The organism is Streptomyces albicerus, from assembly GCF_008905045.1.
Lineage (GTDB): Bacteria > Actinomycetota > Actinomycetes > Streptomycetales > Streptomycetaceae > Streptomyces > Streptomyces albicerus.
Map to the genome: position 1 here is coordinate 1 of NZ_VWMY01000049.1, position 89,140 is coordinate 89,140.

68 protein-coding genes and 6 pseudogenes are annotated in these 89,140 nt (G+C 70.0%); 35 read left to right on the plus strand and 39 right to left on the minus strand.

From position 1 onward, the window contains the following. Positions 1 to 137: 137 nt before the first annotated feature. Positions 138 to 569, minus strand: coding sequence for a hypothetical protein (locus GAS53_RS36630; protein ID WP_151482085.1), 432 nt, complete (start codon positions 567 to 569; stop codon positions 138 to 140). 125 nt (positions 570 to 694) lie between these two features. Then, complete coding sequence (locus GAS53_RS56875; protein ID WP_225859321.1) at positions 695 to 895, minus strand: hypothetical protein; 201 nt, start codon at positions 893 to 895, stop codon at positions 695 to 697. A 199-nt stretch (positions 896 to 1,094) separates the two neighbouring features. On the opposite strand from GAS53_RS56875, the gene GAS53_RS36640 reads away from it, so the two are divergent. Both GAS53_RS36640 and GAS53_RS36645 read left to right on the plus strand, forming a co-directional pair. Continuing rightward, on the plus strand, positions 1,095 to 3,692 hold the full coding sequence (locus GAS53_RS36640; protein WP_151482086.1) for a protein kinase domain-containing protein: 2,598 nt from the start codon (positions 1,095 to 1,097) through the stop codon (positions 3,690 to 3,692). A gap of 380 nt (positions 3,693 to 4,072) precedes the next feature. Then, positions 4,073 to 7,294 carry a Tn3 family transposase gene (locus tag GAS53_RS36645; protein WP_192583443.1) on the plus strand — a complete coding sequence of 1,074 codons (3,222 nt, stop codon included), beginning with the start codon at positions 4,073 to 4,075 and terminating at the stop codon, positions 7,292 to 7,294. 49 nt (positions 7,295 to 7,343) lie between these two features. On the opposite strand, the gene GAS53_RS36650 is transcribed toward GAS53_RS36645, so the two are convergent. Together GAS53_RS36650 and GAS53_RS36655 are read right to left on the minus strand one after the other, a co-directional pair. Next, positions 7,344 to 8,342: a winged helix DNA-binding domain-containing protein gene (locus tag GAS53_RS36650; RefSeq protein WP_225859322.1), complete on the minus strand. Its 999-nt coding sequence runs from the start codon at positions 8,340 to 8,342 to the stop codon at positions 7,344 to 7,346. A gap of 104 nt (positions 8,343 to 8,446) precedes the next feature. Then, the gene (locus tag GAS53_RS36655) at positions 8,447 to 9,181 is read right to left on the minus strand and encodes an alpha/beta fold hydrolase (protein ID WP_151482088.1); all 735 of its coding nucleotides are present in this window, start codon (positions 9,179 to 9,181) and stop codon (positions 8,447 to 8,449) included. Between the two features lie 80 nt (positions 9,182 to 9,261). Between GAS53_RS36655 and GAS53_RS36660 the strand changes: the two genes are divergently transcribed. Beyond that, on the plus strand, positions 9,262 to 10,236 hold the full coding sequence (locus tag GAS53_RS36660; RefSeq protein ID WP_151482089.1) for a helix-turn-helix transcriptional regulator: 975 nt from the start codon (positions 9,262 to 9,264) through the stop codon (positions 10,234 to 10,236). A gap of 378 nt (positions 10,237 to 10,614) precedes the next feature. Here GAS53_RS36660 and GAS53_RS36665 read toward each other — a convergent pair whose 3' ends face one another. Further along, a complete protein-coding gene (locus GAS53_RS36665; RefSeq protein WP_151482090.1) occupies positions 10,615 to 12,006 on the minus strand; it encodes a sporulation protein in 1,392 nt (463 codons plus the stop codon). A gap of 320 nt (positions 12,007 to 12,326) precedes the next feature. On the opposite strand from GAS53_RS36665, the gene GAS53_RS36670 reads away from it, so the two are divergent. The 3 genes from GAS53_RS36670 (at position 12,327) to GAS53_RS36680 (ending at position 15,956) form a co-directional block, all read left to right on the plus strand. Next, entirely contained in the window at positions 12,327 to 14,093 is a 1,767-nt protein-coding gene (locus GAS53_RS36670; RefSeq protein WP_151482091.1) for an asparagine synthetase B family protein, read from the plus strand. 28 nt (positions 14,094 to 14,121) lie between these two features. Then, on the plus strand, positions 14,122 to 14,562 hold the full coding sequence (locus GAS53_RS36675; RefSeq protein ID WP_151482092.1) for an NUDIX domain-containing protein: 441 nt from the start codon (positions 14,122 to 14,124) through the stop codon (positions 14,560 to 14,562). A 74-nt stretch (positions 14,563 to 14,636) separates the two neighbouring features. Beyond that, a complete protein-coding gene (locus GAS53_RS36680; RefSeq protein WP_151482093.1) occupies positions 14,637 to 15,956 on the plus strand; it encodes a UDP-glucose dehydrogenase family protein in 1,320 nt (439 codons plus the stop codon). A 65-nt stretch (positions 15,957 to 16,021) separates the two neighbouring features. Here GAS53_RS36680 and GAS53_RS36685 read toward each other — a convergent pair whose 3' ends face one another. The 4 genes and pseudogenes from GAS53_RS36685 to GAS53_RS36700 form a co-directional block, all read right to left on the minus strand. Further along, positions 16,022 to 17,926, minus strand: a complete 1,905-nt coding sequence (locus tag GAS53_RS36685) for a UvrD-helicase domain-containing protein (protein WP_151482094.1) — start codon at positions 17,924 to 17,926, stop codon at positions 16,022 to 16,024. Continuing rightward, entirely contained in the window at positions 17,923 to 19,803 is a 1,881-nt protein-coding gene (locus GAS53_RS36690; protein WP_151482095.1) for an ATP-dependent nuclease, read from the minus strand. Before GAS53_RS36690 ends, GAS53_RS36685 begins: the two co-directional genes overlap by 4 nt. A gap of 287 nt (positions 19,804 to 20,090) precedes the next feature. Continuing rightward, a pseudogene (locus tag GAS53_RS58095) lies at positions 20,091 to 20,243 on the minus strand (tetratricopeptide repeat protein); the annotation flags it as partial. A 556-nt stretch (positions 20,244 to 20,799) separates the two neighbouring features. Beyond that, positions 20,800 to 21,009 (minus strand): annotated as a pseudogene (locus GAS53_RS36700) (IS5/IS1182 family transposase); the annotation flags it as partial. Positions 21,010 to 21,073: 64 nt separating this feature from the next. On the opposite strand from GAS53_RS36700, the gene GAS53_RS36705 reads away from it, so the two are divergent. Together GAS53_RS36705 and GAS53_RS36710 are read left to right on the plus strand one after the other, a co-directional pair. Then, positions 21,074 to 21,424 (plus strand): hypothetical protein, encoded by a 351-nt coding sequence (locus GAS53_RS36705; RefSeq protein ID WP_151482096.1) that lies wholly within the window; start codon positions 21,074 to 21,076, stop codon positions 21,422 to 21,424. Beyond that, entirely contained in the window at positions 21,421 to 21,996 is a 576-nt protein-coding gene (locus GAS53_RS36710) for a DUF6262 family protein (RefSeq protein WP_151482097.1), read from the plus strand. The genes GAS53_RS36705 and GAS53_RS36710 overlap by 4 nt, the downstream gene beginning before the upstream one ends. Before the next feature lie 112 nt (positions 21,997 to 22,108). Here the strand turns inward: GAS53_RS36710 and GAS53_RS36715 are convergent, their stop codons facing one another. The 4 genes and pseudogenes from GAS53_RS36715 to GAS53_RS36730 form a co-directional block, all read right to left on the minus strand. Further along, entirely contained in the window at positions 22,109 to 22,333 is a 225-nt protein-coding gene (locus tag GAS53_RS36715) for a hypothetical protein (protein ID WP_151482098.1), read from the minus strand. 273 nt (positions 22,334 to 22,606) lie between these two features. Then, positions 22,607 to 22,843, minus strand: a pseudogene (locus tag GAS53_RS36720) (transposase); the annotation flags it as partial. A gap of 107 nt (positions 22,844 to 22,950) precedes the next feature. Next, positions 22,951 to 23,529 carry a hypothetical protein gene (locus GAS53_RS36725; protein WP_151482099.1) on the minus strand — a complete coding sequence of 193 codons (579 nt, stop codon included), beginning with the start codon at positions 23,527 to 23,529 and terminating at the stop codon, positions 22,951 to 22,953. Further along, on the minus strand, positions 23,510 to 26,503 hold the full coding sequence (locus GAS53_RS36730; protein ID WP_151482100.1) for an ATP-binding protein: 2,994 nt from the start codon (positions 26,501 to 26,503) through the stop codon (positions 23,510 to 23,512). Before GAS53_RS36730 ends, GAS53_RS36725 begins: the two co-directional genes overlap by 20 nt. Positions 26,504 to 26,630: 127 nt before the next feature. Between GAS53_RS36730 and GAS53_RS36735 the strand changes: the two genes are divergently transcribed. From GAS53_RS36735 to GAS53_RS36770, 8 genes are all read left to right on the plus strand, one after another. Beyond that, entirely contained in the window at positions 26,631 to 27,521 is an 891-nt protein-coding gene (locus tag GAS53_RS36735) for an AraC family transcriptional regulator (protein WP_151482101.1), read from the plus strand. Positions 27,522 to 27,655: 134 nt separating this feature from the next. Then, on the plus strand, positions 27,656 to 29,617 hold the full coding sequence (locus GAS53_RS36740) for a hypothetical protein (protein WP_151482102.1): 1,962 nt from the start codon (positions 27,656 to 27,658) through the stop codon (positions 29,615 to 29,617). A gap of 514 nt (positions 29,618 to 30,131) precedes the next feature. Beyond that, positions 30,132 to 32,453 (plus strand): helix-turn-helix transcriptional regulator, encoded by a 2,322-nt coding sequence (locus GAS53_RS36745; protein WP_192583444.1) that lies wholly within the window; start codon positions 30,132 to 30,134, stop codon positions 32,451 to 32,453. Between the two features lie 650 nt (positions 32,454 to 33,103). Then, a complete protein-coding gene (locus GAS53_RS36750) occupies positions 33,104 to 33,688 on the plus strand; it encodes an isochorismatase family cysteine hydrolase (RefSeq protein ID WP_151482104.1) in 585 nt (194 codons plus the stop codon). Positions 33,689 to 33,775: 87 nt separating this feature from the next. Further along, on the plus strand, positions 33,776 to 34,807 hold the full coding sequence (hypE, locus tag GAS53_RS36755) for a hydrogenase expression/formation protein HypE (protein ID WP_225859323.1): 1,032 nt from the start codon (positions 33,776 to 33,778) through the stop codon (positions 34,805 to 34,807). A gap of 18 nt (positions 34,808 to 34,825) precedes the next feature. After that, the gene (gene hypF / locus GAS53_RS36760; protein WP_151482105.1) at positions 34,826 to 37,216 is read left to right on the plus strand and encodes a carbamoyltransferase HypF; all 2,391 of its coding nucleotides are present in this window, start codon (positions 34,826 to 34,828) and stop codon (positions 37,214 to 37,216) included. A 19-nt stretch (positions 37,217 to 37,235) separates the two neighbouring features. Next, positions 37,236 to 38,540: a PLP-dependent aminotransferase family protein gene (locus GAS53_RS36765; protein WP_151482106.1), complete on the plus strand. Its 1,305-nt coding sequence runs from the start codon at positions 37,236 to 37,238 to the stop codon at positions 38,538 to 38,540. A gap of 31 nt (positions 38,541 to 38,571) precedes the next feature. Further along, positions 38,572 to 39,312 (plus strand): gamma-glutamyl-gamma-aminobutyrate hydrolase family protein, encoded by a 741-nt coding sequence (locus GAS53_RS36770; RefSeq protein ID WP_151482107.1) that lies wholly within the window; start codon positions 38,572 to 38,574, stop codon positions 39,310 to 39,312. Positions 39,313 to 39,487: 175 nt separating this feature from the next. Here the strand turns inward: GAS53_RS36770 and GAS53_RS36775 are convergent, their stop codons facing one another. The 4 genes from GAS53_RS36775 to GAS53_RS36790 all read right to left on the minus strand — a co-directional run bounded on the left by GAS53_RS36775 (position 39,488) and on the right by GAS53_RS36790 (position 45,174). After that, a complete protein-coding gene (locus tag GAS53_RS36775) occupies positions 39,488 to 40,486 on the minus strand; it encodes a TauD/TfdA family dioxygenase (protein ID WP_151482108.1) in 999 nt (332 codons plus the stop codon). Further along, on the minus strand, positions 40,483 to 41,478 hold the full coding sequence (locus GAS53_RS36780; RefSeq protein WP_151482109.1) for a TauD/TfdA family dioxygenase: 996 nt from the start codon (positions 41,476 to 41,478) through the stop codon (positions 40,483 to 40,485). The genes GAS53_RS36775 and GAS53_RS36780 overlap by 4 nt, the downstream gene beginning before the upstream one ends. A 156-nt stretch (positions 41,479 to 41,634) precedes the next feature. After that, entirely contained in the window at positions 41,635 to 44,928 is a 3,294-nt protein-coding gene (locus GAS53_RS36785) for a non-ribosomal peptide synthetase (protein WP_192583445.1), read from the minus strand. A gap of 27 nt (positions 44,929 to 44,955) precedes the next feature. After that, positions 44,956 to 45,174 carry an MbtH family NRPS accessory protein gene (locus tag GAS53_RS36790; protein ID WP_151482111.1) on the minus strand — a complete coding sequence of 73 codons (219 nt, stop codon included), beginning with the start codon at positions 45,172 to 45,174 and terminating at the stop codon, positions 44,956 to 44,958. A 283-nt stretch (positions 45,175 to 45,457) separates the two neighbouring features. Here GAS53_RS36790 and GAS53_RS36795 point away from each other — a divergent pair, with 283 nt between their 5' ends. Beyond that, the gene (locus GAS53_RS36795) at positions 45,458 to 46,054 is read left to right on the plus strand and encodes an HD domain-containing protein (RefSeq protein ID WP_151482112.1); all 597 of its coding nucleotides are present in this window, start codon (positions 45,458 to 45,460) and stop codon (positions 46,052 to 46,054) included. A 9-nt stretch (positions 46,055 to 46,063) separates the two neighbouring features. Here the strand turns inward: GAS53_RS36795 and GAS53_RS36800 are convergent, their stop codons facing one another. After that, complete coding sequence (locus GAS53_RS36800) at positions 46,064 to 48,364, minus strand: non-ribosomal peptide synthetase (RefSeq protein ID WP_225859324.1); 2,301 nt, start codon at positions 48,362 to 48,364, stop codon at positions 46,064 to 46,066. 329 nt (positions 48,365 to 48,693) lie between these two features. On the opposite strand from GAS53_RS36800, the gene GAS53_RS36805 reads away from it, so the two are divergent. Next, a complete protein-coding gene (locus GAS53_RS36805; RefSeq protein WP_151482113.1) occupies positions 48,694 to 49,596 on the plus strand; it encodes a GNAT family N-acetyltransferase in 903 nt (300 codons plus the stop codon). Positions 49,597 to 49,688: 92 nt separating this feature from the next. Here the strand turns inward: GAS53_RS36805 and GAS53_RS36810 are convergent, their stop codons facing one another. From GAS53_RS36810 to GAS53_RS36850, 9 genes are all read right to left on the minus strand, one after another. After that, entirely contained in the window at positions 49,689 to 50,408 is a 720-nt protein-coding gene (locus GAS53_RS36810) for a 2-phosphosulfolactate phosphatase (RefSeq protein ID WP_192583446.1), read from the minus strand. 63 nt (positions 50,409 to 50,471) lie between these two features. Beyond that, positions 50,472 to 51,515, minus strand: coding sequence for an ornithine cyclodeaminase family protein (locus GAS53_RS36815; RefSeq protein WP_151482115.1), 1,044 nt, complete (start codon positions 51,513 to 51,515; stop codon positions 50,472 to 50,474). Further along, positions 51,512 to 52,318, minus strand: a complete 807-nt coding sequence (locus tag GAS53_RS36820; protein ID WP_192583447.1) for a phosphosulfolactate synthase — start codon at positions 52,316 to 52,318, stop codon at positions 51,512 to 51,514. The genes GAS53_RS36815 and GAS53_RS36820 overlap by 4 nt, the downstream gene beginning before the upstream one ends. 67 nt (positions 52,319 to 52,385) lie before the next feature. Further along, a complete protein-coding gene (locus tag GAS53_RS36825; RefSeq protein ID WP_192583448.1) occupies positions 52,386 to 53,999 on the minus strand; it encodes an amino acid adenylation domain-containing protein in 1,614 nt (537 codons plus the stop codon). Positions 54,000 to 54,352: 353 nt separating this feature from the next. Continuing rightward, positions 54,353 to 54,574, minus strand: coding sequence for an MbtH family protein (locus GAS53_RS36830; protein WP_151482118.1), 222 nt, complete (start codon positions 54,572 to 54,574; stop codon positions 54,353 to 54,355). Positions 54,575 to 54,788: 214 nt separating this feature from the next. Then, positions 54,789 to 60,104, minus strand: coding sequence for a non-ribosomal peptide synthetase (locus tag GAS53_RS36835; RefSeq protein ID WP_151482119.1), 5,316 nt, complete (start codon positions 60,102 to 60,104; stop codon positions 54,789 to 54,791). A 105-nt stretch (positions 60,105 to 60,209) separates the two neighbouring features. Next, complete coding sequence (locus GAS53_RS36840) at positions 60,210 to 61,634, minus strand: condensation domain-containing protein (RefSeq protein ID WP_151482120.1); 1,425 nt, start codon at positions 61,632 to 61,634, stop codon at positions 60,210 to 60,212. Continuing rightward, positions 61,582 to 62,391 (minus strand): thioesterase II family protein, encoded by an 810-nt coding sequence (locus GAS53_RS36845; protein WP_151482121.1) that lies wholly within the window; start codon positions 62,389 to 62,391, stop codon positions 61,582 to 61,584. The genes GAS53_RS36840 and GAS53_RS36845 overlap by 53 nt, the downstream gene beginning before the upstream one ends. Before the next feature lie 39 nt (positions 62,392 to 62,430). Then, entirely contained in the window at positions 62,431 to 63,672 is a 1,242-nt protein-coding gene (locus tag GAS53_RS36850) for a cytochrome P450 (RefSeq protein ID WP_151482122.1), read from the minus strand. 165 nt (positions 63,673 to 63,837) lie between these two features. Between GAS53_RS36850 and GAS53_RS36855 the strand changes: the two genes are divergently transcribed. After that, positions 63,838 to 64,605: a hypothetical protein gene (locus tag GAS53_RS36855; protein WP_151482147.1), complete on the plus strand. Its 768-nt coding sequence runs from the start codon at positions 63,838 to 63,840 to the stop codon at positions 64,603 to 64,605. A gap of 12 nt (positions 64,606 to 64,617) precedes the next feature. On the opposite strand, the gene GAS53_RS36860 is transcribed toward GAS53_RS36855, so the two are convergent. Beyond that, complete coding sequence (locus GAS53_RS36860; RefSeq protein WP_192583449.1) at positions 64,618 to 67,716, minus strand: condensation domain-containing protein; 3,099 nt, start codon at positions 67,714 to 67,716, stop codon at positions 64,618 to 64,620. Between the two features lie 242 nt (positions 67,717 to 67,958). Here GAS53_RS36860 and GAS53_RS36865 point away from each other — a divergent pair, with 242 nt between their 5' ends. The 7 genes and pseudogenes from GAS53_RS36865 to GAS53_RS36885 all read left to right on the plus strand — a co-directional run bounded on the left by GAS53_RS36865 (position 67,959) and on the right by GAS53_RS36885 (position 76,405). Then, positions 67,959 to 70,166: a condensation domain-containing protein gene (locus GAS53_RS36865; protein ID WP_151482124.1), complete on the plus strand. Its 2,208-nt coding sequence runs from the start codon at positions 67,959 to 67,961 to the stop codon at positions 70,164 to 70,166. Between the two features lie 92 nt (positions 70,167 to 70,258). Beyond that, on the plus strand, positions 70,259 to 71,542 hold the full coding sequence (locus GAS53_RS36870) for an MFS transporter (RefSeq protein ID WP_151482125.1): 1,284 nt from the start codon (positions 70,259 to 70,261) through the stop codon (positions 71,540 to 71,542). A gap of 11 nt (positions 71,543 to 71,553) precedes the next feature. Further along, on the plus strand, positions 71,554 to 73,830 hold the full coding sequence (locus tag GAS53_RS36875; RefSeq protein WP_151482126.1) for a M28 family peptidase: 2,277 nt from the start codon (positions 71,554 to 71,556) through the stop codon (positions 73,828 to 73,830). A gap of 233 nt (positions 73,831 to 74,063) precedes the next feature. Further along, positions 74,064 to 74,342, plus strand: a complete 279-nt coding sequence (locus GAS53_RS56880; protein WP_225859326.1) for an integrase — start codon at positions 74,064 to 74,066, stop codon at positions 74,340 to 74,342. 24 nt (positions 74,343 to 74,366) lie between these two features. Next, a pseudogene (locus GAS53_RS56885) lies at positions 74,367 to 74,528 on the plus strand (helix-turn-helix domain-containing protein); the annotation flags it as partial. A gap of 87 nt (positions 74,529 to 74,615) precedes the next feature. Beyond that, entirely contained in the window at positions 74,616 to 74,870 is a 255-nt protein-coding gene (locus GAS53_RS56890) for a hypothetical protein (protein ID WP_225859327.1), read from the plus strand. 41 nt (positions 74,871 to 74,911) lie between these two features. After that, positions 74,912 to 76,405, plus strand: coding sequence for a hypothetical protein (locus GAS53_RS36885; RefSeq protein WP_151482127.1), 1,494 nt, complete (start codon positions 74,912 to 74,914; stop codon positions 76,403 to 76,405). A gap of 268 nt (positions 76,406 to 76,673) precedes the next feature. Here the strand turns inward: GAS53_RS36885 and GAS53_RS57770 are convergent, their stop codons facing one another. From GAS53_RS57770 to GAS53_RS36900, 3 genes are all read right to left on the minus strand, one after another. Then, positions 76,674 to 76,808 carry a Tn3 family transposase gene (locus GAS53_RS57770; protein WP_151482128.1) on the minus strand — a complete coding sequence of 45 codons (135 nt, stop codon included), beginning with the start codon at positions 76,806 to 76,808 and terminating at the stop codon, positions 76,674 to 76,676. Between the two features lie 113 nt (positions 76,809 to 76,921). Continuing rightward, positions 76,922 to 77,797: a DUF6615 family protein gene (locus GAS53_RS36895; protein WP_151482129.1), complete on the minus strand. Its 876-nt coding sequence runs from the start codon at positions 77,795 to 77,797 to the stop codon at positions 76,922 to 76,924. Between the two features lie 77 nt (positions 77,798 to 77,874). Further along, on the minus strand, positions 77,875 to 78,087 hold the full coding sequence (locus tag GAS53_RS36900; RefSeq protein WP_151482130.1) for a hypothetical protein: 213 nt from the start codon (positions 78,085 to 78,087) through the stop codon (positions 77,875 to 77,877). Between the two features lie 304 nt (positions 78,088 to 78,391). On the opposite strand from GAS53_RS36900, the gene GAS53_RS36905 reads away from it, so the two are divergent. Then, on the plus strand, positions 78,392 to 78,709 hold the full coding sequence (locus GAS53_RS36905; RefSeq protein WP_151482131.1) for a hypothetical protein: 318 nt from the start codon (positions 78,392 to 78,394) through the stop codon (positions 78,707 to 78,709). A 497-nt stretch (positions 78,710 to 79,206) separates the two neighbouring features. On the opposite strand, the gene GAS53_RS36910 is transcribed toward GAS53_RS36905, so the two are convergent. Both GAS53_RS36910 and GAS53_RS36915 read right to left on the minus strand, forming a co-directional pair. Continuing rightward, positions 79,207 to 79,629: a spore germination protein GerW family protein gene (locus tag GAS53_RS36910; RefSeq protein WP_225859329.1), complete on the minus strand. Its 423-nt coding sequence runs from the start codon at positions 79,627 to 79,629 to the stop codon at positions 79,207 to 79,209. Further along, the gene (locus tag GAS53_RS36915) at positions 79,626 to 80,288 is read right to left on the minus strand and encodes a class I SAM-dependent methyltransferase (RefSeq protein ID WP_151482132.1); all 663 of its coding nucleotides are present in this window, start codon (positions 80,286 to 80,288) and stop codon (positions 79,626 to 79,628) included. Before GAS53_RS36915 ends, GAS53_RS36910 begins: the two co-directional genes overlap by 4 nt. Positions 80,289 to 80,349: 61 nt before the next feature. Here GAS53_RS36915 and GAS53_RS36920 point away from each other — a divergent pair, with 61 nt between their 5' ends. The 4 genes and pseudogenes from GAS53_RS36920 to GAS53_RS36940 all read left to right on the plus strand — a co-directional run bounded on the left by GAS53_RS36920 (position 80,350) and on the right by GAS53_RS36940 (position 83,278). After that, positions 80,350 to 80,820 (plus strand): MarR family winged helix-turn-helix transcriptional regulator, encoded by a 471-nt coding sequence (locus GAS53_RS36920; RefSeq protein WP_151482133.1) that lies wholly within the window; start codon positions 80,350 to 80,352, stop codon positions 80,818 to 80,820. Positions 80,821 to 80,938: 118 nt separating this feature from the next. Then, positions 80,939 to 81,367 carry a hypothetical protein gene (locus tag GAS53_RS36930; RefSeq protein WP_225859330.1) on the plus strand — a complete coding sequence of 143 codons (429 nt, stop codon included), beginning with the start codon at positions 80,939 to 80,941 and terminating at the stop codon, positions 81,365 to 81,367. 71 nt (positions 81,368 to 81,438) lie between these two features. Continuing rightward, positions 81,439 to 82,769, plus strand: a pseudogene (locus tag GAS53_RS36935) (dihydrolipoyl dehydrogenase family protein). 122 nt (positions 82,770 to 82,891) lie between these two features. Further along, positions 82,892 to 83,278 carry a cupin domain-containing protein gene (locus GAS53_RS36940; protein WP_151482134.1) on the plus strand — a complete coding sequence of 129 codons (387 nt, stop codon included), beginning with the start codon at positions 82,892 to 82,894 and terminating at the stop codon, positions 83,276 to 83,278. 7 nt (positions 83,279 to 83,285) lie between these two features. Here GAS53_RS36940 and GAS53_RS36945 read toward each other — a convergent pair whose 3' ends face one another. Next, entirely contained in the window at positions 83,286 to 83,588 is a 303-nt protein-coding gene (locus GAS53_RS36945) for a DUF1707 SHOCT-like domain-containing protein (protein WP_151482135.1), read from the minus strand. Positions 83,589 to 83,622: 34 nt separating this feature from the next. Continuing rightward, positions 83,623 to 84,192 carry an SRPBCC family protein gene (locus GAS53_RS36950; protein WP_151482136.1) on the minus strand — a complete coding sequence of 190 codons (570 nt, stop codon included), beginning with the start codon at positions 84,190 to 84,192 and terminating at the stop codon, positions 83,623 to 83,625. Between the two features lie 129 nt (positions 84,193 to 84,321). Between GAS53_RS36950 and GAS53_RS36955 the strand changes: the two genes are divergently transcribed. Further along, positions 84,322 to 84,987: a CDP-alcohol phosphatidyltransferase family protein gene (locus tag GAS53_RS36955; RefSeq protein ID WP_151482137.1), complete on the plus strand. Its 666-nt coding sequence runs from the start codon at positions 84,322 to 84,324 to the stop codon at positions 84,985 to 84,987. Here GAS53_RS36955 and GAS53_RS36960 read toward each other — a convergent pair. The 3 genes from GAS53_RS36960 to GAS53_RS36970 form a co-directional block, all read right to left on the minus strand. Then, positions 84,976 to 85,281, minus strand: a complete 306-nt coding sequence (locus tag GAS53_RS36960; protein ID WP_151482138.1) for a DUF427 domain-containing protein — start codon at positions 85,279 to 85,281, stop codon at positions 84,976 to 84,978. The genes GAS53_RS36955 and GAS53_RS36960 overlap by 12 nt on opposite strands. A gap of 83 nt (positions 85,282 to 85,364) precedes the next feature. After that, positions 85,365 to 85,658 carry a hypothetical protein gene (locus GAS53_RS36965; RefSeq protein ID WP_151482139.1) on the minus strand — a complete coding sequence of 98 codons (294 nt, stop codon included), beginning with the start codon at positions 85,656 to 85,658 and terminating at the stop codon, positions 85,365 to 85,367. Between the two features lie 20 nt (positions 85,659 to 85,678). Beyond that, positions 85,679 to 86,038 (minus strand): ArsR/SmtB family transcription factor, encoded by a 360-nt coding sequence (locus tag GAS53_RS36970; RefSeq protein WP_151482140.1) that lies wholly within the window; start codon positions 86,036 to 86,038, stop codon positions 85,679 to 85,681. A 119-nt stretch (positions 86,039 to 86,157) separates the two neighbouring features. Here GAS53_RS36970 and merA point away from each other — a divergent pair, with 119 nt between their 5' ends. From merA to merB, 3 genes are all read left to right on the plus strand, one after another. Continuing rightward, positions 86,158 to 87,594, plus strand: coding sequence for a mercury(II) reductase (gene merA, locus GAS53_RS36975; RefSeq protein ID WP_151482141.1), 1,437 nt, complete (start codon positions 86,158 to 86,160; stop codon positions 87,592 to 87,594). Positions 87,595 to 87,621: 27 nt separating this feature from the next. After that, positions 87,622 to 88,068: a MerR family transcriptional regulator gene (locus GAS53_RS36980; RefSeq protein WP_225859332.1), complete on the plus strand. Its 447-nt coding sequence runs from the start codon at positions 87,622 to 87,624 to the stop codon at positions 88,066 to 88,068. Positions 88,069 to 88,143: 75 nt separating this feature from the next. Further along, entirely contained in the window at positions 88,144 to 88,785 is a 642-nt protein-coding gene (gene merB, locus GAS53_RS36985; RefSeq protein WP_151482142.1) for an organomercurial lyase MerB, read from the plus strand. Between the two features lie 48 nt (positions 88,786 to 88,833). Here the strand turns inward: merB and GAS53_RS36990 are convergent. Next, positions 88,834 to 89,140, minus strand: a pseudogene (locus GAS53_RS36990) (hypothetical protein); the annotation flags it as partial.

The following is an 89,140-nucleotide window of genomic DNA, read 5'->3' on the forward strand; positions in this document are numbered from 1 at the left end:
CTCTCCCCGGAACCACCCCGCCTCATCCCAGCAAACCGCCGAACAGACGACCTGTCAGCATCCCCGGCAAGATCGCCAACAGAGTCACGGCATTGGGTCTAAGAGCTGACCAGTGGCCAATGGCAAGACCGCGGATGTCACTCAGCCTCAGGCTCTGCCAGGCTGATGAGGGTTTCGGCCAAGCAGCGCATCGGATCCCACTCTCCTCCGAGGGGCTTCTCCCCTTCTTCTGCCTCTCGGAGCATCTCCTTGATGCGCTCTTGGACGTAGGGCTTGTTGGCAAGTTCGCCTTGGTAGTCGTTCATCGGGTCGATGTGAGTCTTCCAGCGCACTGGGACCGGCTTCCCGTCTGGACCCAGCAAGCAGCCTTGGCCAAAGTGGAATTCCACGGAGCAGGCGCGACCTGTGACGTCGTCGGTCGAAGCGCCGGAGGGGCCGAGGGTCGGGTAGCGCCGCGCGTAATCCACATCGGGCAACCTGCAGACGGCGTAATGCTCTGGAAGAGGAGCATTGGCGAGTTGCTTCTCGGCTTGGCGGCCTGCGGTGTCGTTGTCCAGGATGCCGATCACTCGGTTCATAACGCCTGCCGCAGCAAAGCTCCTCATGTTCTTGACGACCTGATCGGTGCCGCCGGCAGCTTTTGTGGTTTGCCACGACCTGGTACTCGTGGTTCGTCACTGCTCCTCCTGGGATCTCAGGCGGGCAGGCTGGGGAGGACCTGGCCGTCGATGATCTGGGTGCGGGCGGTCACGGCGCGGTAGCGCTCCACTGTGCGGCGCGAGACGTCCAGGCCCTCCGCCAGTGCCTTGTCCGATCCCTTCGCCCGCGTGAGAAGGAATTCACCTGAGCCTTTCATGTCGTCGTCGGCGACGTTGCCCTGCGCCTGTTCAAGCACAAGGGGGCGTGGCAGTTGATCTTTGGCTGGCGATCATGGTCGCGTGATACGACGAGTGGAAGTTCCGTGCGGTGGGTCAGGGTACGCGTCGGGCTGCGAGACATCGCCCTAGACTTTCGCAACAACTGGACCAACTTCCCGTACGGGGAGAGCGGGTTCATGCGATCGGGCCCTCTCGGCCCAGCCAAGGGAGGGCGACGTGCTGCACGTTCCGCTGCACCGCGAGTTCCACTACATCCACGAGCCGCTGCCTGTCGGCGACGTCTCGATTCCTGTACTCGGTCATGAGGAGCTCGTGGATCTGCTCTGTGAGCGGCTCATGCACTCGCACGGTGGGACCTTCCTGGTCACGGGGTTCCGCGGCGTGGGCAAGACAACCCTGGTCCTACGGGCTCTGGAAAAGGCGGCAGCCGGGTTCGACCGGGGAGACCCCGCCGCCCGGTTCGGGCCTGATCGCCAACTGCTACTGAGGGTGCATTTAAGCGTCGCGCGCAGGATGGAACCGGACCAGCTACTCTTCGCCATCGTCCGGCGCATCTTCGAGGCACTGGACGATCAAGGGCTATTTCAGCACCTGCCGTCCGAAGTTCGCGAATCCTTGCTGGTGGCCTACACCCGCACGTCGTTGTCGTTCACGCAGACCCAGTCCGAGACTAGCGAGCGCAGCGCGACGGCGGGACTGGGTATTCAGCACGGCCTGCTTGGTGTGGCACCCCCGACACTGAACGTCGGAGGTAAGAAGAGCAGGTCGCGCACCACCGAAGCCGCCTTTCTCGCCTACTCGGAGACTGATGTCGAGCACGATCTGGTGCGGATCGTGCAGCTCCTCAGCGGTCGGTCGGAGCGTCCTCCTCGCCACCGAATGTGGCGCAGGGCGGTGTCCCGGCTCCGCGTGCATCCGGTCATCGTGCTCGACGAACTCGACAAGCTCACCGACAGTGACCCTGACGCCGTCGCCGCTCTCGAGAGACTGCTCGGCTCGCTGAAGAACGTGTTCACGACCCGTGGAGTGCATTTCGTCCTGGTCGCCGGACCCGATTTGCATGATCGGGCCGTGTCGGACGCTGACCGAGGGAGTGGCCTGTACGAGAGCGTCTTCGCGTGGCGCATGTACGTGCCGTGTCTGTGGACTGCGCCAGAGCGGCTCGTCCACGAGTCGGTTGCATGGGCCCGGGCCGAACTGGGCCTGCCTGCATTGCCCGTCCCTGCAAATTCGGCGGACATCAGTAACACGGTTGACCTCGCCCGACCTGAGGGCGAGACCATTCAGCTGGCTTCGCTGATCGCCCACTTACGGTTCAAGTCGCGCGGTGTCCCCCGCCGGCTGTTGCAGGAGTTCAACTCCATGGTCATGTGGGACGCGTCGCAGCGCGCGTCTGTCCACGTGGATGACGAGGCCTGGCAGCGTGTGCTGTTCTACGCCCAGTTGGATGCCATCCTGTCGCCCAGCGGTGCGACGGACGAAGCTTCGCCTGCGGTGATCGTTCCCATTGACAGGGACCGCCAGCGGCTGAGTGCCTATCACCTGGCTGACTGGGTGCTACGCAGCCGGGGTCGGGCCTTCTCGTCTCAGGACATCTTGGTTGACGGGCAGCTCGATCCAATGCTGCTGCTCGATGGGCCTTCGGCCGAGCAGTTCCTGGGGCATCTTGAGCACAGCGGCGTTCTGGAGGTCGTCAGCGATCCGGGTCGTGTCGACGTGACGCAGTTCGGGAACCCGGCGAGCGCCGGGCTGACCTACTACCGTCTCACCGATACATACTCCCGCCAGGTCGCAGGGCTCACCCGCCGTAACGAGGAGGAGCGGGTTGGCCTTGGGACGCCCGTCCCTGTGCCAGCGCGCTGGGAGAGCTCCGAGACCATTGTCATCCGGCCGCGTTCCGGTTCCGATCCGGTGCTTGTTCCACCGGCGCGCACAGCGACCTCGCTGCCGGCCATCACGCGGCTCAGTGACCGGTACGAGGTGCGGGAACTCATCGGAGCCGGCGGCATGGGGGCGGTGTACCGCGGTGTTGACCTGCGCACTGGCGAGGGCGTGGCGATCAAGCTGCTCCACAACGGTCTGGCGGAGGACTTCGCGGTCCGAGCCCGCTTCCAGCGTGAGGGCGAGATCGGAATGCGGATGCGGCACCCCAACGTCCTGCGCGTCATCGAATCCTTCGACCGGCTGGCTGTCCCCGCCCTGATCCTTGAGCTGACCGAGGGGCCGTCGCTGGACCAACTGCTGGTCCAGCACGGGACGTTGCCGCCGTCTGACGTGGCCAGTCTCGCGCGCACGCTCGGCCACGCGCTGGACTACCTACACTCCCTGGGCTTGTCCCGCATCGACCTCAAGCCGGCTAACGTCGTGGTCACGTCCGATCGGGGTCCCGTGATCGTCGACCTCGGCCTGATGCGTCCCGTGGAGACGAGCCTCAGCATCACCGAAGTGGGGGGCGTCATTGGCACGATTCCCTACATGGCCCCGGAGCAGGTCCGGGGCGATCACGTCGTTGACATCCGGTCGGACATCTACACGCTCGGCGCAGTCCTGTACCAGTGTGTCGTGGGGCGCCGCCTCTACGATGGCGCCAACGCGGCCGAGGTCGTCTTCGCGATTCTCCGGGAGCCGATCGCAGTGGAGGAGTTGCCTGTATCTCCCGCTCTCAATAACGTCCTGTGGACCTGTCTCGCGCGCGAGCCCGCCCTTCGGTACCAGGACCCGGCCGAGTTCCTCCAAGCCCTGGAGACCGTCCCGGAATCCCGGCAGGAGCCGAGACTCCTGCCAGGTCGCACCGGCCGCAGTTCTGCTTCCTGATCCGCCCGCGGGCGCCTGCTATCGCTCATGTGCTGAGAGATGCGAGGCCTCGCGTCGCGCCAGAACGCCACGGCGACCGTGCTGACCTTGGTCAGTGCGTTATGCACGCGTGAGGACGTCTCGCTCGGTTGTCGGACCGGTCTGGCACGATGCGGGCGGAACTGGCTGGCGGCTGGCCTGACGGCAGGAGGACCCGGACGCTGCTGCGACCTGGTCCGCGTTCAGGACGGCACCCTCTACCCTGCCCGGGGTGTGACCGAGATACGCGCCAAAGGGGCAACGGGATGATCTTGAAGCCCTGAGCGCTCGTCGCCCGTCACCCATTCGGCCCAGTGTCGTTGGTGGTGATGTTGCGCGTCGTCTGGGGCCTGGGGTGGGTTGTGACATCGATTGAACGGACCGCGTATCCACGGTTCAAGCGGCTGATCACCGCGCATGAGCTGCATCTGTTCTTCTCCCCGAGCCGCGATGAGTTGGAGTGGGCGTCTGATGCCACGGACTGCGATGAGCATCTGCTGGCGCTGCTGCTGATGCTGAAGTCGTACCGGCGCATGGGGTGTTTCCCGGCGCTGGAGGACGTCCCGGAGATGGTGGTGGACTTCGTCCGGCGGGCGGTGGAGCTGCCGGAGGGCACGCTGCCGGTGTACCGGGCGGAGCGGACCGCCAAGCACCACCGGGGCCTGGTCCGCAAGCAGGCCGGCGTGACGTACGACCAGGCCAAGGCCCGTGGGATCGTCGAGCAGTCGATCCGCAAGGAGGCCGCGGCGAAGAACCGCCCGGCGGATCTGATCAACATCGCGCTGGAGAAGGTGGTGGAGGCCGGACTGGAGCTGCCGGGGTTCTCCACCTTCGACAAGATGGCCTCGAAAATCCGCACCGAGGTGAACGCCTCGATCTGCGCGGGTATCCACGACCGCATGAGCGCTGCTCAGCGGGCGGGGCTCATGCGGCTGCTGGAGGACCGTGACAGCGACGGGACGACGCTGTTCAACCGGCTGAAGAAGCCCGCCAAGGGCCCGACCTGGTCGCACTTCAAGAACCTGACCAAGCGTCTGGAATGGCTGGACGAGCTGGGCGACACCGACGTGTGGATGGACGGAGTCGCCGCGGGGAAGATCACCGACTTCGCCGGGGAGGCGGACGCGGCGGACGCCTCGGAGCTGCGGGACTTCGCCCTCGTCAAGCGCATCGCGGTGGTCGCGGCCCTGACGCACAAGGCGTGGATGCGGGTGCGGGACGACCTGGCGACGATGTTCTGCAAGCGCGTGGCGACGAAGATCAAGAAGGCCAAGGCGGAGCTGGAGGAGATCCGGCTCGCCGAGCGGGAGATCGTCGAGTCCCTGATCGGGAACTACCGGACGGTGCTCAAGCACATCGACGAGGGCGGCCCGGCCCAGGAGGGGCTCACGAGGGCCGCGACCATGACCGCCGAGGTCCGCCAGGCCCTGGAGGGCCTGGACGAGGAGGCGTCGGTGGACGAGGTCGCGACGCGGCTGGAGGGAAGGGTCGCCCCGGCGGTCCTCTCCCTGGTGAAGGCCCAGGTGGTGCAGGCCGGCGGGTTCGGCGCGGTCACCCGCGCGGTGGAGGGCTTCGGAGGGTTTGCGAAGCAGTACGAGCAGATCGAGAAGGTCTCCGCCCATCACGGCAACTTCTGGGAAGTGCTGCTGTACGGGCAGATCGGCCGGGACCGGGCGGTGATGTTCGACCTGGCCGACAACGACAAGCTGAAGTTCACCGCGACGAGCGAGGACAGCCGGGTGCTGGATGCCCTCGCGCACGCCCAGCGGCACCAGGCGGCCCGCGGCGAGTACATCACCGCCTTCAACCAGGAGGGCAAGGAGGTCGACCTCTCCTTCGCCACCCAGAATTGGCGCAAGGCCGTCCTCGACAAGACCCGGACCGGGCAGTTCGTGCGCAAGCACTTCGAGGCGATGGTCTTCACCGCGCTCGCCGAGGAACTGCGCACCGGCGACGTCGCGGTGGTCGGCTCGGAGGAGTACGCCGACTGGTCCGAGCAGCTGCTGGCCTGGGAGGTCGTCCAGGAGACGCTGGGGTCCTACCTGGTGGAGGTCGGCCTCGCCGAGGCGGGCGAGAGCGCCGAGTTCGACGCGAAGTTCTTCCGCCGGCAGCTGGAGGACAAGCTGCGATCCGCCGCCGCGGCGGCGGACGCCGGGTACCCGGAGAACGAGGGCCTGGTGATCGATCCGGAGACGGGCGTCCCGTCGCTGAAGGCGTTCCGGGCTGACGGCCAGCGGCCCTCGGCGAAGCGGCTGGAGCAGGAGATCAAGGCGAGGATGCCGGAGCGTTCCCTGATGGGGATCGTGGCCCGGACCGCGTACTGGGTGGAGTGGTGGCGCCGTTTCGGCCCGCCGTCCGGCAACGAGCCCAAGCTCACCGACCCTCTGGGCCGCTACGTGATCGTCACGTTCGTCAAGGGCACCAACATGGGCCCGTACGAGGCCGCCCGGCACATCCCCGGCGTGAGCGGGCACGAGCTGTCGTACGTCGCCAACAAGCACTTCTCGATCGTGCTGCTGAACGAGGCGGTCGCCGACCTGGTGAACGCGCACGCCCGCCTGGACATCTCGCAGGCGTGGGGTGACGGGACCGCGGTGGCGGCGGACGGCACCCACATGGACACCTATCTCGACAACCTGCTCTCCGAGACGAGCGTGAGGTACGGCAAGCCGGGCGGCATCGCCTACCACCACGTCTCGGACACTTACATCGCGCTGTTCACGCACTTCATCCCGTGTGGCGTGTGGGAGGCCGTCTACATCATTGAGGGCTTGCTGAAGAACACCTCCGAGGTGCAGCCGACCACGGTGCACGCGGATACGCAGGGCCAGAGCTTCCCTGTCTTTGCGCTCGCCCACCTCTTGGGCTTCGACCTGATGCCCAGGATCAGGAACTGGAAGGAACTGACTTTCTACCGGCCCTCCAAGCAGAGCGAGTACGTACACATCGACGCCCTGTTCGGGGAGCCGGGCAAGAACACAATCGACTTCGACCTGATCGAGTCCCAGTTCCGCCACCTGATGCGCGTGGCCGTCTCCGTACGCGAGGGCACCATCTCCTCCTCCACGCTGCTCAAGCGGCTGCGGTCGGGGTCGCGGAAGAATGCCACCTACGCGGCCTTCCGCGAGGTTGGCCGCGTGATCCGCACCGTCCAGCTTCTGCGCTACCTCTCGGACGCGCCGTTGCGGCGGCGGGTGACCGCGGCGACCAACAAGGTCGAGTCGTTCAACCGGTTTTCCCAGTGGATCGGCTTCGGCAACCGCGGCGTCATCGCCGACAACGACCCGATCGAGCAGGAGAAGGCGATGAAGTTCAACGCCCTCCTTACGAACGCGGTGATCTTCCACAACGCCCTGGACATCGCGGAGATCGTCCGCCAGCTGCTGGAGGAGGGATGGGAGATCGACCCGGAAGACCTGGCGCACATCTCGCCGTACCTGACCGAACACATCAACCGGTTCGGCGAGTACAGCACCCACGAAGTCGGCATCCAGCCGGAAGCGTACGACCCAAAGCTTGACGTCGACTTCACCCCGCTCCGTGAGCAGCGTCTGATCGCCGCCGGCCTCGGTCAGGCCGCCTGACCCAACGTTCTCGCCTATGCGGCCCTTTTTGGATCGGGATGCGGGTCGGCTATGTGGTGGGCCGCAGGAAGCCGACGACGGCCTCCTTTTCCATGTCGATACCCTGCTCGATCTGAGGCGGGACAGGTTCGAACGCATCCACCTGGATGGAGCGCGAGCCGGGGCCACGGGTCCAGGTGGCGATGGCCAGGCCGTCGGCGATGACAGTGGGGCGGATGAGGCCGCCTCCTGGCCAGACGCGGGCCTGGTGGAGAGCGGGGACGGACGCCTCGCGGGTGCGGTAGCCGATCAGGTAGTTGTCGTAGGCGGGAAGCATGCGAACGTCCGGGGTGTCAGACGAGCGTGGGAGTTCTTTCACCCGCCCGGCGAGCATGGTCAATGCGCCGTACTCGGTGATCACGCCGGATTCCGCCAGCATTTTCCAGGCCCTGCGGGCCCAGGTGATCGGCAGTCCGGACCAGGCGGCGAAGTCCTCCAAGGTGGCGGGGGCGTGCGCGGCCAGGTACCGGCGGGCCAGCTCGGCGAGAGCATCGTCGCCCTCCCACCGGAAGCGCCCGGTGGAGGGCAGCCAGTCGTCGAGCAGCACATACGTGCCCTCACCGGCGCGCCGCGGACCATGGCAGAGGATGCCGGTGAGTGCTGCGTGGCGGATCAGGTAGAACGGCGCCTGCCCGTCCGGCGGAATACCGAGGGTGGTAAGGCGCTCGGTCAGCTCGGCCCGGGTGAGTGGGCCGTGCGCGGCAAGAGCACGCCGGATGAGATGGTCGGCGCGCTGGCGCAGATCATCGCCCAGGCCCAGCTGCTGGTAGCGGCGGCTGGTTGCGGCAAGGATCCGCGGGGACAGCAACTGCAACACCCAGCGGGCGTCGTCGCTGGGGATGGTGTGCAGGGTGCCGCGCATGTACCAGTTGCGGACGATGCTCCGCTCTTTCTCGTATGCCGTGCGGATGGCCTGGGCGGTGATGTCCCGGCCGCGTACCCGGATGCCCAGGTCGGCGGCCGTGGCGTCCTGGGCCTGGATGGCGAAGACCCGTCGGACGACCGTCACGGCAGAGGCCTCGCATGCTCCGCCGGCCAGGGCCTGAGCGTGGGCCCGCAGCCTGCGGATGCTCTCGTGGTCAGGCGTCGGGCTGTGCCTCTCGGCCGGCGCGGTCAGGAGACGGCCTTGTCGAGGACGCGGGCGAGTTCGGCGGGCGCGGACAGCATCGGCCAGTGCCCGGTGGGCAGGTCGAAGCGCCGCCACGGCGGCTGGTTCAGGTAGGCCAGCATCGGCACCCCGGCATCCAGCAGCCCCGTGAAGTCACGGCAGGCGATCAGGACACGGTCCACACCGGGACCGGGCTCGGCCGGGCCGGCGAGACGCTGGGTGAAAGTGCCGAACGGCTGAGGGGTGGCACGCGTGCGCAGAGCGTTCCGCTGGCCCTCATCGAGCCCGTCGAGGCTGCTGGACAAGCCCAGGACCTCAAAGGGCGGCATCGGTAGCCGCCACCCGTCGCCGGAAGCGTCGACCTGCTGGCGCAGCTGGTCCGCTGCCTGCGGTGGCATGAGGTCGAGCATGCACATGCCTGCGGCGAACGGGGCGCTGTCCACGTAGATCACGCGCTCCAGGCGGTCGCCGAGACGTCCGGCTGCCCCGGTGACCGGGGCAGCCGCGTAGCTGTGGGCGACCAGCGTGACGTCGCGCAGATCGTTCCGCTCGACGAATCCCGTGATGTCCGCGATGTGCGTGTCCAGGTCCGTCTGGGGTCCGCCCTGGTCTGCGTGCTCGGCCAGGCCGGTCAGTGTCAGCGGCAGCGCCGTGTGGCCGCGCTCCTGCAGAGCGCGGGCGGTGTCTTCCCAGGCCCATGCCCCGAGCCAGGCGCCGGGAACGAGTACGAAGGTGGCCATGTGATCTCCCTGAAGTGAGGTGCTGCGGGGAGCGTAAAGTCGATACAGGACAGAATCCGCCCTGAAATGCCGAGTGATCCATGTCGCATCCCCTGACCCGTGTGCTGACCCTGCTGGAACTCCTCCAGTCCAACGCCCGGCTCACCGGGACGGAGCTGGCCGACCGCCTGGACACCGACGTCCGCACCGTGCGCCGCTACACGGCCCACCTACGCGACTTGGGCATCCCTGTGGAGGCCGAACGCGGCCGCTACGGCGGCTATCGACTGGCCCGCGGCTACCGTATGCCACCTCTGGTCCTCACCAATGACGAGGCCCTCGCCGTCGTCCTTGGCCTGCTCGCGGCAGAACGTCTGGGCATGGGCACCGCCGCGCCGGCCAGTGCCGGTGCCTTGGCCAAGATCGAGCGGGTGCTCCCGCACGCCCTGCGCGAACCGCTCGCCGCCATGTGGGAGACCTTGTCCTTCACCGCCAACGCCGTAATCGGGCAGGCACCCGGAACCGGCGTCCTGCTGGCACTGGCCCAGGCCTCCCGCGCCCGCACGACCGTCGCCATCAGCCACCAGTCCTGGCGCCAGGAACACACCGAACGCGACATCGACCCCTACGGCGTGGTCTTCCACACCGGCCGCTGGTACGTCGTCGGCCACGACCACCTCCGCGACAGCTTGCGCACCTTCCGCATCGACCGCATCACCTCCGTCATCCCCCGAGCCGACAGCTTCACCGCACCCGACGGCTTCGACCCCGTCGCCCACCTGACCTCGACCCTCGCTCAGGGGCCCTACCGCTGGCAGGTCGAGGTGACGATCCATGGCCCCCTCGATGAGATCGCTCGCCGGCTGCCTCGCTCAGCGGTGACCCTCACCGCCCAGCCCACCGGCGTTCTCATGCACGCACGGGCAGAACGGCTGGACGGCATGGCCCACATGCTCGCCTCCCTGGAGTGGCCTTTCACCATCAACCATCCCGACGAACTGCGGCAGGCGCTCAAGAATCTGGCCGCCCAGCTCACCGCAGCCGCCCAGCGGAAACCGGAAGAACTACCGCAGTAAATACCGGATTTACTGCGACGGCGCCCTGGCCGTGATCGTCGCGACCTGCGGCGGACCGTTCCGGCTTCCAGAGCGAGATGTACGCATTTACTGCGGCGTCACTCTGCTGACCACGCGTAAAGCCGCATCAAGATCTACTCATTGCCCCCTTGACGCGTATCTCTGAACCCCAGACCGATGTGCTCGATGTCGGTAGTCGTGACGTTCTGGCTGCCCGACATCCGGAACCTCGCTCGGAGATCCGAGGCCCACTCGTGCCGCATCAGACGCTGAGCCTCGTCGGCACCGTTGAGTTCCAGCCCGTCGCCTTCCGGCAACGGCTGCCCGTTCTGCCGCCCTACGAACGGGGATCTCCCGGGAGACCGCAAGGCTCAGGGCTCAGGCGGCGACGCCGAGTTCGGCGCGGGTGCGGTGGATGAACTCGCGGACGGCCGGTTCGCGCCGCCAAGGGACGAGGGCGGCGTTGAACTCGCGCACGTAGTCCTTGGCCCGGGAGGACTGGACGCGGGCGAGGATGTCGACGGACCGGTGGCCGAGTTCGAGGCCGTGGTCGAGGTCGCGGGCCTGGAGGTGGGCGGTCCCGACGATGGCGAGGCGCATGCCGACGGACCGGGTGAACACCCCGGTCGGCATCGCGGCGGCGTGTTGGTTCCAGCTGAGAGCGGCCTTGGGGCTCTTCAGGTCGCGGAAGATCTCGGCGGCGTCGGCGGAGAGACGGGAGTGCGCATAAAAGTCGATCCAGGCGGGCTCGTCGCCGCTGTCGTCCTTCGCCTGCCCCAGCAGGTCCTCGGAGGTTTTCAGCGCCTTCGAGGCGGCCCTGGCGTCGTTCTCACGGGCATGAGCGCGGGCCTCGATCAGCTTGGTGAACGCCAATACCCGGGGCACGGCCTGCCCCTTTGCCCGCTCGAAGGCGCCCTGGACCATGTCCACGGCCTCCGACGCGAACCCGCGCATCAGGGTCTGCATGGCCATGGTGGTCAGGACATAGCAGCCCAGCTGCACGTCACTGCCGGCGCGGGCGAGACGGAGGGCCTGGATGAAGTGCCGCTGGGCGGCGTCGTGCTGGCCGACGTCGAACGCCGTCCACCCGGCGAGCCGCGACAACTCGGCGGTCACCGAGAAGAGTTCGCGGCCGATCTCGTCCGAGAAGGAGCCCTGCAGAAGTGGGCCCGCGCGGTGGTCGAGGCAGTCGGTGACGGAGTTGGCCTTCCAGTTCCCGCCGCCGTATTTAGAGTCCCAGCGGCGGGCGTCGTCGGCGGCCTCGCGCAGTTCGTCGAGGTCGGCTCGCCCGACCTGCTTCCCGCCACGATGGTCAGCGGTCTCGTCGGCAGGGGTGACGAGCCACCGGGTGACGGGGGTGGTGAAGGCGGAGGCGGCGAAGCCGGATCCGGCCAGAAAGTCGCGGCGGTTCACGGAGCTCCAGAACGAAGTGGCGACGCGGACGGCGTCGGCGGGGTCTCGCGGGAAATCCAACCCCACCGAGGCGTCGATTGTCTCCGCCTCGCCCATCCCGATCTCGTCGAGGTTGACGGGCCGGCCGAGCCGTTCGCCGATGGCCTGCGCCAACAGGTTCGGCACCGGCCATTTCGGCGTCATCCCGCGGCGGCACCAGTTCGCCACGGACGTGTGTGAGTAGTCGGTCTCAATCCCGGCGGCATGGGCGAGCTGGTTGACGCGCAGAGCCAGGGATTTGTGGCTCGCGCCGCTGGCTTCGATGAGCCGGGCCAGGTCCGCGTTGGGCGGACGGGTCCGGCGGGTGGTCGACGCCACGACCTTCTCCCTTGCCGGTGACCGGAGCGCGGGCGACTCGAACACGTAGTTGGGCACGTATGTCTGTACTTGGTGGAGCACGACGTCGTACCCGTCCGAGGGCTAAGAGTCGTACGCGTTCCGCGTGTTGGGTCACTGACGATATTCCTCTTCGGCGGGTCGTGAACCGCCTTTGCGAGTTGTGAGCCCCCCTGCGAGCCCTCCCCGAGATCTTCCCGGGCGGCTGTGATGTGAGCCCAGGCCGCCGCCGGGCTGGGAGGAAGGACCCTCGGCGGCGGTCGCCGCCAAGGCACCACCACTCACTCGGGGGTGAACCAGATATGTGCGGAATCGCAGGACTGGCCGGAGCCGACGCCGTCCGGCACGAGCAGACCGTCGGTGCGATGGGCGCCACGCAGGCCCACCGCGGGCCGGACGGCACCATGCACGCCGCCGCGAGCGACGGGCGGGCGGTGCTGGCCATGAACACGCTGCTGATCGTCGACCCGCAGGCGATGCCCGGCCCCTACCTCGACCGTGATACCGGGGTGCTGCTGGCTTTCAACGGCGAGATCTACAACTACCGACAGCAGGCCGCCGCCTGGGGCATCCTGCTCGGCCCTCGCGACACAGACGCGCACTTCGTGCTGCGAGCCTGGGCCAAGATCGGCCCGTCCTGCCTCGACGGGCTGGACGGCATGTTCGCCCTGGCCGTCTACGACCCGCGCGTCGGCAAGCTGTTCATGGCCCGCGACCGGCTCGGTGAGAAGCCGCTCTACTGGCGTCTGGACGGCGGCCGGCTCGCGTTCGCCTCCGAGGTCACCACCCTGGCCGGATACGGCGCTGCCCCGCTCGTCCTGCGGCCCGAGGTGATCGCGATCGAGACGCCAGCTGGTGTCGACACTCCCTTCCAGGGCATCCAGCTGCTCGCCCCGGCCACGCTGCTGGCCTTCGACATCGCGAGTGGCTCCCTGGACCAGCACACCTACTGGAAACTCCAGGACTGCCAGCCCTTCACCGGCACCTACAGTGAGGCCCTGGCGAGGTTCTCCGTCGTGCTGGCCGAGCAGATCCCGCTGCGGGCCCCGGGCTGCGACTTCGCGCTCTTACTCTCGGGTGGGCTCGATTCGTCGGTGCTGGCCTATCTGCTGCGGCCCCCGGTCTGTGTCACCGTCCGCTACCCGGGACAGGACCGGCTCGACGAGTCGCAGATCGCGGCCCAGATCGCATCCGACATCGGGGCCGAGCTGGTGGTTGTCGAGCCGGACCACGTCGACTTCACCAAAGTGCTGCCGCACATGATGTCCGCTCTGGACTACCCGATGGGCAACGCGTCCACGTTCTCTGAGTACATGGCCTACCGGAAGATCGCTGACCTCGGGCTCAAGGTCGCGGTCGGCGGGCTCGGCCCGGACGAGTTCCTCATGGGCTACGTCCGCCACGCCATGGTCCTGTTCGGCCCGGACGCCGTCCTGGCCGCCGGGATGGACGCCTACCGGCCGCTGGCCGCCAAGCTCCTGCACACGGCCGTCGAGGAACTCGACCCTGCCGAGGCGGTCACCCGGCTCGTCCTGCGCGGCCCCGACCCCGACGGCCGCATCCGCGACCTCGTCGCCACCGCGATGGACACCAGCGGTGGGGACCTGGCCCGCGGCCTCACCCTCGCCGACCTGGCGACGGCCTGGCGTCCGCTGGTGATGACGAGCGACAAGCTCGCCTCCGCCTACGCCCTCGAACGCCGGTCTCCCTACCTGGCCCGCGCCCTGGTCGAGCTGTCCTACCGGCTACCCGCCGAGCACAAGATCGCCCACCCGGCCGAGGGCAAGCGGATCCTCCGCGACGCCGCGAAGGCCCTGGGCCTGCCGCGGGAGGTCTGGGGCAGCCGGGACAAGCTCGGCTTCGCCTCCCCGGTCCCGTCCTGGCTGAACGGCCAGCTCGCGGCCTGGGCGGATGCCCAGATCCACACCGCCCTGGCGGAGGCGCCGGTCGCGATGCGGCCGCTGCTCGAGGGCGGGCTCAAGCAGGGCGGGCGGTTCGACCGCACCCGGATGCAGGCCCTCATGGCGGCCGCCTGGTTTTGCGACCAGACGGTGAGGGCTGCCGCATGACGACCTGTCGCCTCACTACGGTGTCCGGATGCACCAGGACACCACTGCCGAGAGCCCGGCCACCGCCCGCGGCGCCGTCGCGATCATCGCCAACCGCCGCAGCGAACTCCTCCTCCACCTGCGTGACAACCTGCCCGGCAAGATCGCCTGGCCGGATCACTGGAGCGTTCTGGGAGGCGGCTGCGATCCCGGCGAGACCCCGGCCGCTGCGATCGTCCGCGAGCTCGACGAAGAAGCCGGCCTGGTCGTCGACGACCTCACCGAGCTGTTCGAGATTCGCGACGAGCACGGCTCCGGCCAGCTGATCACGTTCTTCGCCGCCTCCTGGGACGGCGACGAGACCCAGCTCCCGCTGGCCGAGGGCGTCAAGCTCCAGTTCTTCGCCCCCGAACACCTCGGCATCCTCACGATCCCGCCGTTCATCCGGGACGGGATCAACCGCTACCTGGCTGCGGCGCGGCCCTCCTGAGCACCCCGCCCTTCCCGGGCGGGGCAGAGGTGGGGGCCGCCGGGCGGCCCCCACCTCGCAAAGGAACCCCGCTCATGAAGCTCACCGTCGTCGGCTGCGGCTACCTCGGCGCCACCCACGCGGCCTGCATGGCCGAACTCGGCCACGAGGTTCTCGGCATGGACTGCGACATGGACAAGGTCGCCGTCCTGAACTCCGGCAAGGCCCCCTTCCACGAACGCGACCTCGACGGCCTCCTCGCCAAGCACACCGCGACGGGGCGCCTGAAGTTCACCGCCTCGTACGCGGAGGCCGCAGCCTTCGCCGAGCTGCACTTCATCGGCGTCGGCACCCCGCAGCAGCCCGGCGAGAACGCTTATGACCTCTCCCACCTGTTCGCCGCTGTCCGCCAGCTCGCACCCCGAATCAAGAGTCCGGCCGTCGTCGCGGTGAAGTCGACCGTCCCGGTCGGCACCGCACCCCGCGTCCGCGACCTCCTCCACGAGTTCGCACCCGTCGGCGACCGCGTTCAGGTCGCCTGGAACCCTGAGTTCCTGCGCGAGTCGTTCGCCATCGAGGACACCCTCCGCCCCGACCGGCTTGTCCTCGGCTTCGACACCGAGCACTCCTGGGCCGAAGCCGTGCTGCGGCAGTGCTTCGAGAAGATCATCGAAGCGGGGACGCCGACGATCGTCACCGACTGGGCCACCGCCGAGCTCGCCAAGGCGTCCGCGAACGCCTTCCTCGCCACGAAGATCTCCTTCATCAACGCGATCGCCGAGGTCTGCGAAGCCTCCGGTGCCGACGTCGGCCAGCTCGCCGACATCCTCGGCCATGACGCACGCATCGGTCGCCGCGGCATGCGGCCCGGCCTCGGCTTCGGTGGCGGCTGCCTGCCCAAGGACATCCGCGGCTTCATGGCCCGCGCCGGTGAGCTCGGTGTCGACCAGGCTCTGACGATCCTTCGCGAGGTCGACGCGATCAACAACCGGCGCCGCGAGCGCATGGTCGACCTCGCCTGCGAACAGGTCGGCGGCAACCTCGGCGGCAAACGGATCACCGTCTGGGGCGCCGCCTTCAAGCCCGAGACCGACGACATCCGCGACTCCCCCGCCCTGGCCGTCGCCCACAAGCTCCACGAACTCGGCGCCACGGTCACCGTCACCGACCCCCAGGCCCTCGACAACGCCCGCAAGATGCACCCCGAACTCGACTACATCGACGACCCCATTGCCGCCGTCCAGGACGCCGAGCTGCTGCTGCACCTCACCGAGTGGCCGCAGTTCTCCCACATCGACCCCCACCGCCTCGCCGCCCGCATCGCAACCCCGAAGGTCATCGACGGGCGCGGCACCCTCAACCTGGCCACCTGGCGCGAAGCCGGCTGGACCTTCCGCGCCCTCGGCCGCCCCTGAGTCCCTCACTAGTGCTGCCGGTCCGGCCAGCGGGCGGGACGGTTCCGCCGGGACGGATGCAGGGGTCAGTGCTCGGTGAGGTCCCGGACGTCCCAGCCCGCGTCGATCATCACCTCCGCGTAGCGTTTGCCGCGGTCGCGGTGGGCGGCGAGCACCAACAGGTGGGTGGGGCGCGTAGCCCCGACGAAGACGAGCTGCACAGCGGCCTGGACACTCTTCAGCTCCCGCTGGGGGTCGCTCCCCTCCGCGACCATGCGGAGTGCCTCGGTCACGTCGAACTTCTTGCCGTTCTTCTCAAGGCACTCCAGGATCAGCGTCGCCGCATGGGTCTCGCCCTTCGCGCTCTGAATGGTCCCGGGTACGGCCCGCACCACTGGCACTGCGGCGGAGCTCTTGGGGACGCCGCCCGGTGCCCCGGCCGCCTCGGCCGCGGGGGTGAACTCCAGGCCGACGGCCTTCAGCGGCCGGTCGGCGAGCAGCTTCATCTGGACTGTCAGCTGCTCGGTGATCATGCCCCAGCCCGCCTCGTCGAACGCGGCTCCGTGGACGAGGAGTTCGCGCAGCAGGATCCGCACCCTGCCGCCGGGGGTCGCCGCAGACCTCTCGAGGCGGCCCAGCGCCGGTAGCCCTTCGCCGGTCAGGGGCGTGAAGGACGCGCGCAGGGCGTTCCACAACTCGGTCGCCGCTTCGTGGCTGTCCGCGCCGGACCTCCACTGGGTCCCTGCCGCGCGGGCCGCGTCGATCAGGGCGCGGTGGGCCGTCTGGCGGCCGGGCGGGGTGTAGCCGGGCACGTAGCAGGAGATCGACTGCGGGTAAGCCTGGGAGCCTCCCCGGCCCTGTCGCGCGCCCAGCACACGCGGCGGACGCCTGAGGAGGACGTCCTCGGGGACGATCACGGCGGCCATGCGTTCGAAGGTCGGCACGACGTCGGTCGCTGTGGCCTCGTCGAACAGCAATACCGCCACCTGGCCGTCGGGACCGGCTCCGTGGACTTGCTGGGGGCGCCGGACGGCCAGGCGGCTGGCCACTGCCGCGATCTGCGGTCCGAAGCGGCGGCTGACTGGCAGCTCCGGGGCGCCGGACAGAGGGAACGCCGAGGCGGGTCCGCTCACCGCGCGGACGTCGCTGTAGATGCCCTGGTTGGTGTCGCCTACCCGCTGCACCACTGTGGACGAAGAGGTGAAGACGAGGTCCAGCAGTTCGTGTTGGGTGGCGCTGGTGTCCTGCATCTCGTCGAGGAGAACGAATGGGAAGCGCGCGGAGACGGCCGGGACGATGCCGGCGTGCTCGGTGAGGTACTGCTGGGCGATGGCGTACATGTCCTGGTAGCGGAAGATGCCTCGACGGGCCAGAGTCCACTTGAGGCTGGACAACTGCTTGCCGCTGGTTGTCTCAGCGCGGAAGGGGGGTTCCCTGGTCGCGCCGGTGACCACGAGTTCGCCGTCCTTGTAGGTGAGCGTCGCCCCGGTGACGATGCCGGTGCCGTCGCGCTGGCGTTCCACGTAGCTGCGCAGGGTGGAGTAGTTGGGGTGTTGCAGGAGCCGGATTGCTGCGGTCTCGAAGGCCGCGTCGTCGACGGACCGGACCTCGACGCCCTTGGCCCGCACGGCCGGCAGCGCGAGGAAGGTGTGCACGAAGGACTGGATGGTGCCGATGAAGTGCGGGTAGCGCAGCAGGCTCCGCCCCGCGGTTAGGGAGGCCACCCGGTCGGCGATCTCGTTCTTGGCCGTGTTGGTGTGGGAGAGCACGCACACCCCGCACGTCGTGGAGGTCCATGCGTCGGCCATGAGCGCGAGCTTGAGCCCGATCAAGGTGGTCTTGCCCGACCCCGGGACGGCCTGGAGGTCCTGTGTGGTCTCGCTCTGCAGGAAATCCCACTGCTCGACGTCAAGCGGGTCAAGTCCGAGGAGCTTCACCATGGCCTCCACCTTGTGTGTGGCGAAGGCATCGGGCAGGTAGGCGCCGGTCACAGGGCCGCCTCGCCGCACAGGTGCTTGAAGGCGTCGACCAGATAGGGTGGGACGTCGCCCTTCGTCACCGAGGTGGAGGCGAGGAGCTGCGCGGCGAACTGCGCGGTGATCGACTTGCTAGTGCTGTTGAGCTTGAGCGGTCTGTAGATAGCCAGAGCAGCCTGCTCGAGGGGGACCTTCTGGCGCAGCCAGCGGTCGACGACCTTGTCGGCCCGTGCGATGACCTGATCGGTCTTGGCGGCGTCCGGCCAGGACCGTTCTGCAACGGATGCGAGCTTGACCGCGCGGTGCATCAGCCTGGCCATGGTCCAGGAGGTGACGGCGAGGTCGTACTCCAGCGTCCACCAGTTCGACACGAAGGTCTTCACTGGCCCGTCGTCTTCGCTGGCGAGGTCCGCAACGTGCGCGGCGATCTCCCGCTCCGTCATCTCGTCCCAGCACTTCAAGCTGCCGCGCATCTTCTCCGAGGTCCCGGCGGGGACGAGGTCGCGGTCGCGGATGCAGGCGACAGGAACGGGGATCTGCTCGCCGGAGCGCTGGAAGACGCGGCTGTACCGGAACAGGCCGACGTGGCCGACGTTGACCACGCTGACGCCGTGCTCGTTGAAGGGCATGCCCAGGGCGGCGGCGAGAGCGGGCAGGAAGATTGCCTCGGCGTCGCCCTCGACCATCGCCAGGCCCCGAGCGAAGAACATGTTGGCCTTGGTGACGTCCAGGAACCGGGTCAGGAACGCGTAGTCCTCGCCGGTCAGGCACGTGATACCGCGCCGCAACGGGAAGGTGCGGCCCCGGACGACGAGGGTCAGGCACTCGACGGACGTCGATGAGGAGAGGTTGGGGCTGTGAGTGGTGAGGATGACCTGGACCGGGGCCCTGCCGTCTTCCTGCGGCCCCTGGGCCTTGTCGCGGAGCAGGTCCATGATCCGAGTCTGGAGCTGGGGGTGGAGGTGCGCCTCGGGCTCCTCGATCAGCAACAGGGGTGCCAGTTCGCTCTTGCCCAGCAGGAGGAGCTCCGCGGCCATGAACAGGGCATTGTTGTAGCCGAGCCCGCGGCGTGTCCACTCGTCGGACTCAGCGAAGAGGTTCAGTTCGAGCCGTTCCAGCGCGCGGGCCAGCGTCGCGTCGGTGGCGACGCTGATCTTGGCACGCAGGACATCGTCGCCGATGGCGAACCGCTGCAGGTAAGCCGAGTTGATGTCCTGGCTCACATCAGAGACGGCATCGTTGCATCGGATGTCGTGCTCGGCGCGGCGCAGGATCCCCACCAGAGTGGACGGAGGGGCGTCGCCCTCGGGGTCGTAGTCATCGATACCCTGATCCTTCATCGCCGGGTAGCCGGCGAGGATCTGGGACAGCCGTGATCCGCGGCCCGAGCGCAGTTCCGCCTCCGCGTCGCGAAGGGGGCGCAGGTAGGTGGCGCGCAGGAGTTCGCGTGCGGCGCCGTCCAGGGCGGGGCCGTTGCCGTCCGGTCCGGTCCGGGTGGTGACGGAGACCCGGTTCCGGACCGGGTCCATCCGCTGGGCCTTGAACGTCACGCAGAGCCAGGCGGCGCCGCCGCGGTCGTGGGTGAGCAGTTCCAGGAAGACCGCCTGCTCCTCGGTCGACAGGGCGGTGAACCCGCACACAATGGTGAAGGTCTCCGCCCGCCCGTCCTTCCCGAGGTGGAAGTCGTCCTGGGAGACCCGGTAGTAGTCCGTCGCCGCGGTCTGCAGACACAGCCGGATCGCGTCGATGATCGCCGTCTTCCCGCTGTCGTTCTCGCCGACGAGCACGTTCGTCCCGGCCGTGAACGACAGGTCAAGCGACGCGTCCGTCTCGCCTTCGCTCTGGGCCGCGGCTCCGAAGACCCGGAAGTTCTCGACCCGAAGATGCGCCAAGTACACAGATTCCCCCGCCGACGGGGCCGCGGTGCCCTCTTCTCCGGGAAGGAGTCCCCCGGGCTGCGCGGCCCGTGATCGATATTTTCGAGATCCTATGCTCTCCGGGGTCGCCGCCCGGGGGAATCCGGCAGATTGCGGGAGACAAGGGTCCCGGGCGCCTCGTCGGCCCGGACGGCCGTGCTCCTGCGGGCCGCTGTGATGGTCTTGCCTGACCCGGCCGACCAGCGCGGGAGGGAGGGCCGCCGCTACGCCGTCCTCCTGTGACGTTACGTCGACCACCTGCACAGCTTCCTGCCTCGCTGCTCGCAGGCTTCGACGAGCCGTACGGCGGTGGGGATGTGGCCGAGGTCGATGGCCTGGTCCGCGAGCTTGTGCAGGGTGGTGGCGGCGAGTTCGTTCTCGCCGGCCTCGGCGGCGAGCCGGTAGCTGTGCAGGTGTACGGGTTCAAACCGGGTCCGGCAAAGATGTCAAGCGCGAGGCTGGTAGCCATCGCTTCTCCGCTACCCTCCATGGCATGCGCCCAGTTTTGAGGCGTAAATGCCCCGCCCACAGTGCGCTCAGGCCGAGCGATGCAGCCACGAACGACTGCACGTGCGGAATCCGGGCTGCGGTCGCCGTCCGCCCGATCCCGATGGAAGCGGTCCGCATCGGAGCCGCCGTTACCGCCTCCATCGCCCTGCGTCGCGCAGGGATGGAGGATCAAGCCGATCAGCTCGTCCGAGCTACAGACGACAGCGACAGCACGCCACGCCGTCCCGCCGCGTCCACGTGCCCGGTCTCTTTACGCCAGGAACGCCGCAGTGACCGCGAGCTCCTTAGTGACGTGGTCGGGCAGCTCACGCTCGGCATCACCACCCACTCACTTAAGGACATGGACCCGGTGGATAGCGCAAATAATTGGTGGTACTTCACATACGGTCCCCCTGTGACCAGGCAAAACGCCGCGTCGCCACCTGCTCACTGGCACCGCGCTAGGGCTGTGTGATGTCGTGATCAATCGGCTGCTTGCAGGAGCTCTCCGAGCCAGATCATCGAGGCGCGGAGTTCGAGGCCGGCGAGGTAGCTCTCGGGCGTCTTGTCGAAGCATGTGGCGATGCCGCGCCAGTCCTTCAGCCGGTTGATCAGTCGCTCGACGGTGTTGCGGTCACGGTAGAGCTCGGCGTCGAAGGTGACGGGACGGCCGCCCCGGCTGCCCTTCTCCTCGAACCTGTCGTACGAGTCGAAGTCCGTTGCCGTCCCGTTCGGCAACTGCATCGAACCGTCGAATGTGAAGGCCGGCGGGAAAAAGTGCGCCATCCGCTTCCAGTGCGCCGGCTGCGGCTTTTACCGCCCCGACCCGCCTTACCTGCCCGCGATCGAGGACCACATACATGCCCTGAAAGCCGACCGCGAAATGGCCGAGGCCATGGATGCCGACGCCTTCGTCATCCGCAACCTCACCGACCAGATTGAGGCGTTCCAGGGCGTTATCGAGCGTATGAACTCCCGGATGACGGAGCTGCCAGCCGAGATCCAGGCCGAGGTCGAGGAGGCCAGCAGGGTGCTGCGCAAGGTACGGGCCGGCGGACGCACCCTCCTGCCACTCACCGTCATCGAACAACCGGGAGCATCGGCATGACCGGGCCGCGGAAACCCGCCGAGGTCCTGGCGGAGTCCCGCCGCCAGGACAGCCGGAACAAGCGGCAGCGCGTCCTTGCCGTGGTGGACCAGATGCTCGCCCAGGGCGACCCGGTGACCTTCGCGGCCGTAGCCCGTACCGCAGGAGCGTCGAACTGGTTGGTCTACGCCGACGGAGTCCGCGAACACATCGAGAAGGCCCGGACCCAACAGGCCAGCCGCCCCGCACATGATCGCCTAACTGGAGGCGCCATGAGCACCGCGAGCATTCGCACCGATCTGGAGCTCGCGCGGGCCGAGATCAGAGCACTCCGCGAAGAGCGCGATCACTTGAAAGGGGTCCTCCAGCGCAACCTTGGTCAGCAACTCGACCAAGTCGCCTCGAAGGACCTCGTCGTGCGAATCGACGAGTTGACCACCCACAACCACGAACTGACCGCACGCTTCAACCAGGCCCAAGCAGAGAGCGGCGAACTCCAGCGCCGTCTCCGGGAAGCAGAGGACGACGTCGCAGCAGCCCGGAGCAGTCTGCGTCGGATGATTCGGGCGGGAGGTCACGGAAGCAGTTCCTGATCAGGATGTGCCTGCCGCGGTGTTCCGTCGCTCCCTCATCGAGGCGGGACACCGCGTCCAGGAGCATGTACCTGGTGCTCGCTGCGGGTTCTCGCCATCCGTTCTAAAGGCGTCAGTACGGCGCCTGGGCAGCAATGTCGTTCGCCACTTTCTCAAGGTTGACGAGCAAGAACTCGAACCGCCTCTGCCGCTTCACCCAGGAGCCGGCGCTGCCCATCCGCTGGCTGCGTGTCTCCCGAAGAGCAGATGCCTTGCTGATCGGGCTCTCACGCGCAGCAAAATTTCGGAGCGCGACCAGAAGGTTCAGCGGGTCCTTGTGCTTCGGATCCTTGATCACTTGGTACAGGTAGTGACTCTTGGGGACGAACTTCGCGATCGCCTCGACCTCATCCGGCAGCCGCGACTCCCTCGGCCACCACTGGAACGGCCCGGCAGCAGGTCCGAGACCACCCCCACACCGCGCGCCGTCGTCCTCACCAGCACATACACCTGCCGCCGGGATATCCCCAGGATCGCGGCGGCCTCATCCGCATCCGCCAGCCCCACCCTGGCCTTCTCGGCAAGCGGCCCGATCACCTCGGGATCGTGTCCCGCCTGATGGTGTACCCGATCAACTGACCGGCTTGTTCATGGTGTTGGGTAGTGCGGGGGTGCTGTCAGGGAGCTCGGCATAGAGCTTGTCCATGCTGCCTTGGGGGAGGTAGCGGCGGGGGAAGGCGATCCATTCATCGTGCATCTCGAGCAGCACGGCGGTCACCAGCCGTTTGAGAGCCGGCGGGTTGGGGAAGACCTGGACGATGTCGGTGCGGCGCTTGATCTCCCGGTTGTTCCGCTCCAGAGGGCGCGAGCGCATCAGCCAGCTCAGGGCGCGCAGCACCACCCGGCGTCTCGGCAGCACGACGAGCCCCTCGGGGCGGCTGATTCCGGGCACCCTGCCGACGCGACCAACGGGGCTCAGCGGTCCCGGCCGAACCAGTCCTGGACGCGGTGCACGGCGGCCACGGCACCTTCCCAGGCGGCGAGCCCGACGAGCGCCGCGCCCAGGCCGACGTCCATCGCGCCCGGGGTGTCGGACTCGACGCGTGACAGCTCGTCATCGGGCTCGGGCTTCTCCGCCGTGTACGCCTCGGTTTCCGGGTCCGCGCCAGACGAGTGAACCTCGCCGTGTTCGTCCACTTCCAGCCGGTCGAGCGTCACCTCGATCTGGTCCGTCTTGTCGGTCCAGTCGCCCGCCGTGTCCGCCAGCTCCGCGAGTGCACCCGCCGGGTCCTTTCCGGGCTCCGGCACGTCAAAGGGCGGCGGGCTCGGTTTGCCCGAGTACCCCTCGTGCATGACGTCGATGAGCGGTTCGGAAGGGCCATGGTCGATCGGGCCTTCGAACATGTGGCGGTCAAGCTCGTACGCTGCTAGCCCGTCGACATCCGCATCGTCGTCCCGGTTCGGCTCGTCGTCCCCGTCCGCATCCCCACCGACGTCGGGCTCCCGGGCCTCGGGCGCCGGGCTCTCGTCGGCGTCAGGGTCGTCGATCGGCATCGTTGCCGCCTCTCCTCGTAGTGCGCGGCGCAAGCAAGTGGGGCACCCACGGGCAGGAGCCGAAGGGCGCGACGGTCTCGGCGAGGCGTGCGGCCCAGTCCGTGTCGTCGCGGCGCGCTCCCACCGCCTGCTCGATCGGCGCGGGCACGGAGTGACCGAAGGCGAGGGCCCGCACCCGCGCGGCATCCCGCTGATCGGCCGCGAACCAACCCTGCACCGCGACAAGTTGCTCGGCGCAGGTGTCACCGGCGATGGGCATCCCGTATGTCTCTTCCCACTCGGCACTGCGCGGATGCCGGGCGGCCGCGGGGTCCTTGCGTACGGCGCTGCGGAGGGTGTCGCGCACGAGGCACCAGCGGTACGGCGGTGCCAGCCACTCGGGCTCTTGCCGTGGGCAGTGCCCGTCACCGTCCAGGCGGGCGCGGATGGCGTCGGTGACGTGGACCGCGAGTGCGTCGTGACAGCCCTGTCCGCCGATGGCTGCCGAGCGCCCCGCGACCGCCGCGTCCACGGCGTGCGACAGCGCGCAGTCCAGCAGCCGCCGTCCGACCCCGCGCAGTGCCTCGCGTACGGCCGGGTGGGGCACCGGCGTCGTCCACCCCGTCAGGTGCGCGAGGACGGCCAGCTCACCCCACAGCCGGAGGACCGCGGCATGGTCCAGGCTGCGCTGCGCGTCGCGCACGTCCCGCAGGGTGCACGGCTCGGCGAGGCACAGCGGACCGCAGGTGGCGCTGCGGGAGGCGACGAGGCGGGCTGGCGAGTCCGTGGCGGAGGGGCCTCGTCGCTCCTGGGCGGTGCCGTCGGGCATGCGGACGAGCAGGGGGAAGTCCATGCCGTCGGTGAACACGGCGGCCTCTCCAGGGGGGAGGGTGACCAGGTACTGCGACTGTTCGTCGGTGAGGTTCATGGTCGCGCCGACGAGGGCGCGGTCGTCGGCGGCGGGCAGTCGGTGGACGATCTTCACCGCGGTGTTCTTGACCACGTCGTCGACCAGCTTGGCGGGGATCTGTTCGGCGATGATCAACCCCTCGCCGTAGGCGCGGATCTCGGCGAGCAGTCCGGCGATCATCTCCACGGCGTGGGCGGCCGGCCCCCGGGTGGCGGACCGGCGCAACAGCCGGTGCGCCTCTTCGAAGACGGTCAGGTGGCGCAGGCCGGTCACGTCCGCCGTGCCGCCGTGGACCAGACGCAGGTGCTCGACGAGCCGGATGAGGACGGTCCCCATCAGAAACGCCTTGTCCATGTCGTCGCCGACGTCCTCGATCTCGACGACGGTGTTGTGCCGCAGCAGGCGGGCGAAGTCGATCGGATGGCCGTCGGCGAGGAACCGTCCGGTGGTGCCCGTACGCAGCGCCGCCAGCCGGACCCGCACGAACCCGCGGACGTTGTCGGTGATCTCCCTGCCGTATCCGATGTCGGAGACGACTTGGTCGGCGGTGCGTTGCAGGTCCTCCAGGGTCGGGTAGCGCGGCCGGGCACCGGGTACGGCCGGCTCGCCGAGCGCGAGGTCCCAGCCCAGGTCCTCGTAGCAGCGGGTGAGGGCGGCGTTGAGTACCTGTGGGAACGGGTCGTCGGCGTCGAAGGCTGCGAGAAACAGCGCCCGCACGAGGTCGGCGTGGGTCTGGAGCGGGAACCGTGCGCCGTCCGGGCCGGGGGCCGGTTCCAGCGGGTTGATTCCGGCGGGCAGTTGCCCGGCCAGGCCGGGCCGGATGCGCACGACCTCCGCCGTACCGGCCAGCCGGGCCGCCATGAGCCGGTACTCCGCCTTGGTCGGCTCCACCACCAGCCAGGGCAGCCCCTGGGCGGTGGCCTGTTCGAGGAGTGCGCGCACGGTCTGTGACTTTCCGGAGCCGGTCGCGCCGCATACGAAGGTGTGCCGGTTCAGGCTCTCGTACGGCACGGTGAGCCGCCCCGCCGCCCTGCGCCCGCCGTCCAGGATCTGGCCCAGCGCGAGGCCGGGCCGTGGCATCGCGTCCGTGCCGTCGCCGAGGTGGCCTGCGGTGTTCTCCGCGGTGACGTCGAAGGCGGGGCGCAGCGCGAACCGCAGGCCGGGCATCTCGCGTGCGGGCGGTCGCGTCAGGGCGGCCAGCAGCTCCGGGCCCGCCGTGAACGGCGAGCGGGCCGGGCCGGGCAGGCTCGGGGGCGCGTGCTCCAGAACCTCGGGCAAGGGGCCGGTGTCCGCAGCCGCTCCTGCGGGAACGAGCGCGTACGGCAGACCTTCCAGGTCGGCCGAGGCACAGACCAGGCCGGCGATCCGGCGGGCCGCCTCCGGCGAGGCCCCGCCGGCCAGCAGGTGCACGCGCCACAACCCCGTGACCGGGGCCCGTGCCAGTTCGCGATGGCGTCGGCGCAACCGCCGTGCCTCCACGGCGTATTCGGGGGACGAGTCCGCTCTGGACTGGACCGTGCGGAGCCGGTCGGCCACCTCGCCCGCCAGGTCCGCCGCCTCGTCCTGACCGACGGCTTCGGCGAGCAGCAGCCAGCCGAACGGATCGTGCCATACCGCCAATAGGCTGTCGTCCAGGGGTAATCGGCTCTCTCGCACGGTCGTTTCCCCGCTCGCGCCCCGGGGCGCGAAGGGGTCCGGGTCGGTCAGGAGTCCGTCGGTGATGCCCGCTGTCCGGCACCAGCAGGGCAGCTGCCCCATGGCCGCGGCCAGTTCGCCCACGGGCAGGCGCCGGGCCCGCGCGCCGGCGGGCAGGCCGAGGACGACGCGGTCGCCGTCCTCCGTGCCCGCCAGGGACGCTCCCCCTGCTAGCACGTCGACCGGCCCGCCGGCCGAGACCCTGCGCCAGCCGAGCGCGACGGCGTCCGCGCCCGCGTGATAGGCCGACACCAGAGCGGCCAGGCGGCGGTGGCGGGCCGCAGCGTCCACCCCGGTGGACGCCGGGTCCGGCTCACGGGGCAACTCGTACACCCGGAAGGCGTCCAGGCCGGCCAACAGCCGTACCATGGCGCCCGGTTCCGCGGTCATGGCACCCGGAGTGTAGCCGCACCCCACGAGGCGGAACACCGGTGCGTGACAGCCCGCTGACAGAAGGTGCCCCTTCTGCTTGACTGCCCCCACCGGCACCACAGGGGATACGCGAGGGGAGCATCGGATGGTGCGCTACTTCTCCTGTCCGTCGGGCACCTGGGAGTTCGCGGTGGCCCGGCCGGGTCCGCGGGTACGCCGGATCGCCCATGCCTACCGGGGCTTTCGGGTGGACGCGGGGCAGCCAGGACGCTGGGCGGGCGTCCCCTCGGGCGTCGCGACCCTGCTGCTCGGCTTCGACCATGAGCGGCAGTTGTGGTTCACCACCGCTGCCGACCGTGGGGCGGGGACGCCGTGCACGTCGATGCTCAAGGGGCTGTCCACCTCACCCTGGATCACCGAGCACCACGGGTACACATACGGCGTCGAAGTGCTCCTCGCGCCGTGGGCGGCCTTCACGATGCTCGGCATCGATCTGCACCAACTATCAGGCGGCGTGGTCGAGTTGAGCGCCCTGGCGGGGGATCGCCCGCAGCACCTGGCCGAGGCCCTGGCCGCGTTGCCCGACTGGCCGCAGCGCTTCGCCCTGCTCGACACCGCCCTTCCGTGGTGGCTGGCGCGCGGCCCCGCGTGGTCGCCGCGGGTGGAGTGGGCCTACGGCGAACTCGCCCGCACCGGAGGCAGAATCCCCATCCGCGAGCTGGCCGAGGGCACCGGCTGGCGGCAGCGGCAGCTCGAATACCGCTTCCGGGAGCAGATCGGCCTGACACCCAAGAGTCTGGCGCGCGTCTTCCGCCTGCGCGCCGCGCTGCGGCGGCTCACCGCGGGCTGGACGGCGGCCCGGACCGCCACTGCCTGCGGCTTCAGCGACCAGTCCCATCTGAGCCGCGAGCTCAAGGCGATGACGAACCTGGTGCCGAGCCGCCTGCGCATCGGAGAGAGTCATCCCCTCGCCGATGCCGTGGCGGCCTCCGAGCGGGTGGACGGCACGATCAGAAGCGTCCTGCTGGCGGCGTGAACTCGGCTCCGGGGCTGCGTTTTTGTTCAAGACGGCCCCGTTCCCGCCCTGTCACACTGGCCGACGGACAGTCGGCCACATCACCCGCGCCCGGCCCCGCAACGGGACACCCCTCACGACGAGGTATGCCGCACATGAGCGAGCTCCCCTCCACCCCGGTCGGGCTGCCGGGCCCGCAGGCACGGCTGTTCGAGCCCGGGCAGCGCCTCGGCTGGACGTTCCGCGACCGCTGGCAGGTGTACCGCTCCTACGCGCTCCCCGAGCCGGTGTCCGAGGAGGTCCCGGAGGAGCGCTACCTGGCGGTCGAGGAAGCCTCCGCGATGTTCACCGCCAACCGGAACAATCCGCTCGTCCTGTTCATCGCGGGTCTCGCCGTCTTCTTCCTCCTCCTGAGCCTGCTCAACGCCAACGTGGTCCTCGGTCTGGTCGCCGCCTTCTTCGCCGTGGTGCCCGCCGGACTCCTGGCCCGGTTCGCCCTGGATCGGGCCTCGACCCGTCGGGCACTCGCGGAGGCCGAGGCCCGGGTGGCCGCGAACAACGAACGCCGGTGGCAGCAGTGGCAGACGCTCAAGTCCGCGCACGAGGCCGCCGAAAAGAAACGCCTCGCACGACTCAACGACTGGGGCGCCGTTCGCGTCCCGCCCGGCACGCGTCGTCTGGAGGTCTTCGGCGGCAACCTGCAGGGGTGGGAGTCCCTCCTGACGGTGTTCGGCGCCTCGACGCTGGCCGAGCGGCCGATGACCCTCGTCGACCTGTCCCGGGAGCAGGTCGGCCTGGAACTCGCCCGGTTCGCCGACGCCATGGGCCACCGCGTGGACGTACAGACACTGCCCGACGAACTCGACAGGACGACGCTCCTCGACGGACTCACCACCCAGAAGATCCTCGACGTGCTGGTCGAGTCGATGTACGGCGACGAGCCGCGCGCCAGCCGGGCCGAACGCATCATGGACGACCGTATCCTCACCAGCGTCTGCCACGCCCTGGGCGAGAACGTGACCCTGGGCCGCATCGGCGCCGCGCTGCGCGCGCTGATGGGACAGACACACGGCACCGAGGCACTGACCCGCGACGAGCGCAACCGTATCACCGACGAGCTGTTCACCGACGAGTGGCGGCGGCAGGCGTATTCCGCCATCAGCCGCATCGAGTCCTACCTCCACCCGCTCGAACGGCTGGGCAGCGCGCCGCGCGAGCCCGCCTCGGGCCACCTGACCTGCTTCGCCCTCCAGGGCGGGGGCAGCAACGTCCGCAGCGAGCTGATCACCGACCTCCTGGTGCAGAGCCTGACCCACCGCCTCGCGGCCGCGGCCACGACCGATGACCCGCTGCCTGTCCTGGTGGTCGCCGGCGCCGACGAACTGGCACGCCGCCACCTGGAGCGGCTCTCGGACATCTGCGAGCGCCGGGACGTCCAGCTCGTGCTGCTCTTCCGGCATCTGAGGGACACCGCCCGGCAGGTGATCGGCGGCGGCCTGGTGGCGCTGATGCGGCTCGGCAATCACGAGGAGGCCGGCCGCGGCGCGGAGTACGTGGGCCGCCACCACAAGTTCGTCCTCAGCCAGCTCACCAAGTCGCTCGGCGGCAGCGAGACCTACACCGTGGCGGAGTCGGACGGCCGCGGCGTCTTCTTCCAGGAGTCCGCGGGCTGGTCCCGGGCGCCCACCGTCTTCGGCGCCTACACGGCCCACCGCAGCAAGGGCGGCGGCACCAGCCGCAACTGGTCGACGACCCGCCAGCACGCCGAGGCCACCTCCCGCACCGAGCAGCAAGGGGTCAGCCGTGTCCACGAGTTCACCGTCGAGCCCACCGCTCTGCAGAACCTGCCGGACCTCGCCCTGCTGCTCATCACGCCCGGCACCCCGGCCAGGCTCCAGTCCGTGGAGTGCAACCCGGCCATCGTGACCCTGCCTCGAGTGAGCATGGACCCGCACCCCGACGAGCCACCGCCCGCCCCAGACGGTGCTCCGCCCCCGTCGGCGTCCCCGCCCCCGCGGTTCGATCCGCACGCCCATCCGGGTCCCGAGCCTCCGCCATGGGCCCCCGGCCGCCGATTCAGCCCGCCGCCCCCGGAGCCACCGGGCCCAGGTGACTGAACGGCAGGGAGGTGACGGTGGCGTACGACACGCACGACCGCGACGACGGGCAGGCGCGGGAGTGGTGGCTGCACGGCGCCGCCTCCACAGCAGCCCGGCGGGCCTTCGAGGTGGACCCGCAGTATTGCGGTGGAGCAGGCCTCGTTCGCCACGATCGTGCAGCCGAAGTCCGGGGTGAGATCCCTCCGCACGCCAACCCGAGGTTGATCCAAAGGTCTTGAGCATTGCGCTGCTTCGGGGTCGTCGCCGGGGCCGTGGGCGAAACCGGCCGGTCGCATCCGTGCGCTCCGGGGGCGCACGCGCCGTTGAGCCCGTGCAGGACTGACGCGGCAAGTCGGCATCGTCCGCACCTTTTCGGCCCTTCTGGCACCGCAGGGTTTGCAAAGACGTTTGAGCAAGAAGAATAGCTTGATCGATTTCCCTCAAACGGCGCCCTGACTCGGTGCAGCCATGGAACATGGGTTGGAGGTCTCAATTGCGTGATGATCCAGATTTGACGACCGGAACAACAGAAATGCTTCTGCAACGCCCACTGAAGACCCGCGTACTTGAACTGCGCGGCGGACGTTGGACGGGTAAAAGCACGTTACTCGGCCGGCTCTCCGAGGCGGCGGCAGGGCAGGGCTGGACGGTCAAGGCCGGCAGCGCCGCGATACAGCCCTGGGGGCAGACACCGTTCGGCCTGTTCCTGCAGATCGTGGACGACCTGCTGGCGCAGCATCACACCGGCCCGCCCGACAGTCGGCCACAGCTTCAGACGGACCTCCTTTCCGCCACCCTGCCGGGCCTCGCCGACGGTAAACCCGGGCCCGTTTCGGATGATCCGGTCGCCCGATACCAAAGCTTCCGCACGATTCGCACCCTGCTCGAATCAATGAGTCACCCGAGCGGGTTGCTCCTCATCCTCGATGATGTGCACTGGGTGGACGAGGCCTCACTCGAGTTGCTGGAATACCTTCTGCGCTACCCGCCCCAGGGCGACGTATTGCTCGCCCTCGCACACCGGCCGCGTCAGACAAGCCATCATCTGCGCACAATACTCAACGAGGTGGGCCGGTACAGCAGGGTGCACCGCATCATTCTCCCCGGGCCGAACAACGGGTACGAGCCGTCCGATCATGAATCGGACGTGCCGGTTCCCACCGGCGTCAGCCGCATGGCGAACCCGCTACTGTCGGGGAACCCCGGTAGTGATCACGGGTACCTCAGCGCGCGCGCCTCCGTGCGGCCTGCCGTCGACGAGCCGGAACGCGCGGCTTCGCAGTTGCCCCTGGACGTTCTCGCCGAGGCACTTCGCGACTTCCGCACGATCTCGCGACTCGGTTGGCGGGTGGCCCGGTCTGCCGCGATCCTCGACGAGCCGTTCTCTCCCGGCCTCTTGCAGGCCGTCTCGGAGACCACCGACGAGGAACTACGGTCGACGATCGACGAACTCGCGCGGGAGGACATCTTCGAGACCGATGCAACAGCCCACAGGCTCAGGTTCACCAGCCCGCTGCTCCGGGCTGCCGCGCACCAGTCGTCGCGGCCGGGCTGGCTGCTGGGTGCGCACGCCCGCGCCGCCAAGTCGCTGTCCGAAGGGGGCTGCAGCTCCGTCCGGCTGGCCGCGCACCTGCAGCACCAGGTGACCACAGACGACACCCGGACGGGCAAGGTGTTGCTGGAGGCGGCGGCCAAGCGCAGATGGACCGACGCGGCGGAGGCCGCCATCTGGGCGGAGGCAGCCATGCGCATTGGCGGACTGGCCGGTGAGGAGGGCCCGGCACACGTCCTGCTCGGCAGCGCACTGGCACTTTCCGGCCAGTTCAGGCGGAGCCTCGACGCGCTGGAAGGGAGGGCGCGAGGGGAGCCCGACGACGAGTACGGGGTGGAAGCGGTGATCTGGAGGGCGTGGGCCCTGAGGATGCTCGGCGGGGCGGAGGCCGCCGAGGCCGAACTGGAGCAACGCCTGAATGAGATGACCGACGCGAAGCGCGAACATCGGGCGATGCTGCTGGGCGCGCGGCTGGCGAGCGCGCTACACACGGGCAGGACCGTCCATGACGCGCTGCCCGCCGAACTCCGCGACCTGGCCGACGCGTTGCCGGCCGATGCCCGGGGGTGGGCGTACGCGCTCAGTGCCGTGGCCGCGGCGCGCGGTGAGGCCACAGGGCGGATCCGGGCCCACACCTACGTCGTCACGGCCGCGGAACTGCTCGACGAACTGGGCGACGAAGCAGCCGTACGGCGGCTCGGCGGCCTCTACTGGCTGGGGCAGGCCGAGGCAGCACTTGAGCACCCGGTACTCGCAACGGGCCATCTGGAACGGGGACTCGGCCTCGCGCAGCAGCACCGGTTCCACGGCTTCGTCACGCCGTTCGCCGAGGCCCTGGCCCGGGTGGAGATGCGCGTGGGAGATCTTCCGAGCGCGGCGCGGCACGCCGCCGTCGCCGTCTCGGGGGCAGAGGGAACCGACAGCGAGTACCTGCGGGAGACATCCAAGGAACTGCGCCGCGCGATGGCCCTCGGCCACGAGGACCGCCCTGCCCCGGACATCGGGCCTTCGGCCCGGGGCCGCCCGCGGGAGACGCCTCCGTACGCGTCGGACCAGTCCCGGCAGGCCGGTGAGGTGCTGGACGCCCTGAGCAAGCGGGAGATGGAGATCGCCGTGCTGGTCAGCGGCGGGCGGACAAACCGGCAGATCGCCCGCGCCCTGGTCATCAGCCAGAAGACCGTGGAGACACATCTCGGCCGGATCTTCCGGAAGCTGGTGGTCTCCTCCCGTGCCGAGGTCGCCGCGCTCGTCGGCCGTACGGTCGGCGATGGTCGCGGCCTGACCGGGCTGAATGCGTCCTGATGGACGCCCGGGGAGGCCGATGCTGCTCTCAGGAAGCCCGCGGATCGAGCACCACCGGGGCAAGGCCCCCTGGTCTCTTTCGCGGTCCTGCGAGAGGGCCGCCGGCCTCCAGGGCCCGGCACGACTGCTGCCCCTGCCGATGGCCGCCCCCGTGGGCGGCGGGGTCATCCGCCGACGACGCGAACCGACTCGGACGCCGACGTACGTGTGCCCTTTGCGCGCTCCCCCTTGCGGGCAAGGCGGCCGACGCCACTCCGGACCCACAACCCTCATAAAGGCGGTTCATGCAGAAGGAGTCGGGAGAACTCCCGATGCACGGCTCAGCGGGCCGGGGCGCCCGCCGCGCAGGAGCCCCTACGCAGTCCGCTAGAGGCCTCGGGCGCGCTCTCGCCGACCGCCCGAGGCCGGGGTCGGTCGGAAATGGACCAGCCTTCGCTCTGGAGCGCGCTCCGCGCGCCACGCCGCCCGGGCACGCGGACCGGGTCGCGTACGGACGCGGCCGAGCACGGGCTCCCGTCCTTCTCACGGCGGCCACGGCGTAGCCGTCAGGGGTTCCCCCGACTGTCGCCGAACCTGGTCGGGGCGGGACCTTCGACTAGACCGTGAGGCACGCCAGCGGTCCTAACCTCCCGTACCCTCCGAGGAGTTACATGAGCAAGATCGCCGTCCTCACCAACGACTTGCAGGCTGACCTGATCAACAAGAATCAGGAGCGCTTCGACGCCGTCGAGGCAGCGACACCCGCCTTCTCGGCGTTCCTGCACGCCATGCGTGAGCGTGGCCACCACATCATCCACCTCCAGCTGATCAACCTTCCGGACGATCCGATCGCCGAGCGCTACGACGGTGTGCTCCCCGTCCAGAAGGGCACTGAAGGCGCCGCGATCGTCCCGGCCTTTCTCGCCGACGGCGACATCCTGCTGGAGAAGAACAAGGACAGCGGGTTCTACGAGACCGACCTCCACGAGCGCCTCCAGGACCTCGGAGTGGAGACCGTCGTCATCACCGGTATGCAGAGCCAGATCTGTGTCCAGACGACCGCGGCCGACGCGTTCTTCCGCGGTTACAGCGTGTGGGTGCCAAGCGACTGCGTCGTCTCCGCCCGCGAGCAGGACACGGTCCGCGCCCTGGAGTGGATGGACGGCTACTGCGCCAACATCGCGTCCTCCGTCGAGATCATCGAGATCCTCGACTCGGGCAAGGACCTGCCGCGCAAGGAATTCCTGGTCCCCTGACGCTCCTGCGACAGGCAATCGACCACAGGCCCACAGCCCTTCCGCACCGCCACTCATTTCTGATCCGAACCGACTCTGGGGGCCTGGTTGCACGCCGGCACGGAATCCCTTCTGGACCAGCACATTGTCCTTGACCACGGGACCGGAGCCCGGCTCAGCCGGGAACTCGTCGAGTTCGTCGTGGATGTGCTCGGTGATGTCTACACAGGCGAGATGGAGGACAGCGCGGTTTTGCCGATCTCCGTCGGCAACATCGCCATGACCACCGACTCCTTCGTCGTCGACCCACCGGTCTTCGGCAACGGCGACATCGGGAAGATCGCGATCTGCGGCACGGTCAACGACCTCGCGGTCGTCGGCGCCCAGCCTCTCTATCTGACCCTGGCGATGATCCTGGAAACAGGTCTGCCCATCGGCGTTCTGCACCGGGTACTGGTCTCCGTCCGCGAGACCGCGATCGAAGCCGGAGTGAAGATCGTGGCCGGCGACACCAAAGTCGTCGGCGCGGGCGAGGCCGACGGGATCTTCCTCAACACCACCGGGATCGGCGTCTTCCACGAAAAGCCGAAACGGATGACCGACGTCCGCGTGGGCGACCGCATCATCGTGAGCGGGCCGATCGGCAACCACACCATCCATCTGCTGTCGGTGCGTGAGGGCCTGGGCTTCGAGCAGCGGGTGGTCAGTGACTGCGCTCCGCTCAACGGGATGATCGACGCGCTGCGGAGCAAGGTACCGGCGGAGGCTGTGCGGTCCATGCGGGACGTGACCCGCGGCGGACTCTCCGCGGTGCTCCACGAGTACTCCTCGGCGCTGGACCGCACGCTTCGCATCGAGGAGAGCGCCCTGCCCATCGATCACGAAACGCGGATGGCGGCCGACATGCTCGGTATCGATCCGATCAACGCGGCCAACGAGGGGTGCCTGGCGCTGTTCGTGGCAGCGGAGGATGCCGACAGCGTCCTGGAGGCGCTCCACTCTCACCCCTACGGCACCCGTGCCGTAGTCGTCGGCGAGGTGACGGACCGGCCCGGGAAGGCCGTCGAAATGCTCGGCGCCGACGGCCGTCTGCGCGAGATCGAAGAGCTGCAGGGCGCGGAACTCCCGCGCCTCTGCTGAGAAGACGGGGGTCAGGGCATGCAGCCGATCAACTCCGTCGACAGCGACGGCACCGCGGGCGGTTCCGCCGGGGCGGAGTCGGAACGCCGGCTCATCCGAGTGCAGGGCGTTGTCCAGGGAGTTGGGTACCGGCCGTTCGTGTACACGCTGGCCCAGACCATGGAGCTGGTCGGCTGGGTACTCAATGATCCTCTGGGCGTACTGACCGAGGTCCATGGGACCAAGGAGCGGCTGGATGCCTTCACCCGGGATCTGCGTGACCGGGCCCCCCTGCTCGCGCGGGTGAACGAGGTACGGGTCGAGGAGACTTCGTACAGGGACAAACCGCCGCCGGACTTCACGATCCGGGAAAGCGTGCACGGCGGTAACGCCCGCACGATCGTGCCGCCGGACTCGCACGTCTGCCCGGACTGCCTGAACGAGGTCCGCGACCCCGGCGACCGCAGGTACCGGTACCCGTTCACCAACTGCACGCACTGCGGGCCGCGTTACTCCCTGATCCGCGACCTGCCGTACGACCGGGCGCAGACCACGATGGCCGCCTTCACCATGTGCGAGAACTGCGACCGGGAGTACCGGGACCCGGCCGACCGTAGGTATCACGCCCAGCCGAACGCCTGTCCGGCCTGCGGACCGCAGGTCACACTGTCGGGGCCGGACGGTGTGCTCGCCGAGCGGGACGCGGCCCTGGTGGCCACCTGTGCGGCACTGGCCGAGGGCCGGATCGTCGCGGTGAAGAGCGTCGGCGGCTTCCATCTGGCCGTCAACGCCCGCGACGCCGGGGCCGTGACCCGGCTGCGGCGCCGCAAGAAGCGCGACTCCAAGCCGTTCGCCGTCATGGCGGAGGGGCCCGGGTCCGTCGCCCGGTTCGCGGCGTTCGGCAGCGCGGAGTCCGAGTTGCTGGAGTCGCCGGCGCGGCCCATCGTCCTGCTGCGCAAGATCCCGGGGGTGCTCCCCGAGGCCGTCGCGCCACGCAACCCGAACGTCGGAGTCATGCTCCCCTCGGCGCCGCTCCACCACCTGCTGCTCGACCACCCGGACCTCGACGTACTCGTGATGACGAGTGGCAACCTCTCCGGTTTCCCGATCGCCTACCGCAACGAGGACGCCCTGAACATGCTTTTCGAGGTGGCCGACCTCGTGCTGCACCACGACCGGGACATCCACGTCCGAGTGGACGACTCGGTCGTGCGGTGCACCGTCCACCCCGCGTTCGACGAACCGATCGTCAGCTTTCTGCGCCGCTCTCGCGGCTACGCCCCGTATCCCGTGCACGTGGACGAGCTGCCCGAGCCGGTGCTTGCCTACGGGGCCGAACTGAAGACGACCGTCGCCCTGGGCTCGGGCGACCAGGTGTACATCAGCCAGCACATCGGTGATCTGAAGAACGACGAGACCTTCACGTCCTGTCGTGAGACAGCGGCACATCTCGCGGAGTTGTACGGTCTGAAGCCAGCCCGCGTCGCCTGTGACCTGCACCCCTCCTTCCGATCCCGCATCTCCGCCCAGGCGGAGCGGTCGGCGGACGTGATCGCGGTACAGCACCACCACGCCCACATGGCCTCGTGCATGGCCGAGAACCGGCTCAGCGGCACCACGCTCGGCATCGTCTTCGACGGTGCCGGCTACGGCACCGACGGCACGATCTGGGGCGGGGAGTTCCTTTTGGGCGGCTACGCCGAGGTCCGCCGGACGGCCCGTCTTCGGCACATCGTGCTGCCCGGCGGCGACAAAGCCGTGCACGAGCCGATCCGTACAGGGCTCGCCCTGGCACTGGACGCCTTCGGCCACGACACGGACGCGGCACTGGCAGCGTTCCCCGCGCTCGGAGGTCTCAGCGGTCAGGAGCGCCACGTCTACGCGACGATGATCCGCAAGGGGATCAATGCGCCTCCGGTCTCCAGCATGGGGCGTCTGTTCGACGGTGTGGCCGCTCTGCTGGGTGTGTGCGCGTACGCCGAGTACGAGGCCCAGGGGCCGATCGAGCTGGAAGGCCTCCTCGGACGCGATCTCGCGATGACCGAGCCCTACCGCTTCGACGCCGCCGAGGCCGGCGGTCTCACGGAGATCGATTACCGCCCGGTGATCCAGGCGATCGCGGCCGATCTGGCCGCCGGGCTTGACGTGACCGGCATCAGCCGGCGCTTCCACTCGACGGTGGTCGCCCTCGTCCGGGACCGAGGCCTGACCGAGTGCCGCTCTGCCGGGATCGACCAGGTCGCCCTGTCGGGGGGCGTGTTCCTCAACGAGTTCCTGCTCGTGAACTCACTGCTGGAGCTGCGCGCCGCCGGTCTGGCCCCCTCCGCGCAACGGCTGGTCCCCACCAACGACGGCGGCATCGCACTCGGTCAGGTGATGGTGTCGAGCAATCGCTCGAAGCTGCGGCCCGATGCCCTGGCCGAACAATGAAGAAGGAAGGCCAATGGCAATGGCAACACCGAATCTGAGCGATGTCGTGCGGCTCCTGGCAGAGCACGAGGCGGCGGCGGAGCGGAGCCTGAGTCTCGTACCGTCCGAGAACTCCATGTCCGGGCTGGCGAAGCTGCCCATGGTGCTGGACTCGTACCACCGCTACTTCTTCAACGAGGACGACGATCCGGACCGCTGGCACTTCCGCGGCGCGCAGGGCCTGCGTGACGTGGAGATGTCCGTCACCATCCCGCTGCTGGAGCGGCTCGGGAAGGCGACGTACGTGTCCGTGCGGCCGTTGAGCGGCCTGAACGCCATGACGCTGGCCCTCGCCACCCTGGGCGGCGACCCTGGTTCCACCGTCGTGACGATAAGCCCGGAGAACGGCGGGCACTACGCCACCCCGAGCGTGGCCCAGCGGCTGGGCCAGCGCGTCGAGTGGCTGCGCGGACCGAACCCGCACGAGCTCGACCTCGAACACGCCGCCGAGCTTCTGGGCCGGATCCGCCCCGCACTGGTGTACGTGGACCAGTCGCACTGCCTGTTCCCCATCGACGCCGCCGCCCTGGTGCGTACGGTGCGCGAGGCGTCTCCGGAGACACTGGTGCATGTGGACGCCAGCCACTGGATGGGCCTGGTGCTGGCCGGCGTGTTTCCCAACCCGCTGGACGCGGGGGCGGACAGCTTCGGCGGCTCCACCCACAAGACGTTCCCCGGCCCGCACAAGGCGGTGCTGCTCACCCGGGACGCGAGTATCGAGAAGCGGATCAGGGAGACCCAGGACTTCCTGATCAGCAGCCACCACTTCGCCTCGACGCTCAGCCTGGGCATGGCGCTGCTGGAGTTCCAGGAGTTCGGCCCTGCCTACGCGAAGACGGTGGTCAGTCACACCAAGGACTTCGGCCGACTGCTCGCCGAGCGCGGGCTCACGGTCGTCGCGGCGGACCGCGGCTACTCCGCAGGTCACCAGCTCTGGCTGGACACCGAGAACGACGGTGTGGCGCCCAGCCTGGCGAGCGACCGGCTCGCGGCGGCCGGCCTCAACGTCAACTTCATGGCGGGCCTGCCCGGTTTCACCCGCCAGGGCATGCGGATCGGCCTCAACGAAGCGGCCTACAAGGGGCTGACCACCGAGGACCTGCCCGAGCTTGCCGATGTCTTCGTCGCGGCCGTACGGGACACCTCGCCGGCGTCCGGTCTCGCGGACCGGGTCGCCGCCCTGCGCGGCCGCGTCCCACTCGGCGCCGCGCTTCCCGAGGCGGCGCAACTGCTGGACAGTTCGCTTGCGCTGGTCTGCCGAGCCCTGCGCGGGCACACGTCGTAGCCCGCCTCCCACGATCCTCAGGAGCAAGACCATGAGCCGCCCCGTCATCGGCATCACCGGCTACCGCGACCGGGCCAGATGGAACATCTGGGACACCGACGCCACGATGATCCAGCAGTCCTACGTACGCGGAGTCACAGCGAACGGAGGCCGTGCGGTGGTCCTTCCGCCCGACGACCTCGACGCGGACGTCCTGCACCGACTGGACGGCCTGCTGCTGACGGGTGGCGCGGACATCGGGCCCGGCCACTACGGGCAGCAGCGCCACCCGGAGAGCGACGCCCCACGGGCGGACCGCGATCGCGGGGAACTGCTGCTGCTGCGTGCGGGCCTGGCGATGGATCTGCCCGTCCTCGGCATCTGCCGGGGTCTGCAGCTCCTGGCCATCGCCTACGGCGGCACCCTCCACCAGCATCTGCCGGACGTCGTCGGCCACACGGGGCACTGCCCGAGGGAGGGCGAGTTCGCACACCACGACGTCGTCTTCACCGAGAACAGCCGGGCCGCGTCCCTGTACGGACCGAGGGCCCGGACCAACTCCCACCACCATCAGGCCGTGGCCGACCCCGGGCTGCTGACGGTGACCGGCCGCACCGACGACGGCGTCGCCGAAGCCGCCGAGGACCCCGCGAAGCGGTTCGTTCTCGGGGTGCAGTGGCACCCCGAGGTCTCGGAGGACGACCACCTCTTCGCCGCGTTCGTGGCGGCCTGTGAGAAGACCGCCGCCGACCGCAACGCGGGTGCCGGGTGCGAGTTCCAGGGAGCCCAATGACCATTCCGCGCAGAGCCGCACCGCACCCCGCGCGTGTCGCCCCGCAGAACGTACCCCGCTGATCAGCCACCGGCGCCGTGCCGGATGATCCCGCCCGCCGGACTGCGCACATCTCCACTGGGGTGAACCCGCCCGTCACCCGGATACGCGCACAACTCCGGTGGCGCCGGGGGTGTCAGCGGTGGTCGGGATGAACGTACAGATCGGACATGGCGACCAGGATGCGCCGGTCGCCCTGGAACGGCTCCCTCGCGTGCATCGCAAGGAAGTTGTCCACGGCCATGACATCGCCCTTCGCCCAGGCGAAGGAGACCGATGCGTCCTCGTAGAGCTTACGAATCAGTGCGACCACTTCGTCCTCGATCTGCTCACCGTCACCGTAGTAGGCGTTGCGCGGCAGTCCTTCGAGTCCGTACTCGCCGACCAGTACCTCGACCACCTCTGTAGGCAGGTTGGAGGTGTGGAAGAGATGGGCGTGATTGAACCAGACGGTCTCACCGGTGCGCGGGTGCTCGGCGAGCGCCTGACGGACCGACACGGTGCGCAGACCGTCGTTGTCCGTCCACTCGTGCACGGTGCCGGACTGCCGGCAGTACGCCTCGACCTCGGCCCGGTCGGTGGTCTGGAAGACCTCCTGCCACGGGATGTCGATGTCGGGGCCGTAATTACGGACGTAACGGACCCCGTGGCGCAGGAAGCGCTCGCGCACCTCCGCGGGGATCCGCGGGAACACCTTCCGCTCGCTGGCGACCGGGGTCGCCCCGCCGGTGGCCGACGGGCGGTCACCGTAGAAGTAGAGGTAACTGGGCCAGTTGTGCGCGTAGGACATCTCGTGGTGGAACGGAATCCACTGGTCCGCACTCAGCTCCGTCGAGGTGAACACCTTGTCGGCGACCTCGTTGCGGGGCGCCGCCCGTTCCAGGTAACCGAGCAGGTCCGACGAGACCGCCCGGGCGGCCTGCCCGAACGCCTCCGGGTCCGGCACGTCGAACCCGCGGAATAGCAGCACGCCGTAACGGTCGAGGCCGGCCTGCACCCGGCCGTGGTGCCGGGCGATCCAGGGGGCCAGCCGCAGGCCCGGCTCCGCCGCCTCGATCTTGAGGAGGAAGGGCTCGTCGTCCAGGGGCCGCGCACGCGCCCCGGGGAAGTCGGTCACGTCGGCCAGCGTGGTCACTGTGCCCCCTCGATGTCACGGATCGGGTCCGCCATGGCGGCGAGGATCCTGCGCGGCCCTTCGAAGGGCTCCCGGGCATGCGCCGTGATCATGTTTTCCACCAGGAGTACGTCACCGGCCTCCCAGTCGAAGCCCGTGGTCTCCTTCGCCAGGACGGACCGGATCTCCTCCAGAGTCTCCCGTTCGATGGGCGAACCGTCCCCGTAGTACGTGTTGTACGGGAGGTCCTCCGGTTCCAGCGCCGCGAGAAGGCCCTCGCTGACTTCTTCGGGCAGGGAGGTGACGTGGAAGAAATGCGCGTGGTTGAACCAGGTGCGCTCGCCGGTCACCGGGTGTGCGTGCACAGCGGGCCTCACCTGGTATGTGCGCAGTTGTTCGTCGTCCACCCACTCGGCGGTGATACCGGCTCGCTCACAGTAGGCCTGCGCCTGCGCGCGGCTGTCGGTCTGGAACGCCTCCTGCCAGGACAGGCTGATGCCGGGCAGATAGTTGCGCACGTAGCGCACGCCGAGTCGTTCGAATTTCTCGGCCGTGGCAGCGCTCAGGCCGGCGAGTACCCGGCGCGAGTCGGCGAGCGGGGTACGGCCGCCCCTGGTCGCCGCGGTCTCGCAGAAGAAGACGATCCGCGTCGGCCAGTTGTCGGTGTACGACTGCTCGTTGTGGAGCAGGATGTGCTGGTCCGCGGGGTACTCGGTGGACGTGTAGACGCCTTCCGACACCTCGCTGCGGGGCGAGGACCGCTCGCCGTAGTCGAGAACCTTCGACGAGAGGACGTTCATCACCTCCCGGAAGCCCTTGTGGTCCGAGACTGCGAACCCGCGGAAGAGCACGGCGCCGGCCGTCCGGGCCAGGCTGTCGACCGTCTCCCGATGGTCACCGATCCACCGGACGGGGTCGGTTCCCGGCTCGGTGGCCCGGATCACGGCCGGCAGGGTGCGGCCGCCGTCTCCGTCCTTGTGAATCTCGACTGCTGCTTCGTCGGCCTCTGTCATCGATGATTCTCCAGATCCTTCAACTCGGAGTGACCCAGGACCTCGTCGGGGATGCCTCCGGGTCCGCGGACGTACGCGCGGAACGTGGCGCTTCGGCTCCGGCGGCGCAGCCACCGTCCGCCTTCTTCGCTTCTCGCACCGACGGCCGGCCTGGCGTCAGCCACGGTTCCGGTAGATCCGCGGGATGGGTGTGGCCTCGGGCGCCGCCGTGCTCTGCGCCTGCCTCTGTTCCACGAGTTCCGCCAGTGACGCGAGGTCCGGTGCCTTGAAGAACTGGCCGACCTTCACCTGCACGCCGAACTCGCCCCGGATTCTGGAGATCGCCCGGATGGCGAGGAGTGAATGGCCGCCCAGCTCGAAGAACGAGTCGCGCAGCCCGATCCGGTCCACGTCGAGGAGTTCGGCGCAGACGTCGGCGAGCTTCTTCTGCACCGGGGTCCGCGGCTCCTCGTAGGGCTTCCTGGACCGGCGCTCACCATCCGGCTCCGGCAGTGCCGACGTGTCGATCTTGCCGTGCGCGCCCAACGGCCATTTGGGCAGCGTGAGCAGGTGCGTGGGCACCATCGCCTGCGGCAACAACTCACCGAGCCACTCCTGCAGTTCGATGTCCAGTCCGGCGGGTGCCTCCTGCTGCCCGGTGGTCACGTAGCCGACCAGCTGCGGCCGGCCCTGCCCGTCAGCGCGGACCCGAACCAGCGCGCCGGTCACCCCCGGGTGGCGGCGCAGTGCCGCCTCCACCTCTCCCGGCTCGATGCGATGACCACGGATCTTCACCTGATCGTCGATGCGTCCGAGGAACTCCAGGGCTCCGTCGGGCAGCCGGCGGACCCGGTCGCCCGTCGCGTAGAGCCGCGCCCCGGCGGTGAACGGGTGCGGGACGAACCGCTCGGCGGTCAGCGCGGGAGCGTCCAGATAGCCGCGTGCCACCTGTACACCCCCGATGAACAGCTCACCGGGCACCCCGATCGGCCTGCGACGGCCCGCGGCGTCCAGAACAAGCAACTCGGTTCCGGGAACCGGCCGTCCGATCGGGACCGAGGCGGGGACGGGGGACAAGACCTGGCCGGCAGTCACGTCGATGACGGCCTCCGTCGGGCCGTACTGGTTGAACAGCCGAGCCTGCGGATATCTGGCCAGCACCTGCTCGGCCGAGTCAGGGGACAGTCTCTCGCCGCCGCTGAAGAGCAGCCGCAGGCCGGTGTGGTCGGCGGCCCGCGCCGACACGAACTCCTGGAGCATCGACGGCACGAAGTGACAGACCGTCACACCCCGCCGCTCGATGATCTCGTGCAGGGCATCCGCGTCCCGGTGCGCGCCAGGGCGGGCGCTCACCGCCGCGGCGCCGCTGACGAGGGGAAGCAGCAACTCCCACAGCGACACGTCGAAGCCGATCGGGGCCTTCTGGAGCACCCGGTCGGCGGGCTCGATCCGGTAGGCCTCCCGCATGCCGGTCAGCCGGTTGAGCAGGCCGCCGTGCGTCGTCAGGACGCCCTTGGGCCGGCCGGTCGAACCGGATGTGAACAGCAGGGAGGCAGCGCTCCCGGCCGGTAGGGGGCCGGCCCCGGGACGGTGGTCCGGCTGCCCGGCGAGGTCGTCCGCGGACACGGGCAGGACCTCTCGACCGGGGAAGAGCGCCCGGTGACCGGAGCCCGCCAGAATGGTCCGGGGGCCGCCGTCGGCGACGAGCTGCTCCAGCCGGGCCACCGGGTAGTCGGGGACCAGCGGCAGGAAGACGGCGCCGGTTCTCAGCACCCCGAGCACCGTGGCGACCAGGTCCGCACCCCGGTCCAGGCAGACGCCCACCCGGTCCTCGGCGCGAATCCCGCGTTCCAGCAGGAGGTGCGCCACCCGGTTGGCCCGGGCGTCCAGCTCCGCGTACGTCAGGGTCTCCCCCGTGCCGTCGCAGATCACCGCCGTGGCCCCGGGGGTGCTGTCCGCCTGGGCCTCGAACCACTCGACTACGCCCGCGTGCCGCGTCCCGACGGCCGGTGCCGACTCGAAGGAGACGATCCGGTCGTACTCCCCCCGCGGCATCACCGGCAGCGTCGCCACCGGGCTGCCGGGGGCGACGGCCGCTGCGGCCAGCAGGCTCGTGAAGGCCGCAGCCAGTCGCTCCGCGGTGCCGCGGTCGAAGAGTTCGGTGGAGTACTCAAGCCACCCCGCCAGCCCGCCGGCCGCCTCCGGCGCGAGCTGCACGGACAGATCGCAGCGCACGTTGCCGACGAGTGAAGGCAGGAGCGCCGCTTCGAGCCCCGGCGCGGTGAAGGCCAGCGGAGGCATGTTGTGGAGGGCCAGCCAGTGGCGCGCGAGGGTGGTCTGGCCCGACACGTCACGCTCGGCCGGGACTTCGGCGACGATGTGGTCGAAGGGCACGTCCTGGTTCGCGTAGGCGTCGACGCAGGCGTCCCGGCTGCGCCGCAGCAGCGCACGGAAGTCGTCGGCGGGCTCCATCGCGACGCGCAGCGGCAGTGTGTTGACGAAGAATCCGACGATGTTCTCCAGTTCCGCGCGGCGCCGCCCCGCCACCGGAGTGCCGACGACCACGTCGTTCTCGCCCGACCAGAGGTGGAGCACGGCGGACCAGCCGGCGACCAGCGCCATGAAGAGCGTGGCCTGGGCCTCGTCGGTGAGGACGCGGAGCGCGGCCACTACCGACGGAGGAAGTGTGAGAGGAACGGAGTCGCCCGCGTAGGAGCGACGCGCGGGGCGGGGCCGGTCGGTCGGGATGTCGACCAGGGGGATGCCGTCGAGCTTCTTTCGCCAGTGGTCGAGCTGGGCCGCCAGCTGTCCACCCTCCAGCGATTCTCGCTGCCAGACAGCGAAGTCGGCGTACTGGAGCGGGAGTTCGTCGAATTGGAACGCACGGCCCTGGGAGAGCGACTCATAGGCGGCGCCCACGTCTGCCATCAGCAGGCCCATGGACCAGCCGTCCATCGCGATGTGGTGGACGGTGAGAACCAGCACCCATTCGGGCTCCGCGGCGTCGGTCACCCTGAGCAGGACCGGGCGCAGCAGCGGAGGCCTCGCCAGGTCGAAGCCCCGCGAGGCGAGGTCGGCCACGGTCTGCCGCAGCGAGTCCCGGGTGACGTCGCGGACCGGCAGGTCCAGGCGGACCTCGTTGGCCGGCAGGATGTGCTGTTCGGGCTCGCCGGTCTCCGGGTCCTCGACAAGTCCCGTGCGCAGCACCTCGTGGCGCGCCACCAACAGGTCGAAGCAGCGGTGCAGGACGTCCGGCTCCAGTGCGCCCCGCAGCCGCAGGGCTCCCGTACCGACGTACACGGGCGACCCGGGCTGGAGACGCTCCACGAGGTACAGGCGTTCCTGGCCGAATGACAGGGGGGCGCGGTTCGGGTCACCCGTGCGCCGCCGCACTCGGTCCGGAGCCTGGGCGACGTTGGCGTCATCCAGCATCCGGTCCAGCAACTGCCGCTGCTCGGCCGAGAGCTGCATAGAGGACTCCTCCATTTTCGGTGACTGTCAGACGCTGGAGGGCCGTTCCGCAGCCCTTCGGACGCCGAGGGGTCGCACCGCGGACCGGACACGGTCGATGTGCGCCAGGCACACCTGCTCCGTCCCCGACACGGCTTCCACCGTCCGGGCGGCGCCCGCTTCGGCGCCCGCACGCCATACGGAGTGCTGCGACCCTTCGTTGACGACCACGGGACGGGCACGGTCCGGCACGGCCTCGTCAAGCACGTGAGGACCTCCCGATATGCCGACGACCGGTCCAACTTGGCTGATGGATCGGCCGATGTATCGTCAGGAGTTTCCCTGATGAGCGAAATCGCGCCACTCGATCCGGGCAGGAGCAGTTCCGCCCGGGCCGCTGTCGGCCCGCAAGGGAGGCCGGCTCCCATCGGGTCGGCCCGGTCCTCTCCTGTGATGTCGGGAGCCCTCCTGACAGCGCTACGGCGGGACGTACGGGAACGGCGGCCGACACGCCGGGCCCACCGCCCAACGGCGCGTGATACTCGGGAACATGACTCTCGAAGCAGTGGAGATCCCCGTCACCCCCGCGTCCACGGCAGCACTGGAGGTGGCCACCGCCTATTGCTCGCCCGCGCTGCTGAACCACTCGGTACGCGCCTACATCTTCGCGGCGGCCCACGGCACCGATCGCGGCATCGCCTTCGACCCCGAGCTGCTGTGGGTGGGCTCGATGTTCCACGACATCGGCCTGGTGGCGGAGTTCGACAACCGCACCCTGAGCTTCGACGACGCAAGTGGCCATGTCGCCTGGACGTTCGCCGCCGGAGCCGGGTGGCCGGCCGACAGGCGCCGACGGCTGGTGGAGGTGGTGATCGCCCACATGTCGGACCAGGTCGACGTCGAGGCGGACCCGGAGGGATTCCTGCTGGAGCGTTCGACGAGCATGGACATCTCGGGGCGGCACATGGACGACTTCCCGGCCGCGTTCAAGGCCGAGGTGCTGAAGCACTACCCGCGAGCGGGTATCGCGGAGGAGTTCCTCGCCTGCTTCCGTGCACAGGCCGAGACCAAACCGCACAGCTCGCCCGCCGCCTCCCTGCGCGACAACATCGCGGACCGGATCCTCACGAACGCTCTCGACCGGTAGCCCGGACGGTCATCCGGTCTCCTCCTGGAGCCGGGCCGACGGCAGCTCTCCCGGCGCGTCGTCGCACCTGGCTTCCGGTGGTGTCGTGAATGCGCCGAGCTCGGTCAGTTCCGCGACGGTCGGGCTCAGATAGAGCGTCCGGGCGGACAGCTCCAGACCTGTCTCCTGCTGTACCACGGCCAGCAGTTCCGCGGCGATGAGTGAATGCCCGCCCAGTTCGAAGAAGTCGTCCTCGATGCCGACCGCTTCGATGCCGAGCACATCCGCCCACAGGTCGCACATCAGCTGTTCGTCCGGTGTGCGAGGCGCGACGTAGTCGTTCATCGCGGCGCGCGGCAACAGGTCGCTCTCCGGCAGCGCGTCCAGGTCGACCTTGCCGTTGGCGGTCAGCGGCAGCTCGGCAAGCACCGTGATCCACGAGGGCAGGTACGGGGGCGGCAGCAGTTCCCGCAGACGGCGTTTGAGCTCTTGCCCCAGCGAACGGGGCTCGTGTCCGGCGTCCTCGGGTTCCACATAGGCGACCAAGCGGGTGGCGCCGCCGGGGCCGGGCCGGGCGGTCACCGTGGCCGCGCGCACCGCCGGGTGACCTGTGAGCGCCGTCTCGATCTCTGCGGGCTCGATCCGGTAACCGTTGACCTTCACCTGCCGGTCGGCGCGCCCCAGGAAGTCGAGAGAGCCATCGGGGCGCCAGCGGGCCAGGTCGCCGGTCCGGTACAGACGCGCGCCGGGTCGGGCGCCCGTGGGGTCGGGGATGAAACGCTCCGCGGTCACGCCCGGACGGCCGAGGTAGCCGCGGGCCAAGCCCGCTCCCGCCGCGTACAGTTCGCCGACCACGCCCACCGGGACGGGCTGCAGGCGGGGGTCGAGCAGCAGCACCCGGGTTCCGTCGATGGGCCGTCCGATGGGAACGGCCGATGTGGTGTCGTCGAGCCCGAGCGCGGCGCAGGTGGTGAACGTCGTGTTCTCCGTCGGTCCGTATCCGTTGGTGACGATCAGGGACGGGTGCTCGCCCAGTACCCGTGCCACGGCGGCGGGCGGGACCACGTCTCCACCGGTGATCAGCTGCCGTACTCCGCGCAGGCGCTCGCAGTGCTGGAACGCGAACTGCTGGAACAGGCCCGCAGTCAGCCACAGGACGCTCACTCCGGCCTCGGCGACGATCTCGGCGAGCCGGTCCACCCTGATCCTGCCCGGTGGCGGCAGCACCAGCTCGGCGCCGTTGGCCAGGGATCCCCAGATCTCCAGGACCGAGGCGTCGAAGGCCACGGGAGCCGTCTGCAGGAAGACGTCGGTGGATTCGAACCGGGCCCAGTCGGGAGACCGGACGAGTCGGCACACGGCCGAGTGCGGGATGCCGACCGGCTTGGGTGCGCCCGTGGATCCCGATGTGTAGCTCACATAGGCGAGGTGGGCCGGGGACAGTCCGGGAAGGCGCACAGGCGCCGTGCGCTCGAACTCGGTGTCGCCGAATGCCTCCAGTGGTACGGCCGTCACCCCGTCGGGGAGCGTGCGGTCCTGCGGCCCCTCGTCGACGACCGCCAACGACGCCGCCGCGTCCGCCAGTTCCACGGCCCGTCGGGCAGGCGGTGACTGGGGATCGAGGACCAGGTAGGCGGCGCCTGCCTTCAGGATGGCGAGCAGCGCGACGATCAGGCGCGGTGAGCGCCCGGCCAGCACCCCGACGACCCGCTCGGGGCCGGCGCCTGCGGCGATCAGCCGGCCGGCCAGCAGATCCGCCGCACGGCCGAGCTGACGGTAGGTCAGTTTGCCGGACTCGGCTGAGACAGCGACCGCGTCGGGGGTCCCGATCACCCATTCGCCGACGAGATCCGGGATCGTGCGCGGTGCGCCTGCGGGGACGCCCCGGCCTCCCCAGACCCGTACAAGCTCACGGTCGGTGTCCGAGGCGAGGGACAGGGCGGAGACAGGGCGGTTCGGGTGCGTACGCCCCGCCATGAGGGCCCGCTCCAGTTGGCGTCGCAGCTCATCGGTGCGGTCGGCAGGCAACCGACGGATCATCACGGTTCCGAGACGGTCGATGCCCAGTGACTCAGCGTCTCCCGGTGCGCCGGGTTCCGTACGTCCGGTGCGGAGGGTGACGTCGGCATCCTCCGCACCGTCAGGGGTCGGCTCGGGAGCAGCGCCCGGGGCCCGCACCGCACGCAGCAGACCGTCGAAGGAAGGGGCGTCCGACATATCCAGGGTCCATGTGCCGCGCGGAAGTCGCTCGTCGTGGTGTGCCACCACAACCGAGTCGCGGAGCGTGCGTCGGTGGATGACGACGGCCGCGGCCACCAGGGCTTCCGCCACGGACGGCGCCGTGTCCGGCCCCTCAGGGGCTGTACGCGTCAGATCGTCGCCCACTAGTGGACCCCACCCCTCAGCGCGCCGATCGTCATGGTGCTCCTCCCAGCTTGCCCCGGTCCCGCGTTTGCCCTCCCTGATATATCGGCACCGGACCGTGCCGAGGTAGTCGGGAGACTCCCCTACCTCCGTGGCACGCACGGCGCGGGCACCTCGCCCACCGGCTCCGTACGAACCCCTAGGCTGGCGGAAGGACCTTCGGCACCTGGCATCACGGCCTCGGCACGCGACGGCCTGCCGTCTTCCGTACACCGCATTCCGGGAGCCCCGACGACATGACCGATCTTGTGATCCGCCACCTCGCCGAGGACGAGTCGCACCTCTTCGAGTCGATGCCCGCGTCTCCACTCGTCGGCTTCGCCGCCTTCGGCGACAGTTTCGGTGACATGGCCGCACAAGGTGAGTACCGGCCCGAATGGATCTGGGTGGCGCTGCGTGACGGGAAGGTGGTCGCCCGTGCCGCCTGGTGGGGCGGCCCCGGGGACTCGCGGCCCGCGACGCTCGACTGGTTCGACTTCACTGACGCACAGGCGGCCACCGAACTCCTGCGGACCGCCCCGCTGCGTGCGCAGTACATGCTCAAACTGCCGCCGGACTGGCGGGAGAATCCAGCGGTACGGGCCGAGGCCGATGCCCGTGTCGCGGCCGCGTCGGCCGCCGGGCTCACCCCGCAGGGCGAGCGGAACCACTACCGGTGGACGCCCGGCTGCGGTCTCCCGCAGCGGCCCGGCCGGCTGCGGTTCCTTCCCGAACCGGACGACGCGGTGATCCTGGACGTCTTCCGACGCATCCACCGGGGCAGCCTGGACAGTCAGGTACGCCGCACCGTCGAGGCGTCCGGCATCGACGTCGCCGCCCAGGAGCAACTGGACTACCTGCTCTGGATGCCCAGCCCCCGGTCCTGGTGGCGGCTCGCCCACACGCCCGACGGCGAGTTGGCGGGCCTTGTCGCGCCGTGCCGCAACTACACGGCCCCGCTGATCGGTTACGTGGGGGTGGTTCCCGAACAGCGCGGCCACAACTACGCGTACGACCTGCTCGCGGAGGCGACGCACTTTCTTGCGGCAGAGGGGGCGGACTGCGTCACGGCGGGCACCGACCGGGCCAACACCCCCATGGTCGGGGCCTTCCTGCGTGCCGGCTACCCGGTGGCGCAGCGCCGGATCGACCTGATCTGAGGCCGGCGTCCGGGACGCCTCCCGGCCCGGTGTCCCGGGGCCGACGGTTGACTTGACACACCCCGCCCGGCGCAGACGGACGGTGCTCCTCGTCAGCCACGGCCCGTCCCGTCCTGGTACTGCCGCAGCACCTTCCCGTCGTAGCACGGGAGAACGCCGGAATCCGGCCGGCGGGAGAGGATGAACGCGAGATCCGCCGCCCCGGTCTGCTCGTGCCGGGTGAGCCACTGGGCGGAGGGGCCATGTGCCAGATCGTCCACCGTGGTGTCGGCCAGCGAGCGGCACAGTTCGGCGAGGCGCGGCCCGGCGGCTCGGGGGAGGCGCCGTGCGAGCTCGGTGCACACAAAGTCGTCCTCGGTCCGGCGTTCACCACGACAGCCCGCGGGTACACAGAGCCACCGGCCGCCGCTGCGCAGGAGGGTGCCGGCCATCGCGTCGAGATTGGCCAGGTCCCCCGCCAGCACCGTGGCCCCGACCCGAGCGGCGAGCGTGAGTGACCGCGCGCCGTTGGAGGACAGGAAAACCAGCGGTGTGCCCGTGACGGGCAGGCTGCGCACCCGGGTGGGGGAGTTTCCGCAGACGAAGCCGGCCAGCACGGCGCCGTGCCACTCCCCCAGGCACCGGCGCCCGCGCCGCATGGCCTCGGCCGCCTCCTCCGGAGTGGCCACGATCTCCGCTTCGTGGCCGTGCTCCACCAGGCTGCGAAGGGTCGAAGTGGCACGGAAGAGGTCCACCACGACCACACCCGCGACCGGGCCGCCACCGAGCTGCTCAAGCCCGGACGGATCACACAGTTCCAGACTCAGACTCAAGGACAACGGTCGGCTCCTCTCAGCCACGTGCGGGTCTCCGGCTGCTACGGACGGCGGGGGCGGCTACTGCGGAAGGGTCCTGCCGAGCCCGAGCTGTCTCGCGCGGTCGGCCACTCGGGCGGCGAGTGCTACGTCCTGGGCGGACATCCCGATCGGATTCACCAGCACGATGTCGTGGTCATGAGTGCGCACCGTCCGGGTGCCCGCGGCGACTTCGCCGAGGTGGGCGGTGACCGCGCGGCCCTCGCCCCGTCGCGGAGCGCCCTGCTCGCCCTGTGCGGCGATCCATCCCGCCCGGTGCAGTTTGCCAAGGATCCGCCGCCGATCGGCGGTGATGAGTCCCCATTCGTCGACGACCAGGGCGTCCGCGGCGAGGAACACCTCTGGCAGCGGGTCGTCGAGCGAAACATTGACCAGCACGCTGCCCTCCTTCAGCCAGCCGTGGCGGATGTATCCCTCGGTGGTGGTCGTGAGCGTCACGACGACATCGGCCTCGGCGACGGCCGACTCCGCCCCGGGGGCCGTCGTGCAGTCGATGCCGCGCTGTGCCCAGGCTCCGGTGACGTGGTCTGCGAGCTTCTCGGCACGCTGCGGGTCGTGGTCGTGGATCACGATCTGCTTCAGCTCCGCCAGCCGCGGCACGAGTACGTCGAGATGGACCTCGGCCAGCGCCCCGGCGCCGATGAGAGCCAGCGTGCGCGGCGGCCCGGCGCTCAGTCGCTCGACGGCAACGGCGGTGACTGCCGCTGTACGCAGCGCGGAGATGCGCGCCGCCTGCATCATGGTGCGGATGTGACCGGTGTCGGGGTCGAACAGCAGGATGACGCCCGCGGCCCGTGGCACGCCGAGGCGCGGATTGGCCGGATTGCCATTGATGATCTTGGTCCCGGCCAGTGGCCCGTCCGGCTGTCCCAGCCAAGAGGGCATGTTGAGCGTTCGCGCGGCGCCCTCCGCGGCCGGCCACTGCAGAAACGCCTTCGCGGGTGTCTGCACCAGACCGGCCGCGTGCAGACGCAGTACCTCCGACGCCGTCTCCACCACGTCGACGCCTTCGAGCGCCTGGCCGACTTCTTCCGAGGTGAAGTACTCCATGCCCGCGTCGGTCATCGCACCGCCACCTCCGGCAGCCCCGGTCGGAGTTTCTCGTTGCGGTAGGCGTCCGAGTGCAGCCCCCGCCGATAGGTCTCGACACGCAGCAGCTCACCGAACCTGACATTGGACAGGCGCACCTGGGACCCGTAGTGATCGAGCAGCGCGAACTGGCTCCGCTTCGTGGGGGCTTCGAAGCAGATGCTGTCCAGCCCCCACGCCTCGACGAAGCGGTCGGCGAAGCGGGTGTTGAGCTGTTGTCCCTCGTCGAAGAGTCCGATGTTCCTGGCATCTTCCCGTGCCTCTATCACCAGATCCACCACGCCTGCGGCGAGCCAGGCGTAGCCCTCCTCGACCAGTTCGTCCATGGCTGCCGCGGTGAACTTTCCGAGGTGCTTCGAGCCCAGTTCGTACTGCACTTCGAGTCCCAGGGCGTTCGCGTCGGCGACGATCTGCCGGGCGTCGAGCTGGGAGCGTACGAATCCCTGACTGACCTCCATACGGTCGAATCCGGCGTCGGCACAGAGTTCGAGGTAGGGGGCGACCTTGTCGTGGGCCGCGGCGATCTCGAACGGCCCGCCACCCGCGACAGTGGGCACCTCGTGTTTCCTCGCCGTCGTGACCTTCGTCTGTGTGGCGGCGTAGTCGGCGATAATCCAGCACGACATCGAGAGCTTGATGCGCTCCATGAGTCCGGCGCTCTGCTGGAGATGGCTTTCCAGGACACACGGCGCTTCCCCCGGATCGAAGGGGGAGGTCAGCGGGGACGGTTCGGCAACCCCCAGTTCGCGCAGATACCGACTCGAAACACTGTCCGCCATTCGGCTGTTCTCCTCTTTTGCCGTGCCAACCACACATGCGGAAACCGTGCGGAACATCTGAGGTCCTTCAGTGCCGCCCGGCCTGCCGTGGTGCGGCGAGCGCGGCGCGGTCGATCTTCCCGTTGGCGCTCAGCGGGAACTCCTCCACCACTACGAGTTCCACGGGAACCATGTAGTCGGGCAGACTGCGCGCCAGGACATCGCGGACCTGACCGGGATCCACCATGCGGCCCGGCTTCGGAACGACGTAAGTGACCAGACGGTTCTGATCGGTGATGTCCCGTCGGGTGATGGTCACGGCCGCGGAGATGTCCGCGTGGGCGCACAGGACCGTGTCGATCTCGCCGAGTTCGACCCTGTTGCCGCGGATCTTCACCTGCTGGTCGAGCCGGCCGAGATAACGCAGCGTCCCGTCCTGGTTCCAGGCCACCAGGTCGCCTGTGCGGTAGACCCGGCCTCCGGGAACGAAGGGATCGGGGACGAAGCGTTCGCCGGTCAGGCCGGGCCGGCACAGATAACCCCGGCCGACACCGGCGCCACCGATCCACAGCTCTCCCTCGGCGTCGTGCGGCAGCAGCCGGCCCTGTTCGTCCACGACGTAGGCGACCGTGTTGACGATGGGCCTGCCGATACTGCTGATCTTCTCGACGGGGTCGGTCGACACCCTGCCGTGCACACAGCAGATCGTGGTCTCCGTGGGTCCGTAGAGGTTGTGGATCTCCACGTCCATGGCTGCCGCGAGCCGTTCGACGAGGGTGCCCGGCAGGTCCTCGCCACCGCACCAGACACCGCGGAGCAGCGGGGCGGAACGGCCCAGATCTGCGTAGAGGCGCCAGGTGGCCGGAGTGGCCTGGCAGATGGTGATCCGATGGCCCGTCAGCAAGGCGTGCAACTGCTCCGGGTCGCCGGCCGCTCCCTGGGGAGCGACCACCAGGCGGGCCCCGGCCGCGAGGGACACATAGATGTCCGTCCCGGACATGTCGAACGAGAACGGCACCACGGCGAGTGTCCGGTCGCTGCTGTCCATGCCCGCCGCGGTCAGCAGCCCTTCGACGAGATTGGCCAGGTTGCGGTGCTCGATCATCACCCCCTTCGGCCGCCCTGTGGACCCCGAGGTATAGATGACATAGGCGAGGTCCATCGGTCCGGGACCAGCCGTGGGCGGCACGTCCGGGACGGTGTCCAGGTCGACGTCCTCCACGCAGACGACGACCGTGCTGCTTGCGACCCGCAGCTGACGGGCGAGTCGTCGCGTCGTCACCAGCACGGCCGGCTCCGCGTCGAGCAGCACCCCGTCGAGGCGGGCGACGGGATGGTCCGGGTCCAGCGGTACATACGCCGCTCCGGCCTCCCAGGCCCCCATCATCACCATGAGCATGTCGGGGGTGCGGGGCAGACAGACCCCTACGAGGGAGCCGTACGTCGCGCCCGCATCCCGCATCACCCGGCCCCAGCGGCGTACGCGGCCGAGCAGTTCGGCGTAGGAGAACTTCGTGGTTCCGTACTCCACCGCGATCCGCTCCGGGCCGCCGTCGGCGGCCCGAGCGATCCTGCGGGGCACACTCCACTTGTGGAAGTCGGCGCCGGCGCGGTCCAGTCCCGGGACCGGGCGGCCACCGCCGAGGTCCAGCAGGCGGGCGACCTCGGCGCGGGCGAGCGTCCGGGGCTCAGTTCCTGCCATCGGCGGCACCGTGTTCCTCAGTGGCCGGTGCGAACGGCGTCTTCCCGATCCGGCGGGCCGTCGCGCGTTCGGTGACGGCGTTCCCGTCGGTCCGCGTCGGGGCCGCAGGGCCGGTGTCGGGTCGTCTTGGCGCCGGCGACCTCCGGCCTTCACGCAATGACGCGACGCGGGCCGCGCTCCCGCACGCTTGGGACACATGTGTCATGAGGTGACTCTCCAGATCGCTGTGACCTGTGCGCCCGGTCCTGCGGACGCACCGATCTTCCTGGCCGGTCAGCGCCGACAGCAGTCGGGGGAACTCCCTACAGCCGGGCCCGCGCGGCTCCGGGTTCGCTGGAAAACGCCGGCCTCGCTCAGGCCCGCCCCGCCTGCTGTTCCATGTGCCGGCGCAGACTCAGGGGCCGCATGTCCGTCCAGACCCGGTCGATGTGCGCCAGGCACTCCTCTCGGCTGCCCGCGGTGCCCTCCGCCCGCCAGCCCTCGGGCACGTCCGTGTCGGAGCGCCAGATCGAGTACTGGAGCTCATCGTTGAGAACGACCAGGTACCGGTCGCTGTCCTGCTGCTCGTCAGCCATGTGGCACTCCGGATGTGTGCGGGGAAGGTGCAGCCAATCTGGCACAGGCAGCCCGGCCTGCCATGTCCGGACACCTCCCTACCCCCGGGCCGGAATAGGCCAGGGGAACGCTCTCCTGCACACCGCGGGGCCCTGGAGGACGCGAGAGGGGCCTGCTCGGCCCGGCCGCGCGCACGGGGGTGCGCCTCGGCCGGTACCGCTCGCGTGTTCTGCCTTATACGCCTTCGTCGGCAGCCAGCATTTCGGACACAGCTTCGTCGGAGATGTCCTCCAATTCACCGAGAATCTGTTCCAGTTCATTCGGTGACGCCTGGTCCACCTGCGCCCGCTCCACCGTCGCGGCGAGCGACCTAACCGTCGTCCCGGCCCTCAGCAGGTCGGCGACCGAGAGTTCCACGCCCACATCTTCACGGATACGGGCGACGATGCGGGTGGCCAGCAGGGAATGCCCCCCGAGCGCGAAGAAGTCACCCGTCACGGAAACCGCCCGGACCTCCAGCAACTCACTCCACATCGCCGCCAGCCGGCGTTCCGTCTCGGTACCGGGTTCGGTGTGCGAGGACGGCACGTCGGCCGGCTCCGGGTCGGGCAGGGCACTGCGGGCCAGCTTGCCGTTCGGCCCGTGGGGTAGGGCGGGCAGCCAGACGAAGGCCGAGGGGATCATCGCCTCCGGCAGGCGGCCGGCCAGGAACGACCGCAGCGCGGCGGCGTCCACCGTCTCCTCCCCGGCTGCCCGCACGGCATAGGCGACCAGCCGGGGCTTCCCGTCAGGACCCGGCCGCGGAACTACCGCGACGGCGCTGACGGCCCGGTGTTCACCCACCGCGTCCGCCACCTCGGCTGGCTCTACCCGGTGACCCCGGATCTTGACCTGGTCATCGGCCCGGCCGAGGAAATCGAGCATCCCGTCGGCCGACCAGCGGCCGCGGTCCCCCGTGCGGTAGAGCCGCCCGCCCGGCTCGAAGGGATCCGGCACGAACCGCTCGGCCGTCATCCCGGGAAGCCCCAAGTAGCCGCGGGTCACCGGCAGACCGCCGATGAACACCTCCCCGGCCATCCCGACCGGAGCCGGCCGGCCGTGGGCGTCGAGTACGTACACCCGGGATCCCGGGATCGGCCGGCCCACGGGCAGCCGGGCCCCTCTGTCGGCGCCTTGGCGCACCGCGTGGGCCACGACCTCGATGGTCGTCTCGGTGGGGCCGTACAGATTGTGTAGCTCCACCGACGGCAGCCGGTCGTGGAACCGGGCGGCCAGCGCGGGGGAAAGCGCCTCGCTGTTGGAGAAGACCCGGCGCAGTGGACGCGCGCACGAACCGACGCGCGGTTCGTCGAGAAACACCGCCAGCATGGACGGGACGAAGTCGCAGGTGGTCACCGCCTGCTCCCGGATGAGCCGGACGAGGTAGCCGGGGTCCTGTTGTCCGTGGGGCCGCGCCAGCACGATTCGCGCACCGACGCTCAGCGGCCAGAAGATCTCCCACACGGAGACGTCGAAGCCCACCGACGTCTTGTGCAGCACCGCATCCGCCCGGCCGAGCGCGAAGTCCCGCTGCATCCACGCCACCCGGTTCGTGGCCCCGGCGTGCGGGGTCATCACCGCTTTCGGGGTGCCGCTGGTCCCTGAGGTGTAGACGACGAAGGCGAGGTTCCGGCCGTCCGCCTCCCGGGTCGGCCGGTCGGCCGGGACCCCGGCGGCAGGATGCGGGGTGCGGTCCAGGCAGAGCACCACGGGGGCGTCGTCCCCGTCGAGCCGGGCTCCCTGCGCCCGTAGCTCGCCCGCGAGTTCGCCGGTGGTCAGCAGGACACGCGGACGCGCGTCGGCGAGCAGGGCGGCGAGTCGGCCCGGGGGATGTTCGGCGTCCAGGGGTACATAGGCGGCCCCTGCCTTGAGGACTGCCAGCAGGGCGACGATCAGCCCGGGTGAGCGGGGCAGGCAGACTCCGACGCGTACATCCGGCCCCGCCCCCAGGGAGCCGAGCAGCCGGGCCAGGCGGTTGGCATCTGCCTCCAGTTCGCCGTAGGACGCCGTCGTGCCGTGCGCCACCACGGCCGTGGCCTCAGGAGTACGGTCCGCCTGTGCCTCGAACGCCGTGTGGAGCAGGCCGTCGGCGAGCGCGGGCGTACCCCGGCCGCTGAACTCGTGCACGAGGCGGTCGTGTGCCGCACCGGTGACCATCGGCAGCTCCCGCACGGCGGTGTCCACCTGGTCCGCGGCGGTGTCCAGGACGAGCTGCAGAGTGGCGAGCAAAGACGCGACGGATTCGCGCTCGAAGAGCGAGGTGTCGTACACCGCATGTCCGCCAAGACTGCCGTCGGGGCGCTCGGACACATGCAGGGACAGCTCGAACTGGGCTCCGGGGGCAGGCAGTTCAAAGGGCTCCGCCCGGACTCCGCGCGCTTCCCAGGGATGGGCCGGCAGGTTCTGCAGGGCCAGTGACACCCGCACCAGGGGTGCCCTCCCACCGGTCCGGTCGACGTCCGTGCCGTGCAGGATCTCCTCGTACGGATGGTCCTGGTACGGGTAGGCGGCGAGGCATGTGCCGCGCACCCGGTCCAGCAGCTCCCCCAGGCGCGGGGCACCCGATGCGTCGATACGCAGGGGAACCAGGTTGACGAACAGCCCGACCGCGTTCTCGGCACCCGGTCGGTGCCGCCCCGCCGCGGGCGTCCCGATCACGAGGTCGTCCTTGCCGGTCCAGTTGGTGAGCACCGCGGCGAGACCCGTGAGCAGGGCCATGAAGGGCGTAGCCCCTCGCGCTGCCGCACAGGCCTTCAGTCGCGCCGTCGATTCGGCGGAGAGCTGGAACGGCAGCGACGCGCCCTGCCAGGAGGGTGCCGGGGGCTGGGGCCGGTCCAGCGGGAGTTCGACAGCTGACGCGCCCTTGAGGGTCTTGCGCCAGAACGCCCCGGCGTCCGGATCGAGGACCGCCGCGGACGGCAGGAGCGCCGGATCCCCGAAGGCTCCGCTGCCCGCCGGGCCCTTGCGGTAATGGTCGCCGAGGCTCCCGAGCAGAAGACCCAGGGACCATCCGTCAAGGATGATGTGGTGCGCCACGACACCGAGGTACCACTCGTCCGTGGGCGCGCGCAGCAGGACCGCGCGCAGCAGCGGGCCGTTGGTCAGGTCGAACGGCTCGGCCGCCAGCTCTCCGATGGCCGCGGACGCGTGCTCGGCGATCGGGTGCTGCGGGCCCGCCAGGTACTCGAGCGTGCTCCCGGCGAGGTCGCGTACGGGCAACTCCACCGCGTACGGAGGGCGTTCGACCGCCCGCAGGACATCGTCGGCGCCCAGCTCGAACGTGGTTCGCAGAGAGGGATGGGCGCGGACCAGTTCACTCAGGCCGGCACGGAGCAGATCCGGGTCCACCGGCCCGGTCAGCCGGACTCCGCCGACGACGTGGTAGGCGCCGCCTGCCCCGATCCGGTCGAGGATCCACATGCGCCGCTGTTTGTCGGCGGCGCGGCCGTGCTCGGCGGGGGCCGCCTCTGCCACCGTCTGTGCCGAGGTCGCCGCGGGCCCGGAGGACGGTGCTCCGCCGGGAGCGGGACTCTCGGCGGAAACGGTCCGGCCGAGAGCGGACAGGGTCATCCCGTCGAGCAGTTCGGTGACGGCGATTTCGCAGCCGTAGGACTCACGCAGCGCCGCCGCGAGGTGCACGGCCCGCAGGGAATCCAGGCCGAGCCCGACCAGCGGGGTGTCCGCCTCGGCCCGGTCCGCGTCGACACCGAGTGCGTCACGGACGAGTGCGGCCAGCGCGGGGTCCACGGTGTGCTCGGGCACGGGCGGCCGTGCGCCCTCGCCGCTGTCGCGGGTCGTGGCCGCGGGCGTCACCCGTGACAACGCGCCGGCCGCCCACTGGTCGCGGCAGGCGGAGCGCCGGATCTTGCCGCTGGTGGTGCGCGCGATGGTGCCCGGCCTCACCAGGGCGACGTCGTGCAGGCGCACACCGTGCTGAGCGGCGACGACCCGGCGTACCGCGGTCTCGGCGGCGGATACCTCCGCCGGGGCGAAGCCCCGCTCGACCTCGTGGACGAGCACCACCCGTTCCTCGCTGCCGTCGTCGATGGAGAACACCGCGCAGCGGGCCGGACGCAGCCCCGGGTGCGCGGCCTCCGCGGTCTGCTCCAGGTCCTGCGGATGGTGGTTCCTGCCCCGGATGACCATGACGTCATTGGCGCGGCCGGTGACGAACAGCTCGCCGTCGCGCAGGAAGCCGAGGTCCCCCGTGCGCAGGAAGTCCTGGTCGCCATGGGCCGTGAGCCGGGCCCGGAACACGCGCTCGGTCTCTTCCGGCCGCCCCCAGTACCCGTCGGCGACCGTCGGTCCGCCGACCCACACTTCGCCGACGTGACCCGGGGCGCACTCCAGACCGGTGCCGGGATCGACCACCACCACCAGATTTCCGCCCTGCGCACGGCCGCACCCGGTGAGCACGGCGACCGGCCCGGTTCCGGGCCCGGCTCCGTCCGGCGCCCGTCCCTCTTCCAGGGCCTGCCGCGGGATCCGTACCGTGCGCGGTTCGGCGCCGGGAACCGTGCCGCCGGTGACCAGCAGGGTGGCCTCCGCGAGGCCGTAGCAGGGGTGAAAGGCCGACGGCCGGAAGCCGGCGGGAGCGAAGGCTTGCGCGAATGCCTCAAGCGTGGAACCGCGTACCGTCTCCGCGCCGACCATCGCGTGCTCCCAGCGGCTGAGGTCGAGCCGCGCCCGCTCTTCCTGGCTGGTGCGCCGCACGGCTTCGAGATAGGCGAAGTCCGGTGCGGCCGAGAGCGTCGCCCCCGTGGTGCCCATGGCTTCGAGCCATCTCAGCGGGCTGCGCAGGAAGGCTGTCGGGGGGAGCAGGGTCGCTGGAAACCCGCTGTAGAGGGGTTGCAGGATGCCACCGATCAGGCCCATGTCGTGGTATGGCGGCAGCCAGCTGACGCTGCGGCTGTCGGGGCCCGCGCCGATGGCGCTCGCGATGGTCCTGGAGTTGTGCATCAGGTTGTCGTGGCGCACCACGACTCCCTTGGGCATGCCGGTCGACCCCGAGGTGTACTGGAGGAACGCGGGTGATTCCGGTGCGGGCCGGGGCCCGACGGGGGCGCTCGCAGAGGCCTGCGGCAGCTCGTCGACGGCCAGCCAGCGCAGGCCAGGCGCGGAGGCCAGGGCCGACCCGCGGGAACGGATCTGTTCCAGACTCGCCGCGTCGGTGAGTACGAGACCCGCACCCGAGTCCGCGGCGATGGCCAGGACCTGCGCCTCACCGCGTGCGCTGCCGGGCAGGGCGACGGGGACGGCCACGGCCCCGGCGTACAGGCATCCGAAGAATCCCGCGATGTAGCCCTCGCCCGGCGGGAAGAGCAGAAGGACGTGGGTGCCGGCCGCACGGCGTTCCACGAGTGCTTGGGCGAGGGCGCGCGCCCGCAGTTCAAGTCCTGCGTAGGTGAGCACCGCAGAGGTGCCGTTGTCGGCCGGAAACTCGAAAGCCGTGCGGGACGGAGTCGATTCCGCCCGCTGCGACATGACGTCGACGAAGGTCGGTGCTTGCACGCTGGCTCCAGGTGATCGTCGGCGGATGGACACCACCGGTGCTGGACGGCGACGGCTTTCCGGCGCTGGTCCGGGTCGACCACCGCTCGCGCCCCGAGGGCCGGGTCACTGGCCTCCCACGACCGTGAGCACGCGCCTGTCCTGGTGTCCTGTCATCTCCTCCAGTACGCCCAGGTACTGGTCCATGAGCCGCTCGATGCGCTGGGGCGAGAACTGGGAGGTCCGGTAGCGCACCTGGCACACGGCCTGTTCGGCGTCGTACCGCAGACGGACGCTCAACGGGCGCAGGACGTACTGACGGGATGCCGTGATCCTCTCGGTTCGCAGCTCCCCGAGGCTCAGCAGGACGTCCAGTTCGTGTTCCGCCGTGAACTGGACGTGGCTCATGCGCTCCACCAGGTCGGGCGCGTCCAAGTGCGGTGCCAGAAGATGCGGCGGAAGGTCGGGGTGGGCGAAGTCCCGTGTGACGTCCTGGTGTGTCTTGTTGATGAGTTCCGCGAAGGTGGGATTGCCCGACAGGTCCGTGCGGATGATGACGTCGCCGGAGAAATCCGCGACGAGGTCGAGCAGTTCGGTCCTGTTCCGGCACGACACAGGTGCGTTGACCGCGACGTCGTGCTGGCCGGAGTTGCGTGCGAGGAGCACCGTGAAGGCGGCGAGACCCAGTGTGTAGAGCGTGGTGCGGTGGTCCTTGGCCAGCGCCGACAGCCGCCCGTACAGCTCGTGCGAGAGGGGCACCACCAGCATTTCACCGAGTTGGGAGGTGTCGGCGCCCTGTTCCCGGTCGGTCGGCAGGACCGCCGGCAGTGCGCCGGCCAGCCTCGTGGACCAGTACGCAATCAGCTCGGAGCCCCACGCCCCCGCGAGGCGCTCCGATTGCCAGGCCGCGTAGTCGACCCACTGCAAGGGCAGCGGGGGCAGGGCGCACGGCCGATCCGCCAGCTCCGCAACGTAGTAGGCCGCGAGGTCCCGGACGACCACCTCCAGCGACCGGGCCTCACCGATGATGTGGTGCAGCAGCAGCAGTGCCACGTGATCGTCGTCGGCCACCCGGAACAGCCTCAGCCGGGCGAGCGGGGCGTGATCGAGCGGGAACGGACGATCCACCTCCTCGTGCACCGTCCGGTCGAGGTCGGCCAGGTCGAGTTCGCCGACAGCAAGGTCCACCTCGACCTGTTCCGCCACCACCTGGGTGAGCCGGCCGTCCTCAACGCGCATCGCGGTGCGCAGCGTCTCGTGCCGGGCGATTACCGCGTTCCAGGCCTGTCCGAGCGCTGCGACGTCCAACGGTCCCCGCAGCCGCAGAGCGCTGACGATGGCGAGCGAGGGGCCGGGACTGCTTTCGACCGCCTGCCACATGCCCTCCTGCGAGACCGCGGCCGGGAAGCGCAGCTCACCGGTGGGGCGCGGCCGCACGGGAATCGTGCGGGCCGCACGCCGCCTGTTCAGCAGTTCCCGCTCGATCCTGGTGCGCTCCTCAACCCGATCGCGGTGCACCGGCTGCCCCCTCGTCTCCGGTGGTGTGCCCATCGGCCGTCTTCTCCTCGCCCTGCGGGCCCGGCCCGCCCGCAAGCAGCTCGGTCAGGCCGGCCGGTGCCTCCATGAACGCGTAGTGCGGTCCGCTCAGCAGAGGAAAATCGCAGACGCCGATGTCGCTCCAGCCGCCCATCAGCTCGTGCGGCACCTCCGTGTCCGCGTCCCAGCCGATGGCAGTGATGGGACACGCCACCCTTACGGGCTCCACCGCGCCGTAGTTCCGGTGCGCCGTCACGTCGCCGATCAGCACCTCGGTGGTGAGTTCCACCAGATCGGGCCGGGACGGAACGCCGAGGCCGGCCAGCAGCCCGGTCACCTCGGCCGTGAGCTCGGAAGGGGACAGCTCCAGAAAGCGCCCGTGCGGGCCTTGATGCGGAGCCACCTGAGAGGAGACATAGAGGCGAGCCGGCTGCGGATAGCCCGCCCGGGCCATGTGCAACACGGTCTCGTACCCGGCCAGTGCCGAACTGCAGTGCCCGAAGAAGGCGAAGGGACGGTCCAGGTACGGCAGCAGCGCCACGCTCACCGACCGGGCGAGCGCGCCCATGGAGGAGAACGGCTTCTCCCGGAACCTGTTTTCCCGGCCCGGCAGTTGCACGGGGCAGATCTCCATCTCCCCCACGAACCTCGGCCAGTTGCGGTACATGCTCGCGCCACAGCCCGAGTACGGCAGGCAGAAGAGCCGCGAGCCGGCCTCGGCGGAGGGCTCCCGCAACAGCCACTTTCCGGAGCGAGCCGTGGTCAACGCCATGTGCTGCTCCCCCTGTCGGCCTGCCTGCCCCGTCCGGAGTCAGTCACCCGGCTTCCTCACCTTCGCGGTCACGACAAGATGCTTGATGCCGGCGACGAAGTTCGAGCTCAGGTGCTCGGTCTCGCCGGCCCGTTCGAAATCGCTGAATCCGCTGCCGAGTTCGGTCAGCAGGGTTCGCAGACTCACCCGCGCGACCGTGTGTCCGACGCAGTAGTGGGCACCGCTGCCGAAGGCCATGTGCCGGTTCGGCTTGCGCCGGGCGTCGAAGGTGTACGGGTCGGCGAACACCTTCTCGTCACGGTTGGCGGACCCCAGCCAGACGACCACGGCGTCACCGGCCCGGATCTTGACGGCGCCCAGCTCCACGTCGTGCCGCGCGTGGCGCATGAAGTGGTTGGCGGGCGAGGCCCACCGGAGCGCTTCCTCCAGAGCGTCTGCCACCGACCGCGGTCGGAGCAGGTCCTCCAGCGCGGGTGTGCCGAGAAGACTGTCGAACGCGGCCAGTGGCACGTACGGAGTGGTGACATTCGCGCCCAGGAGCAGGCTGTAGCAATTGGAGAGGACTTCACCCGGCCCCAGGGGCTCACCGTCAACGGCCGTGGTCATCAGGAGGCTGATCAAGTCGTCTCCGGGCGTCCTGCGGCGCAGACGCACGATTTCGGCGAAGTAGGCGAACAGTTCCCGGTGTGCCAGTTCGACCGTGGCCTCCGGGGTTTCCTGCGACATGTACTCCGGGTCGTCCGCGGCAATCGCCATCAGGGTGAGGCGGGTGAGCCGCGGCCAGTCCTCCTGAGGCAGGCCCATGAGCATTCCGGCGACCGCCATCGGCAGTTGCGTGAGCGCTTCGGCGAGGTCGAAGGGTTCACCGGAGCGGGCCGGGGCCAGCAGCCGGCGCACCTGCTCAGCGATGAGGCCCGTGGAGCGTTCGACCGCCTTGATGGTCAGGGCGCGCTGAAGCGGTGCCCGCATCCTGGTGTGCCGGGGCGGATCGGTGGCTGCCATCTGCCGCCCGCCGGCCGGATCGTCCTTGCCCAGGAGGCTCAGCAGGGTTCCGCGTTCGGACGTGAAGGCGGTGTGGTCGCGCAGTACATAGGAGGCATCGTCGTAGGTGGTGACCGACCAGAAGCCACCGGAACCCACCGGGTGCCACCGCACCGGATCACGGGCACGCAGGGCGTGCCACACGGGGTGGGGGTCACCGTGCGCGTACGTACGGGGATCAACGAGGTCCACCGCGTCCAAGTCCACGGACAGCGGATCCACCGGCCCGGACACCCGCATCGGAGTCACATCCTTTTCGTCCCAGCCGCCGTGGCGTCCCACGCTTCTTTACGTGCCGACGCTGCTGGTCCGATGCAACAGCACAGTGATCAGGGACAGCCAGTCCGTGAAACCCCCGACTGGTTCTCCGGCCGGAGCAGGGCAGACTTCGCTGGCGTGGCAGACATGGAATCGCTCGTCGTACCCGCCCGGTTCAACGGCCCCGCGCGCAGCGCCAACGGCGGGTACTTCTGCGGGCTCGTCGCCGAAGCCGCTTCTCCCGAGCTCCACGGGCCGGTGGCCGTCTCCCTGCACGCCCCACCGCCGTTGGACGTGTCCCTCGGCGTTGCCACGACTGGCCGACGGGCGCATGTGTGGGACGGGACCGCACTCGTGGCCACGGCCTCACCGACGAGGTACGCAGCAGCGCCTCTCCTGTCCGCCACTCCGGCTGTCGCACGCGACGCCGCCGATCGCTTCGCGGGCCACCGCCATCACCCTTTCCCGTCCTGCTTCGTGTGCGGGCCTGCCAGGACCGCGCCGGACGGCCTGCGGCTGGCACCGGGGCCGGTGCCGGGAGAGGCGGGACGCGTGGCCTGTCCGTGGACCCCCGACGCGTCCCTGCCGCTCCGCGCCGGCCGGATCGCACCGGAGATCATCTGGAGTGTCCTCGACTGCCCCGCCGGCTGGACGACGGGAGCGGCGGACGTGACGCGGGTCCTCGGCTGGATGCACGCCGACGTGCTCGACCTGCCCTCGGTGGGCGAGCCCTGTGTGGTGACCGCGCGCCTCGACCGGCGGGACCAACGGACCACGACCAACACCACCGTGCTGCACAGCGAGGAGCGCGGGCTGCTCGCCCGCGCCACCACCCGGTGGGTGGTGTGGCCGACGGCGCCCGGCGGACCCCGGGACCTCGCCGCCGGGCCGGGGCCCGGCGGCGTCACCCGGTAGGACGCGGTCGGGTCAGAACTTCCCGCCGTCAGGATCCGGGCCGGTCAGCGCTTCGAGCACCTGCCACGCCATCTCCGCCACGGTGAAGTTCGCGTACAGCTCCCGCAGGGGCAGATCGACTCCGAAGATGTCACGGACGCGCGCCGCCAGGCCGACCGCGGCCAGCGACTGGCCGCCGAGTTCGAAGAAGTCGTCGTGCACCCCGACGAGTTCCACGTCGAGCAGTTCCTGCCAGATCCCCGCGATCTCCTCCTCGAAGGGCGTTCGAGGCGCGACGTACCCTTCCTGCCCGCCGGGCTGCGCGTCCGGGGCAGGCAGTTCCGAGTGGGACAGTGCACCGGTTGCGGTGCGCGGGAGCCGCTCAAGCGGGACGATCATCCTGGGCACCAGTGCCTTGGGCAGCCGCTCGTACAAATACGCCGTCGTGGCCCCCGGGTCCACCGTCGTGCCGGGACGCGGTGCCACGTACAGCACCAGCCGCCGCCCGCCCGCCGGATCCGGCAGCGCGACGACCGCGCAGTCGGCCACGTCCGGATGGGTGGCCGCCGCCTCCTCGATCGCGGACGGGGTGACACGCAGGCCCCCCGAGTTCACGAGGCCGTCGGCGCGCCCCACGAATTCCAGGCCGCCGTCGGGGCGCTGCCGCACCAGTTCGCCGGTGCGATGGAGCAGTCCGCCAGGGCGCGAGCCGTGCGGGTCCGGCACGAAGCGCGCCGCGGTCTCGCCGGGGCGCGCGCGGTATCCGCGGCTCACGGCCGGGCCCGCCAGGTGGAGTTCGCCTGTTGTTCCGAGCGGTACCGGCTCCAGCCGGGCGTCGAGAACGTGGGCCCGAAGACCCGGGGCAGGGCGGCCGAGCGGCCGGTGGACCACTTCCCCGTGGGTCAGCGGACGCACCGTGCACAGGCCCGCCACCTCCGGTACCGCGCGGACGTGCAGCAGTCGGCCCGGCGTCCGGGCCCACTCGCCCAGCTCCTCTGCCGTGGGCACACCGTCGTCCCAGAAGATCTCCGTGTGCACCGAAGCGGGCCGGGCGGCGGGACGCCCCTCCCCGGGACGGACACCGGAGAACGAGACAACGGTGGCCTCGGCCTTCTCCGCGGCGGCCCAGGTCCCGGGCAGGACCAGCGCGGCGCCGGCCGCCAGCACGGGCCACGCCTCGGCCGCGAGCTGCGCGGGCCCCGGCGACAGGACAACGTAGCGGTCGCCCGGTACGAGGCCCAGGGCCTCGGCCGACGCCCGGGCTCCGGCGGTCAGCTGGCCGTGGCTGTGGAGCGGACCGGAGCGGGCACCGTGTCCGATGTCGGGCGCCGTCGCCGCCAGGCTGCCGGGCGGGGGAGTCCGGGTTCCGCCCGGGGCGGACTCGCCGTCCTGGCCCGGTGTGTCCAGAGCGACGACCGTCACCGCGTCCGGCAAAGGGGGCTGGGCGCCGTGGGTGACGGCATGCGTGGCACCACTCTCAGCGATGGCACGGCAGAGGACCTCGGCCGGGTCCTTCGGGTCGAGGACCAGGTGGCCGCCGCCGGCCTTGCTCACTGCGAGGAGGGCGACGAGCAGTTCGGGTGTGGCGTCGAGAATCAGCGCGACAGTCGTCTCCGTGCCGACGCCGCATGTGCGGAGCCGGGCGGCGAGGCTGGTGGCCCGGCTGTCCAGCTCCCCGTAGCCGACCTGCTCGTCCTCACTCAGCAGGGCCGGCGCGTCAGGGGTGCGCCGGGCCCGGTCCTCGGCCGGAACGTGGGCGGCGACGGGCTCGGTTCGTCCATCGGTGCGGCCGCCGACGGCCAGGGTCGCGGCTCGCTCGTCCGCGGTCAGCAGGGGGATCCCGGAGATCCGCCGGTGCGGGGCGTCCGCGACGGAATGCAGCAGCGTCTCCAGGTGGGACGCCATGCGGACGACGGTGTCCTCGTCGAACAGCTCGGTGCTGTATTCGAAGCGGGCCCGGTAGGCCTCGGCGCCCGGCGAGATGTCGAGCAGCAGATCCGTCTTGGCGGTACCGGTCTCCTTCCACATGGGTTCGAATTCGAGACCGGCGGTGCTCCAGGAGGGGCGCTCCATGTTCTGCAGAATCATCATCACGGGTGCGTCGGCCGTACCGGCTGCCGAATGCCGCTCTGCGCGCAGGCGTTCCAGGAGCAGTGCGAAGGGGACTTCCTGGTGGTCCCAGGCGCCGACGCACGTGTCGCGGACCCGGTCGATCAGCTCGCCGAAGCTCGGGTCGCCGCCCAGGTCGACGCGGAGAGGCAGGGTGTTGACGAAGTAGCCGATCAGGCCCTCCAGTTCGGGGCGCCCGCGCCCGGCGGTCGGAGAGGCGACCGTGACGTCGTCCTGACGGCAGTAGCGGGACAGCAGCACGTCGAACCCGGCCAGCAGCACCATGAACAGCGTCGACTGCCGGTTGCGCGCCAACCGCTCCAGACGGTCCATCAGCGGACCCGGCAGGGTGAACCAGTGGGACCGGCCGCGCGATGTCGGCACCTCGGGCCGCGGCCGGTCCGTCGGGAGGCACAGGGCCCTCGCGCCTGCCAGCCGCTCACCCCAGTACTCGGTCAGCCCCCGCAGCGTCTCGCCCTGCAGCCGGTCGCGCTGCCAGACGGCGAAGTCGGCATACTGGATGGAGAGTTCGGGCAGGAGAGGCTCGCGACCCGCGCTGTGCGCCTCGTACGCGGCCGACAGCTCGCTGAACAGAATCCGCGACGAGACCCCGTCCGTGACGATGTGGTGCATGGCGAGGACCACGACGTGGTGGTCGGCCGCGAGCCTCAGCAGCGTGCAGCGCAGCAGGGGGCCGTTGCGGAGGTCGAACGGCCGCCGCACCTCTTCCTGCACCGCCGCGTCGACCTCACCGGGCTCGACGTCGACGACCCGGACGGTGACCGGCTCTCCGGGGCCGATCACCTGCACCGGCGCACCGTCAACCAGTGCGAAGACGGTACGCAGCGCCTCGTGCCGCTCCACGACGGTGCCCAGCGCGCTCTCCAGGGCGGTGGCGTCCAGGGGCCCGCGGATACGGACGACGGGCACAACGTGATACGTCGGCTGGTCCGGGTCGAGCTGGTGCTGCAGCCACAGGCTCTCCTGCGCGAACGAGGTCTTGAGCTCGATCGTCTGCTCCACCGTCACCACTCTCCCCGTGCCCGTCGGCAACGAGCCGCATATCGCGTCGGTCCTCCGGACCCTGCCGTCGATCATGGGATTCCGTCGGGCGGGCCGGTAGTCGGGGATCCTCCCGACTACCGGCCCGGGACGGCCGGCCGCCACGATTCGCGAACGGCCGAGCCATTCGGTTCAGTCATCCCCGGCCGTGCCCCCGACCAGTCGCACGGCACGCACACGGGCCGGATCACAGGAGGTCAGTGATGGTGGACGAGGCGGCGTCCGAACCCGATGCCCTGCACCGTCGGATCCATGCGCTGTCGCCCGAGCGGCGTCTGCTGCTCGGGCGTCGACTGGCCGAACTGCAGAAGGCCGACCGGCAGCCGCTCCCCCGGCTCAGACGCGAGGCGGGCATCAACCGCCTGCCGGCCACCCCCGGCCAGGAACGTCTCTTCTTCCACCAGCAGTTGCGGCCGGAATCACCGGCGTACGTGCTGCCGGTCGCGCTGCGCCTGACGGGCGCTCTGCGCGAGGATGTCCTGCGCGACGCGCTGGCATCGCTCGTACGCCGGCACGAGCCGCTGCGCACCGGCTTCGAGGTCGCCGCCACCGACGGACTCGTCCAGGTGGTGCGGGACGCGGACGAGATGTCCGTGCCGCTCGCCGTGGAATCCGTAACCGCGGGCGAGGTGCCGACGCGGCTGGCGGAACTCGCCGGACAGCCCTTCGATCTGAGCAGCCCACCTCTGATCCGCATCGCGCTCTGGGAAGTGCCCGATGACGGCCAGGGCGACGAGGGAGAGGATCCGGCGGGGGTCTGGATCCTGGCCCTGACGGCGCATCACGCCGTGCTGGACGGCTGGTCGCTGGGCATCCTCATCGAGGACCTCGTCGCCCTCTACGGAGCGGCGGCCGAGGGCCGCGCACCGGAGCTGGCGCCACTGGGCGTACAGTTCGCGGACTTCGCCGCATGGGAGCGCCAACAGGCCGAGGACCCGGAGACCGAACGCCACGTCGCGTACTGGCGGGAATCCCTGGCGGACGCCCGGGCGCCCGCCCTTCCCGTCGGCGGACACCGCCGGCCCGACCGGGGGGCCGGGGGCTGCCACGCCGTACCGGTGGCCGTCTCCCCCGCTCTGACCGCTGTGCTCACGCGGCTCGGGCAGTCCGCCGAGGCCACCCCCTTCATGGTGCTGCTCTCCGCGTTCGCTCTGGTTCTGGAGCGCTGGTCGGGACAGTCGGATCTGCTTGTCTGCACCGCGACGGCAGGACGGTCGAGGCCCGAGCTCGAACGGCTGGTGGGATTCTTCGCACGAACCGTCCCGCTGCGGCTGACGGTTGATCCGACCGGCACCTTCGACGAACTCCTGGCACGCACGCGCAGCCGATGCCTTGACGCCTACGCGCACGAGAGCTTGCCCCTGCACCGGATCCTCACCGCCGCCGACGCGGAACAGACCGGTGGGCGGCTGATGCGGCTGACCGTGATGATCTCCATGCGGGACGTCCCGATGGGCCGCACGCGGCTGCCGGGCGTGTCGGCGAATGTTCTCGAACTCCCGTCCGGAGGAACGGACTTCGATCTGAGCCTCGACCTGCACCCGAACCCCGAAGGCGGAGTGTCCGGCTGGCTGCACTACTCCGGAGAGCTGTTCGCGCGGGAGACCGTCGAGCGCGTCGCAGCGGCGTTCCTCGATGTCCTGGAGGCCGTGGGGTCACTTGCGGGCAACGGCTCCGCACCGCTGTCCGAACTGCCCGGGCCGCGTGAGCCGATCTCCCGGTACGCCCCGGCCCCGGGGGACCCGGCGGAGCGGCAACGGCTCGTGGTCCACGGCGCTCTGGTGGACGTCGACGAGGTGACGGCCGCCCTGCGGAAGCAGCCCGGTGTCGGAGACGCGGTCGTGCTGGCCCGGAGCCACGAGGACGGTGGCCACCGGCTGCTCGCCTACGTCACCGGTTCGCGCCCCGGGACGGTGCCCGCCGGGGACTCGCTGCGCCGCCGACTGGCCGAGTGTCTGCCTCCCCCGATGGTTCCCGACCACGTGACAGCCCTGGACTCCTTTCCGCTCACCGCCGGTGGTCGGCTCGACCGGGGAGCCCTGCCGGTTCCCGACCAGGCCCGCACCCGCCACGCCGGCGCCTACGCGCCACCGTCCGGCGAGCTGGAGCAGGTCCTCGCCGACGTCTGGGGACGGACACTCGACGTCGAGGACCCCGGCCGGGACGACGACTTCTTCCGCCTCGGCGGTCATTCGCTGCTGGCGACGCTGATGGTGTCCCGGGTACGTGAGCTGTTCCGGGTCGAACTGCCGTTGCACTTCTTCGTCGAGGCGCCCACCATCGCCTCGCTGGCCGCACTGGTACGTGAGCAGGCGAGGCTCGACGGCGCGGACGCCGACCGGATCGCCGGGCTCGTCCGCCGGGTCCAGCAGATGTCCGCGGACGCCGTCGAGGCGGAACTGCGGAAGTGAGGGAATGACGGCACGACGACCGGATCGGCAGTGGTCCTCATGGCCGCAACCATGGCCGCAACGCGTGATCGCGGGAAACGGGAGCGGCCTGCATGACCGCGACGGCCGACGGCAGGAAGTTCGCACCCGGGTTCTGGCGCCTGTGGACCGCGACCACCGTCTCCGGGCTCGGCGACGGTGTACGGATCATGGCGCTCTCGCTGTTCGCGGCCGCACTCACCCGCGATCCCTTCCTGGTGGCTCTCGTCACCGTCGCGGGCCGGCTGCCGTGGGTGTGCGTCGGGCCCCTGGCAGGCGCTCTCGTCGACCGGATCGACCGGTGGCGCGCGCTGTGGCTCTGCGACGTGGCCCGCGCCGTGGTGCTGACGGTGTTCGTCGCTCTCAGCGCCCTCGGCCAGGTGACGATCGCGGTACTCGCGGCGACCGCCTTCGCGCTGAGTTCCGTCCAGGCGATGGCGGACAACCTCTCTCAGGCCGTCGTCCGTGATGTTGTGGGGCCGGGATCGCTCGACACGGCCAACAGCCGGCTCCTGGGCGGGCAGTTCATCACGGTCGAGTTCATCGGCGTGCCGATGGGGACTGCACTGTTCCTCGTGTCCCCCACACTCCCGTTCGCCCTCAACGCCTCCTCGTTCCTGCTCTCCGCGGTGCTGGTGTTCGGCCTCCGTGGATACGGGCAACAGCCCTCGGGCGCCGCTGATGGCCTCTCACTGCGCGCCCTGCGCACCGGTACCGCATCCGGCTTCCGCCGGCTCTTCGGCCACCCGTTGCTGCGGACCCTCTGCCTGATGGCCGGTCTTCTCAACTTCGCCCTGGTCAGCGTGATCGGCATCGTCGTTCTGTACGCGTTCGAGGTGCTGCATCTGAGCAGCACCGAATACAGCGTCATGCTCGTGGTCGTCGCCCTGGGCGGGCTGGCCGGTGTGCTGCTCGCGCCCAGGATCACGCGGGCGCTGGGTCGCGGCACCTCCCTCCAGGTGGCGTTCGGCATCTGTCCGCTGCCCTTCGCGATCAGCGGAGGCACGTCGAACGCCCTGTTGTCGGCCAGCGCCTTCGCGGTGGTGGGAGCGAGCATCTCGGTCGCCAACGTCACGTCCACGACCCTGCGCCAGACACTGATCCCGCCGGAGATGTTCGGCAGCGTCAATGGCGCGTACCGGTCCGTCGTGAACGGGCTCTCCCCGCTCGGCGGCCTCGCGGGAGGCATCTTCGCGGACCGGCTCGGACTGCGGGCCCCCTTCTTCATCGCGGCAGGACTGCTGCTGGTCGCGGCCTGCATCGCCCTGCCGCGACTGACCAACGCCCACATCGCGGCCGCCGAGAAGTCCGCGGCGGACGACCGTCTCAGGGCCCACGGTCCTGCTCAAGGACAGTAAGGAACGCCTCAGTGACAGCGCTTCGCAGAGCGGTGCCCGCCGTACTCGCCCTGGCTGCCGTACTCCTGACCGTCTACAGCACCCTCGGCTTCACCGCGCCGCCCTCCGCCCTGCCGGCCGACGCACCGCCCGCCTCGTTCTCCGCGGGCCGGGCGCACCAGCGGATCGCAGCTCTCGCCACCTCTTCACATCCCATGGGCACCCCGGCGCACGCCCGTGTCCGTGAGCAGCTTGTCGACGAATTCACGGCACTGGGACTGCGCCCGGAGGTCCGGGAGTCGGTCGCCGACCAGACGGGTTCCGGCTCCGCGGTCATCGCGCCGGTGCGGAACATCCACGTGAAACTGGCCGGTCGTGACCCGACCGGCCGTGTTCTGATCGTCGCGCACTACGACTCCGTCCCGCACAGCCCGGGCGCCTCGGACGACGGTCTGGGCGTCGGCGCGGTTCTGGAGATCGCCAGGGCCCTGAGTTCGGGGCCCCCGCCGCGCAATGACATCGAGTTCCTCCTCACGGACGGGGAGGAGGTGGGACTGCTCGGCGCCCGCTCGTTCGCCGCCTCGGCCCGGCCCCGCGGCACTGTCGTCCTCAATCTGGACGCGGCGGGAACCTCGGGACGAGCGGTGATGTTCCAGACCGGGGCCCACAGTGCCGCGCTGCTCTCCGCACTCGGCAACCGCCCCCCGGTGACCACGTCCCTGTCCGACGAGGTCTACCGACTCCTCCCGCACGAAACCGACTTCACCGTCTTCCACAACGCCGGCATGACAGGTATGAACTTCGCGGTGGTCGGCGGTTCGGCCAACTACCACACCACGCAGGACAATCTCGCGAACCTCGACACAGGAACCCTCCAGGACCTGGGCTCCACCGTACTCGCCGCGGCCGGTAAGCTCGCGGGCTCGGATCTCACCGAGGTGGAGGACGCGTCCGAGGCGACCTACTTCACCCTGGGAGGCCTGCTGGTCGTCTACTCCGAGGCATGGGTGCTGCCGATGGCTCTGGTGGCCCTCGCCGCAGCTCTGGCCGCCCTGTGGTGGGCCCGCCGCCACAGCGGAGTCGGGTGGCGCCCGTTGAGCGTCGCCGCCGCGACACTCCCTGTCCCCCTGTCCGTGGCCTTCGCCCTGGGCTGGGCCGGCTGGCAGGTGCTGTGCTGGATTCGGCCGGAGTACGGAGGCTTCGCCTTCGGCAACCCCTACCGCGCGGGGCTCACCTCGATCGGATTCGCCTCCTTCGCGGCTGCGGCCGCCTACGTCTGGGCGGCTCTGTTCCTGCGCAGGGGGTACGGCTTCGAGGCCGGAGCGGCCGTAACCCTGTGGTTGGCCGTCATGGCGGTGGCGACCGCGGTGTTCTTCCCCGGGGCCGCGTACCTCTTCGGCTGGCCCGCACTGTTCGGCGCGGCGGGACTGGCAGCGGTGGCCCGGCAGGCGTCGACGGCCCGGAGCAGGGTTCTCGTACCCGCCGGCGCCGTGGGCCTCCCGGCGGCGGTGCTGGTGCTCCCGGTGGCCGATCTTCTCAAGGATTCCGTGGGGCTGGCCCTCGTGGCGATCCCGTTGGTCCTGGTCGCCCTGGTCGCGGCGCCCCTGGCCTCGTTCCTCGCCGTGGCGATGCCCGGCCGACAGGCGGTGGTGCCCTTGGCGGCGCTGGTCCTCGCCGGGCTGACCCTGTCCGGCACCGGCACCGCCCTCGACGACGTGGACCGCGCGCACCCCGCGCCCATCAGCCTCGTCTATGGATTCGACGCCGATACGGGCCGGGCCCAGTGGCTCAGTGACGGCACGGGGGCCACCGGCTGGTCACGGTCCTACGCGAGCGGCAGCCGCCGGGCGGTGGAGGACACTTTCCCTCTCCTCACAGGAGAGGACGGGTGGCACGCCGCCGCAGGCCCTCGCGTCACCCTTCCGACTCCGGCCCTGCGCGTACGGGGAAGCCGTACGGTCGGTGGCGCCCGGGAGATCCGTCTGTGGGTGGGCACCGACCGCGGGCACGCCACCCGGCTCACTGTCTATACGCGCAAGGATGCCCTCCTGAGCGCCCGGATCGGCACCGCGAAGGTACCGGGCGGGCAGAACCGTGCGTTCGCCTCGGGGCCCTGGAAGTGGGGCCTGCTGCTGCCCGCGCCGCGCCCGGGAGGCGACGAGTTGATACTCACGGTGCGTGACGATCGCCCGTTGCACTTGCTTCTTGAAGCGCAGACCACCCGGATCCCCGTGCGCCCGCCCGCCTCGGCCACCTGGTCAGCCCACATGTCGGGCATCTCCCTGGTCTCACGGACGTTCACGGCCTGACGCCTCCACCACGGTACGGAGGCGGGCTCCGTCCATAAGGCAACCGGAGGGAGGAGGCGGAGAGTACGGTGACGATCTCAGGCGGGTCCGCGACCGCGGAACGCCCCGCGAGGAACGCGTTTACATCCCCGCCGGAGGATGGCGGCGAGCCGCCCCTGTAGGGTTCCAGAAGTGATGTACAGCATCTGACCAGGCACTTTGCGACTCCGGCGATCACGACAAGCTCGGACCCCATGGCACTGCGCATGCTCTACCTGGTCTTCCTCCGACTCCTCGGACTGCTCCTGCTGCTCTCCCGCTCGCAGCAGACCAAGGACGCCGAGCTGCTCGCGCTGCGCCACGAGAACGCGGTGCTGCGCCGCCAGCTCGGCGTCCGGCCACACCTCACCTGGCCGGACCGCGCAGTGCTCGCCGCCCTCGCCCGGCACCTACCCTCCCGGCTGCGCCGACACCGCCTGTTCACACCCGACACCCTGCTCACCTGGCACCGGCGACTACTGCGCTGGAAGTGAAAGCAGAAACCCGCACGGACCGGCCGCCCGCCGATCTCCGAGGAACTCACCGCCCTGATCCTGCGCCTGGCCCGCGAGAACCCGACCTGGGGCTCAACCCGTATCCAGGGCGAGCTGCGGCGCCTGGGCCACCGCGTCGGCGCCTCCACCATCCGACGCATCCTGCGCAGCGCCGACCTCGGCCCCGCACCCAGACGAAGCCGCAGCGCCCCGACCTGGCGCGAGTTCATACGCGCCCAGGCCTCCGGCCTGCTCGCCGCCGACTTCTTCCACGTGGACACCGCCGCGCTGACCAGGCTGTACGCCTTCGTGGTCATGGAGGTCGGCACCCGCACCGTGCACATCCTCGGCGTCACCGCCCACCCGACCGCAGCCTGGACCACCCAGCTCTCGAGGAACCTCCTCGCAGACCGCGCCGCCCGCTTCCGCTACCTGCTACGCGACCGCGACAGCCGCTACACCCAGGCGTTGTCGGCACGGAATGGAGTCAGCAAGTCACCTATTGGAGTCAGGCAGTCATCACGCTGACGGCACTCGCCGTGCTGAACCCACCACATCTAGCGAAGGCATTGGACGATCCCCGACGCGCGGCCGCAGCCTCGATCGTGGCTGCGGCCAGCGACTGTTATACGCATAGCGACGTCGCCCTGCAGAGTACGCTGATCAACCGCTGCAACTACCTGGCGGGCCGAGAAATCCCGGTTCTACTCACGCAGGCACTGGACGGATGCAGTTACTCAGCCCTGAGTTCCCTCAGCCGCGCCTACGAGAGAGCGGGCGCGGATTCTGCCGTCGACACTGTGCTCACGTGGGCACAGGCTCCTGTACGTGAGGTCGGGCAGTGGAACACGGCCCTCACGTCTCTCGCCTTCGCCGGCAGCCGGCAGGCCGAGGAAGCCTTGGGCGCAGCCGTGGCGGACTCCGAATTGCAGCGCAGCGCCGCCGAGTCCCCACGGTGGATCTGTGCTGCCGCCGCAGTCTTGGCATGCCCTCGGCTGCACGGCCTTTGGCCCACCCTCAAGAGCATTCTGCTACGGCCTGATGTCCTGGCGGCCTTGCTGGAGCACATCGACGTGTCCTTTGGCGGCTCCTGGCCGTCCCAGATGGAAAGCCTCCCTGAGGCCGACCTGGCGCACCTGTATGCCATGGTCACCGACCACGTCGGCCCACCTCCCGATACCCGTGCCCCCGCAGCAGGGTCCGTCCGCGACCTTCGCCAGCTGCAGAATAGCCTGCTCGTCCTGCTAATCGATAAGAACGCCATGGCAGCAGCTCGGCAACTGGCCGCCCTGGCAACCCGTTTCCCGAATCTTTCTTACCTGCGCAGGCGCGCCAAGGAGGTCGCCTACACGGCTGCCGACCGTCAAGCCCTTTCCGTGGCCCCGTCCACTCTTCTGCGACTAGCCAGGGATGCCAGCCTCCGGGTCATCTCCGATGAACGCCACCTTCTGGACATCGTGGTGTCCAGCTTGAGAAGACTAGAAGCGGTCCTCCAAGCCCCCTACGGCCTGGCGGTGGCTCTGTGGAACCGAAATATGGCGAAGGCGCATCACGCCGAGTGGTGGCCGTGCTGGGAAGAAGACTTCAGCGACCTGGTCGCCGCCCTCCTGCTACAGGACATCGGCGGCCACCGCATCGTGATTAACCGCGAAGTCCAGATCCAGCGCTTTCTTGGTAAACGCACCGACATCCACATTCAAGCCACGGTCCCAGGCGAATCCGACCCGCTGACCGTCGTCATCGAATGCAAAGGATGCTGGAACCAGGACCTCCCCACCGCGCTGGCCGACCAACTCGTCCGCGACTACCTGCGCGCTCCCCGCACCGCGGGTATCTACCTCATCGGCTACTTCGACTGCGCCCACTGGAACCCCAAATTGAGAGAGGACCGGCACCGCGCACCGCGGGATCATACGATCGGCTCCCTACAGCGAGAGCAGGACGCCCAGGCGCGCGAACAGCGCGACCAGCATGGCGCCATCGTCACCGTTATGATCCTCGACTGTCGTCTCCCCGGATCCGACGACCCCTGGCGCGCTAGGCCCGACAATTCGGTCGTTTGAACAGCCGGTCAGCAGGCGCGCGAACTACTCCAACCGAACGGGGGGACGTCGATCTGAGGTTCCCCGTCATACGGGAGCGGCTGATCCCCTTCCACGACGATCGCACTGTTTGGGAGTTGTCCTGGACGGCGGCGGTACCGTGGAAGCGCTGGAAGACGCAGAGGGCCAGTGGACCGCCGCGCCTTCGTCATGGCATCGCTGGGCACGCTCGCCGGCACCGGCGCCTACGGGCTGCCCCCCACGCTGCTGGATGCGCCGGGGACCTGGCTCACACGATGCCCGCAGCCCCGAGTCGGCGAGGAATCGCAGCAGCGCCACGGTTCATCACGCGCCCGACCTCCCGGAACGCCTTGTAGATCTGGTTTTTGCGCGAGTTCGACGACAATCGGCGCATCAGCGTCACCGAAGACACTTTGCATTGTGAAGAGCCACTTCCGCTTCGTTCGAGAACGCGACACTGAGGTCCGTCATGGGGCGAGACGGCACGCGGCACCACGGCCACCCTCGGCCGGGCGGTTACATCTGGACGAGAACGAGGCCCGCGGCGCGAGTGGTCACCCTCGCCGAGACCACGTCGCCGCTGAGGGCTGCCGTGACGTAGTCCGGAATTTCTGTCCGCAGGCCGCGCAGGACGTGGTGGAAATATGGGGCTGAGAAATGCCCGGAATCAGCGGGCAGCTCGCGGAAGAGCACGGAGTTCCGGTGTGATTCCATGGCGACGGCGCTGCGGCTGAAGACGCCCAGACGCAGCCGGGACAGCTGCTCGAAGATTTTCTTCGCGGCCAGCGGAGCACGGTATTGCGGGTCAAGCAGGAATTGGCGCAGTTCCGGGCCGCAGACCTCGAGGTTGATGTCGAACAGTTCCTGCGGGAGGTCGGGGTCGGCCAGGTCCTCCAGGGGGAGCGCGGAGCGGAAGGCGTCGGACGCCGCATCATCGGGGCGACTGCTGTAAAGGTAGTCGGCGGCGAGCGCGCTGAGCACTGAGACGGCCGAGCGGGCGCAGCGCACGCAGTCGGGCGGGACGTGCTGGGTGCAGCCCAGGCCGGTGCGGTAGGCCGGCGTGCCGCAGTACAGCAGATAGGCAGCGGGCACCTGGAAGTAGTCGGCGGTGGCCAGCAGATTGGGCATCTGCCGCCCATATGACTTGTTTTCCTGGTCGACTCCGATGAACCAGTCGGCGCCCTTCTTCTTGAGATTCTTCGCCTGGCACAGCAGGCCGAAGCATAGGCCGGTGGGTTGGTCGATGAACCACCACAGCCAGTCCGCCCCAACCAGCGCCTCCTGGTTCCTTGTGAACGGAATCGGCTGGAGCCGTGGCGCGGTCTCCTGGCACAGGAGATCGGTCGCGGTCTCCTCGTTCCATCGGTCCTGGAGCGCAAGCTGGAAGGCCATGTACTGGGCTACCCGCGTGCGGCCTCGAGCGAGGGCGGCGAGTAGGCCGGGGTCCGGGAGGGGGTGTCCGGGCGGGGTCACCGGTGCTCGCCGGCGGCGGCCGGGACGAGCGCGACGCGCTGCGCCTCCGAGAGGTGGTGTGGGAACTCAGTGTCGCTGTACCGCTCCTGCTCGGCGGTGAGCGTCGCCAGGATGTCGGTGCACCGGGGACACTCCGGGCCGGTGAAGCGGGCCAGCGGCCCGTGGGGCAGGCACCAGGCATATGCGGCGGATGGTTCGGTGGCACTCATCGCGTCCCTCGGGATCGGTGGGGCAGGCAGCGTGCGGCGGGCTCCGACTAGGGCGGGTAGCGGCGCCAAGCGCCGCTAGAGGAAGGTTAGTTGCCATTACAGCGGCGGGGTCGACGAGGTTGGCCGCCTCGGCAAGCCAGCGGCCCAAAGCCGGTTGGCGAGCACGGCTGCGTGTGCGTCGAGCAGGGCTCGTGTCCCGAGCCCGAATGACACCTCCACTCGATCCCCGACCGCATCCAGGCCGCAACGGCCGGTGCCGGCGGAGAACCAGACTGGCCGATGTGCCGCCGCTAGGCTCGGTTGCGTGACGAAGAGCGCTCAGCACCTGCCGGGTGACCCCTCTCAGCTGCATCTCCAGTACGCGTACGAGCACGGGCTGCACGACGACCCGCACGAGCAGACTGTGGAGGGATGGGAGGTCAGCATCCGGCACGGGTACGAGGTCCACGACGACAAACACTGCCCGGTCCTCAACGACTCGGACGACCCCGGCGACCACTGCGAGGGTGATTGCCCGGCGTTCGAGGAGAAGGGCATCGAGGTCGGGCATATGACGTTCTACCGCGTCCGCCTCGACCAGGGCATGAACGCCTGGTTTATCCCGCCATCTCTTGAGTGGTAGAAGCTCGCCTTGGCGACGTAAGTTCCCAGTTCAAACGACTGGTACGAGCGGGAGCGTTGCAACAGCGGTGTTGTCCCGTTGGCACTCCCAGACGGACTCTGTTCGGGGTAGGCGGGCACCAGAACCTCAACGTGCTCGACCGCCACAGCTTCACCGCCTCCGCCCCGCAGGTGGCCCTGCGGGGCTTGCGGGATCCGGACGCGGTCGAGCTCGACGAGGACGAGTAGCCCGCCGCGGGACCGGCACGCCGTTGGCTACGGGGATCGTGCGCGCGTGGCCATGTCGTCGTGAACGACCTTGGGGCGCTCGCCGACTGGCCGCGGTCGGCCCGGCCTCTACGCCTGCCGGGTGGAGGGCTTTGGGCAGCGTGCCCGCGAGCGTGTCCCCGGCCTGCCGCTGGGTGAGCGCGGCCAAGTGCGTGGTGACCGTGGCGTTCTCCCGCAGCCGGGCATGGGTGGCGGTTCTGCAACTTCCCCGACCGGCCGGGGGTCGACGAGTCAATGGCGGGCGCGCTGGGCGATGGCGCGGAGGATTTTCGGTGCCGTGGTTCCCAGTAGGAGGGCGGCGAGCGGGACAGCAACATCCACCCATGGGTCGCGGATGGGCTTGTAGGTGGCGGTGCCGTTCCTGATCTCGATGAAGCCCAGCGGCCGGGCTTCGGCTCCGCCGCCTCCCCCGCCGCCCTCGCCGGTCTTGGCCGAGCCGACTTCGCGGCCCGCGCCGCCGCCGAAGCCGAAGCCGACCTGGGCAATGGGAATGACGGTGACGCCCTCACTGATCACGGGCTCGCCGTAGACGGCCGCTACCGAAGCCCGGCCACCGAGCTTGTCGGCCAGGCGCTCCAGCATGGTGACGGAGGTGCGTGCCGCACTCGTGTCGTTCAGTGGGACGGGCTGGTCCGCGTCTTCCGGGGCGGTCACCGGGCGCCTGCCGAGTGAGGGCGCACCGCGGTGCCGAGGATGTGGGTGGCGGTCGGCAAGGGGATGGGGGTTTCGGGGAAAGTGAACCGGTCGACGTCGGTGAGGGTGAACCCGGCGGCGGTGATGGCCGCGTGGGTGTCGCGACCGGTGTGGCAGCCGCCGTTCAGCAGCGGCCAGACGGTGGCGTCCAGGACGCGCTGGAGGCGCCGCATCGCGGACGAGTCGGCCTGGACGTGCTCGAAGAACCGCAGCTGGCCGCCCGGCCGCAGGATGCGGTGCAGCTCGGCGAGGGCGACGTGCGGGTTGGCCACCGAGCACAGGGTCATGCACACCACCGCTGCGTCGAACGAGTCATCCGGGAACGGGAGTTGCTCGCCGCGGCCGTCGCTGGTCTCCACCGGGACGGGAGCGGTGTGGGCCTGCTGTTCGGCCAGGGCGCGCAGGCGCCGCTCCGGCTCGACAGCGACCAGGCGCTTTACCTCTGGTGGGTAGTGCGGGAAGTTCAGGCCGTTGCCCGCGCCGATCTCGACGACCTCGCCGGACAGGCCGGCCAGCAGGCGGCGGCGGTGCTCGGTGATGCCCGCCTTCTCCAGGGCGGGACCGGCGATTTTGGCGTAGAAGCGGGCGAAGAGTGGATGCTGCTTGGTCCGCTGGGTCATGGGGGCCGTCTCCCTCCGGCAGCACGATGGGCGCTACCCTGATTGATGGAGGTGCTACATAGTGAAGTCACTTCACGATATGCCGGAGGGGCCCGGCATCGCCAGGGTTTCGCTGGACCGGCTCTTCGAAGTCGCCGAGGTGCTCGGCGCGATGATGCAGCGCGGCGTCGCCGAGCGCGGCCTGACCACGGCCCGCGCGGGCGTGCTGTGGGCGTTGTTCCATGACGGGCCGATGACGCAGCGGGCGCTGGCCGGGCAGTTGGGGGTCACCCCCCGCAACGTCACCGGGCTGCTGGACGCGCTCCAGGCGGACGGGCTGGTGGACCGCGCGGCCCACCCCACCGACCGGCGCGCGACCCTGGTCGCCCTCACCAGCAAGGGGCGTAACGTCACCGAGGCACTGCGTGGCGGCCGTGACGAGTTGGCCGCCGTGCTGTTCGGAGACATGCCGCCAGGCCGGCTCGACGCCTTCACGGCCGGGCTGGAGACGGTGATCGAGCGGCTGCGTGCCGCCGATCCCAGCGGGCGTTAGGTCTCCGGCCGGTGCCAGGGAGTATCCGCCGGGTGGCGACCGGGGCGGCGGCCAGCCGCAGCGCGTATGCCGCGCGGCCGGAATCGGGTACCGGCCCCAGGTAGTGGGGGCCGGTCATGTGGCACCAGGCGGGCAGGTCGAGAGATGCGGCCGGGTCGGTGGCGACGACCTGGACGACCGAGCCAGTTGCGGCGCCCTGGTGGGCTGCAATATCGCGGTCGCCGCCTTCGCGGCCCGGCAGGAAGCCTCCTGCCGACAGCCAGGACGCCGGACCGGATACGCGCGGTTGCTCGGCGTGCTCCCGGCGTTCCTGCTCGGCTTCGCCTGCTGCGTACCGACATTCCTGCTCGTCCTGGGCACCGGTACCGCTGCGGCGCTCCTGCCGGTGCTGGTCCCCCTGCGGCCGGTCTTCTACCCGCTCACGCTGGTGATGCTGATCAGCACGCTGATGTGGGGCGCATCCCGGATCGGCCGACCAGCCGGACAAACGAACCGTGCAGACGACGCACCGTACGAGACGCCCCATCAGGTCCCGGGTACGAAGTGATCTCTCCCTCCGAGCGGAGCTGACCAAGGAGGCCAGCCATGGCGCAGGACACCGAGGTCGTGGTAATCGGGATGGGCGTGGGCGGTGAGCACGTCGCCGAGCGGCTGGCCGGGGCCGGTCTGGACGTAGTCGGAGTAGAGGCGGAATTGGTCGGCGGGGAGTGCCCGTACTGGGCCTGTATCCCGAGCAAGATGATGATCCGCGCCGGCAACCTGCTCGCCGAGGCCCGGCGCGTCCCGGGTATGGCCGGGCAGGCCGAGGTCGTCCCGGACTTCGCCCCGGTCGCGGCCCGGATCCGCGACGAGGCGACGGACGACTGGAACGACCAGGTGGCCGTGGACCGGTTCACCGGCAAGGGCGGGCGCTTCGTCCGCGGACGCGCCCGCCTGACCGGCCCCGGCCGAGTGGACGTCGACGGCCAGGTGTACGCCGCCCGGCGCGGGGTGGTGCTGGCGACCGGCAGCCGCCCGCAGATTCCGCCGGTGCCCGGCCTGGAGAAGGTGCCGTACTGGACCAACCGCGAGGCGACCGCGGCCAAGGAGCCGCCCGCTTCGCTGATCGTGCTCGGCGGCGGCGCCGTCGGCCTAGAGCTGGCTCAGGCGTTCGCGCGCTTCGGCACCGTGGTGACCGTCGTCGAGGCGATGGAGGGGCTGCTGCCCGCGGAGGAGCCCGAGGCCGGCCGACTGCTCGCCGACGTACTGCGCAGAGAGGGGATCGCGGTACGCACCGGCGCCCGGGCCAAAGGTGTGCGCCACGCCGGGGACACCTTCCGGCTCACGCTGGACGGCGGCGAGGAGCTGACCGGGCAGCATCTGCTGGTGGCCACCGGGCGACGCGCCGATCTCACCCGCCTCGGCGTGGAGAGTGTCGGCCTGGATCCGGATGCCAGAGCCCTGGCGGTGGACGGGCGGATGCGCGCCGCGAACGGCGTCTGGTGCGTCGGCGATCTCACCGGCCGGGGTGCGTTCACCCACGTGGCGATGTACCAGGCCGAGATCGCCGTCCGCGACATCCTCGGCGAGCCCAGCCCGGACGCGGACTACCGCGCCCTGCCCAGGGTCACCTTCACCGACCCCGAAGTCGGCTCCGTGGGCCTGACCGAACGCACCGCCCGCGAACAAGGGCTCCGTGTGCGCACAGGCATGACACGAGTGCCTTCGACGGCACGCGGCTGGATCCACAAGGCCGGCAACAATGGCCTGATCAAGCTCGTGAGGACGCGGAGCGCGGGGTGTTGGTCGGTGCCACCTCGGCGGGACCCGCGGGCGGTGAGGTGCTGTACGGGCTCGCGGTGGCGGTGCAGACCGAGGTCCCGGTCGACCGGCTGCGCCACATGATCTACGCCTATCCCACCTTCCACCGAGGCGTCGAGGACGCGCTCGCCGCCCTCGTCCGCGACTGACCGGGCGCGCCGCGCGCACCGCGTCAGCTCCGCGTGGCGCGCATGCTGGAGGGGAACGGCCTTCGGCGTTGCAGCCCTTTGGGCGTGCACGCCGGTGGGGCCTCCGCCTGAGGGAGGCTGACATGGGAAGCCAACACGGTCGAATCCTGGTGGTTGCCCCCGGCGACCGCAGGGCGGGGCCGCAGACGCCGGGGATGGAGCGGCAGGAGGCGGTCGCCACCGATGAAACGTGGTCGGGGTTCGTTCGCACCGAGCCCGGCATGGTGTCCGGCTGGCACCACCACGGCGCGTACGAGACGATCGCCTACGTCCTCACCGGCTCCCTGAAGATGGAGTTCGGCCCCGGTGGCTCGGACACCGTCGAGGCGAGCCCCGGAGACTTCGTCTACGTGCCCAAGGGCGTCGTGCACCGGGAGAGCAATCCCTCGGCAGAGCCCGCCGATCTCGTGGTGGTCCGTACCGGCCGTGGGGAGCCGACGTTTAACGTCGACGGACCTTCGCAAACCTGAGCCGCCGCTACCGTTCTGATGGTCCTCCGTGGGGAGGAGGCAGCCAGCAGAACACCGCACGTCTCAGGGCACGGACCAGGAAGTCGCCGATGCGCTCGCGGATCGATGCCAGGGGTTCGGCAGCTGCCACAGCTTCGGGCACGGGCAGGTCGGCCAGGAGCGGGCTCAGCTCATCCTGCGTACGAGCTCGCAGGGCGCGCCCGGCACGATCCTCGAACTCGGACTCTTCCAGCCTGCCTTCGGCGTAGGCGGTCGTGAGGCGTTCAAGGGCTTGGTCCCGTTCGGTGTGACCGATCCGCGGTGACGACATGGCGGACCTCCTTCTTCCGCGGTAGTGCCCCGGCTCAGGGGAGGGCAGAGCGCCGTTCGGCCTCCTGCTTGACTGATTTCAGCGAGGCCATGACCGTCTCCTCCCAGTGGTCAGCCACGAGCCGCCCCCAGCGTTCCCCCCATACCCATCCGTCGGTGGCGAGCTCTCCCTCGTACTCCAGGGTCGTGCCCGCCTCGTCATCACTGAGCCGGAATGACTCGACAACGGCAGGCACCGGTCCGCGTACGAGGCGGAAGTCGATCCGGCCGGGGCGGGCGAACCGTACGGTCTCCGTCGTCTTCGCCGTCAGCCGTCCGCCCGCGACGGGGGTGAAGTGCTCGGCGAGCACCATGTCGTCGCCCCGCTCCAGCACGCGTACCTTCTCCCGCATCGCGCGGGTGGACCGCCCGAGGTACGGCTGGGCGATCACGTCGAAGACGACCTCCCTGGGGGCGGCGATGTCGACCGTCTGCGGCCCGAGCGGGCGAGTTCGTCGGCCGACTCCCACATCCGGTGCCAGCGCCCCGGTGACCAACCCCAGATAGCCGGCCGCCACACCCCCGCCCACTGCCGCCGCAACCGTCAGCCGTCCGAACCAGGCCATGACCGCTCCCTTCCACGCAACGAACGCTACGGCCGACGGGGCCGCGGATCGGTGAGCGCGCTCACGTTCCCCCGCAGGGCCCGCCGCCTACCGTGAGCGCAACGCACCACTCCGGACGAAAGGTGGGTCGTGCGCGTATCCGATCTCACCGACAGCCGGGCCGCGACCAATGCCCTGCTGGGGACGGCGAGGGAGTCCCGCTGGAGCCCTCGCGCCGTGGCGCGTTTCCTGGGGCAGGCCGCGGACCGGTCCGTGCGGCAGGCGGCCCGCCGCCCCTGGGCCCTCGCGGAGGTCACCGTCCTGCACTGCCTGTTCCTCGCCCTCACTCGAACGCGGAGGGATCGCGCAGGGGTGGCGGTCAGCTGGACGTTCACCGTGCTCCATCTCGGCCTCCTGGAACGCCGAGACCACCTCGTTCCCGCCGATGTTCTCACCCTGATCCGCGGAAACCTCCCCGCCACAGCCGTCGGGGCGAGCCGCTTCTCGGGGGTGCTGGCCATCGCCTCCGATGTGGCCGATGGCCGCGTCGCCCGGCGCCAAGCCGCCGTGTCCCCGTTCGGCGACTACGCCGACACGTTCGCCGACGCCGCGTTCTGGACCTGGCTCACCCTGCGGCACGAAACCAGCCGTACGGTACGCGCGGCGGCCATCGCCGCCTGGGCCGCACCGGTCGTCACGGTCACGGCGATCGCCGTCGGCCGCGGCACGATGCCCGAGCGACCCCGCCCGGAACTCCTGCGCCCGGCCGCCGCGATGCAGGGCATCGTCGCCCTGCGCCACCTTCTACGCCGCTGACCCGGCCCCGCTGCCCTCCACCACGATGCCTTGCCAGAACGCGACATGGTTCTTGATCTTCCGCGCGAGTGGGCTGGGCTTCGGGTAGTACCAGGCCGCGTCCGCCTTGGTCTGCCCGCCGACACTCACGGTGTAGTAGCGGGCGACCCCTTTCCAGAAGCACAGCGACTTCGTCCGGCTTTCCACGAAGTAGTCGCGGCGCAGCGACTCGGGCGGGAAGTAGTGGTTGCCCTCCACCACGACCGTGCGCGGCGCCTCCGCGATCACCGTGCCGTTCCACATCGCGCGCATCATGGCCGGCCTGCCTTTCTCCCGGGTTTGAGAGGTGTTGCACGTTCGACGCTATGACGCCCGCCTGCGCGGTTCGGTGTCCGCGCTCACACTTCCCGGTCCTTGGTACGGGTCGTGTCCTGGGGCGGGCAGCAGTCGCCGCCACCGGAGCGGAGGCGCAGGACGATGGCGGTGACGATCGTAGCCAGGAAGAACACCGCGATGGCGATCACCCACGGGTTGCCCAGGGCTCCGCCGATTCCGGCGAGCGCGCCGGCGGCGATGAGGGCGGGCAGGGCGCAACAGGCGATCATCAGCAGGGCAATGCCGATGCCTGCGGTGGCCGTGCCAGTGCTGGAGGATGCGCGGTCGCGGCGCGGGGGCCGTTGGGTAGCGGGCATGGCGGACGCTCCCTTGCGCGTCAGTCCTGGCCGTCAGGAATGCGGGTGCAGCAGGTCAGGGCGGTGGCGTTGTCCGCGGCCAGCGACCGGGCCAGTACGACCAGTTCAGCCACACGGGGGTCGCCGATGGAGTAGCGCAGCTTCTTGCCGTCGCGGCGGGCGCTCACGTAGCCGCAGTCCACGAGACAGGACAGGTGGACGGACACCCTGGGCTGGGAGATTCCGGCGTGCTCGACGCACTCGGCCGAGGTGCGCTCGCCGCGCAGGATGAACTCCAGAAGCTTCAGCCGCGTGGGGTCCGACAGAGCGCGGAAGAACTTGGCCACCGTGTCCAGGTGCGTGCACGCGGTGTCGTCCATGACGGTCAGGGGCTGGGGCATGTGAGTGGCCTCCAACTGGAGCTATTCGCCTCTCCGAATAGTATGGTGGCAGTGAACTATTCGGCAAGGCGCATAGCATTGGTTCCGGAATCCTGGGCTCCGTACGAGGAGGCAGCACCATGACCATGACGGAATCCGGCTTCGACCTGGCGGTCATCGGCTCCGGCTCGGCTGCGTTCGCCGCCGCGATCGCCGCCACGAACCAGGGCGGGCGCGTGGTGATGGTCGAGCGCGGCACCACCGGCGGCACCTGCGTCAACGTCGGCTGCGTGCCGTCCAAGGCGCTGCTGGCCGCCGCCGAGGCCCGCCACACCGCAACTGCCGCCGGACGCTTCCCCGGCTTGGCCCCGGCTGAGGTCCCGGTCGGCTTCGCGGCGCTGATCGGCGGCAAGGACGCCCTGGTCGAGCAGCTGCGCGCGGAGAAGTACACCGAACTCGCCGCCGAGTACGGCTGGGAGGTCGCGCACGGCACCGCCGCCTTCACTGGGACCACCGAGGCGCCGGACTTGGATGTCGTGCTGGACGACGGCGGCGCCCGCCGGATCGAGGCCGCGCACTACCTGATCGCCACCGGCTCCGCCCCTTGGGCCCCGCCCATCGACGGCCTGGACCAGGCCAGCTACCTGACCTCCACCACCGCCATGGAACTGGACATCCTGCCGGAGTCGATGGTGGTGGTCGGCGGGAACGCGGTCGGCCTGGAGCAGGCCCAGCTCTTCGCCCGTCTCGGCACCCGGGTGACCGTCATAGAGGCCCTGGACCGGCTCACCCCCTTCGAGGAGCCCGAAGTCTCCGCCGCCGTCGAGGAGGTCTTCACCAGCGAGGGCATCGCCGTGCACACCGGCACCACACTGGCCGGCGTCCGGCGTGACGAACACGGCTACACCCTCACCGCCAACCGCCGCGGCGCCCCCATCGAGCTGCGGGCCGAGCAGCTGCTGATCGCCACCGGCCGCCGCCCAGTCACGGCCGGGCTGAACCTCGACGCCGTGGGAGTGAAGACGGGGACGCGCGGCGAAGTCGTCGTCGACGACTACCAGCGCACCGCCAACGAGCGGATCTGGGCCGCAGGCGATGTCGCCGCAGGACCGCAGTTCGTGTACGTGGCCGCAGCCCAGGGCACCGTGGCCGCCGACAACGCCCTCGCCGGGGCGGAACGCACCCTGGACTACACCGCGCTGCCGCGCGTGACGTTCACCAGTCCTGCCATCGCCGCGGTGGGGATGACCGACGCTCAGGCGGCCGATGCCGGCATCCGATGCGACTGCCGCGTCCTGCCGCTGGAGTATGTGCCTCGCGCCTTGGCGAACCGGGACACTCGCGGCCTGGTCAAGCTCGTCGTCAACGCCGACACCGGCCGCGTGCTCGGCGTCCACGTGATCGCCGACGGCGCAGGCGAGATCATCACCGCCGCCACCTACGCGATCAGCGCGGGGATGACCGTCGACCAGCTCGCCCACACCTGGGCCCTGTACCTGACCATGTCCGAGGCCCTCAAACTCGCCGCCCAGGCCTTCACCAGCGATGTCGCCAAGCTCTCCTGCTGCGCGGGCTGAGCCGCCGACGACGGAACGGAGGCGCTCATGGACACGAGCCAGCCTGCACGTCGTGCCCGCGCGATGACCGTCGGGGAGCTGTCCCGCCGCACCGGCGTGACCGTCAAGGCACTCCGCGAGTACACCGACCTCGGACTGATCTACACCCTCGGCCGCAGCCCGGCCAACTACCGGCTGTACGACACCGACGCCCTGTGGTGCGTGCACTTCATCGGCGAACTGCGCGGCCTCGGCCTGACCGTCGCCGAGATCCACGAGCTGACCGCCGCCTGGACGGACGGCGCCGGGCACCCGGCCGGCTCACACCTGACCGAACTGCTGCACCGCTCCCGCGAACGGTTGCGGCAGCGCATCGCCGCCCAGCAGCAGATCCTCGACCGGATCGAGAAGTTCGAGACCGAGCACCAGCAGCACCTTGCGGAGGGCGATCTGTGCTGGGCCGGAGATCCGCGCGGCTGCGACATACGGGCTTGACCCTCACCCCGGGGGCAGACCCTACGGTCGGCAGGCATCGGACCCATCCACCCGCAGGGAAGGGAAGGACTCGCCATGGACACCGACACCCAGGAGATGGCCGCCCGCTTCACCGAGACAGTCAACCGCGCCCCCGGCGTGAAGCTCTGGCTGCTGCGCCCCCTGCTGACGCTGCTGGCCACCGGTGAGCCGGTCACCCCCGACCAACTCGCCGCCCAGGCCGGACGTCCCGTGAACGCGATCCGCGAGGCGCTGGCCGACATGCCCGACACCGAGTACGACACCGTTGGCCGCATCATCGGCAACGGCCTTACCCACAACCCCACCCCGCACCGCTACCAGACCGGTGACCGCACCCTCTACGCCTGGTGCGCCATGGACACCCTGGTCTTCCCGGCCACCATCGGCCATACCGCCCAGGTCACCTCACCCTGCCGGGCCACCGGAGAGCCGGTCCACCTGACCGTGGCCCCCGACGGGCCCACCGACGTGGAGCCGGCCGGCGCCGTCGTCTCCGTGGTCGCCCCCGACGCGCCGACCTCGGTCCGTGCCGCCTTCTGTAACCAGGTCCACTTCTTCGCCAGCGCCGACGCCGCCAAGGACTGGCTCGCCGAACACCCGGACGCGCAGGTCCTGCCTGTCGCCGACGCCTACGAGGTCGGACGCCCGATCATCGAGCAGATCCTCTCCGGTGCCGCCCAGACCGGCTGCTACTGAACACACCAACGGCCGCGGTCCGGCGCCGAGGGCCCCGGACCTGGCGCGTCAGGCGAGCGCAGCGGCGCCGCCGGGCGGATCCTCGGGCAGCGGCAACGCGATGGTCCCGCCCGGTGGACAGGGCTTGGGCCGACGCGGCTCCCGTACCCCCGCGCCGCCCGGACCTGGGCCGCCACCGGGGCTGGGGCAGACGGACGCGAGCCGGATCACCCGGAGCGTGAACGCGGCCCAGACCAGCGCGACGAGGGCGGTGGCTGATCCGGTGGGCACTAGGGCCTGTGTGACGTCGTGATCAATCTTGCCGATCCGGATCCGTCTGGTATGCGGATCCGGTAGAAAGACAATCGTGACGCGC

Coding starts and splice junctions, on each gene's coding strand:
- GAS53_RS36900 (WP_151482130.1), bottom strand. CDS start 78,087: ATGAGTGCCACCGAACCATCCGCCGCATATGCCTGGTGCCTGCCCCAC.
- GAS53_RS36815 (WP_151482115.1), bottom strand. CDS start 51,515: ATGACCGACGCGGGCATGGAGTACTTCACCTCGGAAGAAGTCGGCCAG.
- GAS53_RS36785 (WP_192583445.1), bottom strand. CDS start 44,928: ATGCAGCTCTCGGCCGAGCAGCGGCAGTTGCTGGACCGGATGCTGGAT.
- GAS53_RS36780 (WP_151482109.1), bottom strand. CDS start 41,478: ATGACAGAGGCCGACGAAGCAGCAGTCGAGATTCACAAGGACGGAGAC.
- GAS53_RS36855 (WP_151482147.1), top strand. CDS start 63,838: ATGGAATCGCTCGTCGTACCCGCCCGGTTCAACGGCCCCGCGCGCAGC.
- GAS53_RS36960 (WP_151482138.1), bottom strand. CDS start 85,281: ATGATGCGCGCGATGTGGAACGGCACGGTGATCGCGGAGGCGCCGCGC.
- GAS53_RS36675 (WP_151482092.1), top strand. CDS start 14,122: ATGCACCAGGACACCACTGCCGAGAGCCCGGCCACCGCCCGCGGCGCC.
- GAS53_RS36710 (WP_151482097.1), top strand. CDS start 21,421: ATGACCGGGCCGCGGAAACCCGCCGAGGTCCTGGCGGAGTCCCGCCGC.
- GAS53_RS36825 (WP_192583448.1), bottom strand. CDS start 53,999: ATGGCAGGAACTGAGCCCCGGACGCTCGCCCGCGCCGAGGTCGCCCGC.
- GAS53_RS36795 (WP_151482112.1), top strand. CDS start 45,458: ATGACTCTCGAAGCAGTGGAGATCCCCGTCACCCCCGCGTCCACGGCA.
- GAS53_RS36940 (WP_151482134.1), top strand. CDS start 82,892: ATGGGAAGCCAACACGGTCGAATCCTGGTGGTTGCCCCCGGCGACCGC.
- GAS53_RS36770 (WP_151482107.1), top strand. CDS start 38,572: ATGAGCCGCCCCGTCATCGGCATCACCGGCTACCGCGACCGGGCCAGA.
- GAS53_RS36655 (WP_151482088.1), bottom strand. CDS start 9,181: ATGGCCACCTTCGTACTCGTTCCCGGCGCCTGGCTCGGGGCATGGGCC.
- GAS53_RS36850 (WP_151482122.1), bottom strand. CDS start 63,672: ATGCGGGTGTCCGGGCCGGTGGATCCGCTGTCCGTGGACTTGGACGCG.
- GAS53_RS36680 (WP_151482093.1), top strand. CDS start 14,637: ATGAAGCTCACCGTCGTCGGCTGCGGCTACCTCGGCGCCACCCACGCG.
- GAS53_RS36725 (WP_151482099.1), bottom strand. CDS start 23,529: ATGCCGATCGACGACCCTGACGCCGACGAGAGCCCGGCGCCCGAGGCC.
- GAS53_RS36865 (WP_151482124.1), top strand. CDS start 67,959: ATGGTGGACGAGGCGGCGTCCGAACCCGATGCCCTGCACCGTCGGATC.
- GAS53_RS36805 (WP_151482113.1), top strand. CDS start 48,694: ATGACCGATCTTGTGATCCGCCACCTCGCCGAGGACGAGTCGCACCTC.
- GAS53_RS36740 (WP_151482102.1), top strand. CDS start 27,656: ATGAGCGAGCTCCCCTCCACCCCGGTCGGGCTGCCGGGCCCGCAGGCA.
- merB (WP_151482142.1), top strand. CDS start 88,144: ATGGACACCGACACCCAGGAGATGGCCGCCCGCTTCACCGAGACAGTC.
- GAS53_RS36870 (WP_151482125.1), top strand. CDS start 70,259: ATGACCGCGACGGCCGACGGCAGGAAGTTCGCACCCGGGTTCTGGCGC.
- GAS53_RS36845 (WP_151482121.1), bottom strand. CDS start 62,391: ATGGCGTTGACCACGGCTCGCTCCGGAAAGTGGCTGTTGCGGGAGCCC.
- GAS53_RS36735 (WP_151482101.1), top strand. CDS start 26,631: ATGGTGCGCTACTTCTCCTGTCCGTCGGGCACCTGGGAGTTCGCGGTG.
- hypF (WP_151482105.1), top strand. CDS start 34,826: ATGCAGCCGATCAACTCCGTCGACAGCGACGGCACCGCGGGCGGTTCC.
- GAS53_RS36660 (WP_151482089.1), top strand. CDS start 9,262: ATGTCGCATCCCCTGACCCGTGTGCTGACCCTGCTGGAACTCCTCCAG.
- GAS53_RS36915 (WP_151482132.1), bottom strand. CDS start 80,288: ATGACCCAGCGGACCAAGCAGCATCCACTCTTCGCCCGCTTCTACGCC.
- GAS53_RS36830 (WP_151482118.1), bottom strand. CDS start 54,574: ATGGCTGACGAGCAGCAGGACAGCGACCGGTACCTGGTCGTTCTCAAC.
- GAS53_RS36745 (WP_192583444.1), top strand. CDS start 30,132: ATGCTTCTGCAACGCCCACTGAAGACCCGCGTACTTGAACTGCGCGGC.
- GAS53_RS36840 (WP_151482120.1), bottom strand. CDS start 61,634: ATGGGCACACCACCGGAGACGAGGGGGCAGCCGGTGCACCGCGATCGG.
- GAS53_RS36895 (WP_151482129.1), bottom strand. CDS start 77,797: ATGGCCTTCCAGCTTGCGCTCCAGGACCGATGGAACGAGGAGACCGCG.
- GAS53_RS36945 (WP_151482135.1), bottom strand. CDS start 83,588: ATGTCGTCACCGCGGATCGGTCACACCGAACGGGACCAAGCCCTTGAA.
- GAS53_RS36965 (WP_151482139.1), bottom strand. CDS start 85,658: ATGCCCGCTACCCAACGGCCCCCGCGCCGCGACCGCGCATCCTCCAGC.
- GAS53_RS36820 (WP_192583447.1), bottom strand. CDS start 52,318: ATGGCGGACAGTGTTTCGAGTCGGTATCTGCGCGAACTGGGGGTTGCC.
- GAS53_RS56880 (WP_225859326.1), top strand. CDS start 74,064: ATGGCACTGCGCATGCTCTACCTGGTCTTCCTCCGACTCCTCGGACTG.
- GAS53_RS36980 (WP_225859332.1), top strand. CDS start 87,622: ATGGACACGAGCCAGCCTGCACGTCGTGCCCGCGCGATGACCGTCGGG.
- GAS53_RS36750 (WP_151482104.1), top strand. CDS start 33,104: ATGAGCAAGATCGCCGTCCTCACCAACGACTTGCAGGCTGACCTGATC.
- GAS53_RS36765 (WP_151482106.1), top strand. CDS start 37,236: ATGGCAACACCGAATCTGAGCGATGTCGTGCGGCTCCTGGCAGAGCAC.
- merA (WP_151482141.1), top strand. CDS start 86,158: ATGACCATGACGGAATCCGGCTTCGACCTGGCGGTCATCGGCTCCGGC.
- GAS53_RS36970 (WP_151482140.1), bottom strand. CDS start 86,038: ATGCCCCAGCCCCTGACCGTCATGGACGACACCGCGTGCACGCACCTG.
- GAS53_RS36950 (WP_151482136.1), bottom strand. CDS start 84,192: ATGGCCTGGTTCGGACGGCTGACGGTTGCGGCGGCAGTGGGCGGGGGT.
- GAS53_RS36670 (WP_151482091.1), top strand. CDS start 12,327: ATGTGCGGAATCGCAGGACTGGCCGGAGCCGACGCCGTCCGGCACGAG.
- GAS53_RS36730 (WP_151482100.1), bottom strand. CDS start 26,503: ATGACCGCGGAACCGGGCGCCATGGTACGGCTGTTGGCCGGCCTGGAC.